This window comes from Actinomadura rugatobispora (genome assembly GCF_042656285.1).
GTDB lineage: Bacteria > Actinomycetota > Actinomycetes > Streptosporangiales > Streptosporangiaceae > Spirillospora > Spirillospora rugatobispora.
The window spans coordinates 1-112,987 of the sequence record NZ_JBHSON010000053.1 but is presented as its reverse complement, the minus strand read 5'-3'; the positions used below and the strand labels follow the sequence as shown (position 1 = coordinate 112,987).

The window sequence follows — 112,987 nt, the reverse complement described above, 5'->3', positions numbered from 1 at the left end:
GGGTTCCAGGTGCGGCGGGCCAGCTCCGCGCCGCCGTCCACGGAGATCTCCACGATCGCGTCGGCGTCCCCGAGCACCTCCCGCATCATCCGCCGCGGCACCGGGTTGATCGCGGGCTCGCCCACCTCCAGCGGCAGGCCGGGACGGGTGACGGTGCCGACGCCCGGCCCCGCCCGGAACACCACGCCGGTGCCGGGGGCGCCGTGCCGGACGGTGGCGCGGACCAGCGCGCCGTGCGTGACGTCGGGATCGTCCCCGGCGTCCTTGACGATCCCGGCCGTCGCGGCGCCGTCCGCCAGCTCCTCCACGGCCAGCGCGAACGCGGGCCGCTGCCCGCGCGGCAGCGTGATCTCGACCGGGTCGGGGAACTCGCCGGTCAGCAGCGCCGTGTGGGCCGCCTTGGTCGCCGCGGTGGCGCACGCGCCGGTCGTCCACCCGTACCGAAGAGAACTCACGCACCTAACATGCACCCTGTGCGTGTGCTGGTGCTCGGCGGGACCGGTGAGGCCCGCCGGCTGGCGGGGCTGCTGGCCGGCCGACGGGGCGTCGAGGCGGTCACCTCGCTGGCGGGGCGGGTCGCCGATCCCGCGCTGCCGCCGGGGGCGACGCGGGTCGGCGGGTTCGGCGGCGCGGACGGGCTGGCGGCCTGGCTGGACGCGGAGCGGATCGGCGCGGTGATCGACGCCACGCACCCGTTCGCGTCCGCGATCACGGCGTCGGCGGTCGCGGCGGCCGGGCGCGCGGGCGTGCCGCTGCTGGTCGTGCGGCGCCCCGGCTGGACGGAGGGGCCCGGCGACGACTGGCGGCGCGTGCCGTCCCTGGCGGAGGCCGCGGCGCGCCTTCCCGGCGAGCGGGTCTTCCTCACTGTCGGCCGCACGGATCTGGCGGCGTTCGCCGGGGACGCCCGCCGCTTCTTCCTGGTGCGCTCGGTGGACCCGCCGGGGCCGCCGCTGCCGCCGCGGACGCTGGCGGTGCCGGGGCGCGGGCCGTTCAGCGTGGACGGCGAGCTGGCGCTGATGCGCGAGCACCGGGTGGACGTGCTGGTCACCAAGGACAGCGGCGGTGCGATGACGGCCGCCAAGCTGACCGCCGCGCGGCGGCTCGGGGTGCCGGTGGTGATGGTCGACCGGCCGCCGGCGCCGGACGCTCCGACGGTGGGCACGGTGGACGAGGCGCTGACCTGGCTGGAACGGCAGGGTTGCCCTTCACAAAACACCCGCCAAAACCCGACTTAACCTCTTTTCCGGACGAATCCCGATTACGACGGGATCATTCCGGAGAAACGCGGCACAATACAACGCGGCGGCCTTACCCTCGCTCCGAAAACGAGGTAGGCGATGAGCGGTTCCGAGTACGGCCGGTACGGCGGCGGAGGACGGAGAAGGTGGGCCGAGGTGCTCGTCCCCCTGGCCGGGGCGGTCACGCTCGCCACACTGCTCGGCATCGGCGCGTACGCGTTCGCGAGCGCCGGCGCCGCATGCTCCGGCGATGACACGGTCACGCTGGACGTGGCCGTGGCGCCCGGCATCGAGCCCGCGATGGCCAAGGCAGCCCTCCGCTTCAACACCGACCGCCTCCCCACGAACGTCCGGCCCGGCGGCGACGCCGGCGGGGAGGGCGGGCGCTGCGCGCGGGCCGTGGTGCGCAAGGCGGACCCGGGGGCGATGGCCGCGCTGCTGGCCGGACGCAGCGTCCCGCAGGGCACCGGCGACCGGCGGCCCGACGTGTGGATCCCCGACTCGTCCCTCTGGACGGCGCTGGCCGCCGCCACGCCTGCGAGCCCCGGCTCCACCCCGTCCCCGTCCCCCGCGCCGGCGGGTGGCGGCGCGGTCGAGGTCACCCGGACCTCGGTCGCGCGCAGCCCGGTCGTCGTCGCGCTGCCCCGCACCCTGGCCGCCTCCCTCGCCCGGCAGGGCGTCACGGCCGCCCCGTCCTGGGACAACCTGCTCAACGCCGCCGGGGGCACGGCGGGCGGCGCGGTCACCAAGAACGCGGTGATCCCGCCCGGTTCGGTGCGGCTGCTGGTCCCCGACCCGGCCCGCGTCGCCGCCGGGATGCACGCGCTCGTCCTCACCGACATCCTGCTGGCCAACGACCCCAACAAGGACTCGATCTTCACCGGCATCGTCCGCACCGCGCGGGAGAGCACGCTGCCGACCGTGGAGTCGCAGTTCACCCGGTTCCGTCCGGCGGCGACCGGCAGGCAGCCGATCGCGCTGGCCTCCGAACGGGACGTGTGGGCGTTCAACCGGACCCGGCCCGCCGAGCCCGCCGTGGCGCTCTACCCGCAGGAGGGCACGCTCTCGCTGGACCACCCGTTCACGATCACGACGGCCGATCCCGGCCGCCGGGCCGCCGCGCGCCGGCTCGAACGCGCGATGGCGTCCGAGGCCACCCGCGCCGACGTGCGCGAGCTGGGTTACCGCTCCCCCGACGGGAAGGCGCCCGGCTCGTTCACCGCGGCGGCCGGGGTGAACCCGGGACGGCCGCGCGAGCTGCCCGCGCCCAAACCCGCCGCCGTCCGGCAGGTCATGCAGTCCTGGTCGAAGCTGTCGCTCGGCATCCGCATCCTGACGCTGCTGGACATCTCCGGGACGATGGCCGAGCCGATCGCGCCGGGCATCACCCGGTTGCAGGCCACCGCCCGGACCGCGCAGGGCGGGCTCAGCATGATGTCCAACGACACCGAGCTCGGCGTGTGGGCGTTCTCCACCGAGCTGCAGGGCGACCAGGACTGGCGGGAGCTGGTGCCGGTGGGCCCGCTCGGCGAGCGGATCGGGTCGGCGACGCGGCGGCAGGCGGTGCTGTCCCGGCTGGGGTCGGTCCGGCCGAAGACGACGGGCGACACCGGGCTGTTCGAGACGCTCACGGCGGCGTACCGGGAGATGACCCGCACCCACAAGGCCGAGTTCGGCAACACGGTGCTGCTGTTCACCGACGGCAAGGGCAACGACGACCCGGGCGGCCCGTCGCTGGAGCGCACGCTGGCCGACCTGCGGGAGATCACCGATCCGGGCCGGCCGGTGCAGATCGTCATGATCGGGGTGGGCCGCGACGTGGACACCCGGGAGCTGCGGCGGATCGCCGAGGTCGTGCCCGGCGGCGTGTACGTGGCCGAGTCGCCGGACCAGATCGTCAAGATCTTCCTGCAGGCGCTCTCCCGCCGCATCGGCGAGTGAGCCCGGCCGCCGCGCCCGGGCCCGATCAGGAGTCGAGGCCCGGGGCCGGGTCCAGCAGCCGGACGGCGCTCAGCGCCAGCACCACCTCGGTCAGGTCGCCGGGACGGGCCAGCAGCCGCCCGGTGAGCTGCTCGATCCGCCGCAGCCGGTTGAGCACGGTGTTGTGGTGGCAGTACAGCCTGGCCGCGGCGCGGGCGGCCGAGCCGTCGCACTCCAGCCAGGTGGTGAGGGTCGACAGCAGCACGTCCCGATAGACCGGGTCGATCTCGTACAACGGGCCCAGGACGGTGCGGCCGAGCCGTCCGGCCAGCCGGGGCTGGGAGACCACCAGCGCGGCGGGCAGCCGCCGGTCCAGCAGGGCGATCTCGGGCTCGTCCGACCAGCAGGTGCGCAGCGCCAGTTCGGCCAGCCAGCGGGCCGTGCCCAGTTCCGACAGCGCGTGCACGACGGGGCTGACGCCCGCGTGCGCCCGGACGTGCGGCCGGACCGCCTCGATCAGCTCGTCCAGGCTCGCGTTGCCCAGCGCGACCAGCGCGACCTGGGTTTCGGCGCGCATTCGCCACAGGAAGCGGATCCCGCCCGTCGTGGAGACCGACTCGGCGGCCTGCACCCCGGCGCGGGACGCGGCGGGGCCCGGCCGCGCGGCCATGTCGGCCTGGCCGAGGACGACGACGGCGTACCGGCCCTGCTCGGGCAGCCCGAGCACCTCGTTGGCGGTGGCGAGCAGGCCGCCGTCGGTGCCGTGGCCCTCCAGCAGGGCGTCCACGACCGCCTGCATCCGCTCCTCGTTGCGGCGCAGCAGGTCGTACTCGGTGCGGTGGTAGGCGGCGGCGGCCGTGCTCGACTGCTCGTCGATGGCGTACCAGGTGCGGGTGGCGTGCCGGACCAGCGTCGGGACGTGCGCGGGCTCGTCCTGCGCGACCGCCTCGACGACGGCCTCCCAGAACACCATGCCGGCCAGCCGGTACGAGCGCAGCAGCTGGTCGAGGGGCTGGCCCTGCTCGGCGCGGCGGCGGCCCAGCCGGGCGGCCCATTCCAGGTCGGTGCGGCCGCGGTCGGGGTCGAGGATCGCCTCCATGCCGTGGCCGAGACCGATGTGGCACACCTGCCACAGGTCGTCGCGCAGCCCGGAGGGGCGCTCCCATTCCTCACCGTCGCCGCGCAGGATCTCGGCGACCAGCCGGTCGGCGAGGTCGGGCAGCCGATCGGTGAGCCGCTGGACCGCCTTGCGCATGATCGCGGTCCCACTGCGGTCGGTTGACGTCGTCGGGCTCGACACCGCCTTCACCTTCCTCCACGAGAAGTGGCGCCATGGTGCCATCGGCGCGCGGTTGTGACCAGTCACCGGGGGCGGCGGCCGGAGGGATTGTGTCCGCTCACAATCGGCGGGTCCGCCGGTTGCTTCGCCTCCCTCAATGAGAACGCCGCTCTAGACCTCCTCTCACGGCCCGTGCTCTTGTTCAACCCCCGGCCCGACTGAGGCTCTGAAGGAGGCAAGGTGCGCGCTCGGCGACCGCTGCACGGGAGGGCTCCCGCATGAGTCCACCGGCACTGACCGTGACCGATCTGACGGTCGACTACGGCCCGGTGCGGGCCCTGCGGGAGGTCTCCCTCCTGGTGCCCGAGGGCGGTTTCGTGGCCGTGCTCGGCGGCAACGGCGCGGGCAAGTCCACGCTGCTGCGGGCGATCTCGGGCGTGCTCGGCTACCACGGCGGAACGGTCCGCGGCGGCACGATCGGCGCCGGCGCGGACGCCCCGGGCGGGCGTGCGGCCCGGGACCGGCGGCCGGACCGGATCGTCCGGAGCGGGGTGGTCCAGGTCCCCGAGGGCCGGGAGATCTTCGCGCGCATGACGGTCGGGGAGAACCTGCGCGCGGGCGCGCTGGGGGCCCGCGACCGCAGGTCCGTGGCGGCGGCCCGGGACCGGGTGCTGCGGCTGTTCCCGGTGCTGGCCGAGCGCGAGCGGCAGCGCGCCGGGCTGCTGTCCGGCGGCGAGCAGCAGATGCTGGCGATCGGCCGCGCGCTGATGGCCGAGCCGCGGCTGCTGCTGCTGGACGAGCCGTCGCTGGGCCTGGCCCCCATCATGATCGGCCGGATCGCGGAGACGATCCGCGCGATCAACGGCGAGGGCATCGCGGTGCTGCTGATCGAGCAGAACGCGGCGCTGGCCCTGGAGCTGGCCTCCTACGCCTACGTGCTGGAGGTCGGGGCGGTCGCGCTGGAGGGTCCGGCGCGGGAGCTGGCCTCCTCCCCCGAGGTCCGGGACCGCTACCTGGGGGTCAGCACGGAGAACGACGCCACCGACGACGCGATCGCCGCCGCCGCGCCCGTCCGCACGCTGTCGAGGTGGACCGGATGAGCGCCACCGCCCCCCACCCCGAGGCCGCGGAGGCCGCGCACCCGGACGCGCCGGAACTGGTCGTGGACCGGCTCACGGTCCGGTTCGCCGGGCTGACCGCGCTGGACGAGGTGAGCCTCACCGTCGCGCCCGGCAGCCTGCACGCGTTGATCGGCCCCAACGGCGCGGGCAAGTCCACCTGCTTCAACGTGCTGTCGGGCGTGTACCGGGCCACATCGGGGAGCGTGCGGCTGGGCGGCACCGAGCTCACCTCCCTCGCGCCGCACCGGATCGCGGCGCTCGGGATGGCCCGCACGTTCCAGAACATCGCCCTGTCGGGACGGCTCAGCACCGCCGACAACCTCATGCTCGGCCGGCACCGGCTCACCCGCACCGGGTTCGTGTCGGCCGGGCTGCGGCTGCCCGGCGGGCGGCGCGAGGAGCGGCGGCACCGCGACCGGGTCCGGGAGATCGCCGAGTTCGTCGGCATCGAGGAGCATCTGGCGACCCCGGCGGGCCTGCTGCCGTACGGCGTGCAGAAGCGGGTCGAGCTGGCGCGGGCGCTGTGCCTGGAGCCGCGGATCCTGCTGCTGGACGAGCCGGTCGCCGGGATGAACGGCGCGGAGCGGCTCGCGATGGCCGCCACGCTGCGCCAGGTCCGGGCCGGGCTCGGGCTGTCGCTCCTGCTGGTCGAGCACGACATGGACATGGTGGCGCGGCTGGCCGACGAGGTCACGGTGCTCGACTTCGGCCGGCGGATCGCCTCCGGCCCGCCCGCCGCCGTCCAGCGCGACCCCGAGGTGATCCGGGCCTACCTCGGCACCGGAGGCAACGGAGAGAGGAGCGAGAGCACGTGAGCGCGTTCGCCGAGGTCCTGGTCAACGGGCTGTCCAGCGGGGCCGTCTACGCGCTGATCGCGCTGGGCTTCGTGATCATCTACAAGGCCACCGAGGTCATCAACTTCGCCCAGCCGTCGCTGCTGCTGGCCGGCGGCTACGTCATCGCCGAACTGCACGACGACATCGGGTTCGCCGCCGCGCTGCTGCTCGGCATCGGCACCACGGCCGCGCTGGCCGCGCTGGTGGAGGTGCTGGTGCTGCGGCGGCTGAAGGCGAACGCGGCGGGCGGGCACTCCACGCTCAGCATCGTCACGATCGGCGTCGACATCATCCTCACCGTCGAGCTGACCCGGCGGATCGGCACCCGGGTGCTGCCGCTGGGCGACCCGTGGGGCGACCGGGTGGTCCGGCTGGGCGACGTCACGATCGCGCAGACCCGGCTGGCGGCGATCGCCGTCGCGGTCGTGGCCATCACCGCGTTCCTGCTGGCGTTCAAGTACACCTCGTGGGGCATCGCGATGCGGGCCACCGCCGAGCGGCGGGAGACCGCGGCGCTGATGGGCGTGCGGCTGGGCCGGGTGTCGGCGGGGGCGTGGGCGGTGGCCGGGGCGTTCGCCGCGCTGGCCGCGCTGTTCCTGTGCGTGTTCCCCACCCCCGGCCTCGACCGCACCACCTCGTTCGCCGCGCTGAAGGCGCTGCCCGCCGCGGTGATCGGCGGGGTGGACTCCACCACCGGGGCGCTGGTCGGCGGGCTGCTGATCGGGATCACCGAGTCCGCGGTGGTCGGCTACCAGGCCGACTTCTCGCTGCTGGGCGGCGGCTTCGCCGAGGTGGCGCCGTACCTGCTGATGGTCGCGGTGCTGCTGGCCCGCCCGGCCGGCCTGTTCGGGACGCGGGAGGCCGCCCGTGTCTGAACGACTGCCCCGGGTGCTCCTGGTCGCGGGCCTGGCCGGGCTGCTGGTCCTGCCGTTCTACGCGGGGTCGTTCTGGCTCCAGGCGGGGCTGTTCGCGATGTCGGCCGCGGTCGGCGCCATCGGCCTGAACGTCCTCACCGGCGCCGCGGGCCAGCTGTCCCTCGGGCACGCCTTCTTCCTCGCCGTCGGCGCGTACTCCTACGTGTGGCTGGCGGCCGAGCCGGAGAAGGCCGCCGGGCACGAGCTGACCGGCCTGGGCCTGCCCACCTGGCTGGCCGCGCTCGCCGCGGTCGCGATCGCCGGGGCCGCCGGCGGGCTCTGCGCCCCGATCGCGGCACGGCTCAAGGGCGCCTCCCTCGGCGTCGCCACGCTCGCGCTGGTCTTCCTCGGCCAGCACGTCCTGTTCCGCGCCGATCCGGTGACCGGCGGCGTCAACGGGCGCGCGGTGCCGCCGCTGGAGCTGTTCGGGTTCACGTTCGCGGACGTGCCGCAGCCGGTACTGGTGCTGGGCGTGCCGTTCGGGGGCCTGGAGCGGCTCTGGTACCTGGCGCTGGCCGTCCTGCTGCTGTCGGCCTGGTTCGCCCGCGGCGTGCTGCGGTCCCGTCCCGGCCGCGCCCTCAACACGCTGCGCGACCACGAGATCGCCGCCGGGGCGCTGGGCGTGCCGGTCGGCCGCTACCGGGCCGCCGCGTTCGTGCTGTCGTCGATGTACGCGGGCCTGGCCGGGGTGCTGCTGGCCCTGGTCTTCCAGCGGACCGTCCCCGACTACTTCGGGCTCGCGCTGGCCCTGGACTACCTGGCCATGATCGTCATCGGCGGGCTGGGCACGGTGGCCGGCGCCGTGCTCGGCGCGGTGTTCGTCGCCGTGCTCCCCTCCCTGCTCACCCGCTACGGCGAGGCCATCCCGCTGGTCGCCGAGCCCGGCGCGCCCTCGGGCGTCGCGCCCGCCGAGGCGGCCCGGCTGGTGTACGGCGCGGTGTTCGTCGCCGTCCTGCTCTTCCTGCCGGGCGGACTGCTCGGCGCGGCCGCCCGGTTCCGCCGCGGGCGCGCCTCCTCCCGCCACCGCACCGGAGCTCCCCCTCCAGCCCCGCACAGCACCGGCAAAGCCGGCCAAGCCAGCCATGAACCCGAGGAGCAACGCGCATGAAGCATCCGATGAACCGGCGGCGGGCAATGCTCGCCGCGGCGGCCGTGTCCCTCAGTGTCGCGGTGGGTGCCGCGGGATGCAGCGGCAAGGCCGCCGAGGGCGGCGGGTCCGGCGACGTGAAGGCCGGTCCCGGGGTCACCAAGGACAAGATCACGCTGTCCGCGCTGACCGACCTGACCGGGCCGTACGCCGCGCTCGGCAAGGGCGTCACCCAGGCGCAGAAGCTGTACTACGACCAGCTGAACGCGGCCGGCGGGGTCTGCGGCCGCAAGATCGAGCTGGTGGTCCGCGACCACGGCTACGACGTGCAGAAGGCGCTGGCCGCCTACAGCGAGGTCGGCCCGCGCTCGGCGGCGATCCCGCAGGTCATCGGGTCGCCGATCACGATCGCGCTGCGGCAGCGGCTGGAGAACGACCACCTGCTCACCATCCCGCAGGCGTGGTCGCACACCCTGCTCGGCAGCAAGTACGTCCAGCTCACCGGCACCACCTACGACCTGGACATCATCAACGGCGTCGACTTCCTCATGCGGGCCAAGGGCGTGAAGAAGGGCGACAAGGTCGGCCACCTGTACCTGGAGGGCGACTACGGGCTGAGCGCCCTGGCCGGCGCCAAGTACGCGGCCGGGAAGGCCGGGCTGACGCTGGTCGAGCAGCAGGTGAAGGCCACCGACGCGGACATGACCGCGCAGGCCGGCGCGTTCAAGAAGGCCGGGGTGAAGGCGATCCTGGTCAGCGTGAGCCCCAAGCAGGCCGCGTCCCTGGTGGGCGTGGCCGCGGCGAGCGGGCTGAACGTGCCGTACGCCGCGAGCAACTCCGCGTTCGCCCAGCAGCTCCTGGCCACCCAGGTGGGCGGGATCATGCAGAAGGACTACTACGTGGCCACCGCGGGCCCGCCGTTCAGCTCCGGGACCCCGGCGCTGCAGAAGCTCGCGGGCGAGTACCAGATGGCCTACAAGGGGGAGCCGCTGGACTCGGCGGTGTACTCCGGCTACGTCACCGCCGCCATCGTCGGCGAGGCGCTGAAGAAGGCGTGCCAGAGCAAGGACCTCACCCGGGACGGCATCGTCGCCGCGCACCGCTCGAACGCCAGGTTCGACCTCGGGTTCGGCGCCGCCACGATGGACTTCACCCAGTGGAACCGCCCGTCGGCGCGCGGCAGCTTCATCGTCAAGCCGGACAAGGCGTCCCAGGGCGGCACCAAGCTCGTCGAGCCGTCCAAGGAGTCCGAGCTCGCCAAGGGCTACAACCCGCCCGCGGGCTGACGGCCGGCGGGCTCCGCCTCTGAGGGGGGACGCCGCCGGGCCGGCCCATCGGCCCGGCGGCGTCCGGAAGAGGCGACAAGCGGGGGTTCGTGCGCCCGATCGACACGAACGGAGAGTGTGACGTGACCGCCACGACGACCGCCGCCCGCCTGCTGGAGGCCGTCCCGGACCGCCACCGGGACGCCGCCCCGGCCCCGGCCGTGCTGCACGGCCGTGACCGGGAGCTGGAGGCCATCGGCGGGCTCCTCGACCAGGCCCGGGACGGCCAGGGCGGGGCGCTGGCCGTGCTCGCCGGGCCCGGCCTGGGCAAGACCGCGCTGCTGGAGGCCGCCTCAGAGCGGGCCGGTCCCGGCTTCCGGACGCTGCACGCGCGCGGCGTCCGGCAGGAGTGCGCCGTCCCGTACGCGGGGCTGCACCGGCTGCTGCATCCCGTGTCCGGTGCGATCGCGCGGCTGCCGGAGGCGCTGGCCGGGTCGCTGGCGCCGCTCGCGGGCGGCGCCGACCGCGACGGGGCCGCGCCGTTCACCCTGTACTCGGCGGTGTGCGCGCTGCTGTCGGAGGCCGCCGCCGACGGCCCGGTGCTGTGCCTGGTCGACGACGCGCACCTGCTGGACCGGGTCTCGCTGGAAGCGCTGGCGTTCGCCGCCCGGCGGCTCCGCGGCGTCCCGGTCGCGATGGTGTTCGCGGCCCGGCCGGGGCCGCCCGTGTCACCGGTGGTCGAGTGCCTGGCCGACATCCCGGCGCTGCGCCCGGCCCCGCTGGACGAGGCCGCGGGCCTGCGCGTCCTGGAGGACCTGACCCGGGGCGCGCTGGACGAGGAGGCCGCCGAAGAGATCGCCGAGCTGGCGGCGGGCAACCCGCTGGCGCTGGTGGAGCTCACCGCGGCGCTCACCCCCGAGCAGTTGTCCGGCACGGCCCCGCCGCCGCGCGCGCTGCCGCCGCGCAGCGCGCTGCGCTCCCACTACCGGCGGCGCTACCTGCGGCTGACCGCCGGGGCGCGGCGGCTGGTGCTGATGGCCGCCGCCGACGACCGGCTCGACCTGAACACCCTCGCCCGCGCCGCCGGCGAGGACGGCATCGACCTGCGGGAGCTGGAGTGGGCCCGCGCGTCCGGGCTGATCCTGGTGGACGGCGACCGGGTCGAGACGCCCAGCGCGCTGATCCGCTCCAGCGTGTACGCCGACGCCCCGCCGGCCGAGCGGCGGTCCGTGCACGAGCTGCTGGCCCGCGCCCTGGACCGCGACGGGCTCGCCCCGCGGCGCAGCTGGCACCGGGCGGCGCTGGCCGAGGAGCCCGACGACGCGCTCGCCGCCGAGCTGGCCCGTGCCGCCGAGTCCCTGCGGAACGACGGGCGGCACGAGGAGGCGTCCCGGATCTGGCAGCGTTCCGCGGTCCTCACCGCGGCGCCGGAGATCCGGGCGGACCGTTATATCGCCGCGGCCCGCCAGGCCTGGACCGCGGGACGGACCCGGCGCGCCCGCGCGATGCTCCGGCAGGTCCGGCCGTGCACGTCCGACCCCGGGCGGATCGGGCGCGCCGACCTGCTCCAGGGCGAGATCGAGATGTGCGACGGGCTGCCGGTGATGGCGCTGTGGATCCTGCAGGAGGCCGCCGACCGGCTGGCGGGCGTGGACCCGGCGCTGGCGCTGGAGGCGCTGCTGAAGGCGCAGGCCGCCGCCGACACCACCGGCGACCACCACTGCTACCGCGGCATCACCGAACGCGCGATCGCGCTGCCGTCGCCTCCCCCCGGAACCGCCGTGCCGGTGATGGAGCTGTTCCGCGACTACTTCGCGGGGCTGAAGGCCGCGGCCAAGCACCGGCAGGACGAGGCGGAGCGGCGGCTGCGGCGCGTCCTGGGCGCGGCGGAGGCGATCGACGAGCCGTCCGTCCGCTCCTGGGCGAGCGTCGCCGCGATGGCGCTGGGCGACGACCGCCGCGCCCGCGACCTGGCCGCCCGCGGCGTCGCCGGGACGCGCGGGCGCGGCGGCACGGTGGTGGAGCCGCGCGCGATGACGCTGCTCGCGCACTGCGAGATCATGCTCGGCCGCTACCCGGCGGCCGAGGCCACGGCCCGCGAGGGGATGCGGCTGGCCCGCGCCGCCGGGCAGCGCAACCAGCTGATCGAGCAGCGGGCCGTGCTGGCGCTGCTGGCCGCCTTCCGCGGCGACCGGGAGGCGGCGCTGGAGCAGCTGGACGGCCTGGCCGAGGAGGGCGGGCGGCGCGGCCTGATCCGCGCCACGTCCCTGGACACCTGGGCGATGGCCTGCCTGGACCTGGCCGACGACCGTCCGGCCGACGCCGCCGCCCGGCTGCGGCACCCGGCGGGTTCGGGGTCGGCGTACCCGGTGCTGCGGCTGCTGGCGATCCCGCACCTGGTCGAGGCGGCGGTGCGGACCGGGCGGCGCGGCACGGCGCTGCGCGCGTTCGCGGCGTTCGAGCGCTGGGCGGGCGACGGCCGCGCCCCTGTGCGGGCGGCGCTGGCCGAACGCTGCCGGGCGCTGCTGGCCGAGGACGACGAGACCGCCGGCAAGCACTTCGAGGAGGCGCTGCGGCTGCACGAGGGGGGCGACTCGGCGTTCGAGCTGGCCCGGACCGCGCTGCTGTACGGGCACCGGCTGCGGCGCGGCCGGCGGCCCCGGGACGCGCGGCCGCACCTGCGCAACGCCGCGCAGATCTTCCAGCGGGCGGGCGCCGAGCGCTGGGCCGCCCGCGCCCTCGCGGAGCTGCGGGCGGCGGGGGAGACGCTGGAGCGGCCGGCGCCGGACGGGTCCACCGGGCGGCCGGGGCCGCTGGCGGAGCTGACCGCGCAGCAGCTGCAGATCGCGCGGCTGGTCGCGGGCGGCGCCACCAACCGGGAGATCGCCGCCCGGCTCGTCATCAGCCCGCGGACGGTGGACGGCCACCTGCGCAACATCTTCACCCGGCTCGGGCTGCGCTCCCGGATCGAGCTGGCCCGCCTGTTCCACTGAGGCGCCCGCGGCCGGGCCGCGGGCGGGGGGCGCCGTCCGATTCGGCCCCGCACGCGGGCTATCGTCCGGATCATGACGCGGATCGGGCGGGAGATCATCGAGCTCTGCCGTGAACGGTTCGGCCCCCCGCCCCGCGCGTTCGAGCGCGGCGACGCCCGCGAGGTCCGGCTCGGTGCCCCGGTGTGGCTGCGCCTGGCCCGCGACGGTTCGCTGCGGACGATCCTCCGCGACGTCCTGGAACGCCAGGAGATGCTGCTCGCCCACGGACGGGTGGTGTGGGGCAGCGTCGTCCAGGCGGACGCGTCGCTGTTCCGGCGCGGCCGGGGCGACCGGCCCGCGCTGGTCATCTACAGCCCCGACCCGGCCTTCGACGAGATGCCCGACGACCTGCAGGACATCGCGGGCCGGCTGTTCAGGCTGCGCGGCGCCGCCCCCGGCGACCCGGACCTGCGGAAGTTCGCGGCGATGCTCGCCGACCCGGACCGGCGGCCCTCCCGCGCCCCGGTGCCGCGCCCGCTGGTGGGCAGCCTGCCGGTGTACGCCACCACGGTGCTGGTCGCCCGCCGGCACGTCCCGGACCGCCATCTGGCCGCGGGCACGTTCCCGCTGATCATCCATCCGGAGACCGAGAGCACCATGCTGCTGCCGGGGCGCTACTGGCCGCCCCCGCTGCTGGCGCTCTGGAAGGCCGCCGCCGACGGCACCGGCCGTTCATGAATTGACAAACCGGATGTTTCACTGTGCTCATCTCCGATACGGAGACCGGTGAGCGATCCGACCGAGGAAGTTTACTTGTTCCACGATGTCCGGACGGCTCCGGCACCGATACGGTGGTCCCGCCAGATGAGCGGGCACCGGGCACCGCGAGCCGTCCCGGATTCCGGCTCGGGGCAGGGGCGCCCGGCGAATTCGATCGTGAACCGCGTACGGTGCGCGCCGCCGATCTTCCGACTCGCAGAGTGGTGACCCCGTGACCCTAGGTGCGACACCGTGAGCACGAGCACGAGCGAACCCGCGATGGACCGGCTCGGCGACCGGCTGCTGCTGCCCGCCGCGACCGGCTCCCCCGGCGACGGGCGGGCGGTGCGCCGCGCCGTCCGCGAGCGCGCGGCCAAGGTCGTCGGCGCCCCGGACGTGCTGGACGACATCGAGCTGATGACCGCCGAGGCCCTGGCCAACGCCGTGCTGCACGGCTCGGGCGCGATCGGGATCACCGTCGCGACCGACGGCCGGCGGCTGCGCGTCGAGGTGCGCGACGACGGCCCCGCCGACGTCCGCAAGGACCCGGCCCGGCGCTGCGTCGACCACGGCCGCGGCCTGGCGGTCATCGACGCGCTGTCGGCCGAGTGGGCGCTGGAGCGGTCCTCCGGCGAGACCCGCCTGTGGTTCGTCGTGGAACCGCCCGACGCTCCTGACCCGGCGTCCTGACTCAGGCGGGGTCGTCCTGGGCGGCGGGGGCCAGCCTGGCGCGGACGATTTTGCCGGTGGCGTTGCGCGGCAGCTCGTCCACGAAGTGCACGTCGCGCGGCACGGCGAAGCGGGCCAGCCGGGAGCGCACATGCTCGCGCACCGCGCCGGCGTCCAACTCCGTGTCAGGGTTCCGCACCACGTAGGCCACCAGCCGCTGCCCGAAGTCGGGGTCGGGGGCGCCCACCACGGCCACCTCCCGCACCTCCGGCAGCACGGCCAGGACCTCCTCCACCGCGCTCGGGAACACGTTCTCCCCACCCGAGACGATCATGTCGTCGTCCCGGCCGCGGACGAACAGCCGGCCCCGCTCGTCCAGGTGCCCGACGTCGCCCAGGCTCATCAGGCCGTCCCGCATCTCCTTGGTCTCGCCGCCGGTGTACCCGGCGAACAGCAGCTCGTTGGCGGCGAAGATGCGGCCGGTCGTCCCGGGCGGCACCGGCTCGCCGCGCTCGTCCAGGATCGCCAGCCGGGTGCCGGGCGGCGGGGTGCCCGCGGTGTCCGGGCAGGCCCGCAGGTCGGCCGGGGTCGCGATGCTGACCCACGACGCCTCGGTCGACCCGTACAGGTTGTAGAGGTGGTCGCCGAAGGCGTCCATGTACGCGGTCGCCAGCGCCCCGGGCAGCGCCGACCCGCTCGCGGCGGTGATCCGCAGCGTGGACGTGTCGTACCGGCCCCGCACCTCCCCGGGCAGTTCCAGGACGCGCTGCAGCATGACCGGCACGACGATCAGCGCGGTCGCGCCGGTCTCGGCGACCGCGCGGAGCGTCCGCTCGGGGTCGAAGCGGCGCCGCAGCACGATCGTGGCGCGCAGCGGGACGGCGGCCTGGAGCATCGCGTACCCCCAGGTGTGGAACAGCGGCGCCTCGATGAGCACCCGCTCGCGCACCCGGAAGGGGATCCGGGACAGGATCGAGGCGAGCGGCGTCATGCCGGGCCGCGAGTGCCGGTCGGCGCCCTTGGGCGTGCCGGTGGTGCCGGAGCTGAGCACGATCGTGCGCCCGGCGCGCGCCGGCGGCCGGATCCGGGCGCCGGCCGCCCCGGCGATCAGCCGTTCCATGTCCGAGTCGGGGCCGTACGCGGTGACCACCCGCACGCCCTCCGGGACCGCGTCCAGGAACTCCCCGAACTCGGGGTCGGCGATCACCACCTCGACGCGCTGCCCGCGCACGACGTCCAGCAGCTGCGCGGTGCTCATCCCGGTGTTGAGCATCACCAGGTCGGCGCCCAGCTTGCTGCACGCCACCAGCGACTGGACCATGCCGCGGTGGTTGCGGCACAGCACCGCGACCCGGGACGGGGAGCCGAGCGCGCCGAGGGCGGCGGCGAGCCGGTCGGTGCGCTCGTCCAGCTCGGCGTAGGTGAGCTCGCCGTCGTCGTCGACGATCGCCGTCCACCCGGGGTCGCGGCCCGCCGACGACACCACCGTGCCGCCCATGAGGGTGCCCCAGCGGCGCAGCGCGTTCAGCTGGCGGGCGACCCGGTGCGGCGGGCCGGGCCGCAGAAGCCCGCTGCGCGCCATCATGACGCCGATCCGCCAGGCCGCCAGGGCGCGGGCTCGGAGGCCCGATGGTCCGGTCATGTGCTGCTGTCACCGCCTGTGTCGTCCGGCTGCGGGCGCCGCTCGCACCACGACCGTAGAGGCCGCCTCACCGAACCGGCTTCTGCCCCAGGACAGGTATTCGGAGCGGCCGTTATTAACGTCCTGACAATCGGCGGGCGGGGGCAGCCGTCACTCAATCCCGGCCAGTACCACCGGGGCGAGTTGTCACTCCCGCCCATAGCCCGCGCCGCCGCGGTCGAGCACACTGCAGGGCAGTTCCCGAGCCGCGAGGTGAAGGCAATGACACGCATTTCCTGGCGCCGCTCCCTGGCCGCGGGCGCCCTCGCCATGGCCGCCGTCGCCGCGGCGGGCACCGTCACCGCCGGCCCCGCCCGGGCCGGCGCGGGACTGCGCGCCGACACCGGGGCGGAGATCGTCAAGGAGACCCGGCTGAGCGCCCGCCAGGTCGACGTGACCATCGACTCGCCGTCGCTCGGGAAGTCCGTGAAGACCCGCATCCTGCTGCCGGCGGGCTGGAGCGAGGGCGCCACGACCACCTGGCCCGTCCTTTACGCCTTCCACGGCGGCCAGGACGACTACACCTCGTGGACGCGCAACACCGACATCGAGGAGTGGGCGGCCCGGTACGACGTCATCGTGGTCATGCCGGAGGCGGCGAACGGCTCGTACGCCGACTGGCACAACTACGGCAAGCGCGGCACGCCCCGGTGGGAGACCTTCCACACGACCGAGGTGCGGCAGCTCGTCGAGCGCAACTACCACGGCGGGGCGCTGCGGGCCGCGATCGGCAACTCCTCCGGCGCGCAGGGCGCGGTGTCGTACGCGGCGCGGCACCCGGGCCTGTTCGAGCACGTGGTGTCGCTGAGCGGGCTGCTGTCGATGCGGTCGCCCGGGATCCCGGCGATGCTGATGTTCACGAACGCGGCCAACGGCCAGGACCCGTACGCCATCTGGGGCATCCCGCGGCTGGACGACGCCAGCTGGAAGGCGTACGACCCGTACGCGCTGGCCGAGAAACTACGCGGCACCAAGCTGCACTTCACCGCCGGGACGACCGGCCGGCCCGGCCCCGGCGACCCGGACGTGGCGCCGTGGGACATCGGCCTGCTGAGCGAGATCGCGATCGGCGCCAACAACAAGGAGTTCCGGAAACGGCTCGACCAGTTGGGCGTCCCGTACACCGCGAACATCTACGGTGACGGGCGCCACAACTGGCCGGCCTGGATCCGGGAGGCGACGGCCGTGTGGCCGTCGCTCATGGAGTCGATCAGCGCCCGGAAGGCGTGACCCCGGCCTCCTTCGGGTCGTCCGCGGGCCGGGGGGCCGGGACGGTTTCCGGGGCGGTCTCCGGGGCGGTCGCGGCCTCGGGAGCGGTGTCGGCGGGCAGGTCGAGCGCGTCCCGCAGCACGACCGGCTTGAGCGCCAGCGCCGCGACGATCCCGACGACCGCGATCCCCGCCGAGATCAGGAAGATGTGCCCGGTGGCGTCGCCGTAGGCGGCGCGCACGATCTCCCGGACGGGGGCGGGCAGCGCCGCGATGTCGAGGTCGCCCCCGGCCCCGCCGCCCTGGATGCCGAGCCGCTCCAGGCCGCGCGTGATGTTGGTGGCGACGTGGTTGGCCAGGACGGCGCCGAGCACCGACACGCCGATCGTCCCGCCCAGTGAGCGGAAGAAGGTGACGGCCCCGCTGGCGGCGCCGACCTCCTTCAGCGGCACCGAGTTCTGCACGACCAGGACCAGGTTCTGCATGGACGCGCCGACCCCGATGCCGACCAGCAGCATCCCGAACGCGACGTACGGCAGCGGCGTGGCGTGGTCGATGACGCTCAGCGCGGCGAACCCGGCGGTCAGCACGACCGTGCCGAACACGATGTAGGGCTTGACCCGCGCGGTCTTGGTGGTGAGCCGTCCGATGATCGTGGACGAGCCCAGCACGCCGACCATCATCGGAATGGTCAGCAGGCCGGCCTCGGTCGGGCTGTAGCCGCGGCCGATCTGGAAGTACTGGCCGAGGAAGACCGCGCCGCCGAACATCGCCATGCCCACGGCCAGGCTGGCCACGATCGACAGTGCCGTGTTGCGGCGGGCGATGATGTCGAGCGGGACGACGGGCTCGGCGACCCGCGCCTCCACCCAGACGGCCGCGGCCAGGAGCACGACGCCCGCGCCGGCCATGGTGAAGCTCTCCCAGGAGACCCAGGCGAACGACTCGCCGACGAAGGTGATCCAGAGCAGCAGCAGGCTGACGCCGGCCGCGATGAGCAGCGCGCCCCAGTAGTCGATCTTCACGCCGCCGCGGCGGACCGTCGGCAGGTGCAGCGTCTTGTGCAGGAGGCCGAAGGCCACCACCGCGAACGGCACGCCGATGAAGAAGCACCAGCGCCAGCCGAGCCACGAGGCGTCCACGATCAGGCCGCCCAGCAGCGGGCCGCCGACGGTGGCGACGGCCATGACCGCGCCGAGGTAGCCGTAGTACCGGCCCCGGTCCCGCGGGCTGATCATGCTGGCCATGACGATCTGGACCAGGATCTGCAGCGCGCCCAGGCCCAGGCCCTGCACGGCGCGGGCCGCGATGAGCTGCCCGGTGTTCTGCGCGAAGCCGGAGACCAGCGACGCGACGGTGAAGATCACGATGCCGATCTCGAGAAGCAGCTTCTTGTCGTAGAGATCGGCGAGCTTGCCCCAGATCGGCGTGCTGGCCGTGGAGACCAGCAGGGTGGCCGTGACGACCCAGGTGTACTGCGACTGGCTGCCCTTGAGCGCGCCGATGATCTGCGGCAGCGCGGTGGAGACGACGGTCGCGCTCAGCATGGCCACGAACAGCACCAGCAGGAGGCCGCTGAGGGCCTCCAGTGTCTGCCGCCGGCTCATCGGCGCGGACGCCGGCGCGGACGAGCTCTGCACGCTCGAAGCACCCGCCCTTCCAGGGATATAAGGATTGTGGTGACGTGACACAGAATGCTCTGGAGGCACAGAATATTCCCAGTGGGCAAAATTTCCCACTGGGAAGCCAAGGTAAGCTGGGACACATCATGGGCACCCCGGGCGGACTCCGCGAACGCAAGAAGGAAGCGACGCGCCAGGCGCTGCACGAGGCCGCCATGCGCCTCGCCGTCGAGCACGGCCTCGACGCCGTCACCGTCGAGTCCATCGCCGACGCCGCCGGGGTCTCCCGGCGCACCTTCTCCAACTACTTCGCCGGCAAGGAGGACGCCGTCCTCTACGGCGACGAGCAGCGCGTCGAGCGGATGCTGGAGACCTTCAGCGACCGTCCCGCCGACGAGACCACCTGGACCGCGCTGCGCCTCGCCTTCCACAGCCTCTACGACGAGGCCGGCGAACCCGACCCCCAATGGGCCGCGCAGTCCCGCATCGCCCGCCAGCACCCCGGCGTCCTGGGCCGCCAGCTCGCGCACTACGCCACGCTGGAGCGCCGCCTCGCCGAGGAGATCCGCGCCCGCGAGGGCCTGCCCGCCGGGAACCGCCGCGCCCGCGTGATCGCCGCCGCGTTCCTCGGCTCCATGCGCCTGGCCGCCCACATCTGGGCCGAGGAGCAGCCGCCCGGCCCGCGCCGCGCCCTCATCGACGAGATCCTCGACGAGATGGCCCGCCCCTTCACCTGAGGAAGTCCTGGCCGGTCCGCGTCACGCGGTGGACGGCCTCGGCGAGCGACTCGGCCCCCCAGATCGCCGCGCTCCGCACGTCGGTCCGGGCCCCGGCGTCGACAAGCGCCCGTACCGCGGGCGCCGGGGCGCCGGTGAGCACGGCCGCCACCAACGGCGTCCGGTCCCAGAAGTCGCGCGCCTCCAGATCGAACCCCTCGTCCAGCAGCCGGGGCAACAGCACCTCATGGTCCAGAACGTGCAGCCAGTGCAGCAGCGAACGGCCATCACCATCGCGCGCGTGCGCGTCGTAACCCACGTCCAGGCACCGCAGCACGCCTTCGGTATCGCCGCGCTCGACGCGGCGGAACAGCTCACGGCGCTGCTCCCGCAACGCCCGCGGCAGGAAACCGGCGCCGTCCCAGCTCTGCCGCACGGCGAAGCAGCCCGCGACCTTGCCTCCGAAGGCGCGCAGCGCCTCCTCCCACCGCCGCTCCTCGTCCGTGTGCCCGCGGATGCGCAGCGCGCCGCGCTCGAACGACACCTCGTGCCAGGCGTCCCCGCACCGCACCCGGGCGACCTTCGGCGGCGCGGATTCCCCCGGCCCACCGCCTCCGGCCGCGTCCCGTCCCGGAAAGAGCGCCTCCCGCACGAGCGGATGCAGCTCATCCGGAGTGAGCCGCCCCGCCCGCACGAGATCCAGATCCGGGGACCGGTGCCAGAACAACTCCGGCAACGCCACCAGCGGCTCGGGCCCCAGATCAGCGCGGTTGCGCACATAGGTGACCCGCAACCCGTCGTCCAGCGCCTCCAGCAGCAGGCTCATCAAGCTCACCTCGGTCGGCCGGGGCAAGGGCAGGAACGGCTGCAGCGGCCAGTTGAGGCGAAAGCGCCCACCCCCCAGCAACCCCACCTCCGCCTCGATCCGGTGCAGGGCCAGGGGAAGCATCCCGAGCTTCCACCGCCGCTCGTCCAGGTCCTGCGGATCATCCGGGTGGAGTTGCAAGCGGATGCCCGCCTCCGCGAACGCGTCCTCGACGAGGCCCCGCTCGTGCAGCACGCTGACCCGCTCCGCCCACCCGACCGGATCACCCGGGCTCTCCGCGGCCTCGCGGGGCGTGCCGTCCGCCTCGAAGAACGGCGCACGGCCGCGCCCGCCATGCCGGGCCAGGATCTCCCCCGCCCGCCGGACGTCCCAGACGTATCCGGGAGCGAGGAACCGTCCGGGCCTGGCCGGCCCGAACTCCAGACTGTTCGGACGCGGCCGTGGACGGAAGAGCCGCAGATCGCCGTACGCGGCCAGCTCATAGCGGTCGGCGTCCCCGCTCAGATGCCAGCGCAGCAGGTCAGGAGCCAGATAGAGCAGATCATTCTCCAGCGCCTCGGCGACACCCGTCCCGTGCTCGGAGGCCACCCGCGCCAGATCGAACCCGACGACCACACCCGCTTCCCGGCACGCGCCCCGCCAGTCCCCGGCCAGCCGCCGCTCCGTCGCCCGCTCGATCAACCAGCGGGGCACCTCGTACCGGCGCTCCCGCTCCCAGAACCCCGCGACCTTCCGCCCGAACGGCCCGCACTCGGACGTAGCCGGATGCGGCCCCGACCTTCCCATGCCCCTCCACGACGTTCAGGTGGCGAACCGGCCGGATTCGAACCGGCGTCCTCCCGGATCAGGGCCGGGTGCGTCGACCTCTGCGCGACGACCCGCCACCGCGCAGCCTAACCACCCCAGAACGCATATCTCGCCCCTATTCACCGGCGTCCTGGAGGAAGGCCAGGTCCTTCCTGTTCCAGATCCGGGCGATCTCGGCCGGCAACCCGCCGCTCACGTCGGCGCAGGCCCCGGCCCCGATGAGCGCCCGCACGGCCGCCGCCGACGCGCCGTTCGCCACGGCCGCCACCAGCGGCGACCGACCCCAGACGTCGCGCGCCTCCAGATCGAACCCCTCGTCCAGCAGCCGGGGCAGCAGCACCTCATGGTCCAGAACGTGCAGCCAGTGCAGCAGCGAACGGCCATCACCATCACGCGCGTGCGCGTCGAACCCCGACTCCAGGCACCGCAGGACGCCCTCGGTGTCACCGCATTCGACCCGGTGGAACAACTCCCGGCGCTGCTCCCGCAACGCCCGCGGCAGGAACCCGTCGCCGTCCCACCTCTCCCGTACGGTGAAGCAGCCCGGAACGGTGCCGCCGAGCGCCCGCAGCGTGCCCTCCCGCCGCCGCTCCTCATCCGTGTGCGCGTGAACCCGCAACTCCCCGCGCCGGAACGACACCTCGTGCCACTCCCCCCGGCACCGCACCCGCGCCACCTCCGGCGGCGCGCCCCCTGGCCCGACCGGACCGTCCGGGACGCGCTCCGGGAACAACGCCTCCCGCACGAGCGGATGCAGCTCATCCGGAGTGAGCCGCCCCGCCCGCACGAGATCCAGATCCGGGGACCGGCGCCAGAACAGCTCCGGCAACGGGTCCGCCGGCCCGTCCACATCGCCCGGCCGCATCCACGTGACCCGCAACCGGTCGTCCATCGTCTCCAGCAGCAGGTCCGTCTGCGCGTCCCACGTGTTCGGTGTGAGGGAGAAACGCCACATCTGCACGAGAAAGCGCCCGCCGCCCAGCAGCCGCACCTCCTTCTCGATCCGGTGCAGGTCCAGTGGGACCCTGCCGACCAGTGGGACCCTGCCGAGGAACTCCAGCGCCCGAGCGTTCCCGGGGGCCAGCAACTCGATCCCCGCCTCCGCGAACGCCTCCTGCACCGCCCCCCGCTCGAACAGCGCGGTGAGCCGCTCGGCCCGCTCCACCGGACCGTCCGGCACCTCCGGCGGCTCCCGCGGCGTCCCGTCCGCCTCGAAGAACGGCGCCCGCCCACGTCCCCCGAGCCTCGCGAGCAGTTCCCCGGACCGCCGCACGTCCCAGACATGACCGGGAGCGAGCAGGACATCGGGCTTGGCCCCGAACCCCAGCCCCTCCGGCCAGCTGAGGAACAACCGCGACTTCCCGTACGCGGCCAGCGCATAAGCGTCGGCGTCCCCGCTCAGATGCCAGCGCAGCAGGTCGGGCGCGAGATGCAGGAGATCGCGCTCAAGCCTCTCGGCGACGCGCGCCCCATGCTCGGAGGCCACCTCCGCCAGGTCGAACCCCACGTCCACACCCGCCGCCCGGCACGCACCGAGCCAGTCACCCGCCAGCCGCCGCTCCGTCGCCCGCTCGATCCGCCAGCGGGGCGTCCCGTACCGCCGCTCCCGCTCCCAGAACCCGGCGGCCTTCCGCCCGAACGGCGGGCACGCCGCCGTCCCCGGCCTGCCCATGCCCCTCCACAACGATCAGGTGGCGGAACGGCCGGAATCTAACCGGCGTCCTCCCGGATCGAGACCGGGTGCGTCGACCTCTGCGCTACGGCCCGCCACCGCGCAGCCTAACCACCCCAAAACCCCACCGCCCGCCTTTCCGATCGCCCTCACCAGCTCCGCCGGCGTGGCGGCCTCGACCAGCCGGTGGCGCCCGTACCCGTCGAGCGTCATCGCCCACCAAGCACCCGTGTACCTCCCCCACCACACGCAGACGCCCGGAAACCGCCGCCCGACCTCGGCCACGACCCGTTCGACCTGCCACGACGCACCCCCTCCCGTCACCGCCCACGCTCCGCGACCCGCCGCTCGGCGAAGAAGCCGAGAACGAAGACGACCGCATCCGCGATCCGCTCCACGTGCTCGCAGCACCCCGGCGCGTCGGGACCGGTCACCCGCAACCCGCGCCCCGTCAATTCCACGGCGAACGCTCACCCATAGCCGGGACCCTTCTTCTCCAGACCACCTCGCCACTGATCCGGGACGTACGCGTCCCGCTACCTTGAGTGAACCCTTGGCGCGTCCCACCAGCCCAGAGAGAGAATCGTGGAGGACCAGGGAGGCGCCGCCTCCCCTTCCCCCCGGCGAGAGGTGCGCTTCCATGCCCACCGACAAGAAGGCCATCGGCCTCCGGCTGCGCGAGGTCCGGGAGGCCACCCCGTACTGGTCACGCGGAAAGCTCGCCCGCCTCCTCCGCGCCGCCGCCGACCCCCGCGAACGCGAGGACCTGCCGCACGTCCAGAGCCTCACCGACATGATCAAGCAGTGGGAGTCCGGCAAACACCTCCCCGCCCCCCGCTACCGCAAGCTCTACGCCAGGGTCCTCGCCGAACCCGAGCCGACGCCGGCACACCTCCTCCCCGTCATGGACCTCCCGACGTCGAGCGGGCATCCCGCCGACGGCGCCTTCGTCGAGGCCCTGCGCCGGACGAACGAGGATCTCGTCCGGCTCGACGGCCAGTGGGGCGGCCACGACGTCCTGTCCCTCGCCGTGCGCGTCTTCCGCCGCGCCCACCACAAGATCGGCACGGGCGCGCACGAGCCGGCGATCGAACGCGACCTGCTCGCGGCGGCGGGCGAGACCGGCGAGATCACCGCCTGGCTCGCCTACGACGCCGATCAGCAGGCGCTGTCGCGGCAGCTCATCATGGAGGCGCTCATGCTGTCCCGCCAGGCCGGGGACCTCGACATGGAACTCTTCGAGCTGAGCCACCTCGCCATGCAGTCGCTCCACCTGAACCGGCCCACCGAGGCGATGAGGATCACCGCCGCCGTCCTCGACGAGGACCTGCCACCCCGCGTCGCCGCGCTCTTCGAATTGCGCCGGGCCCGGGTACTCGCCCAGTCCGGCGACGAGCACCGCGCGATGGCCGCGATCGAGAAGGTCAGGTGCGTCCTGTCCGACAGCGTGAGCCCCCGCGACCCGCGCTGGACGTGGTGGCTCAACGAAACCGAGGTGAACCGCCACAAGGCCACCGCGTACACCCGTCTACGCCAGTGGGAGCGAGCCGTTCCACTTCACGAGGAGGTCGTCGTCGACGATCGGGCCGCCCACGTCTACGGCAACCTCGACATGACCCAGCTACTCGAAGCGCTGGTGCACGTCAGAGATTGGCGCCGGGCCGAGGACGTCATCACCGAGATCGCGGTACTCGGAGAAGCCATCACCCGAGGGCGGGCCGCGAGTCTCCTACGCGGCGTCCTCAAACAGATCCGCCGAGCGGGCAACGCCCCGTCCACGGTCACCGACACCGCCGAAACCCTCGAACGCGCACTCGCCTAACACCCAGGGAGCGGGGCGCAACCGGGGGGTGGGGATCGGGATAGAGGAGGTGTCAGCAACCCCCCGAAACGAGGACACCCCCATGAAGAGACGCCCATGGCCGTGGTGAGCCATGCCAGGGACGAGTCCGACGATTCGATGATCGTCGCGGCCTCCCTGGAGGATCCGGAGGCGTTCGGTGAGTTGTTCCGGCGCCATTCGCCGCGCCTGCACGCGTACGTGAAACGGCGGCTCGGGGTCGCGCTCGCCGACGACCTGGTGTCGGAGACGTTCGCGATCGCGTTCCGGCAGCGTGAGAAGTTCGACGGGCGCGCGGAGTTCGGCGCGTGGCTGTGGGGCATCGCCAGCAAGCTGATCGCCAAGCACCACCGCCAGGAGACCCGCATGTACCGGGCGTTCGCCCGGACCGGCGTGGACCCGGCCGAGGAGGGCGTCGCCGACCGGGCCAGCGAGCGGACGACGGCCGCCGCGCTCGGCCCCCGGCTGGCCAAGGCCCTGGCGGGGCTGGGCGCCCAGGAGCGCAACGCCCTCCTGCTGCTGGCCTGGGGCGAGATGTCGTACGCCGAGATCGCGGCGACGCTCGACCTGCCCCTCGGCACCGTGAAGGCCAAGATCCACCGGACCCGGATCAAGCTCCGCAAGACCCTCCCCGAGGTGACGAACGATGGATGAACTCGACGCTCTGCGGCAGATGCGGACCGGCCTGGCCGAGGAGGAGCACCCGGACCGGATCGCGCTGCGCACCAACTGGCGGGCCGGAATGACCGGGCGTCCCCGCCGGGGATTCAAGCTCCCGCTGCTGAGCCTGGCGGCGACGGCGGCCGTGGTGGCGGGGGCCGTCGCGGTCGTCTCGCTGCCCTCGGACGAGGTCCCGGCGCCCGGCCCGAGCGGGACGACCGTCCCGCAGCGGCAGGGCGACGTGCTGCTGATGGCCGCCACCAACGCGGAGAAGGCGCCGATCGGCAAGTACTGGCACACCAGGACCGTCATGGGCGAGATCTACGCGGTCGGGTCGTCCCGCGCGGACCACTACAAGGTGGATTCGCGGCAGGGGAACGAGTACTGGATCGACCGGAACGGTCAGGGGCGATTCGCCCACCTCGACTTCACCGACGTGCCGGTGACCGCCCAGGACCGGCGGAAGTGGCAGGCGGCCGGTTCACCGACGTGGGTGTCGATCCCGAACTCGGAGGGGTCGGACGCCGAGATGCGCCTGGACATGCGGCCACTGTCGGGAAGGGCGTTCCGCTGGATGCCGGCCGATGACCGGTACTTCGGCATGACGCAGAAGCAGATCGCCGAGCTGCCCACCGAGCCGAAGGCGCTGGAGAACGCCTTGCTGAACCTCAAGGGTCGGTGGCGGGCGGTGGGCCAGAACGGCCCGGATGAGCGGATGCGCGCCCTGAAAGGGCAGGAACGCGCCCGGGCGCTCAGCGAGGCGGCCGGGGATCTGCTGTCCAGGATTCCGGCGCCTCCCGCGGTTCGGGCCGCGGCGTTCCGGATGCTCGCGGCCCAGCCCGGGGTCAAGGCGGAGGGCGAGACGACCGATCCGCTGGGCCGTAAGGGAACGGTCGTCTCCCTGCCGCTGAAGACGACCACGCCCCTGGGCATCTTCACCGCGCCCAAGCAGCTCGGCACCTACCGGCGCCAGTTCATCGTCGACCCCGGAAAGGGAATGCTGCTGGCCGTCCGGGATCTCGTGGCGACGCCGCCGAAGGGCAGCCTGAGACTCCCGCCGGGGGACGACGGGAAGCCCCGCAGCCTGAAGGCCGAGAACATGCCCGACCGTTTCCACCGCCCCGGCGAGCCGGCCTCGTACAAGGTCTTCGAGATCGCTGAATGGACCGACGCGGAGCCGCCACAATAGCGGCATGACCAAGGGAGGACGGCCGTGAGTCTTGGAGTTCATTTCGCCCTGGATCAGGAGCAGGAAGGTCTGGTTCTCGGCGCCGCGGACGATGAGGAACTCGCGGCCGTCATCGAGGAGATCGAGGAGAACTCCGACTCGTACTGGCACATGCCGAGCGACAAGGCGTGGGACGCGATCCACCGCTGCCTGGCGGCGGTGGACCGTCCCGGCGCCGATCTCTCCCTGGTGGTCCTGGGCGGCCGGGACCTGTACGAGGGTGCCGACTATTTCGTCGCCCACGTGACCGCCGAGGAGGTGCGGGCCCTCGCCCAGGTGCTGCCGTCCCTTGACCGTGAACTCCTGCACCGGCTCTTTTTCGCCATGGACGTCGACGATTACTACGGTCCCCACGACGAGCAGGATTTCGACTACACGTGGGAGAACTTCGAGGACGTCCGGGCGTTCTTCACGCGCGCGGCCGAGGCCGGGCGCGCGGTCGTCTTCACCGTGGACGCCTGACGCGTCCTCGTCAAGATCGAGGCGTGTTGGCCGGGGAAGTGCACACCGGGCATTGGCACTCGCCGCGCGCCTTGGCGACGAACGCGCGTTCATCGACGGTGAGTTCTTCCAGGGGAATCCACGCGTCGTCACCGCCCACACCGTCGTCCGAGGCGCTCCAGATATCGCCCCGGAGGGTGACGAGTCGTCCTTCCGCGGTGGTGGCGGCGAGTTCGGGAGGCCCGCTCGCGAAGGTGAGGCCCCGGTGGTCGCCCATCGCGGTGAAGATCTCCCAGTCGACGGCCAGGAAGTACCGCAGCCAGTGCATGCCGGCGCGCTCCGACCGCGAGCAGCAGCCGCCGGGGTTGCCGAACCACCAGGTCAGCGAGGTGTCGTCCGCGGTACAGGTGACCTGCTCGAACAGATACTCGGCCATCCGGGTGTAAAGGGGCTCTCCGAGATCGCCCCAGATGAAGTCGCACACGGTTTCCCAGATGATCGACCCCAGCCTGACGCGGTCGCCGTCACCGTTGACGTCCAGAGAGAATCCGCTCGCTCCCATGCCGCGGCACCGTACACGCCCCCGCCGACACCGGCCCGGTCAGCGGAGAAGGGCTCCGGGCTCGGCGCGCGCTCGCCGCGGTCAGCGCGCAGAACGCCTGCCGCAGGCAGGGCTGAGTATGACGCCGAGCGGCGGATCGCGGCAAGGGCTGGCGGAAGCGGCTGGTGACGCGTGGCTCAACTGTTCGTCAAGGCCCTGATCATATTGCCGGATCGCCCTTTTATGGGCTCCTTGAAGCTCTTGGCGCGCTTTGCTGTGATCGTTTGGATTTAGGGGTGTTCTTCTGCGGGTGTTATCAGCGGCGGGTTTCCGGGACTTCGCCGGTGTCGGCGCCTGTTCTGCCAGCCAAGGAGTGTGACCATGACCCTGCTGACCTACACCGTGCTCACCGATCCGGCCCCCCTGGAGGCGTCCAGGGCGGGGCAGTCCAACTCCACCGGGACGGTGTACCTGGTGGTCACCAACACCGACAGGATCGCGGCGCACTGGTCCGAAAACAAGGTGACGGTGCCCGTCGGTGACGGCGCCGACGACCTGACACGCGACATCACCAAGATCACCGCCACGGCCAAATACCACAGCCTGAAGACGGGCGCGCAGCCGCTGAAGGTCCAGCCCCAGGCCACTACCAAGTCCTTCCAGGTCACCGACCCGTCGAGCAAAAGTATCCCTTTCGCCGCCGGCGACTACCTGGTGCTGAAACTGGAGGGCGTTCCGGTCGCCGCAGCCGCCGGGCTGGCCGTGCTGACGGTGACAGAGGCCGCCAGCAGAAAAGCCGGCGCGAAGGCGAGCACCAGCGTCGCGGCGGTGCCGCTGGTGAAGACCGCCGCCAAGCAAGCCCCGGCGCCCAGCAACTTCCGCCCCGACAAGGCCATGGTGGACGACGGAGACAGCATCGTCCTGCGCTGGGACGGGCCCGCCGACTGGAAATACACGATCAATTCGCCGGACGGCACCCCGGCGACCCCACCCGTCACCACCCCGGGCCAGTGGAAACCGAACCCCGGGACCGGCCCGAAACGCGACAGCACCTACACCCTCATCGCCACCGACCCCACCGGGCGGGAACACTTCCTCACCACCACCGTCCAACTGCGCACCCCCACCTTCGAGACCGGCATCCTCACCCCCCAGGTCCAGGGGACGACGGCGAGCACCGGGATCCTGGCCCTCACCACCGACGGGGTGCGGGTCGCCAACACCTCCGGCGGCGAGAAGACGATCCTCGCCGACAAGATCACCGTCAACCAGGTGAGAGCCGAACGGTTCCAGGGGCTGAGTTACACGGGGAGCCTGACCTTCACCGGCGACGGCGTGGAGATCTCCAGCAGCTACAACACTCAGGGAGAGGTCGTCGCCGACCGGGTCGTCGTCAACCGGGTGAACGCCACACGGGTCCAAGGAAAAAGCACCACCGACGGATGGATCAGCTTTCCTGAATCTGGCATACAGGTAAGCCATGGCGCGTACAACGACCCCCCTCGAATCGGCGCCGTGTACGCCGAGAGCGGTATATATCAGAGGCAATTCGCCCCTGGGCAGGAGAATCGCTGGATCCGTCTGTCAGATGGCGGAGAGATATCCCTGCAACAAAGGAGTACGGATGGGACGGACAGCTACGCGCGCCTGACGGTGTCCAGGCTGGAAACCAGTACTTCCCAGTGGTGAGTGCATGATCGGTGGCCTGCTGCCCCGGCTCGTCGAGGGATTTGCCTACGTGGGGGCCGACCGCCATCGCCAGCATCGCCAAGGCCACCAACGTCCCGTTCCAACAGGCACTCCAGGGTGTCCAACCGCTGACGGACATTGCCTTGTGGCCTGAGCTGATTGTTGGACCGTGGGAGTAGATCCTGAGCCTGGCCAGTGCAGTGAAGGGTGAACTCCGTCCACGCGGACGCGTTCGTGGACGCGGCGGTCGCCAGCATCCCGGCGGGGCGCATGGCGCGTCCCGAGGAGGTCACCGTGGACGGCGGCCTGGTCTCCAACGGCCTCTACCACCACATCATCACCGAGTCCGGGGGTCTCTCCGATGGAACCTGACGTGATCGTGGTCGGCGGCGGGGGCATCGGCGGCCGGGCGCGGCGCCTCGGTGCTGCTGAGGCGGAGGGCGAGCTGGGCGGCTCCACGCAAGTGTGGGCGGGGATGTTCACGCGGCGGGCACCACCGTGCAGGCCGGACTCGGGATCGAGGAGTCGCCCGAGCGCTTCTTCCAGCCCTACATGAACCTCAAGCAGTGGATGCTCAACCCCGGGCTGGTCAGGGCTTCTGCGAGCAGGCCGGGCCGACGCTGGAATGCCTGATCGGGCTGAGCGTGGAGATCTTCGCGGCCGTGTCGCACAGCGCGCCACATGCCAGGGCTGTGCCGGGCCGGGGTCGAGGACGTGTGGCGCGGCCACGTGCCCAGGGACCAGGGGTACGAGCTCGTCCAGGTGCTGGCGCGGGCGTGCCGGGCGGGCGGTGTGGAGATCGTCCCGAACACGCGGGTGCAGCGGCTGGTGGAGGAGGACGGCCGGGTCGTGGGCGTGGTCGCCGACGACGTGGGGGACAGGGCGGGCGCGGTCGTGTTCGCGCACGGCCCCGATCTCCTGGCCCGCCACTACCCGCCGCAGGGCGGGCCGGGGACGCGCTGTTCGTGGTGACGGCGCCCGGCAGCCGCGGCGACCACCTGCGGTTCGGCGAGCAGGTCGGCGCGGCCGTCGCCGGCGAGGAGTGGGGGCTGATGCTCCGACCGCCTACTTCCAGCGGCTACACCAACTGGCAGTCGGGGTTCCCGCCGGTGTCGCGGGAGCGGACGGCGGTGGGGCCGGCGGCGATCAACTCGATTGGGTCGCTGGGCGGCTTCTTCGGCCCGTGCGTGATCGGCAAGAACGCCACGATCGGGCTGTACTTCCCGATCGGCTGCCTGGTGGTGTGCGCGGTCATGCCGGCCTTCCCCGCGAACCGAGGCGACGGCGCCGAAGTAGTACATGTGTGAATCATCTTGCCCGCGCCGCTAGGGTGGTGGCCATGGCCGCCGCAGACGAGGACGCCACCGCCCCGGAGCTCGATTTCTGGTCGTTCGTCGAGCTGGCCGACCGCCGGCTTTCGGAGGAGTTCGGGTTCCCGCACCGGCTGGCCACCCAGGTGCTGCTCACCCTCAACCGCGCCTCCATGATCGTCACCTATGACCTGGAGGCCGCGGTGCACCGGCCGCGCGGGCTGTCCTGGGCGGGCTTCCGCCTGCTGTTCGTGACCTGGCTGGCCGGCCCGCTGGAGTCCCGGCGGGCCGCCACGCTGGCCGGGATGAGCCGCGCGGCCGTGTCCAACCTGGCCAAGACGCTGGTGGCCGACGGCCTGCTGGCGCGCTCGCCCGGCGAGCGCGACGGCCGCGCGGTGCTGCTGTCGCTGACCGAGCGGGGGCGGAGCGCGATGCTCGAGGTGTTCCGGGCGCAGAACGAGCGCGAGCACCAGTGGACGAGCGTGCTCACCGAGACCGAGCAGCGGATCCTGATCATGCTCCTGGACAAGCTGATCGCCAACCGCGACCAGTTCGACGTCCGCGAGCGCAGCTGACGCCCTTTCCCTTGGACGCCCGGTCGCGGGCTTGACGTCCCCGCACGTCCGACAGATAGTCAATGTGTTAACTAGTTTCCGGAGGAGGAGGGGCAGGCATGGCGTACTACCGCCGGGTCGGCGACGTCCCGCCCAAGCGCCACACCCAGCACCGCGACGCGGACGACCGGCTCTACCACGAGGAGCTGATGGGCGAGGAGGGCTTCTCCTCCGACTCCTCGCTCCTCTACCACCGGGGCCTGCCCTCGGCCATCGTCGACTCCCGCACCTGGGAGATCCCCGACGCCTCGACCACCCCCAACCACCCGCTCAAGCCCCGCCACCTGCGGCTGCACGACCTGTTCCCCAAGGACGCCCAGGCCGCGTCCGACATCGTCACCGGCCGCAGGCTGATCCTGGGGAACGCCGACGTGCGGCTGTCGTACGCCGTCTCCACCGCCGACTCGCCGCTCTACCGCAACGCCACCGGCGACGAGATCGTCTACGTGGAGTCCGGGGAGGCCACGGTCGAGACCGTCTTCGGCGCCCTCGCCGCCGGGCCCGGCGACTACGTCGTCCTCCCCGCCTCGACCACGCACCGCTGGCTGCCCAAGGGCGAGGGCCCGCTGCGCGCGTACGTCATCGAGGCCACGGGGCACGTCGCGCCGCCCAAGCGGTACCTGTCGCGCTACGGGCAGTTCCTGGAGCACGCCCCGTACTGCGAGCGCGACCTGCACGGCCCCGCCGACGTCCTCCAGGCCACCGGCACCGACGTGGAGGTCCTGGTCAAGCACCGCACCTCGCGCGGCCTGGCCGGGACCCGGCTGGTGTACGCCGACCACCCCTTCGACGTGGTGGGGTGGGACGGCTGCCTCTACCCGTTCACCTTCAGCGTCCACGACTTCGAGCCCCTCACCGGCCGCGTCCACCAGCCGCCGCCCGTGCACCAGGTGTTCGAGGGGCACGACTTCGTGGTGTGCAACTTCGTGCCCCGCAAGGTCGACTACCACCCGCTGTCGATCCCGGTGCCCTACTACCACTCCAACGTGGACTCCGACGAGGTCATGTTCTACTGCGGCGGCGACTACGAGGCGCGGAAGGGCTCGGGTATCGGGCAGGGCTCGGTGTCGGTCCACCCGGGCGGGCACCCGCACGGGCCGCAGCCGGGCGCCTACGAGCGCAGCATCGGCGCGGAGTTCTTCGACGAGCTGGCCGTCATGGTCGACACGTTCCGGCCGCTGGAGCTGGGCGAGGGCGGCCTGGCCTGCGAGGACCCCGGCTACGCCTGGACGTGGGCGGGCCGCCGCGCGGAGGGTTCCCAGTGAGCGTTCCGAGGTTCGCGGTGGGGCTGTGCGACGACGCGGCCGTCTTCCCGCCGGGGTCGATGCCGCTTCCCGAGGCCGTGCCGGCGCACGTCCGGCACAAGCGGTCGCCGTACGCGGCGCTGGTCGGCTCGTTCATCGTCGCCGCACCCGCCCTGGAGGAACTGGGCACGCTGCTCGCCGGCGGCGATCCGGTGCTCGATCTGGTGGTCACGCTGCCCGGCGGGCCCGATCAGCTCCCCGGCGCGGTCTCGGCGGCGGCCGGGCTCCCGGTCCGGCTCGCGGGCGTCGAGGTCGCCGTCCCGCCCGGCCTGGCCGCCGCCGACCTGCTGGCCGCGCTCGACCGCGCGGCGCCCGCCGGGGTGCCGGTCTTCGTCGAGGTGCCCCGGGACGAGCTGCGCCCGGAGATCGTCGCCGCGCTGCCCGCCACTCCGTACCGCGCCAAGTTCCGCACCGGCGGGGTCAAGGCCGGACTCCACCCGGACGAGGCGGAGCTGGCCGCCGCGATCAGGGCCGTGGTGGACGCCGGAGTGCCGTTCAAGGCCACCGCCGGGCTGCACCACGCCGTCCGCAACACCGACCCGGAGACCGGGTTCGAGCAGCACGGCTTCCTGAACATCCTGCTCGCCGTCGACGCCGCGCTCGCCGGCGCCGCCGAGGACGACCTGGTGACGATCCTGGCGCGTCGCGATGGCACGGCCGTGGCCGCGGGTATCACCGACCTGGACGGTTCCCGTGCCGAGGCCGTCCGCGCCCGGTTCCTGTCGTTCGGCACGTGCAGCATCACCGACCCCCTGGCCGACCTGACCGCCCTGGGCCTGGCCGACGGAGAAGGAGACCCCGCGTGACCACGATCCCCATCCCGGAGGGCTCGCCGTTCGGGCTCGCCAACCTGCCCTACGGGGTGTTCTCCTCCCCCGGCGGGGCGCCGCGCGTGGGCGTCCGCGCCGGAGACTCCGTCGTCGACCTCGCGCGCGCGCTCGGTGACGAAGTCTTCGCGCGGCCGTCGCTCAACGCGTTCATGGCCCAGGGGCACGAGCGCTGGGCCGAGGTCCGGAGCCGCGTCACCGAAATGGTGTCGGGCGAAGTGCCCGGCGACGCCGTGTTCGCGGTGGACGCGGTGACGCTGCACCTGCCGTTCGAGGTCGCCGACTACGTGGACTTCTACGCCTCCGAGCACCACGCGTCCAACCTCGGGCGGCTCTTCCGTCCCGACGCCGAGCCGCTGATGCCCAACTGGAAGCACCTGCCCGTCGGCTACCACGGCCGCGCCGGGACGGTCGTCGTCTCCGGCACCGGCATCGTCCGGCCGCGCGGCCAGCGCAAGGCTCCGGCCGACGCCGCGCCGACGTTCGGGGAGTGCCGGCGGCTGGACATCGAGGCCGAGCTGGGCTTCGTCGTCGGCACCGGGTCGCTGCTGGGCACCCCGATCGGCTGCGACGACTTCGCCCGGCACGTCTTCGGCGCCGTCCTGGTGAACGACTGGTCGGCCCGCGACATCCAGGCCTGGGAGTACGTACCGCTCGGCCCGTTCCTCGGCAAGAGCTTCGCGACGTCCGTCTCGCCGTGGGTCGTCCCCCTCGCCGCCCTGGAGCACGCCCGCGTCCCCACCCCGCCGCAGGACCCCGAGCCGCTGCCCTACCTGCGCGAGAGCGCCCCGTGGGGTCTGGACGTCGACCTGGCCGTCGAGTGGAACGGCGAGGTCGTGTCGCGGCCGCCGTACCGGGAGATGTACTGGTCGCCCGCGCAGATGCTGGCGCACCTGACGGTCAACGGCGCCTCCGCCCGCACCGGCGACCTGTACGCCTCCGGCACCATCTCCGGCCCCGCGCGCGAGCAGCGCGGCGCGTTCATCGAGTTGACCTGGGGCGGCAAGGAGCCGGTCAAGGTGAACGGCGAGGAACGAACGTTCCTGGAGGACGGCGACGAAGTGGTCATCTCCGCCACCGCGCCCGGACCGGACGGCGCCCGCATCGGCTTCGGCGACGTGCGCGGCCGCGTCCTTCCCGCCGCCCACTGAAACCGGGGAAACGCGGAGGAAACCGTCGTCCGAGCATCATCACCCCGAACGATCCGGCGGGCCGCGCGCACCGCCACGGACGTCCCACCGGCGGCCGCGTGCACCACCGTGATCGTTCGATAGCAAATCGCAACATTGAACGCAGGGGACGGGACCGTCCTTACCGGGTATTTTTTCAACATCATCAAATTTGGACCTTCATCGGGACAAGCCTTGGTACAGGCTGGCGGGACAGGTTCGGTACGGCGGGAAGCCGGCTCGGGGTGGCACAAGTGCGCATGAACGGCAGAATCATTCGACGTTGGACGGCCGCTGGGGTGGCGGTGGCCGGAGTACTGGCGCTCACCGCCTGCTCCTCCAGCCGCGAGGGGACCACCGCGGGCGGTGACACCAAGGTCCCGGCGGCCAAGGTGTCCATCACCCCGGCGCAGGGCGCCGAGAAGGCCCGCCCCGACAAGGGCGTGGTCGTCACCTCGGCGGGCGGCACGCTGGAGAACGTCACCGTCCAGGCCGGCGGCAAGGCCATCCCCGGCGACTTCAACGCCCAGAAGACCCAGTGGCGCTCGCGCTGGACGCTCAGGCCGTCCACCACCTACACCGTGAACGCCTCCGCGAAGAACTCCATCGGCACCGCTTCGCAGGCCGCGAGCAAGTTCAGGACGCTCAAGCCGAAGGAGACCCTCTCCGCCTCGGTGGACTGGATCCTGGAGGGCAACAAGGGCAAGAAGTACGGCGTCGGCATGCCGATCATCCTCGACTTCGACCGCGCCGTCCCCAACAAGGACCTGGTCGAGAAGGCGCTGGAGGTCAAGGCCGAGAAGCCGGTCGAGGGCGCCTGGCGCTGGATGGGCGACCAGCGCGTCGTCTACCGTCCCAAGACCTACTGGCCCGCCCACCAGAAGGTCACGCTGAACGCCCGGTTGGCCGGGGTCCGCGCCGGCAAGGACATCTACGGCACCAGGAACCTCAGCCGCACCTTCGAGATCGGCGCCGCCCGGATCGCCAAGATCAACCTGAAGAAGCACAAGATGACCGTCAGCATCGACGGCAAGAAGGCGCGCACCGTCCCGGTCAGCGGCGGCAACGCCAGCACCCGCGAGTACACCACCACCAGCGGCGTGCACCTGACCATGGAGAAGGGCAACCCGGTCCGCATGGTCGCCCCGGGCCGCAAGAAGGGCGACCCCGGCTACTACGACGAGCTGATCAACTACGCGGTCCGCATCTCCAACAGCGGCGAGTACCTGCACCAGACCTCCGGCCAGGAGTACTGCCTGGGCGAGATGAACTGCAGCCACGGCTGTGTCCGGCAGCCCGCCAAGGACGCGCTCTGGTTCTACCGGAACGTCCAGCCGGGTGACGTCGTCACCATCACCGGCACCAAGCGCGACCTGGAGTACGACAACGGCTGGGGCTTCTGGCAGCTGTCCTTCGACAAGTGGAAGAAGGGCAGCGCCCTCGCCTGACCCTTCCCCGCACAATGACGCCGCCCCACCCTGCCGAGGGTCGGGCGGCGTCGTTCTGGTCTACCGCAGCGACCAGGACACCGGGCCGTCGTCGGTGTCCAACCACACGCGTTGTTCGTGACCGTCGGTGCGTATGCGGAACTGGTCGATCTCGGGGGAACCGGCGCGGCGCCAGATGGCCACGGCGGATTCGGCGTCATCCCACAAGCGGATTCGACCGGACTGCCGGACGGTCCATCCGCCGCCGGGCTCGGGTGTGAGCGAGGCGGCGGACCCGGTCGCGGTGTCGACGTAGTAGGTGATCAGTGGTCCGCCGTCGATGCTGATCGTCTTCACCTGGGCCGCGGGTAGGGCGAGTTGCGTGACGAACGTGCCGGCCCAGTCCTGGCGGATGTCAGGGCCGACGACGGCCGCCCGCGAGGTGGCCTCGGTGAGCGCCTTGAACGCCGTGCTCATCTGATCGTCGCTGATCGGGGACGGTGCCTGCGGACGGGCGATCATGAACGAGACCGTTCCGGGCAGGAACCGGCCCTCGGCGACCCCGTCGTCGCCCATGTCCAACATGGCAAGCCCGTACCCTCCGAGCCATCCGGTGACGGTGACCAGGATCCGGCCCCCGGATCGGGTCTGGTCGAGCCACGCGCGCGGGATCTTCCGGACGGAACAGGTCGCGATCACACGGTCGTAGGGAGCGCGCCCGGGGACACCGTCGAGGCCGTCACCGTTCACCAGGTTCGGGGCGAATCCCGCACGCCGCAGCGCGGCGGCGGCGTTCGCGGCGACGCCGGGGTCGACCTCGATCGAGGTGATCCTGCCGTCGCCGAGACGGTCGCACATCAGCGCCGTCGAGTACCCGGTGCCGGTGCCGATCTCCAACACCGTGGTGTCGTCGGCGACGGCGAGGTACTCCAGCATCCGAACGACCAGGCCGGGCAGTGTCGAGGACGAGGTCGGGTCTCCGCTGACCGGCTCGGTCACATCGTGCGGGGTGATGTGCCGGTCGAGTTGGGTCACCCATGTCTCGTCCCGGTAGGCGAGTTCGAGCCATCGGTCCGGGTCGTGATCGCCGCTGACCGGCGCCCACAGGGTGACCCCGTTGGGGCCGTCGGTCCAGCGGAAGAACTCGGGCACGAACAGATGGCGCGGCACTCGCTCGACCGCGCGTCGCCATTGCGGCGAGTGCAGTTCGCCGACCCGTTGGAGTTCGTCGGCGAGCGCGTGCCGTAGCGAAGCGGCGTGTGCGTCGTGGTCGGTCATGCGTGTCCCCGTTCGAGGAGATCGGCGAGCGCGGCGGTCATGGGGAGCCCGGTCTCGTTCTCCAGCCAGGCCCATTGGCCGTTGGGGTTGCACTCCAGGAACACCGGCGTGCCGTCGGGCTGTAGTGCGAAGTCGAAGCACCCGAAGACCAGATCGAACCGCTTGAGGTAGGCGGCGATGAGATCGGGCATGCCGGGCGGCGGGTCGGTGGCGGTGTAGGTGAGCGCGTCGTAGTCGTACCGCCAATCCAAGAGGTCACCGGAGTCGATCCGCACGCAGAACACGCGGTCGCCGATCGCCGTCACCCGCAGATGGCCAACGGCCTGCACCTTCGTTTGGAACAGGTGCGCGGTCGCGGCGATCGACTCGTCGAATTCGGCCGGGTCTACCTCGGTGACCCACACGGTTCTCGCTTGGCCGTCCTGACGGTACGGGCTCGCGCGAAGCGGCTTGTAGATGACCGGCCCGTGCTCGGACGCGAACATCTGAGCCTGGCCAGGGTCGTTGGTGACCAGCGTCGTCGGCACAACGAACCCGAGGTCGGCGGCGACGGTGAGCTGCGCGGGCTTAAACTCGGCGTCGGCGATGGCGTGCGGATGGTTGACGTACGAACACCGCGGAAGCGACGCCAGCACGCCACCGAGCCCGAAACGGGCCTGCAGCGTGGCGAAATGGGCCTCCTGCTCGTCGAGACCGGGGAAGGTGAAGCCGCGCGGGCGCCGGTAGTACAGCGACCGCGCGGCATCAAGGTCGGCACAGCGCGTCGAGGTCGTCAGGCTGCCGCGCAGCCCGTCGCCGTCGATCGTCGCCGAGAACGCGAGCGTGTGCGGGAACTCGGCGGGATCGAATCGCACGACGGGCACGTCCCGCCGGTTGAGTTCAGCGACGACGATGTCGGCGGTCACATCATTGGGTTGCGTGACCACCAGCACGGGGCGTGATGGGGGCATCAGTCCTGGTCGCTGTCCTGCGCGTGGTCGGTGTCGGTGCCGGAGTCCCTTCCGTCGCCCTTGTTCGTGCTGGTCTGGCCCTCGGTGCCGGTATTGGAACGCTTGTGCTTGGCGTCGATGAGTTCACCGTCGGCGGCTGCCCCCATCTGCGTGGCGGCGTCGATCTGCGTCGCGACGAAGCCTGCGACGCCTGTGTTCTTGTAGGGCGCCATACGCCGCAGACCCCAAGGCCGCACGGTGCCGGGGGCATCGGGGCGCGGCGCGCCGGCGGGGAGACGATCGGCGTTCTTGAACATGGGACTTCAACTCCTCCAGGGTGAATTGCGCTCGCTGACCTGGACTATCGCCTCGGCGAGCGCGACGCGCTCGGCCAGCAGGTTGTGCGCGTCACACAGAATCACCAGCTCACCGACCGCCGACACGGTGATCTCGCCGAGACAGCCGTGGCCGAGTTGGTAGTCGGACAGCTTCGCCAGACGTCGCGCGACCAGCCGACCGCCCGTCCGTTCGGTGTGCCATCCGGGGCACAGGTCACCCAAGACGACGCTGTCACCTCTCGCTTCATTCGCCGTCGGCGCGTTCGCCATGGCGGCACCTCCTCTCTCTAGGGATCGCCTACCGCCGGAACACCCTCCGCCACCACCCGCCGCGGGACGCCGCCGCACCCCGCCTCCGAGCCTGCCGCGAGTACGCGGCGGAACGCGGAGCCCGGGACGGCGAGGGCTCAGGCCGTAGCGGGGCCGCCCGGGACAACCGCGGTGCCATCCGGCCGCAGATCTCCTCCAGCCGCCGCCCCAACTCCGCCGGGTCGGACGCCTCCACCAGACGATCCCGCCCCGACCGATCCCGCGTGATGGCCCACCACGCGCCGGTGTACTCCCCGTACCACGCCCGCGCCCCCGGGAACCGGCGCCGCAGTTCGGCCACGATCCGATCGGGGTCGATGTCCAGCGCCGCCCACGGCGCGGCCACGCTCACCGCCCGCCTCCCGCCGCGTCCCGCGCCGCAAGGTTGATCTTCACCGCGATCAACGCGTCGGTGATGCGGTCCGCCTCGGCCAGCGGCTGGCCCCACGAGCTGAAAACCACAACCGGCCGCCGTCCTCCTGACGCGAACGGCATGTGATGGTGTCGGACGCGTGCGCCACCTCGGGGCAGCAGCCGGCGACCTGGGGGTTGGACACCTTCAACCCGCGGTCGGTCAGCTCGACGGCGAAGCCGTGCGCGCCCAAGTGCGCGCCCAGTGCCGCCAGGGGATTGGGTCGGGCCAAACTGGCCATAGCCGGACTCACTTTCCGGTCAGGCCCCGGCCGACGCTCTCATCGTCGCGTCCGGGGCCGCCTTGTCATGGGACACAGAACGACCACCCGTCTGTCCGAGCTCGCCGTCATCGACAGCACCGGTTTCAGATCGTCATGCTGTGAGCGCTCTCCGTGAAGCTAGACCTCCACAAAGAGTGGTGACCGTACAATTTGTGTGGGTCGTGCACTCAGGAACCGGGGATTCTCTTTTCGATGGCTGAACACCAAGAGGTCGGGCACCGGGTCGCCTACTGGCGAACGCGCCGCGGCATGACTCGGAAGCACTTCGCCGACCTCGTCGACCGCTCGGTCAGTTGGGTCGAGAAGGTCGAAGCGGGCGATCGTCGCCTCGTCAGACTGCCGATGATCCAGAAGGTGGCCGAGGCTCTCCAGGTCGATTGGCGAATCCTCGTCGACGAATCGGAGGCTGAGGAGGCTACTCGCCTACCCGACGCCGCCGAGATCCAAGCGATCAAGACGGCGCTTGCCCGATACGAGATGCAGAGTCAGCCGTCCGGCCTCGACGGGGCACCCGACCTCGGCAGCCTCGCCCAGCACGTCGAATACGTACAAGAGGCGTTCCTCGCCTCGGACTTCGCGGTTGTGGGGACGGCGCTTCCCAAGCTGATCAGGGATTGTCAACACGCGGTCCGGCTCCACAGGGGGGCCGACCGGTGCGAGGCTGCCTCACTACTGGTCATGGTCTACAAGGTGACCAGCTCAACCCTTCATAAGTTCGGCAGTCACGAACTCGCATGGCTTGCAGCGGATCGCGCCGTTCTGACGGCGGACATCGCGGGGGATCCCGTATCCCTTGCGCGTGCCGCGCGGTGCGCTGGGCGCGCGCTGATGTCGAACGGCCTGCCCGGCGAAGCACTCGACTTGATCAAGCGGACGACTGCCCGTCTTGAGTCCACTGTCGCCACGGCTTCGAGGGAACTGCTGTGCCTGGTCGGAATGATGTGTCTGGCCGGAGAGATCGCCGCCGCTCGCGAAGGCGACGCGGACACGGCCAAGACCATGCACGACAAAGCGGACGCCGTGGCCGATCGCCTTGGCGTTGATTTCAACGATCGCACGACGGCGTTCGGCAAGGCCAACGTGGCACTCCATCGGGTGTCGTCCCTGGTGCGGCTCGGAGACGGCCGCGCGGCGCTCGTTCTCGCTGAGAGTCTCAACACGGCGGCTCTCGCCCGGCTCCCGCGGGAGCGCCGGGTCAATCACCTGCTCGACGTCGCCCAAGCGCACCGGCAGTGCGGGGACGCCGGACGCGCGGTTGCCGCGCTCCGGGAGGCCGACGCAACCGCCCCGCAGGAGATCCGGCGCCGTCCAGTGGCGCGAGACCTCATAGCGGAATTGTCCGCCACCACCACTGATCCTGAAGTGTCGTCCCGCTTGCGGCAGCTCGCCGCCAACGCTGGACTGTCTCTGTGACCGACACTGATCAACGCCCTATCCTGTACGTGATCGTCTGCGCTGCCGGTCCGGCTTCACAGGTCGACCGGCTCGTGACTCTGGCGCACGGCCGAGGGTGGGAGGTCTGCGTCGTCCCCACGCCAGCGGCCGAGGGGTTCCTCGACGTCCCCGCACTCGTCGACCTCACCGGACATCCTGTACGGAGCCGTTACCGCAAGCCGGGCGAGCCAGGGAGGCTTCCCAAGGCTGACGCGATCATCATTGCTCCCGCCACATACAACACGATCAACAAGTGGGCGCACGGAAACGCGGATAACTATCCGCTTGGTTTGCTCGCCGAGCTTGTTCCCCTTGGCGTCCCCACAGTCGCCCTGCCCTTCGTGAACTCTGCGCTCGCCGCGAACCCCGTACTGTCCCGCAGCATCGCGGAACTTCGAGCTCTCGGGGTTCGCGTCTTGTTCGGCCCCGGGGAGTTCGAGCCGCATCCCCCGGGCACCGGAGGGGCCCGTCTGAACTCCTATCCATGGGGCATGGCTCTCGACGCCATAGACGACATCCGATCCACCGGAGGCAAGATCTAGCGTCCATTTCGCGGGGTCCCTGGGCAAGCCCGAAGAGGAGCTGTTCCCCGCCCTTCCGCGCCCCGAAAATCGACCGGCAGCCGTTTCCGTGGAGAAACCAGGCAGTACGGATTGGGGCGATATGGAGCGTCGGCTACTGCTGCAAATGGTCGCCCTGGGAATCGGCGCGGGGGCCCTCCAACCCGGCGAAACGGCCCGGCACCTGGTGGACCTGGCCTTGACCGCCGAACCCCGCGACCTGGACGAATGGCATTTGGCATGCGGTGACCACCTGCACGCCATCCGCACCCGCCCGCCCGCACAGGCACGCCAGGACATGGCGGTCGATTTTCTCGCGCTCGGACGGCAGATCAGCACCGCCGACGCCGCCGACCTCACCGAACTACAGCGGGTCAAAGCCGCCCTGTCGGTCCTGCACGCCAACGTGCTGACACGACTGGGCGACCACGGCGCCGCGATCCGCTGGTGGCGCACCGCCAAGGCCGCCGCCGACGCGGCCGGCGACCTCGCACTGCTCCTTTTGGCATGCGAATCCGAAGCGGGCTTCGGGCTCTACGGCCAGCGTTCCCCCGAAACCGTGCTTCACCTGACGCGGAAGTCCCGCCACCTCGCGTCGAGCAAGCCGTCCGTGGGACTGGCACTTCTCGCAACGGCAGAGGCGAAGGCCCTGTCCCTCCTGGGCAGACACACCGAAGCCCAAGAGACGATGCGCGGTTTCACCGACGTCACTCCCGGCGGTTCTCTTTCCACCCTGCTTCCCACCTACTGGACTCCTGACCAGGTCAATTTCACCGAGAGCTGGGTCTATGCGGGTTCAGGAGACGAAGCCGGAGCCGACGAAGCCCGTGAGCGTGTCCTGGTTCAAACGTCCGACTACCAGTACAACGCCAACGTCCGGCTCCACGAAGCGCTGTGCACCGTCGTGAACGGTGGCACCGACCAGGGCGCGCAGCAGGCCGCGAGGCTCCTCGACTCACTCCCGGCGGCGCACCGGAGCCAAATGATCACCGAGACGGGCACCACCGTGCTCCGGGCCGTGCCGTACGGCCAGCAGGACCGCCCCGCCGTGCGGGCGTTCCGCGAAGTGCTGGACAGACCGCGCCCACGCCCGCGCTGCCCTCCGGAACCTGACCCCCGACGCACCGAGCGGTCAGCAGGCGAAGCGGCTGATGAGGATGGTCAGGCGTTCGTCGTGGTCCTCGCGGAGGAGGCGGCCGCTGCGCATCAGGGTCATCAGGCCGTGCAGCCCGCTCCAGAACGTCTCGGTCAGCGCCGGAAGATCATCGTCGCCCGCGAGCGGACGCAGGGCCTCCACCAGCTCGCCGAAGGCTTCCTTCAGGGCCGGTGGAGCCTGCGGGGTGGCGAACGGCAGGTCGCTGGCGTGCGTGAACATCGCGTCGTACAGCGCGGGCCTGCGCTCGGCGAACGCGGCGTACGCCGCGCCGACGGCGGCCAGGGCCTCCCGCGGTCCCGGTGCCGCGGTCCGGGCCGCGCGCAGCTCGGCGGCCAGATCGGCGCAGCCCTCGACCGCGACGGCGGCCATGATGGCGCCCTTGCCCTTGAAGTGGCTGTAGAGGACCGGCTGGCTGTACTCGATCTCGGCGGCCAGCCGGCGGGTGGTCACCGCCTCCCACCCCTCGGATTCGGCCAGCTCCCGGGCCGCCGTGACGATCAACCGCTCTCGCTCTGCCCGCTCGCGCTCCCGGCGTGCCTGGATCGACATGCTTCCGATCCTAGCAGTGATAGCAAGCCTGCCAGCGCTCTGCTAGTGTCGTTCTCGTTCCTAGCGCTGCTAACCACTGGAGGTCCCCGTGCTCACCCCGATCGCCTACGGACTCGCCATCGCCCTGGTCGCCTTGGTCGTCTTCATCGGACTGCGGTTCCTGGTGGTCCCCCGGCCCGCGGCCGCCGGGTACGGCGTGCCCGCCAAGCAGGACGGCGACCCCGCGTACCTCACCATCAAGGGCCTGCGCGACCTCACCTTCGGCGTCCTCGGCGCGGCCCTGCTCATCTTCTCCAGCCCGCACGCCGCCGGCCTGTACATGCTCGTCGTCGCGATCGCTCCCCTGGGCGACACCCTCATCGTCCTGCGCCACGGCGGCACCAAGGCCGTGGCGTTCGGCATCCACTTCGCCACCGCCGTCGCCGTGCTCATCAGCGCCGCCCTGCTGTTCGCCATCTGAGCCCCCGGCCAACCGCGCCGCGGCTACGCCTGATCGGGCTGGCTGCGGCGCTGTGCTTTGGCCGCGGTGACCGTGAGTTCGTCGGGGACGTGCGGGAGGACGGTGCGGAAGTAGTCGCGGGCCGCCTCGGTCGTGTCCAGGTCGTGGCCCGACCGCTCCGACAGGAACCAGCGGTGCTCCAGCACCTCATGGAACACCTCCACCTCGTCCAGCCGGTCCTGCAGCTCCTCAGGGATCGCCTGGACGACCGGCTCGTACACCTCGGCCAGCCACATGTTGGCCGCCACGACCTCCGGTACCGTACGGCCGCCCTGGCGTTCCAGATGGCCCCGGTAACTGGCGACGTCGTTCAGGAGGCGCCGCGCCTGGTTCTCCTGCGCGGCCAGCCCGGTCCGGGTCAGCAGCAGCTGCCGGTGGTGCCCAGGCTCCGCCACCCGGGTGCGGACGCGGAGCCGGGCGCCGTCCTCGCCCGCGTCCACCAGCTCCACCTCGTCCACGTCGAAGCCCAGCTCGTTGATCCGGCGCAGCCGCTCGGCGATCCGGTACCGCTGGTCGTCGGGATGCAGGATCTCCTCGCGGGTCAGCTCGTCCCACAGCGCCTCGTACCGCCGCACCGTGTCGTCGCCGACGCCGATCGGGTCGACCTGCGCCGGGAGCTGCCCCGCCGCCTGCAGGTCGAACAGCTCCCCCGCGATCCGCTCCCTGGCCAGCTGCACGTCGTAGTGGCGCTGCCCCTCGGTCAGGGACGGGTGCAGCTCCGCCGTCTCCGCGTCCACCAGATACGCGGCGAACGCCCCCGCGTCGAACCGGAACAGCACGTTCGACAGCGAGCAGTCCCCCCACATGAACCCGGCCAGATGGAGCCGGACCAGCAGCTCCACCAGCGCGTCCAGCAGCCGGTCCGTCGGGTGGCCGCCGCGCGGGTTGGCGAACAGCGCCCGGTAGGAGCTGGAGAACTCCAGGAACCGCGTCACCAGGACCGCGTCCATGTCCTCGCCCCGGTCCACGACCGCGCCGACGACCTCCACCGCCGGCAGCGCCAGCTCCCGCAGCCGCCGCAGCAGCCGGTACTCGCGGCGGGCCAGCCGCGCGTCCAGCTCCTTCAGCGCGTACACCGAGCCCTCGTCCACCACGAACCGGACGACATGCCGGGACAGACCGCGCTGGCGGATCTCCACCAGGCGGTCCTCGTCCCACTCCTCCAGCGGTTCCCGCCACGGCAGCCTCAGCAGACCCGCGGCCGTCTCCGCCGGAGGCGTGAAGACGAAATGCACGGGTCTAGTCGCTGCCGCTCTCGGCGTCGGCCCCCTCACCGGCCCCTCCGGTCGCCCCCGTCGCCGCGGCGGCCACCGTGGGCGCGCCCGGCTCCTCCCGCTGCTGCGCACGGCGCTGCGCCGCCCGCGCCCGGTCGGCGCGGCGGCCCAGCTCGGCGACGCGCTCCTCGTCCCGGGTCAGGTTCTCACCGGACGCCGGGTCGAAGATGTGCGCCTTCCCCGTGTCGATCCACAGCTCCGCGTCCTCGCCCGCGTTGATCAGGCTGGCGGCGTCCAGCGCCACCACCGCCTGCGTGCGGAGCTGGTCGCTGTCCAGCTCCCGGGACAGGTCGCGCAGCTGCGCCGCCAGATCCTCCGGCGCGTCGTACGGCACGTACGCGTACTGCTCGTTGCCCAGCCACTCGGTCACGTCCACGTGCGCCCGCGCGATCGTGCCGCGCGCCCGCTTCTCGTCCGAGATCAGCGAGGCGTCCTCGAAGTCCTCCGGCCGGATCCCGACCAGGACGACGCTGCGGCCCGCCACCGCGGCGGCCTTGCGCGCGTCCATCTCGAACCGGCCCAGCGGCGTCTCCAGATGCCCGTCCTGCACGGTCGCGGGCAGGAAGTTCATCGACGGCGACCCGATGAACCCGGCCACGAACAGGTTGGACGGCTGCTCGTACAGCTCCCGCGGGCTCCCGACCTGCTGCAGCACCCCCTTGCGCAGCACCGCCACCCGGTCGCCCAGCGTCATCGCCTCGGTCTGGTCGTGCGTGACGTACACGGTGGTGACGCCGAGCCGCCGCTGCAGCCGGGAGATCTCGGTGCGCATCTGGCCGCGCAGCTTGGCGTCCAGGTTCGACAGCGGCTCGTCGAACAGGAACGCGTCCGCCTGCCGGACGATCGCGCGGCCCATCGCCACCCGCTGCCGCTGCCCGCCGGACAGGTTCGCCGGCTTGCGCTGCAGGTGCTCGGTCAGCTCCAGCAGCTCGGCGGTGTCCTTGACCCGCCGCTCCACCTCGTCGCCGGGCGTCTTCGCCAGCCGCAGCGGGAACGCGATGTTCTCGTACACGGTCAGGTGCGGGTACAGCGCGTAGTTCTGGAACACCATCGACAGGTTCCGCTCGCGCGGCGCGATCCTGTTCACCACCCGGTCTGCGATCCGCATCTCACCGGAGGTGATGTCCTCCAGGCCGACGATCATGCGGAGCAGGGTGGACTTTCCGCAGCCGGACGGGCCCACCAGGATCATGAACTCGCCGTCCTGGACGTCCAGGGTGACGTCGTTCACGGCCGGGAAACCGTCGCCGTACTGCTTGACGATGTTCTTCATGGTGATGGCGGCCATGCTCGGCTCCCTACCCCTATCCCTTGACGGCGCCGGAAGTCAGCCCGGCCACGATGCGACGCTGGAACAACAGGACGATGACCACGACCGGGACCGTGACCACCACGGCGGCGGCGCAGATCGCGGTGGTGGGCTGCTCGAAGTACGACTCCCCGGTGAAGAACGCCAGCGCCGCCGGCACCGGCCGCGCGGCGCTGGACGAGGTCAGCGAGATGCCGAAGACGAAGTCGTTCCAGCAGAAGAAGAACGTCAGGATCGCCGCGGTGAACACCCCGGGCGCGGCCAGCGGCACGATCACCCGCCGGAACGCCTGCCAACTGGTGGCGCCGTCCACCTGCGCCGCCTGCTCCATCTCCCACGGGATCTCGCGGAAGAACGCCGACAGCGTCCAGATCGCCAGCGGCAGCGCGAACGAGATGTAGGGGATGATCAGGCCGGGCCAGGTGTCGTACAGGCCGATGTTCCGCCACAGGTCGAACAGCGGCCCGACCAGCGACACCACCGGGAACATCGCGATGGCCAGCGCGAACGACAGGATCAGCCGCTTGCCCGGGAACTCCAGCCGGGCGATCGCGTACGCCACCAGGGTCGCGAAGACCACGCCGACGAACGTCGCGATCAGCGAGATCCCGATCGAGTTGATCAGGGCCGAGGTGAACAGGTCGGTCTTGAAGACCGTCTCGTAGTTCTGCCAGGTCCAGTCCTTGGGGAAGAACCCCTTCACGTTGCCGATCTCGCTGGGGTTCTTGAACGACAGCATCACGATCCACAGGATCGGGAACGCCGTCCAGACCAGGATCAGCAGCGAGGCGACGATCCACAGCCACTTCGACCGCGCCGTTTCCATCAGCGATCACCCCGCACTTGCGAGAGGTCCACCCGGAACCCCTTGATGAACACGGCGGCGATCAGCACCACCGACAGGAACAGCAGCACCCCGACCGCGTTGCCGAGCCCGAGCTCGGTCCGGGTGATGATCTGCTGGTACGTGAGGAACGACAGCACCTGGGTCTTCTCCTGGCCTGCCGTCATGATGAAGACGTTGTCGAAGATCCGCCAGGCGTCCAGGGTGCGGAACAGCACCGCGACGAGGATGGCGGCCTTCATGTTCGGGATCGTCACCCGCCACAGCCGCTGCCAGGCGGTCGCGCCGTCCACCGTCGCGGCCTCGCCGAGGTCGCGCGGCACCTGCGCCAGCCCGGCCAGCAGCAGCAGCGACACGAACGGGGTGGTCTTCCAGATCTCCGACAGGATGATCACGAACAGCGCGGCCCAGCGGTCGGAGAACCAGGCGAAGTCGCCGAGGCCGAACCAGGAGTTGACGAACCCCGACTGGACGTCGAAGGCGTACTTCCAGGCGAACGCCGAGATGACCGTGACGATGCCGTAGGGCAGCAGGATCGCGGTCCGCACCGTCCGGCGGGCGAAGATCGCCCGGTGCATCACCACGGCCAGCGCGAAGCCGATGACCAGCTCCACCCCCACCGTGATCACGGTGATGACCAGGGTGGTGACCACCGTCTGCCAGAACAGGCCGTCGGTCAGCGCGGTGGCGTAGTTGCCGAGGCCGACGAAGCTGCGGTCGTCGGGCGCGGTGAGCCGGTAGCTGAACAGCGACTGGTAGAGCGCGCTGGCCAGCGGGTACGCGGTGACCAGCAGCATCACCACGACGGCGGGCGTCGACAGCAGCAGCCCCAGCTTGCGCTCGGCCCGGCCGCGGTCGGAGATCTCCGCGCGCGGGCGGGCCCCGGGTCCGGGCTTGAGCTCTGGTGCCGATTCGACGGACGTCATCCGAACACCTCCGTTAGAGCAGGGCCTGGCCGCGCAGGACCTGGCGGATGAAGTCGCTGGACCCGCGTGGCGTCGTCTCGGGGTTCACCGAGGCCGGTGGATGCCAGCGGTTCTGCACGGCGCCGGACACGTCCGGGTAGTACGGGGTGGCGGGCCTGGGCGCGGCGGCGGCGATGGAGTCCCGCATCAGCGGGGCCATCGGGAACTCCTTGAGGATGTCCGGATCGCTGAAGATCGCCGGGCGGGCGGCCGCGTTGCCCTCGTCGAGCATGTACTGCTTCATGTTCGCGGGCGAGGTGATGCAGCGGACGGCGTCGATCGCCAGGTCATTGCGGTGCTTGCCGTAGGCGCCGATGCCGACCTCGATGCCGCCGAACGGGGGCTTGCTCTCCTGCTGGGGGTTGACCCGCGGGTAGCGGGCCCAGCCGAGGTCGTTCGGGATGTTCTTGTCGATGACGCCGTCCGCGGCGTCGCCCTTCTCGGCGCGCCAGACGTACCCCCAGTTGAGAAGGAACCCGCCGCGCGGCCCGTTGATCGTGGCCCGGGACGGCTCCTCGATGTCGGTGGACAGCGTCGGGCTGGCGGCGCTCGACCGGGCCAGCTTGGAGATGATCCGCGCGGCCTCCCGGCCGGCCGGCGAGTCGATCTCGATGGTGGCGTCGTCGCCCCGCTCCGCATGGCTGATGATCCGGCCGCCGGCGGAGGCGATGAGGGCGTTGATCCACACCATGTAGCCCTCGTACCGGTTGCCCTGCACGCCGATCGTGGTGTTGGTGCGGATCGCCGCGTCGATCATCTTGTCCCAGGTGAAGTCGGGCGCGTCGGGGTCGATGCCCGCGCGCTTCGCCACCGACTTGCGGTACCAGAGCAGCTGCGTGTTGGCCCAGAACGGCGCCGCGTAGAGCTTGCCCTCCCACGTGGAGCTCTGCACCGCGCTGGGGAACACCCCGTCGGTCAGCGGCTTGGCCTCGCTCGCCGTGAAGGGCCGCAGGAACCCGGCGTTGGCGGCCTCGGCGACGAAGACGGGGTCCAGGCTCATGAGGTCGAGCCCGTGGTCCTTGGCCGCCAGCCGCCGCACCAGTTGCTCGCGCTGCTGGGTCGCGTCGCTGGGCAGCAGCGAGGTCGCGATCCGGTACCGGCCGCCCGCCGCCTTGGTGCACGACTCGGCGATCTTCGCCTGGCCGCCGTTGTCAGGGTTGATGTACCAGTTCAGGGTCGGCGGCCCGGCGTCGCCGCCACAGGCGGCCAGGCCGGAGGCGACCAGCACCGCCGCGACCGCGCACCGCACGCTCCTGCCCGCACCACGGCCTCCGCCGTACCGGGTACGGGTCCTGATCGGTTCCACCATCGGACCTCCCGCAGTTCCCACCACGTGCGGGCACTTCTCCGGGCCGCATACATGGCGAGACCGGTCTCCACATAAACACCCGGCTTGAAACCTGTCGAGATCCGGATAAGTACCACGAACGGATCGTGAGAAACACGCAACCCAAAAGAAACAGAAACGCGCTGGCATCCCGCCACCGTTCCCCGAGATAACGCGCCCGCGCGCGCGAACCCCCATCGCACACCCCCCAAGCGCCCGCCAGATCCACCTTCGCCCGGCCTTGCCAATCACCCCCACCCACCTCAGGTACATTTCTGGCAAATCTGGCATTTCTGCAGTTCATCGAGGTCCGGACCGGAGGCGCGCAACCACCTCCCAATGAACACGAGAAGGCGTGGAGACTGGCGGACCCCGACCGACCCGCGTTGTCTCCACGCCTTCGCCCGTGGGGCGCGGCGGTGCTCGCCGCGCCGTGGCCCCCCAGGTCAGGGGAGCCTTGGTGAGGTGCTCAGTAGCCGCCCCCGTAGCCTCCGCCGGCATCGGTGGTGATCTTCTTGCCCTGCGGTGACACGACCCACCACACGTTCTGCGCGCCCTGACCCGTGGCGTCGCCCGGCTGCTCGTCCTCGGCGTAGTAGTACATCGGCCAACCGTTGATGGTGAGCTGGCAGGAACCGTCGTCCCTGCGCTCGATGAAGTCGACCAGATCGCGGTCGACGCCCTCCACCTTGAGCTTCTTCCAGTTCGTGAACGTGACCACCGGCCACGCCTTCTTGCACGCGCCGAAGCAGGTGGTGGTCTTCGGACGGTCCTTGTCGAACCGGTACATCACGCGGCCCTTGCCGTCGGTCACGATCGGCCCGAGTTGAGGATCCTGCCTGACCTTGACGACCGTCCAGCCGGCCCAGCGGTCACCGCCGCCCTCGTTCCGGTCCGGCTGCGCCTGCTGGGGCGCGGTCGCCTTCTTGCCGTCGGGCGCGGCGGCGAACCAGGCGTTGCTCTTGCCCTGGCCCTTGACGTCCCCGGGGCCGTCGTCCTGCGCGAACCGGTAGAGCGGCCAGCCGCCGAGGGTGACCTGCCACGCGCCGTCCGGGCGCCGCACCTTGCCGACCAGGTTCTCGTCCACGCCCTTGACCTCGATCTGCCCCTGCCCGGTCATCACCGGCGGCCACGCCTCCGCGCACGCCTGGTCGGTGCAGTTGGACGCCGGCGGCCGCGCGGTGTCCTTGTCGAAGCGGTAGAGCGTCCGACCCTCCTTGTCGGTGACCACCCGCCCGATCCGCTCGACGTCGGCGGCCTCCAGCGTGGCCGGCTGCGCGGGCGGCGGATCGGACGGATCGTCCGACGGGTCGGCGGCCGGGCTCTGCCGCGACCCCGCCCCCGAGTTCAGGGTGCCCGCCGGCTCCTGCCCACAGGCCGTGAGGAAGACCCCCGACGTGGTCAGAACGGCGGCCACCGGTAGGGCCCACCGTGGGAATTCCATGTCTGTCCTCCAAGTCGGACCTTCGATCGAGGCGGAGCGGCCGCACCGCTCTACCGGATCGACGAGCAGTACGCGGGGCCGCGGACGGAGGGTTCAACGCCGGTTCGGGATCACTACTGGAACTTCGCAGACAGAAGGGACATCCAACATGAAAGGACGCGGCCGCGTCCGGACCCGCACGGCCGGGACCGCGGACCGCGTCGATCGCCATCGGGAGCACAGCAGTGAGCAGGCCGCCGGAGAACGACCACGTCCCCCCACCGCCCGTCGACCTGACCAAACCGCCGGCCGCGCGGACCCGTCCCGCGGCGACCGGCCCGGCCTGGATCGTCGTCCCGGCCCGGGTGGTGGCCGTGGTGGTCGTGCTGCCGCTGCGACTGGTGTACGACCTCGTCGCGCTGCTCTTCCGTGGCCTGAAGCGGACACCCCGAGGGGTCGGGCGGTTCCTGCTGGCCGCGTACATGGCGCTGCTGCACCCGGTCGTCCGCGTGATCGGGCAGGGGGCCGTCGCGCTCTGGTCTGGTCTGGTCTGGCTGTGGACGTACGCCGTTTACATCCCTCTTCGCTGGGTGGCCGTCGTCGTCATGCTCGGGGGGCTGCGGCTGTTCGGGCGGGGCTCGGGACGGCTGGCGCGCTGGTTCTACTCGATCTTCGTGGCCCCGGTCGTCCGGCTGCTGGCCGCCATCGGGTCCGTGCTGGGCTCGGGGCTGGCGTGGCTGGGTTCGGGGGTGCTGCGCTTGCTGGAGCTGGTCGTCGCGCGTCCCCTCGTCGCCCTCTGGGCGGGTCTGGTGTGGGCGGCCAAGGGCGTCGGCGCCGGGCTGATGTTCCTGCTCAGCGTGCTCGTGGTGGTGCCGGCGGTTGCGCTGTGGCGGTACGTGCTGCGCCCGCCGCTGCTCGGCCTGGCCTGGCTCGGCCGGACGGCGGGAACCGGCGTCGCGGCCCTGGCGGCCATCTTCGCGGGCGCGCTGGTGTGGGCCTGGCGGATGCTCGGGCGGCTGCTGTACTGGGTCGCGCGGATCCTGTTCGTCATCCCCGCGCTCTTCGTGTACCGCTACCTGCTCCGGCCGATCGGCCTGGCCGGGCGCTTCCTGTGGACGAACGGGGTGGTGGCGCCGTCCCGCTGGGTCAAGGACGCGCTGCTCGTCCCGGTCGGGAGGGGCTCGCGGGCCGTCTGGCGGGTCTCCGTCCGCGACCCGGCGCGCTGGGCGCGGCGGAGCGTGCTGGCCCCCGTCCGGGACGCGGGCCGCGACGTCCGGCTCCAGCTGCGGCGCGCCTTCCGCGGCTGAACCCGGTGATCATCACCGGGGCGGCGGCCCGCCACTTCGGTCAGCTCTCGCTCGTGTCGTTGTCCTGCCCGGAATCGCTCGCCCCGGTCTCGGCGGCGGCGTTGCGGGCGCGCATCCGCTCCAGCAGCTCCTTCTTCTGGGCGGCGGCGTCCTTGCGGCCCTGCGAGGACGGCCCGCCCTCGCCGCGCAGCGCCTTGCGCGAGATGTTCCTGCGCTGGCCGCCCACGCCGAGCATGCCGTTCTTGCTCCTGGCCATGCCTGTACTCCCGTTCGGCTGGGTGTGTGCGATGAACCTGCGTGCACCCACGTCCGGCACGGAAACCGGCGGCCCCGACTGGATCGGCGTCCTTCGGTCCCTTACCGGATGGGCCCGGCCGCGGAGCGGTCGCGGTAGATGCGCTTGGGCACGTGCCGCCACAGGAGGACGGCCGTATTGGTCAGCATGCGGCCAGGTTAGGACGCGCCGCCCCGGCGCCTCAAACGAATATCGGTGCTGACAGAATCGGGGCCGATGTACAGACTCCTGTTCTCACTGGTCATCTCCCGGATCCCGGCCGAGACCGCGCACCACCTCACGATGCGCGCACTGCGCGCGATCCAGGCGGTGCCCGGCGCCGCCCCGCTGCTCCGGCGGGCCCTGGCGCCCCACGACCCGGCGTTGACCGTACGGGCGATGGGCCTGGAGTTCCCGGGCCCGGTCGGGCTCGCGGCCGGCTTCGACAAGGACGCCCTGGTCTACGACGCCGTGGGCGCGTTCGGGTTCGGGCACGTCGAGATCGGGACCGTGACGGGACGGCCGCAGCCCGGCAACCCGCGGCCCCGGCTCTTCCGGCTGCCCCGCGACCGGGCGATCGTGAACCGGATGGGGTTCAACAACGAGGGCTCGGAGGCGGCGCTGCGGCGGCTCCGCGCGCGGCGTCCCGGCACGATCGTCGGGGTGAACATCGGCAAGACCAAGGCCGTCCCGGAGGCGGAGGCGGTCGGCGACTACGTGCTCAGCACCGAACGGCTCGCCCCGTACGCCGACTACCTCGTCGTCAACGTCAGCTCGCCGAACACGCCCGGCCTGCGGAACCTGCAGGCCGTCGAGCACCTGCGGCCGCTGCTGGCGGCGGTCCGCGAGGCGTCCGGACGGGCCGCCGGGCGGCACGTCCCGCTGCTGGTCAAGATCGCCCCCGATCTGGCGGACGACGACGTGGACGCGGTCGCCGACCTCGCCCTCGAACTCGGCCTCGACGGGATCATCGCCGCCAACACCACCATCGGCCGCGAGGGCCTCGACAGCCCCGCGGAGCTGGTGAAGGAGGCGGGCGGGCTGTCGGGCGCGCCCCTGAAGCGGCGTTCGGTCGAGGTGCTGCGCAGGCTGCGGGCGCGCACCGGCGACCGGCTGGTGCTGATCTCGGTCGGCGGGGTGGAGGACGCCGACGACGCCTGGGAGCGCATCCGGGCCGGGGCCACGCTCGTCCAGGCGTACACGGCGATGATCTACGAGGGGCCGTTCTGGGCCCGCCGCGTCCACCGCGACCTGGCCCGCCGGCTGCGCGGCAGCGCCTTCCCCACGCTGGACGCCGCCCGCCGCTGACGGCCCGTCAGTCCTCGGGGACGAGTTCGAAGAAGCCGTCGGCGACCAGTTCCGGGAGGACGGCCCGCGCGTGCGCCCGCACCTGGTCCGCGTCGAGACCGGTGAGCTGGGCGATGGCGTCCAGCAGCGGCCCCAGCGGGAGCGTCCCGTCGCAGACCCCGGCCAGCGCCGCCTCGACCGTGCCGACGCCGGCCACGCGGCGCAGCCGGCCGTTCTGGCGGAGGAGGATGCGTTCGGGGTCCTCGGCGCCGGGCGGGCCGATCTGCTCCTGGACGACACCGTCCGCCGTCCGCAGCCGCCGCTCGAACACCCCACCCTGTCCACAGCCTGTGGAAAACTCCCGGGCTGCGGCGAGACCGTCCAGGACCGCGCCCGCGTACGCGCCCACGGGCTCCTCGACCGCGTGCCGCAACTCCTCCACCCGCGTCACGGGACGCTCCGATCCCGTACGCCGCAGGGCGATCCACCCGAAACCGACACCGGTCACCTCGTGCCGCTCGAAGTAGTCCAGCCACGCCTCGTACCGCACCCGGTACTCGGGCGTGCCCGCCTCGCACGAGTCGCGCAGCCACAGCTCCGCGTACTCCGCCGGGTCCTGGACGTCCCGCCGCACCACCCAGGCGTCGCACCCGGACTCCTCCGCCCAGGCCCCCACCCGCTCCTCCCACGGAACACCCCTGACCTGCAGCCAGTTGGCCAGCAGCCGGCAGTGGCCGCCCTCGTTCAGCAGCGCCGGAGCCTCGGCCACCAGCCGCCGGCAGAAGTCGTCGCCGGGCAGGCCCGACTCGCGGTACACGTACCGGGGCCCCGCACCCGGCGGCGCGATCACGAACGGCGGATTGGACACGATCAGGTCGAACCGGCGCCCGGCGACCGGCTCCAGCAGCGGCCCCTCCGCGAACTCCACGCCCTCGGCGCCCGACAGCGCCACGCTCATCGCGGCCAGTTCGAGCGCCCGCGGATTGACGTCGGTGGCGGTGATCCGCCGCGCCCGGCCCGCCGCCAGATGCAGCGCCTGGACGCCGCATCCCGTGCCCAGATCGAGCGCGTTGTCCACAGGGCTGTGGACAGCGAGCCGCGCCAGGCTCGCCGACGCGCCGCCCGCGCCCACCACATGATCGGGACGGACCGTCCCGCCGCTCCCCGGCCGCACCCTCAGATCGGACACCACATACCCGGCATGCCCGCCGGCCCCGGAAACGACCGACTCGAGCGGCTCCACCCGCAGCAGCGCCCGGACCTCACCGCCCGACTCCTCCGCGAGCCCCGCCGCCACCAGATCCCCGGCGAGCGCCGGCGCCGCCACCGGCACCTGCAACCAGAACAGCCGCGTCAGCGCCTCCAGCAGCGACCCTCCCGCGGTCGCCCGCAGCGCCGGGACGATCTCGTCCCGCGCCAGCGCACCGCCCGCCACCGGGCCGAGCAGCGCCCGCACCCCGCCGACGGTGTACCCCGCCCCTTCGAACGCGGCACCGAGCCGCCGCAGATGATCAGACACCCGCCCATCTTGCCCTGCCGCGAGGCCCCAGGCGGCTCAGCCCTTCCGGAAGTAGTCGTCCAGCCCGGCCGCCAAAGCGACCGCGACGCGCTGCCGGAACGCCGGCGTCGACATCTTCGCCGCCTCCGCCGCGTTCCGCATGTTCCCGCACTCGATGAACACCTTCGGCACCGTCGACAGGTTCAGCCCGCCCAGATCGCTGCGCGGGTCGAGCCCCTTCTCGCCGATGTAGTTCGAGTACGGGACGCCGGTGCCGGACCGGTACGCGTCCCGCAGCGACCGCCCCAGCCGCTGGGCGTCGGGCACCATCTCCGAGTTGTGCCCCTTCACCGCCACCGGCTGGATGATGTGGAACCCGCGCCCGGACGGCTTCGCCCCGTCGGCGTGCACCGACACCGCGGCGTCGGCCTTCGCCCGGTTCCCGATCGCGGCCCGCTCGGTGATGCACGGCCCCACGCCGGTGTCGTTCTTGCGCGTCAGCAGCACCTTGGCGCCCTGGGCCCGCAGCAGCCTCGCCAGCCGGTTGGAGACGTCCCAGGTGAAGGCGTGCTCGGGGTACCCCGCGTTGGTGGAGGTGCCGGTGGTGTCGCACTCCTTCCGGCCGTTGCCGATGTCGACCTGCCGGTTGATGTACGCCGGGTTCTTGGCGTTGCCGCCGTTGTGCCCCGGATCGATGACGATGACCTTGCCGCGCACCGAGCCGTCCTGAGACGCCCCCTGCCGGGTCACCGATGTGCCTGATGTGGCCTTCGCCCCAGCGGTCGGCGGACCGACGCCCTCCCCCTTGGCGTCCGAGGCGGGCGAGCCGCCACCGCACGCGGTGAGCGCGCCCAGGCAGAGCGCCAGGGCGGCCGCCGCCGAGCCGCGCCGGTGGAATCCCATGAATGGCCTCTCCCCGTGATGACTTCGTTACCGACCCTGCCAGTCTGCACACCGGCATGCGTACGTCAAACGAAGTCCGGGAAATCAGCCCGGCGCATCCTCCTTGCCCAGCAGCGCCGCCAGGGCGCGGGCCTCGTCGGCATTCAGGCCCAGCACGACGCGGGGCCGCCCCCACGGATGGTCGATCGAGTGCGCCACGTAACTGGCCACCGACTCCGACAGCTGCTCCGTCAGCCCGCGCCCGTGCCGCCACTCCGACCAGGCGCGTTCCAGCTCGCTCGCCGCGCGCTGCGCGCACGACACCAACTCCGGATCACGCACGACCCGTCCCCCCGCTGCCTGCGATCCTTTCCGATGGCCCCACGGCGAGGTCCCCCGACCCGCCGAAGGGTCCACCCATTAACCCGCCGGCCGCGTCCCGCGACCCGCCGGTTGCAGCAGCCTTGGCCGTGCCATTACCGGAACCTAGGGCGCCACCGGCTGGGGCACCGGCCCCGTGGTGGACCGCACCACCAGATGCGGGACGACCAGGTTCTGCCGGGCCACCCGCCCCGGATCGTCGATCCGCGCGGTCAGCAGCTCGGCCGCCACCCGGCCCATGTCGCGCCGCGGCTGGTCGACGCTGGTCAGCGAGATGTGCCGGATCGCCGCCAGATGCGTGTTGTCGTACCCGACGATCGAGACCTGCTCCGGAACGGGCAGCCCCAGCTCGTCGGCCGCCGACAGCGCGCCCGTCGCCACCAGGTCGTTGGGAGCGAAGATGGCGGTGGGACGGCGCTCCAGGGAAAGCAGCGTGCGGGCGGCCCGGTAGCCGCCCTCCTCGGTGAAGTCCCCCATCTCCACCACGATCTCGTCGGTCAGGCCGTGGCGCCGCATCGCCTTCTCGTAGCCGGCCCGCCGGTACCGCGCGGTCGTGGAACGTGCCCCCTCGATATGGGCGATCCGGCGGTGCCCCAGCTCCACCAGATGGTCGACGGCCAGGCTGGCGCCCAGCTCGTCGTCGTCCACGACGATGTCCACCCCGACCACGTCGCGTTCCCCGACGACCACGACCGGCACGCTGGCCGCCGCCTCCTTGAGCGAGTCGGGGACGACGCTGAGCAGCACCAGGCCGTCCACCCGCATCTCCAGGAACGCCTCGACCGCCTCCGCCTCGAACAGCGGATCCCAGCGCCCGCTGCCCACCAGCATCCGCAGGCCCTCGCCGTGCAGGGTCTCCTGCAGGCCGTCGAGGAACTCGGCGAAGAACGGGTTGTGCAGGTCGGCCACGATGGCGCCGATCAGCCTGGTACGGCCCTCCACCAGGCTCCGGGCGACCGCGTTGGGCCGGTATCCCAGTTCCCGGGCGGCCTGCAGCACGGCCTGCCTGCGCCGCTCGCTCACATGGGGCGAGCCTCGCATCACCAGGGACACCAAAGATTTCGATACGCCCGCGCGTTCCGCGACATTTCGGATCGTCGGTTTGGGCACGGGCAGCGTCCGCCCCTCACCGCTCCGCGGCAGGGGGACGCCGTTCTCTCGCTTCTCTCGCTCGCGCGGGGGACTACTACCTTCACCAGCTGACATGGCACTCCGTCCAGGGGGGCCTGCAGGACCTGCCGCCTCGGCGCCCCGGGCCCGCTGCGGTGGGCCGGCGCGCCTTCCCCACTCGTGGGGAGATGCCATGATGCCTTGCCTTCACCCGAAATCGTCGCAACAGCGAGTAACGGGCAGCCGTCAATGGCAGTTCGGGTATGTGGTGTCCTGGGTCACAACCATGGAATTCTCTGTTCACAGGACGAAAGAAACGGCCTGGAACCGATCGAACACGGGGTGAATGTTCACCGGTGGGGGATCCGCCGTGCGCGGTCGCGTCCCGCGCTCGGATAGGCTTCCCAGGTGGGAGATCGTGCAGTGGCCGCGGAGAAGTCGAAGAACGGGCGGCGTTCGGGGGGCTCCCCCCGCGCACAGCGCCCCGCCCCGCGGACCCGCCGCAGGCTGAGCGTCGACGAGCGCCGGGACGAGCTGATCGAGGCGGCGCTGCAACTCTTCAGCACCCGCCCGCCCGAGGACGTCTCCATCGACGACGTCGCCGCCGCCGCGGGCGCCTCCCGCGCCCTCGTGTACCACTACTTCGGCGGAAAATACGAGCTGTACCTCGCCGCCCTGGGCAGCGCCGCCAAACGGCTCGCCGACCTCCTGGAACCCCCCACCGAGGGCAAGCCGCTCGAACGGCTGCAGATTTCCCTGGAGCGCTACTTCGATTTCGTGGAAAGCCACGCCGCGGGCTTCACCGCCCTTCTTCGCGGCGGCCCGGCCGACCGTTCCGGCGAAGTCGGAGAGATTGTCGACGGCATGCGCAGGCTCCTCCTGGAGCGCATCCTGCACGCCCTGAACGCGGAGACCGCGCCGCCCGTCCTGCGCATCACCCTGCGCTCCTGGATGGCCTCGGTGGAGACCGCCGGCCTCGACTGGCTGGAGAACCGCGACCTCACCCGCCCCGCACTGGAACGCCTGCTGGTCGACCAGCTGGTCGTCCTCCTGGACGTCGCCGGCAAGCACGAACCGTCCGTAGGCGCCCTCTTCAGCACCCTCGCCCACCGAGAAATGGCCCACGAGAACTAAGCCACGTTCCCCTGGCGCCGTAGCCGCGTGCGAGCTGCACACCGAGGCAGGCAGTCGATCAAGCGGCCGCTGCCAGGCCATGCTCGGCTGGCCGCCAAGCGGGACACCGAAGCACCCACGGCCCTACAGCGCGTAGCGGCAGCCGTGCAGTCGCGCAACAAGGCACACCGCGATCAAGCCGACGAGGCGTGCCGCGTGGTGGCCGCCGTCCGAATCGCCCGACACCACCCACGGCGAACAGCGACGAAGCGGCCGTGAGCAGGCACGGCGGACGAGCCGCGATCGCGTCGCCGCAGTGCAGGCGCGCGGCACCGTCCGACTGAGGCGCACGACGATCAAGCGGCCACGCTCACGCGTCCCCGACGCAGGCATGCCGCACGGCGGCCGCAGCGCGAACCGCGCGACACCACCCAGTCAGGGCGGACGGCGACGAAGCGGGCACGGTCAGGCGTCGCTAGCGGAGTCGCGTCGTCGCCGCAGCGTAGGCGTGTCATCGTCCAGATGGGCGCGCGGCGATCAAGCGCCGCGATCACGCGTCCTCGACGCAAGCATGCCGCGTGGTGGCCGCCGTGCGAATCGCGTGACACCGCCCAGGTAGATATGGCGAACGGCAACGCAACAGCCGTGATCGCACATCGCGGACGGGGCACGATCGCGCCGCTGCCGCGGCGCAGGCACGGGGCGCACGGCGATCACGCCGGGCGTGGTCACGCGTCGCGGACGAGGCGTGCCGGGTGGCGGCTGCGGCGCGTGACACCGCTCGGGTGCGTGCCGCGATGACGTGTTGTGGCTGGGTTTGTGGCGTGTGCCCTACGGGCGGGCGCGGCCCTGGTCTGGGCCGTTGTGGTGCGGTGTTGGCGGTCCCGCCCCCCAGCGGGGATCCGCCGTGCGCCTGGTCCTGGGTGTGGCAGGGCCGGGCGCGATGACCGGAGGTGTCCGGTCGGTGTTCTGAAGAGGTGTCCCGTTCGCCAGGCGAACGGGACCTCACTCCAGTGTTGAGTGATCCGGGACCGCGATTCTCGGATGATCGTGGTCCCGGATCCGTCGTCCAGGAGATGTCCGGACAGTGACCGTCCGGGCACTCCTGTCCCCCCTCAAGGTGAGCCAGGTAGGGCCGGCGAGTGCCGAGGGCGCTCGCCGGGCGGAGTGTGCTACTCCGACCTCTGCTGCGGGATTCCCGCCAGCAGCGCCCGCACCTCGGCCTCCCGGTAGCGCCGGTGCCCCCCCAGCGTGCGGATGGACGTGAGCTTTCCAGCCTTCGCCCACCGCGTGACGGTCTTGGGGTCGACGCGGAACATCGTCGCCACCTCTGCCGGCGTCAGCAGGGGCTCGGCCTCTGGCGTACGTGCTGACATGTGTGCGGCCTCTCCTCCGTGGACCGATGACAGCGATCCTGCGATTGATCCTCGCGCGGTCACTGATGTCCCCTATGGCCCGAAAGAGCCACTATGACATCACAACGTGTAACCTTGCCACCACTCAACGCGACAAGCAAGCTCCTGGCGAGAGTTGCGTGGGAACATCCCCGCGACCACCGGGAGCGGTGCGTCATCATGGCAACCGAGTCACGCAGCGTGATTCTAGCGATACGTATAGTCGTATCGCGCGCGGATTCGGGAAATTTGTTCAGTTCGCCGATTCCAGCGCCCTGACGTGGCGCCATCGGGCCCGCAGGCGCCGCCGCATCGCGGTGGCGAGCTCGGCCTCGCCGCGGGCCGCCGCGGCGAGCGCCACCCCCGTCTCGGCGACCGACTCGTCGGCGCGGAGGAAGTCGTCGTCCAGCAGGTGGACCAGGCCCCCGTAGTCGAGTTCGACGAGTGCGCGCGGGTGGAAAGCGGCCAGCCAGCGTGCGACCGTCTCCAGGTGGCCCGTGCCGGGGGCGTACGGGAGGGCGGCCTCCACCCGGGTCCGCGCCTCGGCCATGGTGGTGACGTAGATCAGGGTACGGGTCGCGGCCGCCGTCGCGGGTCCGCGGCCGCGTTGCTCGGCGGCGGTGCCGCCCAGCAGCAGGCAGCGCTCGGCGGCGGTGAAAAGGGCGAACCACGACGGTGGCACGTGCCAAGTGCTGGAGAGGATGTGCGGGCGGGACGTGCCCTGCCGGGACTCCTCCTCCACGCGCCGCATCACGTCGGGGGGCATGTAGCAGGCGGCCATGAGGGCTGAGGTCTCCTGCCTGAAGCGGGAGAAGGCGTGCCAGGAGCGCAGGCGGGTCTCCCAGGGGCAGATGTAGAGCATGTCGTGGGAGCGGCGTACGTAGGCGTCCGCGCTCTCCCGTTCGGGGGCGACTACAGGGGGTGACGCCACGAGGCGGCGCCTGGCCTGGAGGTGCTCCGCTCTGAGGGCGTGTACGCGCCGGGGCCGCTTGCGGGAGTCGGCGTAGGCCGTCCAGAGGGTGCGGGCCGGTTCGGGGAAGGCGGTCACCGGCTCGTATACGCGTAGGTACGCGGCGTACGGAAGCACACCCGCATCGTGACATGTCCAAGGTGCGGGCAAAGGGACCACCGCGCCACCGAGATCCCCGTGTTACCTCCTCTAGGCTGATCTACAGACGGAGAGGAGGGCACTACCGTGCCTAATGTCTTCGGGTCGCCCCACAAGGGCACAGGACCCACCGACCAGCCCGTATCCCGCTTCGGCAGCCACGAACAGGTCGTGTTCTGCCAGGACGAGGCCAGCGGCCTGCGCGCGATCATCGCGATCCACTCCACCGCGCTGGGCCCGGCTCTGGGCGGCACCCGCTTCTACCCGTACGGGTCGGAGGACGCGGCGCTGACCGACGTGCTCAACCTGTCCCGCGGCATGGCGTACAAGAACGCCCTGGCGGGCCTGGACCACGGCGGCGGGAAGGCGGTCATCATCGGTGACCCCGCCACCGTCAAGACCGAGGCGCTGCTGCGTGCCTACGGGCGGTTCGTGCAGTCGCTGAACGGTCGCTACTACACCGCGTGCGACGTCGGCACCTACAGCGAGGACATGGACGTCGTGGCCCGCGAGTCGCGCTTCGTGACGGGCCGTACGCGCGCGCACGGCGGCGCCGGAGACTCCTCCATCCTCACCGCGTTCGGCGTCTTCCAGGGGATGCGGGCCGCGGCCGAGGCGGTCTGGGGCGCTCCCACGCTGCGGGGACGGCGCGTAGGGGTCGAGGGGGTCGGCAAGGTCGGGCACCGGCTCGTGGAGCATCTGCGGGAGGACGGCGCCGACGTCGTCATCTGCGACGTGAGCGAGGCCGCCGTGGAGCGCGTCCGGGCCCGCCACCCGGATGTGGAGGTGGTCGACGGCAAGGACGCCCTCGTACGGGCGAATCTGGACGTCTACGCCCCATGTGCCCTGGGGGGCTCCCTGGACGACGACAGCGTCCTGACGCTCACGGCGAGGATCGTGTGCGGCGCCGCCAACAACCAGCTCGCCCACCCGGGCGTGGAGAAGCAGCTCGCCGACCGCGACGTGCTGTACGCGCCCGACTACGTGGTCAACTCCGGCGGCGTGATCCAGGTGGCCGACGAGATCGGGGGGTTCGACTTCGAGCGGGCCCGGGCCCGGGCCGGCGAGATCTTCGAGACCACACGGCGGATCTTCGCGCTGGCGGCGGAGGAGGGGGTGCCTCCGGCGGTGGCGGCGGACCGTCTCGCCGAGCGCCGGATGTCCGACATAGGACGGTTGCGCGGCATCTGGCTGTGATCGTCGCGGACGCGTCGCGGGCCGCGTGTGTCCCGGTCCCGCGACGCGTCCGGACCTCGACCGACCCGGCCGGGCGTCCGTTTGGTGGCGCGTCGTCCGGAGCGAGAAGACCCTTGCGCAGCGGATACACTGGTGTTCTCCGCAACGAGCATGCCGCCACGGACTGACGATGTACCGAGCCGGGCGCAAAACGGGTACGGTTGTATCCGTGACTGACGCATGGCTCATCAGGCATCGGTTCGTGTGGTACACGCGCGCGTTGATGGGCCCACGAAAGCCCTGACCATCGAGGGGGTCGAGCCAATGGGTCGCGGCCGAGCCAAGGCCAAGCAGGTGAAGGTTGCCCGCCAGCTCAAGTACCAGAGCGGCAACACGGACCTCGACCGCCTGAAAGGCGAACTGGGAGTCCCTGACCCCGCCGGCGACGACTACGACGCTTACGACGAGCTCGCCGAGAAGTACGCCGACTACGCCGACGACGGCCCCGAGGATCGCAAGGACGGCACCTCCGGCTGATCGCCAGGCCACCACGCCACCGCCCGCCGATTCACGCGCGGGCGGTGGCGTTTTTTCCGCCCTGGAGGGCGGTCAGCGGGCGGCCAGGGCGTCGTGGACGCCGGGTTCCGCGCGGCCCAGGTGGGCCGGGTCCGGGCGGGTGGCGAGGCTGGTCATCGCCTTGAGCATCGCGAGGGGTTCGCGGCCGTAGCCGATGGTGGTGCCGGGCATCGTGCGGGGGCTGGGGTCGCCGACGCCTCGCGCGTCCAGGCCGGCGGCGCGGCAGAGGGCGACGGCGCGGGGCAGGTGGAAGCCCTGGGTCACGACGGTGAGCCGCTGCACCCCGAAGATCCGCTTGGCGCGGGTGCAGGAGTCCCAGGTGTCCAGGCCGGCGAAATCGCGGACGATCTTGCGGTCGGGGACCCCGGCGGCGACCAGGTGGTCGCGCATCACGGTCGGCTCGTCGTAGCCCGCGACCCGGTTGTCGCCCGACACGAGAATGACTTTGACCTTGCCCCGCTGATAGAGATCTCTGGCCAGTTCGAGGCGGCGGGCCAGGAAGATCGACGGCTGGTCGCCGCGGATCCCGGCGCCCAGCACCAGCGCCACCGGGCTCGGCGGCACGTCCGCCGCGGTGTGTCGGTAGCGGGCCGTGTCCGCGTACGCCCAGCCCATCGGGGCCGTGACGGCGTAGGCGGCCAGCGCGGCCAGGACGAGCAGCGGCCCGGCCCAGCGCCGCGACGGCCGCGGCAGACGTCTGATCACAATGTCAGGGACGTCCGATCTCATGCCGGAGTTCCCGGCCCCGAGCGACGCGCTCGGGGCCGGGTCAGGAGAACCTGGCCGTGCCGGTACCGGGGACGATCTCGCCGAGCCGCCAGGCGGGCACGCCGCGCTCCTCCAGCAGGCGCAGCGCCGCGTCGGCGGCGTCGGCGGCCACGATGGCGGCCATGCCCACGCCCATGTTGAACGTCGTGTCCATGTCGGCCCGGGCCACGTCCCCGTACGCGCGGAGCACCTCGAAGAGCGGCGGCACCGTCCACGACGCGCGGTCGAGGACGGCGTCGAGCGAGCCGGGCAGCGAACGGGCCAGGTTGCTCTCCAGCCCGCCGCCGGTGATGTGCGCGAACGCGTGCACGCCGCCGGCCCGGGCGAGGGCCAGGCAGTCCTGGGAGTAGATGCGGGTCGGGGTGAGCAGTTCCTCGCCGAGCGGACGGCCCAGCTCCGCCGGCCGCGACTCCAGGGTCAGGTCGGTGGTGGCGAGGATGTGGCGGACGAGTGAGTACCCGTTGGAGTGGATGCCCGAGGACGCCATCGCCAGGACGGCGTCCCCGGCCCGGACGCGGCCCGGCCCCAGCAGCCCGTCGGCCTCCACGACGCCCGTCCCGGCGCCCGCGAGGTCGAACTCGTCGGGCGCCAGGAGGCCGGGGTGCTCGGCGGTCTCGCCGCCGACCAGGGCGCAGCCCGCCAGCGCGCAGGCGTCGGCGATGCCGCCCACGATGTCGGCGATGCGCTCCGGGACGACCTTGCCGCACGCGATGTAGTCGGTCATGAACAGCGGCTCGGCCCCGCACACCGCGAGATCGTCGATCACCATGCCGACCAGGTCGTGGCCGACGGTGTCGTAGATCCCCAGCCGCCGGGCCAGGTCGACCTTGGTGCCGACGCCGTCGGTGGACGTCGCCAGCAGCGGGCGCCGGTAGCGCAGCAGGGCGGAGGCGTCGAACAGGCCGGCGAAGCCGCTGGCGTCGTCCACGACCTCGGGCCGCCGGGCCCGGGCGACCCTGGACTTCATCAGCTCGACGGCGCGTTCGCCCGCCGCGATGTCGACCCCGGCCGCCTCGTAGGAGGTGCTCATCGCCGTTCCGTTCCCCTGCCTTCCTTGGTGTTCACGTTCTGGACGGCTCCAGGAGGTGCTTGCCCCGCGCGCCCTCGTCGACCGGGATCGGGTACTTCCCGTCGAAGCAGGCCCGGCACAGGTTGTCCTTGGGGATCTGGGAGGCGGCGATCAGCTCGTCCAGCGAGATGTAGCCGAGCGAGTCGGCGCCGAGGGAGTCGCGGATCTCCTCGACCGACAGGTTCCCGGCGATCAGCTCGGCGCGGCTGGCGAAGTCGATGCCGTAGAAGCACGGCCAGGCCACCGGCGGGCTGGAGATCCGCACATGGACCTCGGCGGCCCCGGCGTCCCGCAGCATCCCCACGATGGCGCGCTGGGTGTTGCCGCGGACGATCGAGTCGTCCACCACGATCAGCCGCTTCCCCTCGATCGCCTCGCGCAGCGGGTTGAGCTTGAGGCGGATGCCGAGCTGGCGGATGGTCTGGGACGGCTGGATGAACGTGCGGCCGACGTAGGAGTTCTTCACCAGCCCCTGCCCGTAGGGGATCCCGGACGCCTCGGCGTAGCCGATCGCGGCCGGGGTGCCCGACTCGGGCGTCGGGATGACCAGGTCGGCCTCGACCGGGTGCTCGCGGGCCAGCCGCCGGCCCACCTCGACCCGGGTCGCCTGGACGCTGCGGCCCGCGATGGTGGTGTCGGGACGGGCCAGGTAGACGTACTCGAACAGGCAGCCCTTGGGCCGCGGCTCGGCGAACCGCTCGGACCGGACGCCGCCGCCGTCGATCGCGATCAGCTCGCCGGGCTCGATCTCCCGGACGAACCGGGCGCCGACGATGTCGAGGGCGGCGGTCTCGGACGCGACGACCCAGCCGACGTCCTCGAAGCGGCCCAGCACCAGCGGCCGGATGCCCTCGGGGTCGCGGGCGGCGTACAGGGTGCCCTCGTTCATGAAGACCAGGGAGTAGGCGCCGCGCACGACCGGGAGGATCTCGCGGGCGGCCGCCATCGGGTCGCCGCCGGGGTGGGTGGCCAGCAGCGCGGTCAGGACCTCGGTGTCGGTGCTGGCGGTCAGCACCCCGGGGTCGAGCCGGGCGGCCAGGTCGGGGGTGTTGATCAGGTTGCCGTTGTGGGTGAGGGCCAGCCCGCCCGCGTCGGTCGAGCGGAACGTGGGCTGGGCGTTCTCCCAGGTCGGGGAGCCGGTCGTGGAGTAGCGGCAGTGGCCGACGGCCAGGTGGCCGCGCAGCGTGTTCAGCACGGATTCGTCGAAGACCTGGGCGACCAGGCCCATGTCCTTGAAGACGACGATGCGGGAGCCGTCGCTGACGGCGATGCCCGCGGACTCCTGGCCGCGGTGCTGCAGCGCGTACAGGCCGTAGTAGGTGAGCTTGCTCACTTCGGCGCGGCCCGCCTCGGCAGGCGGCACCCAGACGCCGAACACCCCGCAGGCGTCCTGTGGGGGGCGGTCAGAGGGATCGATGTCGTGGCTCAAACGTCCATCACCGAGAGGCACGCCCGCCAGTCTAGATGCCCGCCTCACCTGCTCCGATCGGCGGATCTCCTGGAAGGACCTTTACCCGGCGGTACGGGGCCGCGGCGACCGGGCGCGCCACCCTTGACCCGGACGTCCGCCGCGGGGACGCGGACGTCCACGACGGGAGATCACGGGAGCGCGCATGACGACGCCGGGGAGCCGGCCCTACCCGCCACCGCCGCCGCGGCAGGGACCGCCTCCGAAGCCGCGCGGCAGGGGCCCGGCGGTGACCTCGCTCGTGCTCGGGCTGCTGTCCGTGCCGACGCTGCTGATCTGCGGGCTGGGGATCCTGCTGGCGCTGGCGGGGCTGGTGGTGGGGATCATCGCCCTGGTCCAGGCCCGGTCCAGGGCGTCCGCCGCGTGGGCGCCGCCGGACGCGTGGCCGCCGCCCGCGACCGGCCCTGGGGCGCCGGGACGCCGGGGCGTGATCGTGATGGCGGTGGTCGGGATCGCGGCGTCGGTGGCGACGCTCGGCCTGACCGCCTGGCTGGTGATCAAGGTGGCGGGGTGCGGGAATCCGGCCCGGTACCCCGACGACGCGGCCCGCCAGCGCTGTGTGGAGCGGGAGTTCCCCTTCACCCGGGCCGCGACCGATCCCGCGGCCCCGTAGAAGGTCAGGACGGGGGGCGGGCCAGGGCCTGGACGGTGCCGGCGTCCAGCGCCGAGGCGTACACCCGCAGATCGTCGAGCAGTCCCGTGAAGCCGGGGCGGTCGGGCTGGCCGCCCAGGTAGATCGGCCCGTACGGCGGCACCACCTCGTGCTCCAGCGGGACGCCCACGTCGAGCCGCCCGTCAATGTAGAGGTACATGCCGTCGGCGTCCGCGACGAACGCCACATGCGTCCACTCACCCACCCGCAGGGACGTGCGGCTGTCGACGTAGTCGGGGCCCTTGGCGGTGAACACCTGCCCGCGGACCCGCATCGCGTCCGGGTAGAGCCACATGCCGACGCCGCGGGCGTCGTTCTCGCCCACCGGCTTGTAGAGCAGGCCGCGCCACTCGCCGTCCGGGGGCGCGGTCACGTTCACGAAAAAGGCCAGCGCGAACCCGAACACCTGGCTGAGAACGAGCTGCGGCGCGGCGGGGATCACGGCCTGCGCGCGCCCGTCGAACGCCAGCGCCTCGCCGTCCCGGCCCGGGACGACCCGGACCGACTCGTCCAGCACGACGGCGGGCGCGGCGCCCTGGACGTCGGCCGCGCTCCGGCCGTCGATGGTGTCGATGTCGAAGATCCAGCGTGCGATGAGCATGGCATCGCCTCTCCGTGCCGTCCCCCGGAGCGGTCGTGGGTCCGCCGTCCACGCTGGCAGCGCCGGGCCGCCGGGACAACCCCTCAGGCGGCGGGCGGCAGCGGGAGGTGGCCGGAGAGGTCCGCGCGGGCGCCGCTGGCGCGGATGCGCCCGGACTTGAGGGCCTCGTCCCAGGTCAGGCGGCCGGTGGCCAGGGCGATCCAGGTGGGTGCGTCCATCTCGACCACGTTTGGGGGGGTTCCACGGGTATGGTGCGGCCCGTCGATGCATTGCACGGCGGCGTACGGGGGCACCCGGACCTCCACCGACCGTCCCGGCGAGAGTTCGGCGAGCCGGTCCAGCAGGAAGCGCACGGCCCCCCTCAGGACCGGCCGGGCCGGCTCGGCGCCCGCGTCGCGGGCGGCCAGCACGGCCTCCAGCGCGGACCTGCGCAGGTCCGCGGGCTCGTCGGACCCGGCGTGCGGCGGCAGGCCGAGCGCGCCGCGCTGCTCGTCCAGCACGGCACGGGAGAGAGGTGTTCGCGACATCGGCACCGACGCTACCGTTCCCCCCGGTGCGGCGGCGTGGCCGAACCCCCGGGAGACCGCTCCCGGGCGCTCCTGTCCGTCACGGCCCGGCTCCCGCCGGTCACCGCCCGGCATCCGCCGGTCACGGTACTGCCGCCGCGACGGTCACGGTACGGCCGCCACGGCATCGGCACGCTCGCGCAGCCGGTAGAAAGGGACCGCGCCGGCCGGGGGCGAGGACGGTTTCGGGGGGCCGGCCGGGGAGGGATCCCCGGCGGGATGACACGGAGGTTGTGTAGATGGCCGAGGCGCTGCCCCTGCAGCCCGGTGACCCTCGCGGACTCGGCGAGTACGAGATCACCGGCCGGCTCGGCGTCGGCGAGCACGGCGCCGTCTTCCTGGGCCGGGACCGCTCCGGCCGGAAGGTCGCGATCAAGCTGCTCCACCTGCGGCTGAGCGGCGAGCCCGCCGCCCGCGACCGGTTCGCCGGGTCGTTCGCCGCCGCCCGCAAGGTCTCCGGCTTCTGCGTGGCCGGGATCCTGGACGCCGACGTCGAGGGCGGCCGGCCGTACGTGGTGAGCGAGTGGGTCGACGGCCCCTCCCTGCTCCAGCTGGTGGCCGAGGAGGGCCCGCGCGGCGACGCCGTGGCCGAGCGGCTCGCGGTCGGCACCGCGGTCGCGCTGGCCGCCATCCACCGCGCCGGCGCGGTGCACCACGACTTCAAGCCCGCCAACGTCCTGCTCGGCCGGGACGGACCCCGCGTGAGCGACGTGGCCGTCACGCCCGCGCTGGACGCGGTGGACGCCGCCCCCAACGGCCGGGTCTCCGACGACCCGTCCTACAAGGCGCCCGAACAGCTCAGCGGCATCGACATCGGCCCGGCCGCCGACGTGTTCGCCTGGGGCGCCACGCTGCTGTACGCGGTGACCGCGCGCCCGCCGTTCGGGGACGACGCGCCCACCGAGGTCATGCAGCGGATCATGTACGACGACCCGGACCTGAGCGCGTTCCCGGAATACCTGCGGGGCATCGTCGCCGAAGCCCTGGCCAAGGACCCCGCCGGGCGCCCGACCCCGGCCGGGCTCCTCGAACGGCTGCTGGACGAGTCCGGCCCGCTGGCCGAGCGGATGCCGGAGGGCCTGGTCGCCGAGGGACGGGCGCTGGCACGCGGCACCACACCCCCGCAACCGCAACCGCAGACCGCCCCCGCCGCCCCCGCCGCCCCACCGGCCGCGCCGCCCCCGCCTCAGCCGCCGGAGCGGCCGTCGAGCACCGCGCCGGCGTCGTTCGGGCAGGGAGCGCAAACGGGCGGGGACGGGTCGTCCAGCGGGGACCCGTGGCCGCCGGAGGAGCCCGCCGAACTCACCCGCGTGGACTTCCCGCTGCCGTTGCAGAGCGCCGCCGTCCCGCCCGCGAACGCGCCGGTGCACGAGGACGCCGCCACGCAGGCCATCCCGTCCGTCCACCCGCGGCCGCAGCCGCCCGCCCAGGCGGATCCGGCCGACCGGACCGAGCCGACGCCGCACCTCATCCCCGGCATGGGCGCCTCCCGCGACGAGGACGAGCGGAACTCCACGGCGGTCCTGTCGCTGCCGCCCGAGGAGCCGCGCCGCGGCGTCCCCGGCGCCCTGGACCGGCTGACCCGGCTGCGCCCCGGCAACCACCTGCTCGGCGTGGCGCTCTCGCTGACGATCGGGGTGCTGGTCGGCGTCGCGATCATCGCGCTGGTGCTGCTGCCGCAGTGGCGGGACGACGCCGGCGGCTCGCCCGGACCCGGGGCCGCGCCGCCCGACGACCGTCCGGTGAGCGCCGTCCCCGACGGGTTCTCCGGAACGTGGAAGGGCACAGCGGTCAATCCCTCCCGGGGCGCCTCGTTCCCGATCGAGGTGACGTTCACGGCGGGCGAGAAGACCGCCAAGGCCGTGTACCCGCGGAGCCACTGCACCGGGACGCTCACCCTCACCGAGGGGACGAACCGGCAGCTCACCATGGCGCTGGCCATTCCGAAGCCGTGCACGAACGGCACCGTGCAGGTCAGCCGGCAGCCGGACGGCACCCTCCAGTACGCCTGGAGCACGCCCGGCCAGCCGCAGCTCGGATACCAGGGAAAGCTCACCCGCGGCTGACCCGTGCCACCTCCGGCCGGAATGCCGATTTAAGCGTGATTTAAGGGCTCTTTTCGCAGGAGATCCATTAAGGTACCTCCGGGCCGATCGATCATCTCGGCCACCCGCGGGCACCGCGTACGGTCCCGCCGGAGAGAAGGAGAACTCTTGCGGACTGTCCACCGAAGGGTCCTCGTCGTCGGCGCGGCCGCCTCGTGCGTCACCGCCGCCGGCGTCCTGCCCGCCTCCGCAGCCCCCGGGGCGGGTGAGCCGGTCACCGTCACCGCGGCGCGGGGCACCCCGCTGCCGGGCCGGTACATCGTCACGCTGAAGTCCGGGGCGTCCACCGCCTCGGCGGCCCAGCGGGTCCGCGCCACCTCCGTCAAGCGCTTCGACGGGGTGCTGAACGGCTTCGCCGCCAAGCTGAGCACCGCGCAGCTGGACAAGCTGCGCCGCGACCCGGCGGTGGCCGCGATCGAGCACGACCAGGTCGTCAAGCTCGTCGCCACGCAGAGCAACCCCACCTGGGGCCTGGACCGCATCGACGAGCGCCCCCTGCCGCTGTCGAAGTCCTACACCTACACCTCGACCGGCACCGGCGTGAACGCCTACGTGATCGACACCGGGCTGGCGCACAGCCACCCCGAGTTCGGCGGCCGGGCCAAGACGGTCTGGGTCGCGCCGGAGTTCAACGGCGACGGCTGGGACCACAACGGGCACGGGACGCACGTGGCCGGCACCATCGGCGCCAAGACCTGGGGCGTGGCCAAGAACGTCAACGTGCGCGGCCTGCGGGTGCTGGACGCCGACGGCTTCGGCTCGGTGTCGACCATCGTCCAGGCCGTCCAGTGGGTGCAGCAGAACGCCGCCAAGCCCGCCGTGGCCAACCTGTCGATCGGCGGCCCCAAGTCGGCGGCGCTCAACACGGCCGTGCAGCAGCTGTCGCAGTCGGGCGTCTTCGTCTCGGTGGCGGCGGGCAACGAGAACCAGAACGCCTGCAACACCTCGCCGTCCAGCGCGGGCTGGGTGATGTCGGTCGGCGCGACCACGATCTACGACAACCGGGCCACCTGGTCGAACCACGGCTCGTGCGTCGACATCTTCGCGCCCGGCTACGGGATCACCTCGGCCTGGCCCGGCGGCGGCAAGTCGACGATCTCCGGCACGTCGATGGCTGCACCGCACGTGAGCGGGGTCGCGGCGCTCTACCTGGCCGGCAACCGCGGGGCCACGTTCCCGCAGGTGCAGAAATGGCTGAACGACAACTCAACAAAGGGAAAGATCGGACGGCTGCCGTCCGGGACCGCCAACCGGCTCCTCTACAAAGCGGGTCTGTGAGCCCGGTCACGTAGGATGGCCCGGCCATCGAGCCATCCCAGGTGCCGCTGGGGTTTAATCTTGGCGAGGATCTTACAGTTCGTTGGCATCCGGCCGCCGAGCCGCCCGTTTCGGGCGGGGCGGCGGCCGGCCACGCCGAGTCCCGCGGCGCTACCCCGCCCGGGAGCCGGGGACCCACAGCCATCAGGTCCGGGGGCGCGCCCCCGGACCAGACCGGCCGGGGTGAATTCACCACCCGTGACCGCGGGCGGTGATAGGGCTGACTCCCGGCCCGAATCCGTCAGCTAACCCGGTAGGCGATCGAGGAGAGGAGAGGACGTGGAGGAGACCCCCAACTCCACCCGCCGCTGGCCCGCCCGGCTACGGCGTCCCGCCTTGGCACTCGCGGCGCTCGCCGGTGCCCTGCCGCTCGCCGCGGGCACCGCGCCCCCCGCTCAGGCCGAGCCCGGCGACGCGGGCCGCATCCGCAAGCTGAACGCCCAGATCGAGAAGCTCGACAAGGCGTACGGCGGCGACCTGGCGAAGCTGAAGGACACCCGGTACAGCGTCAAGGTGGCCCTGGACAAGACCAAGGTGCTCAGCAAGGACCTCCAGACCGCCCGCGGCCTGGTCGCCCAGCTCGCCGCCAACCAGTACATGACGGGCGGCGCCGATCCCTCGGTCAACGTCCTCTCCAGCGACGACCCCTCCAACGCGCTCAGCAACCTCAGCCTGGTCAGCCACGTGGCGCAGAACCAGTCCGCCCAGGTGCAGCAGATCCAGAAGCTGGTGAACGAGCAGGAGAAGTCCAAGCGCGAGGCCGAGCAGAAGATCAAGGAGCTCGAGAAGGAGATCCGCGACCTGGTCAAGGAGAAGGCCAGGATCAAGGCGCTGGTCAAGAAGTACAAGCCGGAGTCGCCCAGCGTCGGCATGGGCGGGGTCACCCCCCGCATGCTCAAGGCCAAGAACAGCATCGACATCGAGTTCGGACCGTTCCCCACCATCGGCTGCTTCCGCGGCGGCGTCGACGCCCAGGACCACGCCACCGGCCAGGCCTGCGACTTCATGGTCAGCACGGGCGGCTCGATGCCCTCGGCCAACGGCCGCGCCCAGGGCGACCAGACCGCCGCGTACGCCATCGCCAACGCCAGCAGGCTCGGCATCAAGTACGTGATCTGGCGCCAGCGCATCTACGACATGCGCAGCCCCGGCTGGCGCAGCATGGAGAACCGCGGCGGCACCACCGCCAACCACTTCGACCACGTCCACATCTCGGTCTTCTAGACCGGGGGCGCAGGTCATGCGCTCGCCTTGCGCATCAGGTGCGTGTACGTCCGGATGTCGACGCCGCGTTCGAGTAGGACGCCGGCGAAGCGCGTGGTACCCGTTCTCGCGCATCGACGGCACACCGGCCCGCTCAAGGACCGGTTTCCAGGCCTCAGTACGGCTGATCGGCGTGCGCTGACGAGTCGTGAAGACCAGCCGCGCCGTGACGGGCTTATCGTCCGGGACCCGCCAAGGCAGGGTCAAAGGAATCGGCCATCATTTCGCCGTCTCGCTTGGGCGCTCGCGCCGCTTTCTAGGAGGCTGTGCCATCACCCGGCACCCATGGTGCAGTGCGAGTCGATGGTGTCAGGTGTTGAAAGCCATGACGTAGACGGTCAGGGTGCTGGGGTCGGATGTGTCGATGACCACTTGGCGCACGGGTGCCTCTTGTTCAGGGTCGATGGGGTCGTGGATGCCTTCAAAGTGTGAAAGCTGATCCAGATGCCAGCCCAGGTTGTCGCCGGAGCCGGGTTGGATCGCCGACAGGCCGGGCTTGGGCCTGGGAAGGCCGCTGCCGTGCAGGAAACGCTGTCGGATAGACGCGGAAGTCTAGAACTTCGGCACATAGCCCAGGTTCATTCGCCTCCGGCGGGGGCCTCTGACTCTGGGAAGCCCATTCCGCGCCCGTGACGGTCGTTGCGGGATGGCCGCTTATCTATCAGGTAGACGCTAACCATCGCGCGGCCGCCGGCCGGCCCTCCGGCGAACGGCGGTCACGTGGTGCGCGCCGCCGGAGCTCGAAGCGACGAGGCAGATGGCCCAGTCCGCACCCCGGGTCCCACCCTTTACCGTGCGGACGACCCCGCCGCCGCGAACAAGATAGCGAGTACCGCGCCTCCGGCGGGCCTCCGGCTCTGGGACCGCACCCCGCGCGGCTAGGAGGCCCCGGCGGGGTCGGCGGGGTGGAAGTAGACGGTCGCGCTCACCCACGGCCCGTCCTCGGTGATCTCCTCGTGCAGGATGAGGTCCTGCACCTTGACCGGGCCCAGTTCCTCGATGGAGTCGGCGACCCTCCGCAGCAGCGCGGGCACGTCACCCTGGTCCCGCCCCTTCGGATTCGCCTGGGAGAAGTGCCGGATCGTCCATGAGGGCGTCATCCGGCGATGATGCCAGGTTCCGCGATCAGTCGGTCGTGAGCGCGGGCCGGCGGCGGCCCGACCGAATAGGCTCCCCTGCATGTCCAGCCATGTCGGATTCGTGCGTTCCTGCTGCGGCGAGAAGCACGACGAGTTGCCCCAGCACTACTCCTCCGAGGCGCCGGCGTACTGGTCCGAGGAAATCGCCGCGCACCCCGACAGCGAACTCACCTCCGACCAGTGCGTGATCAATGGAGAGCACCTGTTCGTGAAGGGCCTGATCGAGATCCCCATCATCGGCGGGGACGTCTTCTCCTGGGCCGCCTGGGTGTCGCTCAGCCCGCAGAACTTCGCCCGCATGAGCGAACTGTGGGAGAGCCCGGGCCGTGAGAACGAGCCGCCCTACTTCGGATGGCTGGCCACAGAACTGTTCCTCTACGACCAGAGCACGCTGAACCTGAAGACCCACGTCCACACGCGACCGGTGGGCCGGCGTCCCTCCATCGAGCTCGAGCCCACCGACCATCCGCTGGCCGTCGAGCAGCGGACCGGCATAAGCACGGAGCGCCTGCAGTGGTTCGCCGAACAGCTGATGCACCCCGAGGCGTGAGGTTCGGTGGCACGTGATCGGGGGCGTCAGGCGGTCGCTGTCTCGACGGTGGGTTCGTGGCGGACCTTGAAGTTGACCGAGTTGGCGATGAAGCACATCCGGTGGGCGCGTTCGTGCAGTTCGGGCGTGAGCGCGGCCTGGTCCGCGGTGGCCACGGTGACCTTCGGCCGCAGGACGACCTCCTCGAAGTGGCCGCCGTCGCGGGTCTCGACCATGGTGCCGTGCGGGCGGTCGGTGTACCCGGTGACGATCACCCCGGCGCCGACGCACAGGTGCAGGAACCACAGCATGTGGCACTGCGACAGCGAGGCCACCAGGAGTTCCTCGGGGTTCCAGCGCTCGGGGTCGCCGCGGAGCGCGGGGTCGGAGGACGCCGGAATGACCGGTTTGCCGTCCGCGGTGAGTTCGTGGGCGCGGTCGAAGTCGCGATAACCGCTGGTACCGGTGCCGCGGTCGCCCGTCCAGGTGACATCGAGTTCGTAATGATGGGTCCTGGCCATGTTCGTCCCCTCCGGTTCGCTAGGCGCTCAGCCTCTGCTTCAGGGACCGCCACGTCTTCCGCACGAGCCAGACCAGCGCGATGAAGAGGAAGAATGAGAGCGGCGCCGGTGTGAAGGGCATGTCGAAGACGACGACCGCGGCGAAGCAGAAGAGGAACCACAGCCCGCCGATGAGCGGGAGCAGAGCCTCTTTGACCTGCCTGCGGTGCGTGGATCCGCGCAGGGACCACAGCGCCCAGGAGGTCGCCGCCACCCCGACCACGCCTATCAATGCGATCTGCAGACCGGCCCACATGACGACCCCCTGCGGAGATCATCCCTAGTGGTGGCCGCCGCGACAAGGGGCGGCGTGGAAGACGCGGCCTGGAAAGACCGAACGGGCGCCCGGGGTGGGCGCCCGTTCGGCGGCGGTCAGCCGGCGTAGCTGGGGAGGGTGCGCTCGTGGGCGTCGCGGAGTTCCACGAGCGGAATGGAGAACAGCTCCTGGGCCTCGCCGTCGGAGCCGAGGGTGGAGATGTCCAGGGAGTCGCCGCCGATGACGCCGAGCTGGGAGACCGGGACGCCCGCGGCCTCGCACAGCTGGACGATGCGGCCCTCGCCGCCGGGACGGATGGCGACCACGGTGCGGGCGACCGACTCGCTGAACAGCGAGACGAACGCGTCCCCGCGCAGGGTGATCTTGGCGCCGAGGCCGCCGCGCAGGCAGGACTCCACCAGCGCCTGCGACAGCCCGCCGTCGGACACGTCGTGCGCGGCCGTCAGCAGGCCCTCGCGGGCCGCGTTGACCAGGACCGAGGCCAGGGCGCGCTCGGCGGCCAGGTCGACCAGGGGCGGCAGGCCGCCCAGGTGGCCGTAGACCACGTGCGCCCATTCGGAGCCGCCGAACTCCTCGCGGGTCTCGCCCAGGAGGGCGAGGGTGGCGCCGTCGGAGGTGAACGACATGTTCACGTGGCGGCGCACGTCGTCGTGGACGCCCAGCACGCCGATGACCGGCGTCGGGTTGATCGGCGTGCTGCCGGTCTGGTTGTAGAAGCTGACGTTGCCGCCGGTGACCGGGACGCCCAGGTACTGGCAGGCGTCGGCCAGGCCCTCGACCGCGCGGGCGAACTGCCACATCACGCCCGGGTCCTCGGGGGAGCCGAAGTTCAGGCAGTTGGTGACCGCGAGGGGGCGGGCGCCGGTGGCGGCCACGTTGCGGAACGCCTCCGACAGCGCGAGCTGCGCGCCCGCGTACGGGTCGAGCCGGGTGTAGCGGCCGTTGCCGTCCAGGGAGAGCGCGATGCCCAGGCCGGACTCGTCGTCGATCCGCACCACGCCCGCGTCCTCGGGCATGGCCATGACCGTGTTGCCCAGGACGTACCGGTCGTACTGCGAGGTCACCCAGGTCTTGCTCGCCAGGTTGGGCGAGCCGGCCAACCACAGGACGGTGCGGCGGATCTCGTCGGCGTTGGACGGCCGGGTCAGCCGCCCCGGGGTGTCGGACTGGAGGGAGCCCAGGTCGGCCGGGGGCTCGTAGGGCCGCTGGTAGACCGGGCCCTCGTCGGCGGCGGTGGTCGGCGGGATGTCGACGATCGTCTCGCCGCGCCAGGTCATGACCAGGCGGCCGGTGTCGGTGACCGCGCCGATCGTGGTCGCCGGGATCTCCCACCTGGCGCAGATCTCCAGGAAGCGGTCGACCTTGCCCGGCTCGACCACCGCCATCATGCGCTCCTGCGACTCGCTCATGAGGATCTCCTCAGGGCGCAGCGTCGCGTCGCGCAGCGGGACGGAGTCGAGCTCGACGTGCATGCCGCCGGTGCCGGCCGCGGCCAGCTCGGTGGTCGCGCACGACACCCCGGCCGCGCCGAGGTCCTGGATGCCCACGACGAGGTCCTCGCGGAACAGCTCCAGGCAGCACTCGATCAGCAGCTTCTCCATGAACGGGTCGCCGACCTGCACGCTGGGCCGCTTGGCCTGCGACTCCTCGTCGAAGGTCGCCGACGCCAGCACCGAGGCGCCGCCGATGCCGTCCGGGCCGGTGCCGGCACCGAACAGGATCACCCGGTTGCCCGGGCCGGGCGCCACCGCCCGCTTGATGTCCTCGTGCTTCATCACGCCCACGCACAGCGCGTTGACGAGGGGGTTCTGCGCGTAGCACTCGTCGAAGACGGTCTCACCGCCGATGTTGGGCAGGCCGAGCGAGTTGCCGTACCCGCCGACCCCGGCCACCACGCCCGGCAGCACCCGCTGGGTGTCGGGGGCGTCGGCCGGGCCGAACCGCAGCGAGTCCATCACCGCGATCGGCCGCGCGCCCATCGACATGATGTCGCGCACGATCCCGCCGACCCCGGTCGCCGCGCCCTGGTACGGCTCGACGTAGGAGGGGTGGTTGTGCGACTCCACCTTGAAGGTGACCGCCCAGCCCTGGCCCACGTCGACGACGCCGGCGTTCTCGCCCATCCCGACCAGCAGCGCGTCGGTCTGCGGCGCCTTGTCGCCGAACTGCCGCAGGTGCACCTTGGAACTCTTGTACGAGCAGTGCTCGCTCCACATCACCGAGTAGATCGCCAGCTCGGCCGAGGTGGGACGGCGGCCCAGGATGTCGCGGACCCGCCGGTACTCCTCCTCCTTCATGCCCAGCTCGGCGTACGGGAGCGGGCGGTCGGGGGTGGAGGCGGCGATCGCGACGGTGTCGGTCGGGGCCTCGGGACGCCGCACGGCGGGCTGAGGGCCCGTCTGAGAGACGACGGGCTGGGGGCCGGTCTGCGACACCGCCGACTGGGGCCCGGTGTCGGACACGGCCCGCTGGGGCCCGGTGTCCGACACGACGAGCGGCGGGCCGGTCTCGGTCGTGGGAACGCCGGGGGCGGGGGCGGGCTGCTCGGCGGGCTCGTCCTGCCGCCCGGACTCCGCCGCCGGGGCCTCAGGGGCCGTGACCGCCGGATCGGCGGGGGCGCGGTCCTCCTCCGATGCCCCGGGGAGCCCGGCGTCGCCGAGCCGCTCGAGGATCTCCGCGGCGGTCGCCGGTGCGGGCGCCTCGGCGGCGACCGGGGCGGCGAGCGGCTCGGGAGCGGTCTGCTCGGGCTCCCGGTCGCCGTCGTCCGCGCGGGTCTCGGCGGGGTCGGCGTCCTCGGCGGGGGCGGCGCTCTCGGCGCCCTCCGATGCCGCGGGGACGGCGGGCTGCGGACCCGTGTCGCCGGAGACGGCGGGCTGCGGGCCCGTGTCGCCGGAGACCGCGGGCTGCGGGCCCGTGTCACCGGAAACGGCCGGCTGCGGGCCGGTGTCGCCGGAGACGGCCGGCTGCGGGCCGGTGCCACCGGAGATCGCGGGCTGCGGGCCCGTGTCACCGGAAACGGCCGGCTGGGGGCCGGTGTCACCGGAAACGGCCGGCTGGGGGCCGGTGTCACCGGAAACGGCGGGCTGGGGGCCCGTGTCGGACACGACGGGCTGCGGGCCGGTGGAGGCGGCGGCCTCGCGGGCGCCTTCCTCCGCGACGGCCTCGTAGGCCTGGGCCACCGAGCGGTCGACCGGCTGGAGCTCCGGGTCGTCGGCGTCGGACTTCAGGCCCGCGAGCCACTCCAGGCTCGGCTCGTCGTGATCACCGGACGCGGGGGCGTCCGGGCGGCCTGAGGAGGTGGGCGGCTGCTCGCTCATGCGTTGACCAGTCTCTTGACGATCGAGGTGAAGAAGCCGAGCCCGTCGGTGGACGGGCCGGTGAGGGACTCCACGGCGTGCTCGGGGTGGGGCATCAGGCCGACCACGTTGCCGGCCTCGTTGCAGATCCCCGCGATGTCGTCGAGGGAGCCGTTGGGGTTGAGGTCGAGGTAGCGCGCCACGATCCGGCCGCTCTCGGCGAGTTCGGCGAGGGTCTCGGGGTCGGCGGTGAAGCGGCCGTCCCGGTTCTTGATCGGGACGACCAGTTCCTGGCCCTCGCTGTAGTCGGCCGTCCACGCCGTGGTCGCGTTGTCGACGCGCAGCCGCTGGTCGCGGCACACGAAGTGCAGGCCGGCGTTGGGCAGCAGCGCGCCGGGCAGCAGGTGCGACTCGCACAGCACCTGGAACCCGTTGCAGATCCCCAGCACCGGCAGTCCGGCGCCGGCCGCGGCGACCAGCTCCTCCATCAGCGGCGCGAACCGGGCGATCGCGCCGGCCCGCAGGTAGTCCCCGTAGGAGAACCCCCCGGGCAGCACCACCGCGTCGACTCCGCGCAGGTCGTGCTCGGCGTGCCAGAGCGCGACCGGCTCGGCTCCGGCGAGCCGGACGGCCCGCGCGGCGTCGCGGTCGTCGAGCGAACCGGGGAAGGTGATGATCCCGACCCGGGCAGCGTCCATCTCTTCTGTTCCTCCGAAATGAGGGCGGCCGGGACTGGGCGGTTCTTCCGCCGGACGTCGCCGCCGGGAAGCGGCGGCGGTGCCGTTCATCGATGAGCGGCGCGATCCCCCCGCGCGGGTCCCAATCTACCCGGCGCTGTGCATGAGGCTGCGGTCGAGGCGCCGGATCAGGGCCTCGTCGCGCCAGGTCAGGCGCTTTCGCATCTGGACGACGGTGCCCTGCTCGGGCGCGGAGTCAATGCTCAAATCGTCCACCAGCGCCCGCATGATCCTAATACCGCGGCCCGATTCGGCCAAATCGCCCTCTTCGGGGGCGGGCGGCGGCACTTTCCGCGGCCCGCGTCCCCCGTCCGTGATCTGCAACCGGCAGATGTCGTCGTCGACCCGTCCCGCGACGTGGAAATCGCCGGTGGCGCGGGCGTGCAGGACGGCGTTGGTGCATGCCTCGGAGGCGGCCACGACGATGTCGCCGACGCAGTCCTCGGCGACCCCGAGGCCGCGCAGCGCGTCTCCGAGCACGCGCCGGATCACCGGGATGCTCAGCGCCTCGCGCGGTAGCGCGAGCGAGAACTTCATGTCCACCGGTCACCTCGTGCTCTTGCCGCGCCCCTGGTCAGGCCCGGTCCCCCCGAGCGCGTTCGACGTACTCGACGCAGCTAAGGCTTCCCCGGCGGTATCTTCCGTAATCGTTGGACCGCCGGGTCTTTTGCGTGAACAGTGGGTGGCGGTCCCGCCGGAGCCCGGTGCGGCAGGGCCCCCGGGGCGGGGCCCGAGGGACGCGGCGGGGCGGCCGGCGCACATTCTGGAGGGCGTTCTGGAAAAGGGTCTGGATCTGTTGCGCCGAGCCGGCGCCGACACTTTCCGGTGCCGTTTCCCATACCGTTCGGAATGCTTTTCCGGAACGGTCCGGGGGGAAGAACCGGGACGAACCGTACGGCCGGCGCGCCGTCCGCGGTCCGGACGGCGCCCGCCGGGTTCAGAGAACGCGCACCTCGAAGTTCTCGATCACCGGGTTCGCCAGCAGCGTCTCGGCGATCCTGCGGACCCGGTCCAGGGCCTCCTCGTCCGCCGCCCCGTCGAGCTCGAGCTCGAACCGCTTGCCCTGCCGGACGGCGCCGATCCCCTCGAACCCCATCTGCGGCAGTTTGCGGGCGATCGCCTGCCCCTGCGGATCGAGGATCTCGGGCTTCAGCATGACGTCCACGACCACGCGCGCCACGACCGCTCCCTTACTGATCTGCGGTTTCATTTCCGTCAGAAGCGTACGGCACCATGGCCGGAGCAGGATCACCAGCACCCGGAGTCGAGCCGATGAACATCGATGAGCTGTCCCTCGCGGAGCGCCGCCTGTGGGAGGCGTTCCCGCGCGGTGAATCCGTCGACCTGTCCAGTGCCGACCCCGCGCTGAACGATCCGTCGTACTCCGACCGGTGGGGGCCGGAGCGGCTGGTGCGGGCCGAGGTGCTGGTGGCGCTGCTGGCGGGTGCGCTGGAGGCGGAGTCGGGGCATGTGGCGGCGGTCCGGCTGACCGGGGCGCGGATCATCGGGTCGCTGAACCTGGGGCACGCGCGCGTGACGGTGCCGCTGGCGCTGACGGGGTGCTCGTTCGACGAGGCGCCGCACCTGTACTGGGCGGAGATGAACAGCGTCCACATGATGCGGTGCCGGCTGCCGGGGCTGGTGGCCTCGGGCACCCGGGTGGACGGCCATCTGTGGTTGGAGGGCAGCCGCATCGCGGGGGGCCTGTGGCTGGACGGCGCGCACATCGCCGGCATCCTCAACATGTCGGGCGTCCACCTGAACAACCCGGGCGGTGACGCGCTGCTGGCCGACCGGCTGACCGTGGACGCCAACGTGTACTGCGACCAGGGGTTCACGGCCAACGGCGAGGTGCGGCTGCCGGGCGCCCGGGTGGGCGGGCAGCTGATCTTCCGGGAGGCGCGGCTGCTCAACCCGGGGGGTGCCGCGCTGTACGCCAGCCGCCTGGACGTGGCCGCCAACGTCTTCTGTGACGGGGGTTTCTCGGCGCAGGGCTCGATCCGGCTGCGCGGCGCCCGGGTCGGGGGCTACCTGTCGTTCGTGGGGGCGCAGCTGTCCAACCCGGAGAGCATCGCGCTGAACGCCGACGACCTGGCGGTGGAGACCGACGTCTACTGCTCCGACGGGTTCCGGGCCGACGGAGGCGTGAGTTTCGCGGGGGCGCGGATCACAGGGCAGCTGAGCCTGCGCGGGGCGTACCTGAACCACCCGTCGGGCACGGCGCTGAGCCTGCAGCGGCTCCAGGCCGAGGAGGTGCTGCTGCGCCCGGCCGAGCAGGTGAAGGGTGTGGCCGATCTCTCCTACGCCCGGATCAGCCTGCTGCGCGACGACCGGGCGACCTGGCCGGAGCGGCTGCAGCTGGACGGCCTGCAGTACGAGAACCTCGACCCGCCGCTGTCGGCCCGCGACCGGCTGGACTGGCTGCGCCGCGACACCGACGGCTACCAGCCGCAGCCGTACGAGCGGCTGGCGCACACCTACCGGGCCCTGGGGCTGGACGCCGACGGCCGCTCGGTCCTGCTGGCCAAGGCCCGCGACCGGCGGAAGACGCAGGGTCCGTCCCGCAAGACCATCGGCTGGTTGCAGGACGTCCTGGTGGGCTACGGCTACCGCCCGTTCCGCGCCGCGAGCTGGCTGCTGGGCCTGCTCGCCTTCGGGACGATCGTGTTCTCCATGCACAAGCCCGCGATCCTCAACGACGACGACCATCCGCACTTCAACCCGTTCATCTACTCCCTCGACCTGCTGCTGCCGATCGGCGACCTGGGCCAGGAGCGGGTCTTCGCACCGGCCGGCGTCTACCAGTGGATCGCGAACTTCCTGGTCGTCTCGGGTTTCATCCTCGGCCTGACGGTGGCCGCCGGCGCCACCCGCTCCCTCTCCCGCGAATAGCACCTGCCCCATTATCGGCTTTTGTCCACTTTAACCCGTGGCTGGCCATAACAACGCCATCACCCGCCGATCTCACGTCATTGACGATGTTGGTCAAGTGCGCTATTTCTGGCCGCTACGGGCGGAAGGGGCGGCGGGGTGGCCGACACGAAGGTGGACGCGCAGGCCGTCCAGGCGGAACTCCGGGGGATCGCCGGCCTCATGACCGAGGTGACCCGGCTGATGGGCCCCCAGGTCTGGCAGGGCGGGTCCGCCGGCGCGTTCACCACCGACCTCCAGGGCCACAACCGGTCCCTCGGACGGATGATGGTGGAGATCCTGCGCACCGTCTCCGAACGGAACCGCGCCCCGATGGTGCTGGACCCACCGGACATCCCACGCGTCGCCCCCGCGCAGAGCCCGCCGGGACTCGCCTCCGTTTCGGTCACCGGCCTGGAACGCCTCGAAACGGCTCTGAAACGCGCCGCCGACGGCCTGCCCCGCCACGGCGGCCGCATACGTTCCCTGCTGCGGGCGGCAGGCCCGGGTGCGGGCGGCACGATCCAGTGCGAGCGCACGGGCAACTGGTGCCACGAGCAGGCGGTCCGCATGCGTACCCGACTCCGGTACGCGCTCGCCGAGAACCAGACCAACCCCGCGTGGGTCCTCAACGGCGGCATGACACGAATCCCAGATCAGGAACGCCTCGGCCCCAAGGAGATGGCCGAACTAGGCCGCCTCCAGGCGACGGTCTTTGGAAGGCACCTCACCCATCCCGACGCCACGAGTTCCGGCCTCCTCGCCGACATCGCCGCGTCCCTGCGGGAGAACCACAAGAACCAGGCGTACCTTGGCGCCTTCTTCGGCAACGTCCCCCCGGGTTCGGTCGGCAAGCTCGCCCACCACCTCCACAGGCGCAGCGGAGGCGAGGGGGTCACCGCGGCCGACAAGAAGGTGATCGGCGACATGGGCACCGCCCTCGCCGCCCTCTCCCGCAAGAAGGAGAACCAGGCCACCGTCACCCGCGCGCTGGGCCCCACCGGCTCCGACATGCCCGGGCAAGCCCTGCTCGTCGGTCTCAGCGCCCCGGACGTCAAATGGGGCTCGGCCGTCCTCCTGGACCTGGCCAAGGCCGCCCTGCGCTGGCGGCAGAAGTACCCGTCCTATGAGATCAGGAGCAACACCGGCCTGCCGGGGTCGGGCGTCACGTCCGTGGCCAACCAGCAGCACCGTCCGTGGTGGCACGACTGGGGCTTCCAGCAGCAGGTCGGGGATCCCGGCCCCGCGAAGCTGCGCGGCTACGATCCCGCCCTCAACGTCCTGGGCCGCATCGCGTCCCAGAACGACCGCACCGCCGCCCGCGAACTGGCCGCGACCCATCTCGGCACCGCGTTCACCATCAAGGACGCCGCCAAGGCCGACAAGCTGACCTGGCTCACCCGAGGCACGGGCCACACCTACGGCGCCCTCCTGGTAGCCCCCGACTGGATGGACCAGGGTAAAGCGGCAGGCCAGGTCATCAAGCTGGCCACGACACCCGAAAAGGGCCACGAGGTGAAGGCCGCCCAGAACGCGGCGAACTTCATGACCACGGTCGCCTGGTGGAACGACGTCGGCCGCACCATGCTTCACAAGGCGCTCGACAAGGGCAAGGTCGCCGACTACAACCCCCTCGCGTCCGACGGCCGAGCCCTCGGCTGGCTCCCGCACAACGGCGAGAACCACTTCGCCGAACTCGGCCCCGGCCTGCGCGACGGCCTCCTCCACATGACCCGCATGTACATCCCGGCCATCGCCGACGCCGACCGCACCACGAGCGGCACGAACCGGCCCAACGTCGACCCCGTCACCAAGACCACGTACGTGGACATCGGCGGAAAGGCCATGCAGGACTTCCTGCGGACGCTCGCGATCGACGACAAGTCCTGGGCCCAGCTCGTCTCCGACACCCAGCTCTACCGCCAGCGCCTCTACGCCTGGGGCCTGGAGGACCGCATCATCGGCGACGCCGTCGTCCGGGCCGGACGCCTCGAAGGCAACCTCATCGCCGCCTACGGCAAGGAACGCATCAGCAACGAGGAGCTCACCAAGAAGCAGTACGAGGACGCCCAGAAACAGATCGCCCTGCTCCGCGACGTGGCAGCCGGAATCATCGGCGCCACTCCCGCCGGCAATGTCGGCGCCTCCGAAGCCTTCGAGATCGGCACGACCCCGCTCCTCGACAAGATCAAGCACTCGGACTTCGAGAAGAACGTCGCCCAGATCAAGAGCAAGCACGAAACCTATTCCGACCAGCTCTACATAGACCTGGCCCGCGGCTACTACCTCAGCCGCGACGGCAAGATCGAGGACAAGGAACTAGCGTCCCTCCTACGCAAACCCACTCTCTCCCCCGAAGAACAAGCGGCCGTCATCGACACCATCAGAAGGCATTACTTCAGCGGCGGCGAGGACACAGAAGAAGTGATCACCGGTCGAAGCATCATCCATCAGACGCAGGGTGCCGCAAACGACAACATCCCGCCAGAGTGATCGATGGTCAGGACATTCCAGGTGCCCGGAAGGCTAGGACACGACCGCAGAACTTATCACTGATCACGATGCTCCCGTCCGGTCGCCGGGCCGCTCCACCTGGGCTGGCTGCCGCGATGGCGGTCATAGAGCCATCGAAATCTTCACACAGGACTCTCGGCCGCCCCCACGCCAGAGACTCAACCGTCCCATCACGCTTCAGCAAGGCCGAAGCCGGCCTTCTATCCACTCCCACCGGCTCCCCCAGCAACAACAATGAGTCATTGTTGTAGGGGACAGCAACGACATATGGACTCTTCTCGCCTTTCCGAGTTGCCAACGACGCCTCTACAGCCCTGCCGTCTCGGGGCAACCGGATGACCCCCCGGGAGCCGAGCAAGATTAGCCCACCTTTGCCATCACTCCTGATATCGGTCGGCCCGAACTCTTCTTCTCCAGCGACTCGGGCAAGAGCTTCCTCGTAGCCGGGCGGCTTCCATCGCCGGAGTATTCCATCCGTGGCCTCGTAAAGGTCACCCCTTCGAGAGACGACCATGGGGTTTCCGTCATCGCGTACGGCGAATCGCGAGCCAGGCCAATATCGATCCACCTCGACACGCTCACGACTTGACAGGGTACGCCCTTCTTCACTGACCACCCTGAGCTTCTCACCAGACGCAGTCTTCCAGGCAATGACCGTACTCTGACTCAGAGATTTCCGGTCGACCTTCGCCAAGTCCAGCCCTCTATATGAACTGAACACCCACAACAAACCGCCGTGAAGGGCCAGTTGATTCGGGACATTACCCAGCTTCATCAGAGAGATCGTTCCATCACGTTCGAGTCGCGCAATGCGACCACCGTTGCGATGGGACACCTGGAAGTAGACGACTCCATCACCGGCAACGGCGAGACCGCCATCGGTGTATGCACTGGTCTTCAATGCCACCTCGCCGTCACGGGGATCACGTTCGACCGTGTGGTCGCCGGCGATGATCACGACCTGCCCGGGGCGGGTCGGCTTGGGGGTGGGGTTGAAGGCGGGCTTGGGCGCACCACCGGTGCAGCCGCCGAGCATGCCGAGGACGGCACCGAGGGCGATGATCCTTATAGCGCGCACGACACCGATGATGACAGTCCGGCACGCCTTCGGTCAGCCACATGCCAGGACGGGAGCTTCGGACGCCAACGGTAGGCAGCCTTCGGAGTTGATCTCGCGATGGCCGTTAGCGGGGCACACGCTCTTCCCCGCCTCGGGGAGATCTCGGAGTGCGGCTCGCGGCTCGCCAGCGGGCAGCGGCCATACACCTGAAGGCAACTGCCGAACTCGCCCCCACCGTCACCACCATTCCCGAACCGACACTCGCCGTATCTGTCCGGATAGCAGCGATCAACGCCCCCAGGAAGATCACCGTGATGACGGAAATGATGACGGCCGCGCCAACCGCAGACTCGACATCATCCCCAGTGGCCGCGATTGCAACCAGGATGACCACGAGCAGGGCCAATCCATAAATGATGTTCTCTGCCTGCGCGAAGTCTGGCGGCAGGTCCCAGACCGCGCGAGGCTCTCTGGAGACGACCTCTGGCAGGCTGCCTGGCTCACTGCCTCCCAGCCACGGCATCCCCAACGAGGTGAGCAACAGGAAGGTGGATGTCAGTAGCCAGACGATGTCGACGGTCCGCCGATCGAGATCGCGACACCTCTCGCATCCATCAGTAGCACCGCTCATGCCAACAGTCACCTCCGAGGAAACATGGCTGAGGGCGTTGCCCGAACAGTGCTACAGGTCGTGGGCACCGCTCTTGATGTCAAGCAGCAGTTTTCGCCACACCTCTGGATGCACGGCGATGACATCGCCGTGAGGATCCTTCGAGTCACGGAACGCGCATATGGGGCCGATCGCGGCGATCTCAACGCACTCGGTTCCACCTAGCTGCGATCGGCTGCTCTTACGCCACGTCGCGCCGGAGAGGATTACGAAGCTCATCAGATCCCTCCCAACAGATGTGCGCTCAGCCTCCGCTCAGCCGCCCACGAGGGGCAGGAACTACAGATCGTAGGCGCCGCTCTTGATGTCGTGCAGCAACCCTCGCCACACGTCCGGACGGACGGCGATGACGTCGCCGTGAGGGTTCTTCGAGTCGCGCAGCGCGCGCACCGGGCCGACGGCCGCGACTTCCACGCAATCGGTTCCGGCAGGTTGGGATCGGCTGCTTTTGCGCCAGGTCACGCCGGAGAGGCTCACGAAGCTCATCGGATCCTTCCCGACAGATGCGCGCGGGTGGCCTCCGGGTCGAGCGCAACCTCACACAACCTGTCAAATCGGATCATATAACGCTTGAGATCATCCTTCTCTTCGAGCATGCGGTCGTCGAAGGTCGTCTCCAGGAAGACGATGTCCCGCTCGCCGGGGTCCGCGAAGCCGAGGTAGGTGAATGACTCACCCGAGCCCGCGTAGAGGCCGGCCTCGAACGGGATCAGCTGGATGACCACGTTCGGCCGCTCGGACATGGCCAGCAGATGGCGTAGTTGGGGAACCCGCACCTCAGGGTCGGCGATTCTCGCGATCGCGTTCTCGTCGATGACGGCGTGCAGGCGGCATGGATCAGTGGGACGGAAAAGGATCTCCTGGCGGGCCATCCGAGCTGTTACATGACGCTTGATCTCCGCTGGGTCGTCAACGTCTCTGACCGGCGGGAGTGCCTCCGCGTACTCCTTGGCCTGGAGGAGACCGGGTAGGTAGAGGTTCTGGTACGTGCGGACGAAGGACGCCGCGGCCTCGAAACCGGGGTATTCGTTGCGGAAGACGTCGTTGTAGCGGGTCCACCAGCCGCGTTCGCGGGCACCCTGGGCGAGTTCGATCAGCGCGGCGCGCTCCGGGCCTTCGACGCCGTACAGCTCGCAGAGGATCTCCACCGAGTCGTCGCTCGGCTCGATCCACTTCGCCTTCTCGATGTAGTTGAGCTTGCTGGGGCTCCAGCGCAGCCGCCTGCAGACCTCCGTGGTGGTGAGTCCCTGATGCTTGCGGAGCTCGACCAGCTTCCGGCTGAGGGCTCGCTTCTTGATCGTCGGGCTGTAGCCGGCGGCTTGGATCTCAGGCACGCCGTCACTCTCCCATTCCGGGCGGTCACGCGCCGTCAGAACGAGGTGATTAGATTTTCTATCCGGGAATCTATGCGACCCTCCAAACCTTCTGCCACACTCTGCATTGACGTGCTCACCGTCAGCGATCGTCGCTGGCATGCTCCCAGGTGGTGACCATGCAGAACCCCCCGGCCGACGAGTACCGCCCGAGCGACGAACCGCCCCCGGCCGGGTGTGCGGTGTGGCCGTTGCCCGTTGACGGGACGTGTCCGCGAGAGGCACGTGCGCATGTTCGGGAGGCGCTGCGGGCGCTGCATGTCTCCGATGAGATGACCGACGATGCGTGCACGATCGTGTCCGAGCTCGCGTCCAACGCGTTCGTGCACGCGCTGGACGGTGTGGTGCCGGTCGCCGGGCTTCCCGAGCTGTGGGTGTACCGCCGGAACTCGCGGGCGGAGGTCGTGACCAAGGTCTTCGACAGTGCTCCGTGGAAGGGGACGCTGCCCCTCGGGCGGCTGCGGCCTCCGGTGGGGTCCGAGCGTGGGCGCGGGTTCGAGATCGTGGACGCGCTCACCAGAGAGCACGGAGGAAGCTGGGGCGTTCACCGCACCAGATCGAGGCTGGGCGAGATGCCCGTCTCCGGGAAGGTCGTCTACTTCACGCTGCCGGTTCCGGCGGCCGAAGGGGGCGTTGGGCGTAGTTGCCGTGCTGTCGTGCGGGAGTTGGAGGCGGCGCTCGCGCTGCGGGGGCTCGGCCCCCTGCACGGGTGCGAGGGCTGGAACATGGCGGTGCTGTCGGTGCGGGCCGAGATCACCGTCTGGGCGCGGCGGGACCACGTGGTGTTGACCACACCGCAGACGGGGATCAGGCGGTTCTCGCTGGACGATGTGGTCGAGATCGCCGAGGTGATCGTCCAGTGCGGCGAGGAGTTGGACGCGCGGTGACGGACGAGCTGCTCACGGCCAAAGAGGTCGCGGTGATCTTCCGGGTGGCCAGGTCCACGATCACGCAGTGGGCGGCGCGGGGGCTGCTGCCCCACACGCGCACGCCCACCGGGCGGCTGCGGTTCTACCGGGCGGACGTCGAGCGGGTGCTGCGGGAGAACGCCGGATCGTAGGGGGCGCGGCGGGGTAGGGAACGGGGTACCCGGGGGTTGCGCTTCCGGGTGTGATGTCTGCCACCATGGCTTTAGCGGCATTTATCCCTTACCGGGGAACGATGCCACTGACGTCGGCCGGCGAGCGGCGACCCCGCGGACCGGCCCCGAACGAGGAGTAGTCATCGATGACGATCGACTCCGTGCGCGGCGCTCCGGCCAACCCTGGGCACGCCGAACCCGAACTCGTGCAGCTGCTGACCCCCGAGGGTGAGCTGGTCGAGCATCCCGACTACCCGCTGGACCTCTCCCCCGAGGAGATCCGCGGGCTGTACCGGGACCTGGTCACCGTACGCAGGATCGACCTGGAGGCGGTGGCCCTCACCAGGCAGGGCGAGCTGGGCATCTGGGCCTCCCTGCTGGGCCAGGAGGCCGCCCAGATCGGGTCGGGACGGGCGCTGGGCGCGCACGACATGGTCTTCCCGACGTACCGCGAACACGGCGTGGCCTACTGCCGCGACGTCGAGCCGCTGCGCCTGCTGGGCCTGTTCCGCGGCGTCAACCACGGCGGATGGGACCCCGCCGAGCACGGCTTCCACCTGTACACGATCGTGATCGGCAGCCAGACCCTGCACGCGACGGGCTACGCGATGGGCGTCCAGCGGGACGGGGTGCTCGGCACGCCGTCGGCCGGGGGGACCATCGCCTACTTCGGCGACGGCGCCACCTCGCAGGGCGACGTGAACGAGGCCTTCGTGTTCGCGTCGGTGTTCAACGCCCCGATCGTGTTCTTCTGCCAGAACAACCAGTGGGCCATCTCCGAGCCCCTGGAACGTCAATCGCGTATTCCGCTCTACAAGCGCGCGCAGGGGTACGGCTTCCCCGGCCTCAGGGTGGACGGCAACGACGTGTTCGCCTGCCTGGCCGTGACGCGGAAGGCTCTGGAGGCCGCGCGGACGGGCCAGGGCCCCACGCTCATCGAGGCGTACACGTACCGCATGGGCGCCCACACCACGACCGACGACCCGACCCGCTACCGCCTCAAGGCGGAGGAGGAGTCGTGGAAGCTGAAGGACCCCATCGAGCGGCTCAAGGCCTTCCTCGTACGGGGCGACCTGGCCGACACGGCCTTCTTCGAGGAGGTGGAGGCGGAGGCCAAGGCGGGCGCGACGGAGCTGCGCAAGCAGTGCCTGGCGCTGCCCGATCCCAAGCCGCTGGAGATCTTCGACAACGTGTACGCCGAGTCCCACCCGCTGATGACCGAGGAGCAGGAGCAGTTCGCCGCCTACCTGGCGTCCTTCGAGGAGGTGTCCTCATGACCACGATGGAGACCACCCCTGCCGCGGCTCCGGCGGAGGCCCCCGTGCTCACGCTCGGGAAGGCGCTGAACGAGGGCCTCCGGAAGGCCATGGAGAACGACCCGAAGGTCCTGGTCATGGGCGAGGACGTCGGCAAGCTCGGCGGCGTGTTCCGGGTGACCGACGGGCTGCAGAAGGACTTCGGCGAGGAGCGGGTGATCGACACCCCGCTCGCCGAGTCCGGCATCGTCGGCACCGCGATCGGGCTGGCGCTGCGCGGGTACCGGCCGGTCTGCGAGATCCAGTTCGACGGCTTCGTGTTCCCGGCCGCCGACCAGATCATCACGCAGCTGGCCAAGATGCGGCTGCGGTCGCTCGGGAAGCTGTCGCTGCCGGTGGTCGTCCGGATCCCGTGCGGCGGCGGCATCGGCGCGGTCGAGCACCACAGCGAGTCGCCGGAGAACTACTTCACCCACACCGCGGGGCTGCGCGTGGTGGCGTGCTCCAACCCGGCGGACGCGTACACGATGATCCAGCAGTCGATCGCCTCCGACGACCCGGTGATCTTCTTCGAGCCCAAGCGCCGCTACTGGGACAAGGCGCCCGTGCCGGTCGAGACGGGCGGGTGGACGCCGCTGCACGAGGCACGGGTCGTCAACCCGGGTGAGCACGTCACTGTGTTGGCGTACGGGCCGGCGGTGAAGACCTGTCTGGAGGCGGCGTCGGCGGCGGCCGAGGAGGGCCGCTCGCTGGAGGTCGTCGACCTGCGCTCCCTGAACCCGCTCGACATCGGCACGGTCGTGGAGTCGGTGAACCGCACCGGGCGCTGCGTGGTCGTCCACGAGGCCCCGGTGTTCAGCGGGTACGGCGCCGAGCTGGCCGCGCGGATCACCGAGAAGTGCTTCTACCGTCTGGAGGCCCCGGTGCTGCGCGTCGGCGGCTTCTCCACCCCCTACCCGCCCTCCCGGCTGGAGGACCACTACCTGCCCGACCTCGATCGCATCCTGGACGCGGTCGACCGGACGTTCACGTGGTGACCTGGGGAGCGGAGATCACAGCATGAGTGAGCTGAAGCACTTCAAGCTGCCCGATGTGGGCGAGGGGCTGACCGAGGCCGAGATCGTCCGGTGGCATGTGCAGCCGGGCGACCGGGTCGAGGTCAACCAGACGATCGTGGAGATCGAGACGGCCAAGGCGATCGTGGAGCTGCCGTGCCCGTTCGAGGGCGTGGTGGCCGAGCTGCTGGCCACCGAGGGCGCCACGGTGGACGTGGGCGTCCCGATCATCGCGGTGGACGTGGCGCCGGACGGGCCCGCGGTGGCGACGCCGGTCTCGGAGCCGCCCGCGCAGGCCGCCGCGCTGAAGGAGGACCTGGTGCCGCCCGCCCCGGCGGCGGCGCCGGAGGAGCCCAAGCGGCAGCCGGTGCTGGTCGGGTACGGGGTGAAGCCGGGCGCGACCAAGCGGCGTCCGCGCAAGCAGGCCAACGGCACCCCGGCGACGGTGCCGCCGCCCGCTCGTCCACAGCCTGTGGAGAACCGGTTGCCGCTGGCCAAGCCGCCGGTCCGCAAGCTGGCCAAGGATCTCGGCGTGGACCTGTCCACGATCACCGGGACGGGCCCGCAGGGCTCGATCACCCGCGATGACGTGCGCTCCGCCCAGTCGGCCCCGGCGCCGCAGGAGGCGGCGGCTCCGGCCGCGGCGGAGCGGGAGGAGCGGATCCCGGTCAAGGGGGTGCGCAAGACCACCGCCGCGGCCATGGTCGGCTCGGCGTTCACCGCCCCGCACGTCACCGAGTTCCTCCAGGTGGACGCCACCCCGACGGTGGAGGCGGTGCGGCGGCTGCGCGAGCTGCCCGAGTTCGCCGAGGTCAAGGTCTCGCCGCTGCTGCTGGTGGCGAAGGCCCTGCTCACGGCGGTGGCCCGCAACCCGATGGTGAACGCGACCTGGGTGGACGGCCCGTCCGGCGCCGAGATCGTCGTGAAGCGGTACGTCAACCTCGGCATCGCGGCGGCCACCGACCGCGGCCTGATCGTCCCGAACGTCAAGGACGCGCAGGCCAGGTCGCTGCCCGAGCTGGCCGCCGCGCTGGCCGGGCTGACCGCGACCGCGCGGGCGGGGAAGGCCACCCCGGCCGACCTGACCGGCGGCACGATCACCATCACCAACGTGGGCGTGTTCGGGGTGGACACCGGCACCCCGATCATCACGCCGGGCGAGTCGGCGATCCTGGCGTTCGGCCAGATCCGCGACATGCCCTGGGTGCACGAGGGCGAGCTGGCGGTCCGCAAGGTCACCACGCTGGCGCTGTCGTTCGACCACCGGGTCATCGACGGCGAGCTGGGCTCGCGGGTGCTGCGGGACGTCGGCGCCATGCTGGAGGACCCGCTGCGCATCCTCGCCTGGGACTGACCGGAGACGCGGCGTACCGCGGGCGCACGGCCCGCGGTACGCCGCACCTCGACATCAGCGCGGCGGCTCGTCGTCCCCGCCGTAGTAGGAGCCGCGGTCCCCGTCGCGGCCGCGGGTCAGCCGTCCGCCGCCCGCGCCGCGCTGCGACATCCGGCTCATCATCAGCAGCTGCAGCGCGAACGTCACCCCGCCGACGATGATCAGGATGACGCCGACCACGTGGATGTCCAGCGGATCGGTCATCGCGTCCTCGGCGATCGCGAACTTGAGGATCAGCCCGAGGGTGATCGTGAAAATGCTGACGCCGACACCCATGCGATGACCTCCGCCAGACGGTCCGGACCCGTGTTCTTTAACTATCCGCCCGGATCGCCGGTCACACGTGCGGCGATCACTTCGGTCGGGTCACGATCGCCGCCGTCCCGATCAGGGCGCGGTCAGGAGACGGGGACGTTGTTGGTCTTCCCGAACGGGCCGCCGTCGAAGACGACCGTGCTCGGGTTGCCGGGCGGCGCCGGAATGTAGACGAATCCGCGCACCGGCTCGTTGACCGCGGTCCGGAACACGGCGCGGCCCGGGTCGACGTAGGTGGCGCTGTTGGCGGCGGGCGCCCCGATCCGTACCGCGCGGTAGACGTCGGTGCCGCCGGGCAGCAGCACCGAGAACGAGGTGAACGCCCCGCCCAGGTAGTCCTTGTGCGGGTATGCCGCGTCCGGGGGCGTGGTCCCCGGGCCCTCGTTGACCAGCTCGAACACCGCGACCAGGTAGGCGCCGTCGCGGTAGAACGGCTTGACGTCCAGCCGCCGCTTGGCCCCGGCGAACCGGCCGAACCGGCTGGCGACCGTCTTGCCGTCCTGCGCGCGGAACGCGGCGGGCTGGACGGTGCCGCCGCGGCCGTCGGCGGCGGCGGTGGAGGTGCCGGTGGCGCCCGCGGTCTGCTGCCGCACCACGTAGGAGATCTCCACGCGGCGGTTGCGGGAGCGGGCCTTGGCGTCGTCCGAGCCGCCCTCCTTGGCGATCAGCTCGGCCTCGCCCTTGCCGTGCGCGGAGTACCTGAAGGTGGTGCCGAGGCGGTTCTGCAGTTCCTTCTGGACGGCCTCGGCGCGCTCCCGCGACAGCTTGAGGTTGTAGTCGTCGGCGCCCTTGCTGTCGGTGTGGCCGTTGATGGTGAGCGGCCGCTTGCCCGGGTCGGCCTTCTCCCGGATCTCCTGGGCGGCCTGGTCGAGGACCTGCTTGGCGCGTCCGGACAGCTTGGCCGAGTCGAAGTCGAACAGCACGTCGGTGCGCAGGTTCATCTTGACGTCGGAGCCGCTGGAGGTGACGTCCTTGATCTCGCCCTCGGTGATGTCGTACAGGTCGGCGGGGTTGGCGTTCGCGTCGGCCGGGCCGTCGGGCGCGGGCTGGTCGCCCGCGGGGGCGGGCGCGGGCTGGTCGCCCGCGGGGGCGGGCCCGGTGCCGGTCACGGGGACGCCGGTGAACTCGCCCGCGGTCCCGGTGGTGATCACGGTGACCTTCTGGACGTTCGAGGGGATCGGCGGGAAGTCGGCGGTCAGCTCCTGCGTCGCGCCGGGCGCGAACTGCACGGGTGCGGGCGCCGCCTTCGCCGCGGCCGCGGCCGCGGGCGTGCCCGTCCCGCCCGCCGGCGTGCTCGCCCCGCCTGCGGGCGTGCTCGCGCCGTCCGTGGGCGTGCTCGCGCCGCCCGCCGGGGCGCCGGCCCCGCCCCCTCCGGCGGGGGTGCCGGTCGGCCGGTACAGCTTGCGGCCGACCGGGTCCAGCAGCGTCACCCCGAACGGGACGGACTTGGCGGCCGAGTCCATCGAGGTCACCGCGTAGCGCAGCACCGACTTGGCGCCCTGCCGTTCGAGCCCCTTGATCTCCACCCGGGCGCGCAGCCCGTCGGCCGAGCCGAACCAGCCCTCCTTGACGAGCCTGCCGCCGGTCTGCGGCGCCCCGCTCGACCCGCCCGCCTTGGTGGTCGGCGGGTCGGACTTCTCCGTACCGTCCGACCCCGAGCACCCGGTGGCGACCATCAGTCCGGTCAGCGGTACGGCGATGGGGAGGAGGAACTTGCGAGCCGGCATGGACACTCCGGTCTGTCGAGATGGCAGGGGGCTACGGGTGCGGGGCGCTGGCATTCCCGGCCAGCGTATAGAGCCCGCGGCCGCCGTACCGTCCGATTCCTCCCAACCGGTGCCTCACGCCCTCAGACCGGGACACCGGAACGGCCCGGTCCCGGACAGGGTCCGGGGCCGGGCCGGGAGTGCCGTCCGCGGTGCTCGCGCGAGGCTCAGAAGGCCGACTCGGGCAGCTCCATGATGTCCAGCGTGGTGCCCTCGACGACGGCGCGCTCCGCCGCGAGCCGGGGCAGCACGGTGGCGCAGAAGAACTGGGCCGCGGCGACCTTGCCCGTGTAGAAGTCGCGGTCGGCGCCGGACACCTCGCCGCCCAGCTTGGCCAGGGCGACCTCGGCCTGGCGGCACAGCAGCCAGGCCACGATCACGTCGCCGAGGGCCAGCAGCAGCCGGGAGCTGTTGAGCCCGACCTTGTAGATCTCCTTGCCGTCCTCCATGGACGCGAGCGCCCAGCCGATCATCGGCTCCAGCATGCCCTGGACGTCGTCGAGGGCCCGGCCGAGCCGCTCCCGCTCGTTCTTGAGCCGCCCGTTGCCGGCCTCGCTGCCCGCGAACGCCCTGATCTCGCCGGCCAGGTGCTGGAGGGCCGCGCCGTTGTCCCGCAGGATCTTGCGGAAGAACAGGTCCATGCCCTGGATGGCCGTGGTGCCCTCGTACAGGGTGTCGATCTTGGAGTCGCGGATGTACTGCTCGATCGGGTAGTCCTGCAGGAAGCCCGAGCCGCCGAGGGTCTGCAGCGACTCGGAGCCGAGCAGGGCGTACGCGCGCTCGGAGCCGAACCCCTTGACGACCGGGAGCAGGAGGTCGTTGACCTTCTCGGCCAGCTCGTCCCTGCGGCCCTCGTGCTCGGCGATCTGGACGGCGTCCTGGTACGAGGCGGTCAGCAGGACCAGCGCCCGCATGCCCTCGGCGTAGGCCTTCTGGGTCATGAGGCTGCGCCGCACGTCCGGGTGGTGGGTGATGGTGACGCGGGGCGCGGTCTTGTCGGTCATCTGGGTGAGGTCGGCGCCCTGCACCCGCTCCTTGGCGTACTCCAGCGCGTTGAGGTAGCCGGTGGAGAGGGTGGCGATGGCCTTGGTGCCGACCATCATGCGGGCGTACTCGATGACGAGGAACATCTGCTTGATGCCCTCGTGCACGTCGCCGACCAGGTACCCGACGGCGGGGTGCCGCTCCCCGAAGGTGAGCTCGCAGGTGGTGGAGACCTTGAGGCCCATCTTCTTCTCGACGTTGGTGACGTAGGCGCCGTTGCGCTCGCCGAGCTCGCCGGTCTCCAGGTCGACCAGGTACTTGGGCACCAGGAACATCGACAGGCCCTTGGTGCCGGCTCCGGCTCCCTCGGGACGGGCCAGCACGAGGTGGAAGATGTTCTCGGACATGTCGTGCTCGGCCGAGGTGATGAAGCGCTTGACGCCCTCGATGTGCCAGGTGCCGTCGGGCTGCTGGACGGCCTTGGCGCGGCCCGCGCCGACGTCGGAGCCGGCGTCCGGCTCGGTCAGCACCATGGTGGCGCCCCACTGCCGCTCCGCCGCGAGTTCGGCGAACCGCTTCTGCTCGGGGGTGCCGATGTTCCACAGGATCTGGGCGAAGCCGGGGCCCGAGGAGAACATGTAGACGGCCGGGTTGGCGCCGAGGACCTGCTCGGCCAGCGCCCAGACGAGGCTGCGCGGGGCGCCGGTGCCGCCGAACGCGGGGGCCAGGTCGACCCGGTACCACTCGGCGTCCATCCACGCCTTGAACGACTTCTTGAAGCTCTCGGGCATGGTGACCGTGCCCGCGGCGGGGTCGAAGACCGGCGGGTGGCGGTCGGCGTCCTCGAAGGATTCGGCCAGCGGGCCCTCGGCGAGCCGGTTGACCTCCTCGAGGATGCTGCGCGCGGTGTCCTCGTCCAGGTCCTCGTAGGGACCGCTGCCGAGCAGGTCCTGGCGGCCGAAGACCTCGAAGAGGTTGAACTCCAGGTCCCGGAGGTTGCTCTTGTAGTGCCCCATCGAACACTCCGTCTGTCCGGCGGCGCTCCTGGGCCCCGCGCACGTACTGGTGGGTAACTCGACATCATGCTACCCGCTGGTAACCGGGTTGCAACCACAACGGATCGGACGATTTCAAACATCCACATGTCGGACACGATCAAGGTCAAACGTAGGACGTGACGCAACTCACAGTTGCCAACTGGTCACATGTCCAGAGTCTTGAACGTTCCAATGAATCACCACAAACCGAACATTTCACCCCCGACAATGAGGGTGACCATTGTCAGGAGTTTCGGAAATGTGTCCGGCGCACAGCCGTCCGATTGCCGATGCGTCGATTTCTCGACTTTTCGCGACATTCGCTTGACGGCGAAGACGACAAACCGGTATCAGAACCGCCTCTCCGGACCTCCCTGGCCGCATCTGGCAATACTGAACCTTTCCGTAGGGTCGTCACTCTTACTGGAGGTGGCACGGGGTCGCAAGGGTCAGGAGCTCTCCTCGGGCCCACGGAAGGAGGAGTCTTGTCGTCTGTCACGGGGTGGCTCGCAGACGCCTGGGAGGCGATAGCGGGGGCGACGGCGGGGGGCGACTGGCGCAAATTCGTCCCCCTGGGCTTCGCCGGACTGCTGGTCTGGGGGCTCTGGCTGTACCGGGTGATCTTGAGCCGCATGGACAAGCCGGTCGTCAACAATTTCCGCACCACGGTCTCGGTGGTGGTGCCCTCCTACCGCGAGGACCCCGAGATCCTCATCCGCTGCCTGGAGAGCTGGCTCGCCCAGAACCCCAGCGAGGTCATCATCGTCGTCGACGTCGGCGACACCGAGGCCCACCGCAGGCTCGCCCAGGTCACCGACCCCCGCCTGCACGTGCTGGTGTACGAGCACTCCGGCAAGCGCTCCGCCCTCGGCGTCGGCATCCGCGCCGCCCGCGGCGAGATCGTCGTCTTCGCCGACTCCGACACCTGGTGGCAGCCCGGCCTGCTGGACGCCGTCCAGATGCCGTTCGAGGACCCCCAGGTCGGCGGCGTCGGCACCCAGCAGAACGTCTACCAGCGCACCACCAGCGTCTGGCGCCGCATCGCCGACTGGCTGGTCAACCTGCGCTACTACGACTACGTCCCCGCGATGGGCTCCAAGGGCGGCGTGGCCTGCCTGTCCGGCCGCACCGCCGCCTACCGCCGCTCGGTGATCCTGCCGGTGGTGGAGAACCTGGAGAACGAGTTCTTCCTCGGCCGCCGCTGCATCGCCGGCGACGACGGCCGGCTGACCTGGCTGACCCTCTCCCAGGGCTACAAGACCGTGCACCAGTCGTCGGCGCGCGCGATCTCGATGTTCCCCGACTCCTTCCGGGCCTTCGTCAAGCAGCGCATCCGCTGGAGCCGCAACTCCTACCGCTGCTACCTCACCGCCCTGTGGAAGGGCTGGCTGTGGAAGACCCCGTTCGTCACCAAGGTGACCGTGCTGCAGATCCTGCTGACGCCGGTCACCATGGGCGTCACCCTCGCCTACCTGATCTTCAGCCGGATCCTGGACAACCTGCACCCGCTGGGCATCGCACTGGCGATCGGCTGGGTGCTGTTCGGACGCGGCGTGCGCGGCTGGTCCCACCTGCGCCGGCACCCCAAGGAGATCCTGCTGCTGCCGCTGACCGCGCTGGTCATCATCATGATCTCGCTGCCGATCAAGCTCTACGCGTTCCTCACGATGAACAAGCAGGGCTGGCTGACCCGGAGCGCCGACCAGATCGGCGGCGCCGGCCAGACCGCGGGCTCGCTGCAGGGAGTGGGCTCCCCGTGATCGTTCCGCAGCGCCGCAGGGTCCTCGGACTGGGGCTCGCGCTGGGCGCCGGCCTGACCCTGCCGGCCGGCCTGGCCCCGGTCGCCCCGATCCCGGCCGCCCACGCGGGCCCGGTCGAGGACGCCAAGCGGCAGGCCACCCTGGTCGACCAGGAGGACCAGCGGATCATGCAGGTCCGCTCGGTGCTGGCCGCGATCCTGCAGATCGGCGGCGACCAGACCACCACGTGGAAGCGGCCCCAGGTCTTCGGGTCCAGCCACGGCAAGACGCTGGTGCTCCCGCCCGTCGCCAGCGGCAAGCCCTACACCGTCGCCGACCTCCAGAAGATCGGCGGCAAGTACTTCCAGCGGCTCGGCGACGGCTCCTTCATGCTGTCCGCCCACCTGTTCGTCGCGGACGGCGCCAAGCTCGTCCTGAGCAACCCGGCCGGCCCGCTGCACATCCGGATGGCCAGCAGCCCCACCTCCTTCAGCTCCATCGTGAGCTTCGGCGGTGCCCTCCAGATCGAGGGCACCGCGCAGAACCCCGTGCGGATCGACAGCTGGGACTCGCGGACCCGGCGGCCCGACGTCCAGGTCGCCGACGGCCGCCCCTACATCCGGGCGGTCGGCGGCGAGTTCAAGATGAAGTACGCCAAGGTCTCCCAGCTCGGCTTCTGGAGCGGCCGGACCGGCGGCATCGCGCTGACCGGCACCGACCGTCCCGCCAACGCCGTCAAGCGGCTCAACAAGGAGCAGCGGCACGAGGCCAAGAAGAAGCGGCTGGAGCAGAACCAGCAGGGCAACACCACCGGGGGCGGCGGCCCCGGCGACATCGAGATCGAGCAGCCCGGCGGCACCGCCACCCACGTGCCCGCCACCGACCTGGTCACCGGCTCCATCGACAACAGCACGATCGTCGGCGACGCGTTCGGGCTGTTCGTCTCCGGCTCCAACCAGACCCAGATCACCAACAACCGGATCGAGGGCAGCCTCGTCCACGGCGTGCTGATGCACCGGTTCGCCAAGAACGCCACGATCCAGAACACGACCGTGACCGGCAGCCGCGGCGACGGGTTCGTCCTGTCGCGGGCCACCGAGAAGGTCCGGGTCACGGGCTGCACCGCCGAGCGCAACGGCCACAACGGCTTCACCCTCAACGGGCAGGCGCTGGCCAAGGGCCCGTCGGCGTCCGGCGAGTCGCTGGAGAGCTTCGGCGACAGCTCGGTCACCAACAGCCTGGCCAAGGACAACGGCCACTACGGCATCGAGCTCATGGGCGGCGACAAGCTGTCGGTGCAGAACAGCCGGGTCATCGGCGGCGACATGGGCATCGTCGTCCGCAACGGCGCCACCGACGTGCAGATCTCCGGCAACCAGCTGCAGAAGCAGGTGCGGCAGGGCATCGCGCTGCGCGACGGCGTCCGCGACGCCAGCCTGGCCGGCAACACCGTCGTCGGCGCCCGCACCGGCATCTACCTGCGCAACGCGAACGCCTCCATGGTCGGGAACGTGGTGCAGGGCGCCACCGCGCACGGCATCACGCTCAAGGGGGACAACGACGGCTCCACCGTCCGCAACAACACCCTCAGCGGCTCGGGCACCAGCGCGGTCAGCACCTCCGGCTCGGACGGAACGGTCCGCAAGGAGGACAACAACACCGAGGGCTGGCACGACACCGCCTCGCTGTGGATGAAGGCCAAGCGGTACGCCAAGCCGATGAACCTGATCTGGGCCGCGGTGTTCCTCATGGTGATCATCTCCATGCTGCGGGCCCGGGGCGGGGGCGGCGTCCGGATCGGGCGCACCGGCGTGCACCCGTACTCGCTGCAGCAGGCGATGGAGAAGCGCCAGGTGTGGAGCCTGCCGAAGCGGCCCGGCAGCGGCCAGCAGATGATGCCGGGGCAGCCCGTCGCGGGCCGTGCCACCAACACCGGCGGCTTCCCGCTGCCGGGACAGCCCAACATGCCGGGGCAGCCCGTCGCCGGACGGCACGCCACGGCGAACGCGCAGGGCCAGCCGGCCCCGCAGAACGGCAACGGCCGGGGCGCCCGCCGGGCGCCGCAGCACCGCGCGCCGCAGCCGGCCGTCCCGATGGCCGCCCCGATGGCCGCCCCGGTGCCGCAGGGCGCCGGCAACGGCGCCGGGCACCAGCAGCCGCCCGGGCACCAGCCGGCGCACGCCACGCCCGTCCAGGGCATGCCGCAGCCCGACCGAGGGGGTAGGTGACATGGCGAGGGCGAAACCGGGCGCGCACGCGTCCAAGGTGGAGGAGCCGCCCGCCAAGCAGGGCTCGTTCGGGAAGGTCGTCACGACCATCCTCGTCCTCAGCCTGGCCGGCGGCGGCACCTACGCCTACCGCACCTACTTCTCCGGCGACGGGCAGGGCATGCCCGCCGTGAACGAGGTGACGTCCTCCTCCGCGCGGCAGCAGTCGACCCTGGTCGACCAGGAGGACACGCGCATCATGCAGGTGCGCGCCAACCACGACTCGCAGCTGGCCGACGGCGGCGCCCGCGCCGCCCAGGTGCGGCAGCCCTACAACGCCGCCTCCGCCAACGGCCGCACCCTGGTCCTGCCGCAGCGCCGCGAGCCGTACTACGTCGCGGAGCTGGAGAACAAGCGGGTCCTGGAGAAGCAGTCCGACGGCTCCTACCTGCTGACCATGAACATCCTGGCGGTCGAGGGCGCCAAGCTGATCCTGCAGAACGCCTCCGGCCCGCTGACCATCCGGATGCGCAGCGTGCCGGGCCAGTTCACCTCGATCGTCAGCTCCGGCGCCAGCGTCCGGATCAACGGCTCGGCGCAGAACCCGGTGCGCTTCCTCAGCTGGAACGACGACACCCGGCAGCCCGACACCCAGGTGTCGGACGGGCGGTCCTACATCAGGGCCATCGGCGGCGAGTTCAGCATGAAGTACACCGAGGTGTCGAACCTGGGCTTCTGGAGCGGGCGGACCGGCGGGCTGGCGCTGACCGGCACCGACCGTCCCGACTCGGCCGCCGAACGCGTCCAGGCGGGCGCGCCGGCGCGGCGGATCCAGCTCCCGAGCGGCGGCCAGGACACCAACAGCGGGACGCGGGAGGAGATCCAGGTCGGCGCCGCGCCGGGCGGCGGCGGGGCCACCTTCTACGTGCCGCAGGCCAACCTGGTCAGCGGCACCATCGACAACGTCCGGGTCACCGGCAACGCCTACGGGCTGTTCGTCACCGCGTCCAACCAGACCCAGATCACCAACAACCGGATCGATGGCAGCCTGGTGCACGGCCTGCTGCTGCACCGGTTCGCCAAGAACACCGTGATCGAGAACACCACGGTGTCCAAGAGCCGCGGCGACGGGTTCGTGCTGTCGCGCGGCACCGAGGGCGTCCGGGTCACCAACTGCACCTCCCAGGGCAACGGCGGCAACGGCTACACCCTCAACGGGCAGCCGCTGGCCGACGGCGCGTCCGCGTCCGGCGAGTCCATCACCGCCTTCGGCGGCAACCTGATCAGCGGCAGCACCGCCCGCGACAACAAGCGGTACGGGGTCGAGCTGCTCGGCGGCGACAACACCGCCGTCCAGAACAACCGGATCATCGGCGGCGACATGGGCGTCGTCGTCCGGGAGAAGGCGACCCGGATGCAGATCTCCGGGAACCAGGTGAGCAACCCGTCCCGGCAGGGCATCGTGCTGCGCGACGGCGTCTCGGGCGCGACGGTGGCCGGCAACGTCATCAGCGGCACCGACACCGCCCTCTACCTGCGCGACTCCAGCGGCGCCATCAACGGCAACACCGTGCAGTCGGCCTCCCGGCACGGGCTCACGCTGCGCGGCGCGGTCGCCGGGACGCAGATCACCGGGAACACGCTCAGCGGCACCGGGACCAGCGTGATGGACGTCGACCGGGCCACCGGGGCCTACGTCAACGCGAACAACAACACCAAGGGCTGGCACAAGACCGCCGGCTTCTGGACCTGGGTCAAGCGGCTCCTGAAGCCGATGAACATCATCTGGTTCCTGGTCTTCCTGCTCGTGGCCGTGTCCATGTACCGCTCCCGGGACGCCGGGATGCGGATCGGGCGGCGCGGTTCCCACCCGTACGAGAACCAGAGCAAGCTTGAGGATCGTCCTGTGCGGCTCCTGCGCCGCACCGCCACCGATTCCGCGGCTCCCGGGCACGACGCGGAGCGGGCCGGGGCGGGCGCCCGCCCGTGACGGCGGTACGGGGCACAGAGCGATCATCGAAGGAGTGGTGCGGCAATGACGATCAAGGTTGATGTGAAGTTCCTGGTGGGGCTGGCGGTGGGCGCGCTGGTCGTGGCCGGGCTGGTGTTCCTGGTGACGGGGGTGACCGGCGACGACAAGGCGTCCAACACCTCCGCGAACGGCCCCGGTCCCGCGCCGTCCCCCGACGGCGGCGACGGCGGTGACGGGGACGGCGGCGACGGGAACGAGGGCGACGGCGGTGACGGCGGCAACGGCGGCGGCGCCAAGCCCGGCGCCCCGCTGACCCTGCCGGTGCCCGAGGGCGCGGGCAAGATCTCCTGCCCGAACCCGACCAAGACCGTCGGCAACGCCCAGGAGCTGGAGCAGGCGCTGAAGGGCGCTGCCGCCGGCGACGTGATCAAGATGAACGCCGGCACCTACGAGGGCAAGTTCGTGGCCACCGCCTCCGGCACCCCGCAGCAGCCGATCTTCCTGTGCGGCGACCAGAACGCGGTGCTCGACGGCGGCGGCGTGAAGAAGGGCTACGCCTTCCACCTGAACAAGGCCGGCCACTGGCGGCTGATCGGCTTCACCGTCAAGAACAGCCAGAAGGGCGTGATGGCCGACACCAGCAACGGGTCGATCATCCAGGGGCTGACCGTGCACGACATCGGCGACGAGGCCATCCACCTGCGCAACTTCTCCACCGGCAACAGCGTCCAGTACAACAAGATCTACAACACCGGGCTACGCCGGGAGAAGTTCGGCGAGGGCGTCTACCTCGGCACCGCGCAGTCGAACTGGAAGCGGTTCTCCGGCGGCAAGATCGACAACAGTGACAACAACGTGGTGCGCGGCAACGTCATCCGGGCCACCGCCGAGGCGATCGACATCAAGGAGGGCACCTCCGGCGGCAAGATCATCGGGAACGTGTTCGACGGCTCGGTCACCGGCGGCGACAAGCACAACGACTCCTGGATCGACGTCAAGGGCAACAACTACGTCATCGAGGACAACCGCGGCACCAAGACCCCGGCCGACGGCTTCCAGACGCACGAGATCGTGGACGGCTGGGGCAAGGGCAACGTCTTCCGCCGCAACACCATCGACCTGGCCGGCGGCAACGGCGTCGGCATCAACGACACCGTCGGCGGCAACACCATCGCCTGCGACAACAAGGTGACCGGCGGGCAGCTCACCAAGAAGGGCGGCTGCTCCTGACCGGCCGCGGGCCGGCCCGGAGCGGCACGAGGTAGATCGTGGCAATCGACTGGAAGTTCACCGGCCTGCTGGTCGCCGGTGCCGTGGCCACCAGCGCGGTCGTGCTGGTGGCCACCGGGAGCGGGGACGGCGGCTCCGGCGAGCCGGCGGCGGGCGACGCCCCGCTCCCCGCGCCGCCCGCGGGCGGCCCGGCACCCGGCGCCGCACCGGGCGCCACCCCCGGCGCGGGCAACCCCGGCGGGCCCGGCGGCCCTGGCGGGCCCACCGGCCCGCAGCAGACGCTCCCGCTGCCCGCGATGGGCGGCCGGATCACCTGCCCGAACGCGACCGCGACCGTCAGCTCGCCCGTCGAACTGCAGGAGAAGCTCAACGACGCCAACCCCGGCGACGTCATCCGACTCGCCCCCGGCACCTACCCGGGGCAGTACCGCACGCAGCGCTCCGGCACCGCCGACAAGCCGATCTTCGTGTGCGGACCGGCCGGGGCGGTGCTGGACGGCGGCAACGCCGGCAAGGGCTACGGCTTCCACCTGGAGGGCGCCAGCCACTGGCGGCTGGTCGGCTTCACCGTCCGCAACAGCCAGAAGGGCGTGATGCTGGACGGCTCGTCCGGCTCCGTCCTCCAGGGCCTGACCGTGCGCGACACCGGCGACGAGGCGATCCACCTGCGCCGGTTCAGCACCGGCAACGCCGTCACGCACAACACCATCACCGGCACCGGACGCTCCAACCCGCGCTTCGGCGAGGGCGTCTACCTCGGCTCGTCCCACAAGAACTGGGCCCAGCTCACCCAGGGGCAGCCGGACAAGAGCGACAACAACCTCGTCGCCGCCAACCGCATCCAGGGCACCACCGCGGAGGCCGTCGACATCAAGGAGGGCACCTCCGGCGGCCGCATCGCGGGGAACGTCTTCGACGGCTCGCGGCTGTCCGGGGACAAGGTCAACGACTCGTGGGTGGACGTCAAGGGCAACAACTACGTGATCGAGGGCAACCGCGGGTCCAGGACCGTCAAGGACGGGTTCCAGGCACACGAGGAGTATCGGGGCTGGGGAACCGGCAACACCTTCCGCGGCAACATCGTCGACCTCGGCGGGGGCCGGGGCGTCGGCTTCAACCTCTTCTCCGACGGCAACCGGGTGGCCTGCGACAACCGCGTCACAGGCGGCCGGCTGCTCAACAAGGGCGCCTGCTCCTGATCTGAGCACCGCCCCGTTCCAACGACTTCAACGACCGCACAGCAAGGAGAAGGCACATGAACCCCACGGGGGCTCCGAGGCTCACTGTCATCGGCACCGGCTACCTCGGTGCCACACACGCGATCTGCATGGCCGTCCTGGGCTTCGAGGTCCTCGGCGTGGACGTGGACGAGGGAAAGATCGCGAAACTGGCGGCGGGGGAGGTACCGTTCTTCGAACCCGGACTGCCCGAGCTGCTGGCCAAGGCGCTGGAGTCGGGGCGGCTGCGGTTCACCACCTCCTTCGAGGAGGCCGGCGGGTTCGGCGACGTCCACTTCGTGTGCGTGGGCACCCCGCAGATGCCCGGATCGGACGCCTGCGACCTGACCTACGTGGACGCCGCCGTCCGCGGGCTGGCCCCGTACCTGGACCGGCGCACCCTGGTCGTCGGCAAGTCCACCGTGCCCGTGGGCACCGCCGCCCGCCTCACCTCGCTGGTGCAGGAGCTGGCCCCGGCCGGCACCGACGTCGAGCTGGCCTGGAACCCCGAGTTCCTGCGCGAGGGCTTCGCCGTCGACGACACCATGCGCCCCGACCGCCTCGTGTTCGGCGTCGCCTCCGACTGGGCGGACGAGCGGCTGCGCGCCGCGTTCAAGCCCATCCTCGACCAGGGCACCCCGGTCATCCGCACCGACCTCGCCACCGCCGAGCTGGTGAAGGTCGCGGCCAACTCCTTCCTCGCCACCAAGATCTCCTACATCAACGCGATGGCCGAGGTCTGCGAGGCCGTCGGCGCCGACATCAAGGACCTCGCCGACTCCCTCGCCCTGGACGACCGGATCGGCGGCAAGTTCCTCAAGCCGGGCCTCGGCTTCGGCGGCGGCTGCCTCCCCAAGGACATCCGGGCCTTCGCCCACCGGGCCGAGGAGATCGGCGTCGGGCAGGCGGTGTCGTTCCTGCGCGAGGTGGACGACATCAACCGGCGGCGCCGCGCCCGCACCGTCGACCTGGTACGCGAGCTGCTCGGCGGGCAGATCTCCGGCCGCCGCATCGCCGCCTGGGGCGCGGCGTTCAAGCCCAACTCCGACGACATCCGCGACGCGCCCGCCCTGGACGTGGCCCGCACCATGCACGGCCTCGGCGGCCACGTCCGCGTCTTCGACCCGGCCGCGCTCGACAACGCCCGACGCGCCTACCCCGAGCTGCGTTACGGCGAGAGCGCCCTGGACGCCGCCGAGGACGCCGACGTGGTGGTCCTGCTGACCGAGTGGTCCGACTTCCGCGAGATCGACCCCAACGCGCTGGCCGAGGTCGTCCGGCACAAGCGGATCGTCGACGGCCGCCACGCCCTCGACGCCGCCCAGTGGCGCGCAGCGGGCTGGGAGTACCGCGCCCTCGGGAGGAACTGATCCCCCCCCCCCCACCGCCCCTCCGCCGGAAGTTCTTGTGTTTTCGGCTTGTTAGCATCCAGGTGAGGGCCGTTCCCGGCCTTCCCGGACGAGGTGCGCGCCGTACCCGGCAGGCAAAGACGACGCGCGGGCAAGGCATACCCGTCCGGAAGGAAAGATCATGGCCTGGGTCCTCGTCGTCGTCGCCGGTCTGTTCGAGGTCGCGATGGCGCTCTGCCTCAAGCAGAGCAAGGGCTTCACCGAGCTCGTCCCCTCGATCGGATTCCTCGTCTTCGCCGTGACCAGTTTCGGCCTGCTCAGCATGGCGGTGAACCGGCTGGAGGTCGGCACCGCGTACGCGGTCTGGGTCGGCATCGGCGCCGTCGGCACGGCCGTGCTGGGCATGGTGCTGATGGGCGACCGGGTCACCCCGCTCAAGCTGGGCGCGCTCGCGCTGATCGTGATCGGCGTGGTCGGTCTCAACCTGGCCGGCGGTGGCGCGCACTGACGTCCGCCGGACCGTCCTGAATGGGGCGGTTCCGCTGCGAGTCACGCAGGTGGAACGTAGCCTCCCCCCAACGCGTCTATCCGAACAAGCACGCCAAACCGACATGGACGCGCGGGGAACGGGAAGGCGTCCACGGCACGGGAGGAAACCTTGGTCTTCAAGAAGCTCATGCAGGCGATGGGAGTCGGCGGCCCCCAGGTCGAGACCGTCCTGCACAACCCGAACACCACGCCCGGCGGCACCGTCACCGGCGAGGTGACGATCGTGGGCGGCGAGCACGACTCCGACATCATCGGCGTGAAGCTGGCGCTGAAGACCCGGGTGGAGATCGAGTCCGGCGACAACGAGTACTCGTCCAACCTGGAGTACGCCAAGCTGCCGATCGCGGGGGCGTTCAAGCTGGAAGACGGGGCGCGCCACAGCATCCCGTTCCAGCTGCCGATCCCGTGGGAGGCGCCGCTCACCCACTTCTACGGCCGGGCGCTGCACGGCACCACCGTGGGCGTCGCCACCGAGCTCGAGGTGGCGCGGGCCGTGGACGCGACCGACCTCGACCCGATCGCGGTGCACCCGCTGCCCGCGCAGGAGCGCATCCTGCTGGCCTTCTCCAACCTCGGCTTCCAGTTCCGAAACGCCGACTGCGAGAAGGGCCGGATCTGGGGCGTCCACCAGGAGCTGCCGTTCTACCAGGAGATCGAGTACTACCCGCCGTCGCAGTACGCGCGGGGCATCAAGCAGCTCGAGGTCACGTTCGTGTCGTACCCGCAGTCGATGGAGGTCGTGCTGGAGCTCGACAAGCGGGGCGGGGCGTTCACCGAGGGGCACGACGCGTTCAGCCGCTTCACCGTCGACTACGCGACCGTCGAGCAGACCAACTGGGAGCAGAAGCTCGACGAGTTCCTGCAGAAGGCCGGCCGCCGCAGGGGCCTGTTCTAAACACCGAATGAGCGAGGCCCGGGGGGAACCCTCCGGGCCTTGATCATTCAGGGGGGTTGCCCATAGAAAGGGGCCTTGTGGCGGAACCTCCCGGACTGAGCGATGCGGAACGACGACTGTGGACGGCCTTCCCCAGCGGAGGGCAGGTGGTCCTGGGAGATGAGATTCCAGCCGGGCCCGACCCCGACCGGATCGTCCGCGCCGAGGTGATCTCCCAGTTGCTGCTGGGGGCGTGCGAGCCGCGCAGCGGCTTCGTGGCGGCCGTGCGGCTGAGCGGTGCGTACATCATCGGCCCCCTGGAGCTTTCGGGCGGCACGGTGGAGTACGAGCTCCGCCTGACCCACTGCCGCCTGGTGGAGGTCCCCGACTTCTCCAACGCCCAGGCCCGCCAGCTGCGGCTCTCGGACTGCCGGATGCCGGGGTTCGACGGCGGCGGGCTGCGCGCCGACGGCTACCTCAGCCTGTCCGGCTCGGTGGTCGAGGGGCAGGTGCGGCTGACCCGCGCCCAGCTCATGGGCGGGCTCCGGATGAACGGCACCCGCGTCTCGGTGACCGATCCCGGCGAGTGGGCGATCTCGGCCGCGGCGCTGCTGGTCGAGGTCGGGCTCTTCGCCCGCGAGTGCGAGATCGAGGGCGGGGCGCGGCTGGTCGGGGCCCGGATGAACGGCGGGCTCTGGATGGAGGACGCGGTGCTGCGCAACCCCGGCCGGCTGGCCATGGACGCGCAGAACATGGTCGTGGAGGACGCCGCCGAGTTCAGCCGGGCGACCACGATCGGGACGGTCCGGCTGCGCAGCGCCCGGATCAACGGGACGCTGTCGTTCTCCCGGGCCCGGATGGACGCGGGCGCGCCCGACCGGATGGCGCTGCACGCCAGCCACATGGTGTGCGACGAGCTGACGCTGTGGCCGGCGGAGAAGATCCAGGGCCGGGTGGCGCTGTCGTACTCCCGGATCCAGCTGATCATGGATCATCCGGACATCTGGCCGGACGAGCTGTGGCTGAACGGCCTCGTCTACGAGACGCTGCGGGGCGGGGACTTCAAGGACCGGCTCAGCTGGATCTCCCGCGACAAGGAGTTCCACACCCAGCCGTACGAGCAGCTGGCCTCCTGGTACCACGGGATCGGCCACGACGACCTGGCCCGCAAGGTGCAGCTGGCCAAGATGCGCGCCCGCCGCCGCAACCTCAACCTCATCGGCCGGGCCTGGAACGGCCTGCTGGACTGGACGGTCGGCTACGGCTTCCGGCCCTGGCTGGCGTTCGCGTGGTTCGGGGTGCTGGTGGCGGTCGGCACGCTGGTCTTCTCCCTCAACCCGCCCAAGTCGATCAAACCGGGCGAGGAGCAGCCCGACTTCCACGCGCTCGTCTACACGCTGGACCTGCTGATCCCGATCGACACCTTCGGGCAGCAGCAGGCCTACGACCCGCAGGGCTGGTCGCGCTGGATGGCCTACGCCCTGATCGCGACCGGGTGGATCCTGGCCACCGCGCTCATCGCCGGCGTGACCCGCGTCCTGCGTCCCAACTAGGCTGTGTCTCAAAGTCCCGGCCTACGGCGCTCGCCTGGCGGCTCGCCCCTGACCGGGCCTTGGCGAGCGCGGCATCGCTCCGCGATCTGGCCGGTGACGCTCGCCTCCGGCATCGCACCACCGTCCAGGTAACGCGCTCGCGCCGCACCTGAGGCCACTTCGAGACAGGCCCTAGGAACGTGAGGCGAACCTGTGGGCCGGACCGCGCATCGACCACGATGAGCGAGGAGAATGGGGCGTCATGGGCATGTATCTGATCACGGGGGCGACCGGCGGGATCGGCGCCGCCGTCGCGGGGCTGCTGGCCGAGCGCGGGCACGAGCTGATCCTGGCCGGACGGTCGCCGGAGCGGCTGGCGGCGCTGGCGCAGCGGATCTCCACCGGGCAGCACGGGCGCACGCAGGTGCTGGTGCGGGACCGCAACGGCGAGCCGGGCGCGGTCCGCACGACCACGCCGCAGGGCTCCGCGCGCACCCTCACACTGGACCTGACCGAGCCGCGGCGGCTGGAGGCGGCGCTGGCCGAGGGCGGCGTCCCCGCCCGGCTGGACGGCGTCGTGCACAGCGCGGGCGTGGTCGACCTGGGCGCGGTGGCCGAACAGGACGCCGACCACTGGATCGACCAGCTGATGGTCAACCTGGTGTCGGCGGCGGAGCTGACCCGGATCCTGCTTCCCGCGCTGCGCGCGGCCGAAGGGCACGTGGTGTTCGTCAACTCGACGGCGGGGCTGCGCGCCAACCCGAAGTGGTCGGCGTACGCGGCGAGCAAGTTCGGGCTGCGGGCGCTGGCCGACTCGCTGCGGGCGGAGGAGCCGGCGATCCGGGTGACGACGGTGTACCCGGGGCGCACCTCGACGGAGATGCAGCGGAAGGTGCACGCCCAGGAGGGGCGGGTCTACGACGAGGACGCGTTCACCGATCCGGCGACCGTGGCGCGCGCGCTGGTCGCGGCCCTGGAGACGCCGGCGGACGCGGTCGTGTCGGAGATCACCGTCCGCCCCCGCGGCCGCCGCCCCTGAGCCCTCCGGGCGCTCACTCGTAGGCGGGCGCCCGGACCTCCTTGTCGTGGCCCCGGCGCAGCACCCAGGACGCCAGCACACCGCCGAGCATCCCGAACAGGTGACCCTGCCAGGAGATCCCCGGGTCGCTCGGCAGCACACCGAAGATCATCGTGCCGTAGACCAGGACCACGCCGACCGCGATGGCCAGGTCGAGCAGCCGCCGCTCGAACAGGCCCCGGCCGAGCAGGTAGCCGAAGAAGCCGAAGATCAGGATGCTGGAGCCCAGCGTGTTGGCGGAGCTGAGGAACCACACGCCCAGCCCCCCGACCACCACGATGATCAGGCTGGCGACCAGGAACTTGACGATGCCGCGGGCGGCGGCGAGGAACCCCAGGATGACGAACGGGAGGGTGTTGCCGATCAGGTGGCCGAACCCGCCGTGCATGAACGGGGCGGTGAAGATGTCGGGCAGGTCGCTCACGTCGTGGGGGCGGATGCCGTAGTCGTCCAGCGCGCCGTTCATCACGTAGTCGGCGATCTCCAGCACCCACATGCCGGCGGTGACGACGCCGATGATGATGGCCGCCGACAGGGCGCGCACGCCGTGCGTCGCGAGCCCTTCGGAGCGGTGCTTCTCGGGGACCGGGGGATAGCTCATGTTCGCCCACCGTTGGTGTGATGACCCTGCCGTCATTATCGGTAACGTTCGCGGGCCGCGCATCGTGCCCGTCCCGCTCGTCCCACCCGTACCCGGCGCCCCGGTGTGGCGAACGGGATTCGGTTTCGCCATATTGATGCAATGCGCTCAGTGGTATGCGAAGAACTCGGTTCGGTCGTCGTCCGGGACACCGCTCCCGTCGAGCCCGCCCCCGGCCAGGTGGTCGTCGCGGTCGAGGCGGCGGGGGTCAACTACGTGGACGGGCTGTTCGTCCAGGGCCGGTACCAGATCAAGCCGCCGCTGCCGTTCGTCCCGGGCAGCGAGATCGCCGGGACGATCGTCGCCGCGGCGCCCGGCGTGACCGAGCCGCCCGTCGGCACACGCGTCCTCGCCATGTGCGGTCTCGGCGGCTTCGCCGAGCGGATCGCCCTCGCGGCGGCGTCCGTGGTGCCGATCCCCGCCGAACTGGACGCCGCGCGGGCCGCCACGTTCACCCAGAGCTACTGCACCGGCCTGTTCGCGCTGCGGGAGCGCGGCGGGCTGCGCTCCGGGGAGACCGTGCTCGTGCTGGGCGCGGGCGGCGGGGTCGGGCTCGCCGCCGTCCAGATCGCCACGGCGCTGGGCGCCCGGGTACTGGCCGCGGCGTCGTCCGCGGAGAAGCGGGAGGCCGCGCTGGCGGCGGGCGCCGACGCCGCGGTGGACACCTCGTCCGAGGACGTGAAGACCGCGGCCCGCGCCTGGTCGCCCGGCGGCGTGGATCTCGTCTACGACCCCGTCGGCGGCCGGCTGGCCGACCCGGCACTACGGTCCCTGCGCGAGTTCGGCCGCTACCTGGTGATCGGTTTCGCGTCGGGCGACATCCCGTCGCTGCCGCTCAACCAGGTCCTGCTCCGCAACCGCACGGTGACCGGGGTCGACTGGGGCGCCTGGTCGGGGGCGCGCCCGCTGGAGCAGCGGGCGCTTCTGGAGGAGCTGCTGGCGATGGTCGCGGACGGGCGGCTCGCGCCGGTCGCGCCGCGCACCGCGCCGCTGGAGTCGGCCCCCGCCGTCCTGGACGACCTGCTAGGCCGCCGCGTCGTCGGCAAGGTAGCCCTGACCCCCTGACTCAGGCCGTGCCTTCGTGGGGGGACGACCCCCCACACCCCCCGGCAAGAACGGCGCTCTTGCCCTCGCTTCGCTCGGTCAAGCCGCGTCCTCCACCACGTCGCCGCGGACCATGATGACGGGCAGGCGGCGGCGGGGCGGGGCGTCCGCGGAGCGGCGCAGGTGGCGGCGCTCCTCGGGCGTGGTGCCGCCCCAGACGCCGTCCGGCTCGCCCACGCGCAGCGCCCAGGCGAGGCAGTCGGCCGTCACCGGGCAGTGGCCGCAGATCGCCTTGGCCGCCCGCTCCTGCTCCCGCAGGATCGGCGCGGAATAGCCGATGGGGAAGAACAGGTCGGGGTCGGCGCCGCGGCAGATGGCGTGGTCGCTCCAGTGTTCCTCGTTCTCGTCGTGCTGCATGGCTGCTCCCTGGGGCGTGCTCGGACGCCGGGCAGTTCCGGGGCGGGATTCTTTGCTGAACCCAACGTAGTACTACAAGGCGTAGTACTACAAGTCGTTGTGTCGAGAGGGACGATACGGCCGGATAACCTGTGTGACGTGCGGCGTGATCAAGAAGTGACCTTCCGGGAGGCGACCCGGGCGGATCTGCCCGCGATCGTCCGGCTGCTGGCCGACGATCCACTGGGCCAGACCCGCGAATCACCGGGCGAGGTCATCCCCGAGGCGTACTTCGCCGCGTTCGACGCGATCGACGGGGACCCCAACAACAGCGTGATCGTCGCCGAGATCGACGGCGCCATCGCGGGCACGCTGCAGCTGACCTACATCCCCGGCCTCACCTACACCGGCGGCGAGCGCGCCCAGATCGAGGGCGTGCGCGTCGCCTCCGAGCACCGCGGCCACGGCGTCGGGCAGGTGCTCATCCGCTGGGCCATCGACCAGGCCCGCGCCCGCGGCTGCCGTGTGGTGCAACTCACCACCGACCGCCAGCGCCCCGACTCGATCCGCTTCTACCAGAAGATCGGCTTCCGCCCCTCCCACATGGGCATGAAGTACCACCTCAAGGACGGTTAGCCCCAATGCCGGGTAGTTAAGGGCTTGGGGTGGGCGTCAACTCAGGTGGGTGGAGGATGTCGATGGTGAGGGTCGCCCGGTGGTTGGTGCGGTCGACCTGGCCTTTTGCCCGGTGTTTGGAGATCG

The 112,987-nt window shown here is 71.5% G+C and carries 107 protein-coding genes, 2 tRNA genes and 2 riboswitches (1 of these 111 cut by a window edge); of the genes, 58 read left to right on the top strand and 51 right to left on the bottom strand.

The annotated features are described in order from the left end of the window. Positions 1-455, bottom strand: the start of a protein-coding gene (locus ACFPZN_RS32870; protein WP_378286183.1) for a cobalt-precorrin-5B (C(1))-methyltransferase. Its footprint begins 589 nt before the window's first position; 455 of the gene's 1,044 nt are visible here — the first part of the coding sequence; its start codon is at positions 453-455; its stop codon lies beyond the left edge, outside the window. Between the two features lie 18 nt (positions 456-473). Here ACFPZN_RS32870 and ACFPZN_RS32865 point away from each other — a divergent pair, with 18 nt between their 5' ends. Together ACFPZN_RS32865 and ACFPZN_RS32860 are read left to right on the top strand one after the other, a co-directional pair. Then, the gene (locus ACFPZN_RS32865) at positions 474-1,235 is read left to right on the top strand and encodes a cobalt-precorrin-6A reductase (RefSeq protein ID WP_378286182.1); all 762 of its coding nucleotides are present in this window, start codon (positions 474-476) and stop codon (positions 1,233-1,235) included. Positions 1,236-1,337: 102 nt separating this feature from the next. Then, a complete protein-coding gene (locus ACFPZN_RS32860) occupies positions 1,338-3,179 on the top strand; it encodes a substrate-binding domain-containing protein (protein WP_378286181.1) in 1,842 nt (613 codons plus the stop codon). Between the two features lie 25 nt (positions 3,180-3,204). Here ACFPZN_RS32860 and ACFPZN_RS32855 read toward each other — a convergent pair whose 3' ends face one another. Next, entirely contained in the window at positions 3,205-4,413 is a 1,209-nt protein-coding gene (locus ACFPZN_RS32855; protein WP_378286180.1) for a PucR family transcriptional regulator, read from the bottom strand. A 302-nt stretch (positions 4,414-4,715) separates the two neighbouring features. Between ACFPZN_RS32855 and ACFPZN_RS32850 the strand changes: the two genes are divergently transcribed. The 8 genes from ACFPZN_RS32850 (at position 4,716) to ACFPZN_RS32815 (ending at position 14,081) form a co-directional block, all read left to right on the top strand. After that, a complete protein-coding gene (locus ACFPZN_RS32850) occupies positions 4,716-5,537 on the top strand; it encodes an ABC transporter ATP-binding protein (protein WP_378286179.1) in 822 nt (273 codons plus the stop codon). Continuing rightward, a complete protein-coding gene (locus tag ACFPZN_RS32845; RefSeq protein WP_378286178.1) occupies positions 5,534-6,373 on the top strand; it encodes an ABC transporter ATP-binding protein in 840 nt (279 codons plus the stop codon). The genes ACFPZN_RS32850 and ACFPZN_RS32845 overlap by 4 nt, the downstream gene beginning before the upstream one ends. Next, positions 6,370-7,269 carry a branched-chain amino acid ABC transporter permease gene (locus tag ACFPZN_RS32840; RefSeq protein WP_378286177.1) on the top strand — a complete coding sequence of 300 codons (900 nt, stop codon included), beginning with the start codon at positions 6,370-6,372 and terminating at the stop codon, positions 7,267-7,269. The genes ACFPZN_RS32845 and ACFPZN_RS32840 overlap by 4 nt, the downstream gene beginning before the upstream one ends. Then, positions 7,262-8,416, top strand: a complete 1,155-nt coding sequence (locus tag ACFPZN_RS32835) for a branched-chain amino acid ABC transporter permease (RefSeq protein ID WP_378286176.1) — start codon at positions 7,262-7,264, stop codon at positions 8,414-8,416. Before ACFPZN_RS32840 ends, ACFPZN_RS32835 begins: the two co-directional genes overlap by 8 nt. After that, positions 8,413-9,681 (top strand): ABC transporter substrate-binding protein, encoded by a 1,269-nt coding sequence (locus ACFPZN_RS32830; protein WP_378286175.1) that lies wholly within the window; start codon positions 8,413-8,415, stop codon positions 9,679-9,681. The genes ACFPZN_RS32835 and ACFPZN_RS32830 overlap by 4 nt, the downstream gene beginning before the upstream one ends. Positions 9,682-9,803: 122 nt before the next feature. Continuing rightward, positions 9,804-12,653 carry an ATP-binding protein gene (locus ACFPZN_RS32825; protein WP_378286174.1) on the top strand — a complete coding sequence of 950 codons (2,850 nt, stop codon included), beginning with the start codon at positions 9,804-9,806 and terminating at the stop codon, positions 12,651-12,653. A gap of 72 nt (positions 12,654-12,725) precedes the next feature. Then, positions 12,726-13,370 carry a hypothetical protein gene (locus tag ACFPZN_RS32820; protein WP_378286173.1) on the top strand — a complete coding sequence of 215 codons (645 nt, stop codon included), beginning with the start codon at positions 12,726-12,728 and terminating at the stop codon, positions 13,368-13,370. A 273-nt stretch (positions 13,371-13,643) separates the two neighbouring features. Then, entirely contained in the window at positions 13,644-14,081 is a 438-nt protein-coding gene (locus tag ACFPZN_RS32815; protein WP_378286172.1) for an ATP-binding protein, read from the top strand. 1 nt (position 14,082) lies between these two features. On the opposite strand, the gene ACFPZN_RS32810 is transcribed toward ACFPZN_RS32815, so the two are convergent. After that, a complete protein-coding gene (locus ACFPZN_RS32810; RefSeq protein WP_378286171.1) occupies positions 14,083-15,702 on the bottom strand; it encodes an AMP-binding protein in 1,620 nt (539 codons plus the stop codon). A 261-nt stretch (positions 15,703-15,963) separates the two neighbouring features. On the opposite strand from ACFPZN_RS32810, the gene ACFPZN_RS32805 reads away from it, so the two are divergent. Next, entirely contained in the window at positions 15,964-16,971 is a 1,008-nt protein-coding gene (locus ACFPZN_RS32805) for an alpha/beta hydrolase (protein ID WP_378286170.1), read from the top strand. On the opposite strand, the gene ACFPZN_RS32800 is transcribed toward ACFPZN_RS32805, so the two are convergent. Further along, positions 16,952-18,589, bottom strand: coding sequence for an MDR family MFS transporter (locus tag ACFPZN_RS32800; RefSeq protein ID WP_464043945.1), 1,638 nt, complete (start codon positions 18,587-18,589; stop codon positions 16,952-16,954). The genes ACFPZN_RS32805 and ACFPZN_RS32800 overlap by 20 nt on opposite strands. 128 nt (positions 18,590-18,717) lie before the next feature. Here ACFPZN_RS32800 and ACFPZN_RS32795 point away from each other — a divergent pair, with 128 nt between their 5' ends. Then, positions 18,718-19,308, top strand: coding sequence for a TetR/AcrR family transcriptional regulator (locus ACFPZN_RS32795; RefSeq protein WP_378286169.1), 591 nt, complete (start codon positions 18,718-18,720; stop codon positions 19,306-19,308). Here the strand turns inward: ACFPZN_RS32795 and ACFPZN_RS32790 are convergent. From ACFPZN_RS32790 to ACFPZN_RS32770, 5 genes are all read right to left on the bottom strand, one after another. Further along, complete coding sequence (locus tag ACFPZN_RS32790; RefSeq protein ID WP_378286167.1) at positions 19,301-20,899, bottom strand: ankyrin repeat domain-containing protein; 1,599 nt, start codon at positions 20,897-20,899, stop codon at positions 19,301-19,303. The two genes, ACFPZN_RS32795 and ACFPZN_RS32790, sit on opposite strands and share 8 nt — an antisense overlap. A 20-nt stretch (positions 20,900-20,919) precedes the next feature. Then, positions 20,920-20,993 (bottom strand) — tRNA-Gln (locus tag ACFPZN_RS32785). A gap of 42 nt (positions 20,994-21,035) precedes the next feature. Next, positions 21,036-22,592, bottom strand: coding sequence for a hypothetical protein (locus ACFPZN_RS32780; RefSeq protein WP_378286166.1), 1,557 nt, complete (start codon positions 22,590-22,592; stop codon positions 21,036-21,038). Positions 22,593-22,613: 21 nt separating this feature from the next. Continuing rightward, positions 22,614-22,688, bottom strand: a tRNA-Arg gene (locus tag ACFPZN_RS32775). Positions 22,689-22,912: 224 nt separating this feature from the next. Continuing rightward, the gene (locus ACFPZN_RS32770) at positions 22,913-23,053 is read right to left on the bottom strand and encodes a hypothetical protein (RefSeq protein ID WP_378286165.1); all 141 of its coding nucleotides are present in this window, start codon (positions 23,051-23,053) and stop codon (positions 22,913-22,915) included. Between the two features lie 179 nt (positions 23,054-23,232). Here ACFPZN_RS32770 and ACFPZN_RS32765 point away from each other — a divergent pair, with 179 nt between their 5' ends. The 4 genes from ACFPZN_RS32765 to ACFPZN_RS32750 all read left to right on the top strand — a co-directional run bounded on the left by ACFPZN_RS32765 (position 23,233) and on the right by ACFPZN_RS32750 (position 26,782). After that, the gene (locus tag ACFPZN_RS32765) at positions 23,233-24,414 is read left to right on the top strand and encodes a hypothetical protein (RefSeq protein WP_378286164.1); all 1,182 of its coding nucleotides are present in this window, start codon (positions 23,233-23,235) and stop codon (positions 24,412-24,414) included. 96 nt (positions 24,415-24,510) lie between these two features. After that, positions 24,511-25,086 carry an RNA polymerase sigma factor gene (locus tag ACFPZN_RS32760; RefSeq protein ID WP_378286163.1) on the top strand — a complete coding sequence of 192 codons (576 nt, stop codon included), beginning with the start codon at positions 24,511-24,513 and terminating at the stop codon, positions 25,084-25,086. Continuing rightward, positions 25,079-26,281, top strand: a complete 1,203-nt coding sequence (locus ACFPZN_RS32755) for a CU044_5270 family protein (RefSeq protein ID WP_378286162.1) — start codon at positions 25,079-25,081, stop codon at positions 26,279-26,281. The genes ACFPZN_RS32760 and ACFPZN_RS32755 overlap by 8 nt, the downstream gene beginning before the upstream one ends. A gap of 24 nt (positions 26,282-26,305) precedes the next feature. Then, positions 26,306-26,782: a DUF1877 family protein gene (locus tag ACFPZN_RS32750; RefSeq protein WP_378286161.1), complete on the top strand. Its 477-nt coding sequence runs from the start codon at positions 26,306-26,308 to the stop codon at positions 26,780-26,782. A gap of 10 nt (positions 26,783-26,792) precedes the next feature. Here the strand turns inward: ACFPZN_RS32750 and ACFPZN_RS32745 are convergent, their stop codons facing one another. After that, on the bottom strand, positions 26,793-27,323 hold the full coding sequence (locus ACFPZN_RS32745; RefSeq protein ID WP_378286160.1) for a hypothetical protein: 531 nt from the start codon (positions 27,321-27,323) through the stop codon (positions 26,793-26,795). A 360-nt stretch (positions 27,324-27,683) separates the two neighbouring features. Between ACFPZN_RS32745 and ACFPZN_RS32740 the strand changes: the two genes are divergently transcribed. The 10 genes from ACFPZN_RS32740 (at position 27,684) to ACFPZN_RS32695 (ending at position 35,663) form a co-directional block, all read left to right on the top strand. Continuing rightward, positions 27,684-28,991, top strand: a complete 1,308-nt coding sequence (locus ACFPZN_RS32740; protein ID WP_378286158.1) for a hypothetical protein — start codon at positions 27,684-27,686, stop codon at positions 28,989-28,991. Positions 28,992-29,198: 207 nt separating this feature from the next. Further along, the gene (locus tag ACFPZN_RS32735) at positions 29,199-29,363 is read left to right on the top strand and encodes a hypothetical protein (RefSeq protein WP_378286157.1); all 165 of its coding nucleotides are present in this window, start codon (positions 29,199-29,201) and stop codon (positions 29,361-29,363) included. A gap of 93 nt (positions 29,364-29,456) precedes the next feature. Next, complete coding sequence (locus tag ACFPZN_RS32730; RefSeq protein WP_378286155.1) at positions 29,457-29,624, top strand: hypothetical protein; 168 nt, start codon at positions 29,457-29,459, stop codon at positions 29,622-29,624. A gap of 48 nt (positions 29,625-29,672) precedes the next feature. Continuing rightward, positions 29,673-29,963, top strand: coding sequence for an FAD-dependent oxidoreductase (locus ACFPZN_RS32725; protein WP_378286153.1), 291 nt, complete (start codon positions 29,673-29,675; stop codon positions 29,961-29,963). Continuing rightward, entirely contained in the window at positions 29,957-30,298 is a 342-nt protein-coding gene (locus ACFPZN_RS32720) for a hypothetical protein (protein WP_378286152.1), read from the top strand. Before ACFPZN_RS32725 ends, ACFPZN_RS32720 begins: the two co-directional genes overlap by 7 nt. A 32-nt stretch (positions 30,299-30,330) precedes the next feature. Further along, the gene (locus tag ACFPZN_RS32715) at positions 30,331-30,876 is read left to right on the top strand and encodes a MarR family winged helix-turn-helix transcriptional regulator (protein WP_378286151.1); all 546 of its coding nucleotides are present in this window, start codon (positions 30,331-30,333) and stop codon (positions 30,874-30,876) included. Between the two features lie 98 nt (positions 30,877-30,974). Beyond that, a complete protein-coding gene (locus ACFPZN_RS32710; protein ID WP_378286150.1) occupies positions 30,975-32,180 on the top strand; it encodes a homogentisate 1,2-dioxygenase in 1,206 nt (401 codons plus the stop codon). Continuing rightward, positions 32,177-33,025 (top strand): hypothetical protein, encoded by an 849-nt coding sequence (locus ACFPZN_RS32705; protein ID WP_378286149.1) that lies wholly within the window; start codon positions 32,177-32,179, stop codon positions 33,023-33,025. Before ACFPZN_RS32710 ends, ACFPZN_RS32705 begins: the two co-directional genes overlap by 4 nt. Then, positions 33,022-34,197: a fumarylacetoacetase gene (gene fahA / locus ACFPZN_RS32700; protein WP_378286148.1), complete on the top strand. Its 1,176-nt coding sequence runs from the start codon at positions 33,022-33,024 to the stop codon at positions 34,195-34,197. Before ACFPZN_RS32705 ends, fahA begins: the two co-directional genes overlap by 4 nt. A 323-nt stretch (positions 34,198-34,520) precedes the next feature. Further along, the gene (locus ACFPZN_RS32695; protein WP_378286147.1) at positions 34,521-35,663 is read left to right on the top strand and encodes a L,D-transpeptidase; all 1,143 of its coding nucleotides are present in this window, start codon (positions 34,521-34,523) and stop codon (positions 35,661-35,663) included. 60 nt (positions 35,664-35,723) lie between these two features. On the opposite strand, the gene tgmC is transcribed toward ACFPZN_RS32695, so the two are convergent. From tgmC to ACFPZN_RS32670, 5 genes are read right to left on the bottom strand one after another with little or no spacing between them, the layout of a single operon-like run. Next, positions 35,724-36,920 carry an ATP-grasp peptide maturase system methyltransferase gene (gene tgmC, locus ACFPZN_RS32690; RefSeq protein WP_378286145.1) on the bottom strand — a complete coding sequence of 399 codons (1,197 nt, stop codon included), beginning with the start codon at positions 36,918-36,920 and terminating at the stop codon, positions 35,724-35,726. Further along, the gene (gene tgmB / locus ACFPZN_RS32685; RefSeq protein ID WP_378286144.1) at positions 36,917-37,852 is read right to left on the bottom strand and encodes an ATP-grasp ribosomal peptide maturase; all 936 of its coding nucleotides are present in this window, start codon (positions 37,850-37,852) and stop codon (positions 36,917-36,919) included. Before tgmB ends, tgmC begins: the two co-directional genes overlap by 4 nt. Positions 37,853-37,869: 17 nt before the next feature. Beyond that, on the bottom strand, positions 37,870-38,166 hold the full coding sequence (tgmA, locus tag ACFPZN_RS32680; RefSeq protein ID WP_378286143.1) for a putative ATP-grasp-modified RiPP: 297 nt from the start codon (positions 38,164-38,166) through the stop codon (positions 37,870-37,872). Between the two features lie 6 nt (positions 38,167-38,172). Next, positions 38,173-38,457, bottom strand: coding sequence for a hypothetical protein (locus tag ACFPZN_RS32675; RefSeq protein WP_378286142.1), 285 nt, complete (start codon positions 38,455-38,457; stop codon positions 38,173-38,175). 28 nt (positions 38,458-38,485) lie between these two features. Continuing rightward, entirely contained in the window at positions 38,486-38,848 is a 363-nt protein-coding gene (locus ACFPZN_RS32670; protein WP_378286141.1) for a hypothetical protein, read from the bottom strand. Positions 38,849-39,383: 535 nt separating this feature from the next. On the opposite strand from ACFPZN_RS32670, the gene ACFPZN_RS32665 reads away from it, so the two are divergent. Together ACFPZN_RS32665 and ACFPZN_RS32660 are read left to right on the top strand one after the other, a co-directional pair. Then, positions 39,384-40,604 (top strand): helix-turn-helix domain-containing protein, encoded by a 1,221-nt coding sequence (locus tag ACFPZN_RS32665; RefSeq protein WP_378286140.1) that lies wholly within the window; start codon positions 39,384-39,386, stop codon positions 40,602-40,604. Then, the gene (locus tag ACFPZN_RS32660) at positions 40,601-41,167 is read left to right on the top strand and encodes a flavoprotein (protein ID WP_378286139.1); all 567 of its coding nucleotides are present in this window, start codon (positions 40,601-40,603) and stop codon (positions 41,165-41,167) included. The genes ACFPZN_RS32665 and ACFPZN_RS32660 overlap by 4 nt, the downstream gene beginning before the upstream one ends. Positions 41,168-42,317: 1,150 nt before the next feature. On the opposite strand, the gene ACFPZN_RS32655 is transcribed toward ACFPZN_RS32660, so the two are convergent. Continuing rightward, positions 42,318-42,890, bottom strand: a complete 573-nt coding sequence (locus ACFPZN_RS32655) for a TetR/AcrR family transcriptional regulator (protein ID WP_378286138.1) — start codon at positions 42,888-42,890, stop codon at positions 42,318-42,320. Positions 42,891-42,978: 88 nt separating this feature from the next. Here ACFPZN_RS32655 and ACFPZN_RS32650 point away from each other — a divergent pair, with 88 nt between their 5' ends. Further along, positions 42,979-43,350: a DUF4267 domain-containing protein gene (locus tag ACFPZN_RS32650; protein WP_378286137.1), complete on the top strand. Its 372-nt coding sequence runs from the start codon at positions 42,979-42,981 to the stop codon at positions 43,348-43,350. Between the two features lie 23 nt (positions 43,351-43,373). Here ACFPZN_RS32650 and ACFPZN_RS32645 read toward each other — a convergent pair whose 3' ends face one another. From ACFPZN_RS32645 to ACFPZN_RS32620, 6 genes are all read right to left on the bottom strand, one after another. Then, positions 43,374-44,624 carry a DUF4032 domain-containing protein gene (locus ACFPZN_RS32645; protein WP_378286136.1) on the bottom strand — a complete coding sequence of 417 codons (1,251 nt, stop codon included), beginning with the start codon at positions 44,622-44,624 and terminating at the stop codon, positions 43,374-43,376. 4 nt (positions 44,625-44,628) lie between these two features. Continuing rightward, positions 44,629-45,951 carry an ABC transporter ATP-binding protein gene (locus tag ACFPZN_RS32640; RefSeq protein ID WP_378286135.1) on the bottom strand — a complete coding sequence of 441 codons (1,323 nt, stop codon included), beginning with the start codon at positions 45,949-45,951 and terminating at the stop codon, positions 44,629-44,631. A 16-nt stretch (positions 45,952-45,967) separates the two neighbouring features. Further along, positions 45,968-46,798: a carbohydrate ABC transporter permease gene (locus tag ACFPZN_RS32635; RefSeq protein ID WP_378286134.1), complete on the bottom strand. Its 831-nt coding sequence runs from the start codon at positions 46,796-46,798 to the stop codon at positions 45,968-45,970. After that, a complete protein-coding gene (locus ACFPZN_RS32630; protein WP_378286133.1) occupies positions 46,798-47,742 on the bottom strand; it encodes a carbohydrate ABC transporter permease in 945 nt (314 codons plus the stop codon). The genes ACFPZN_RS32635 and ACFPZN_RS32630 overlap by 1 nt, the downstream gene beginning before the upstream one ends. A 13-nt stretch (positions 47,743-47,755) precedes the next feature. Next, positions 47,756-49,090, bottom strand: coding sequence for an extracellular solute-binding protein (locus ACFPZN_RS32625; RefSeq protein ID WP_378286132.1), 1,335 nt, complete (start codon positions 49,088-49,090; stop codon positions 47,756-47,758). Between the two features lie 487 nt (positions 49,091-49,577). After that, the gene (locus tag ACFPZN_RS32620) at positions 49,578-50,552 is read right to left on the bottom strand and encodes an SCO0930 family lipoprotein (protein ID WP_378286131.1); all 975 of its coding nucleotides are present in this window, start codon (positions 50,550-50,552) and stop codon (positions 49,578-49,580) included. 224 nt (positions 50,553-50,776) lie between these two features. Between ACFPZN_RS32620 and ACFPZN_RS32615 the strand changes: the two genes are divergently transcribed. Beyond that, complete coding sequence (locus ACFPZN_RS32615; protein WP_378286130.1) at positions 50,777-51,838, top strand: hypothetical protein; 1,062 nt, start codon at positions 50,777-50,779, stop codon at positions 51,836-51,838. A 40-nt stretch (positions 51,839-51,878) separates the two neighbouring features. Here ACFPZN_RS32615 and ACFPZN_RS32610 read toward each other — a convergent pair whose 3' ends face one another. After that, a complete protein-coding gene (locus tag ACFPZN_RS32610) occupies positions 51,879-52,094 on the bottom strand; it encodes a DUF6243 family protein (RefSeq protein ID WP_378286129.1) in 216 nt (71 codons plus the stop codon). Positions 52,095-52,349: 255 nt separating this feature from the next. Between ACFPZN_RS32610 and ACFPZN_RS32605 the strand changes: the two genes are divergently transcribed. Further along, positions 52,350-53,420 carry a quinone-dependent dihydroorotate dehydrogenase gene (locus ACFPZN_RS32605; protein ID WP_378286128.1) on the top strand — a complete coding sequence of 357 codons (1,071 nt, stop codon included), beginning with the start codon at positions 52,350-52,352 and terminating at the stop codon, positions 53,418-53,420. Positions 53,421-53,427: 7 nt separating this feature from the next. On the opposite strand, the gene ACFPZN_RS32600 is transcribed toward ACFPZN_RS32605, so the two are convergent. From ACFPZN_RS32600 to ACFPZN_RS32585, 4 genes are all read right to left on the bottom strand, one after another. Further along, a complete protein-coding gene (locus tag ACFPZN_RS32600; protein ID WP_378286127.1) occupies positions 53,428-54,918 on the bottom strand; it encodes a DUF7059 domain-containing protein in 1,491 nt (496 codons plus the stop codon). A gap of 36 nt (positions 54,919-54,954) precedes the next feature. Beyond that, positions 54,955-55,800 (bottom strand): N-acetylmuramoyl-L-alanine amidase, encoded by an 846-nt coding sequence (locus tag ACFPZN_RS32595; RefSeq protein WP_378286126.1) that lies wholly within the window; start codon positions 55,798-55,800, stop codon positions 54,955-54,957. Between the two features lie 84 nt (positions 55,801-55,884). Further along, positions 55,885-56,121, bottom strand: a complete 237-nt coding sequence (locus ACFPZN_RS32590; protein ID WP_378286125.1) for a hypothetical protein — start codon at positions 56,119-56,121, stop codon at positions 55,885-55,887. A 144-nt stretch (positions 56,122-56,265) separates the two neighbouring features. Next, entirely contained in the window at positions 56,266-57,366 is a 1,101-nt protein-coding gene (locus ACFPZN_RS32585; protein ID WP_378286124.1) for a LacI family DNA-binding transcriptional regulator, read from the bottom strand. Positions 57,367-57,678: 312 nt separating this feature from the next. On the opposite strand from ACFPZN_RS32585, the gene ACFPZN_RS32580 reads away from it, so the two are divergent. Next, positions 57,679-58,404: a TetR/AcrR family transcriptional regulator gene (locus ACFPZN_RS32580; protein ID WP_378286123.1), complete on the top strand. Its 726-nt coding sequence runs from the start codon at positions 57,679-57,681 to the stop codon at positions 58,402-58,404. Positions 58,405-59,555: 1,151 nt separating this feature from the next. Here the strand turns inward: ACFPZN_RS32580 and bldC are convergent. Then, positions 59,556-59,759, bottom strand: coding sequence for a developmental transcriptional regulator BldC (gene bldC / locus ACFPZN_RS32575; protein ID WP_012850682.1), 204 nt, complete (start codon positions 59,757-59,759; stop codon positions 59,556-59,558). Between the two features lie 271 nt (positions 59,760-60,030). Next, positions 60,031-60,864 (bottom strand): DUF8083 family protein, encoded by an 834-nt coding sequence (locus ACFPZN_RS32570; RefSeq protein ID WP_378286122.1) that lies wholly within the window; start codon positions 60,862-60,864, stop codon positions 60,031-60,033. A 108-nt stretch (positions 60,865-60,972) separates the two neighbouring features. Between ACFPZN_RS32570 and ACFPZN_RS32565 the strand changes: the two genes are divergently transcribed. Together ACFPZN_RS32565 and ACFPZN_RS32560 are read left to right on the top strand one after the other, a co-directional pair. Then, entirely contained in the window at positions 60,973-62,082 is a 1,110-nt protein-coding gene (locus ACFPZN_RS32565; RefSeq protein WP_378286121.1) for a Glu/Leu/Phe/Val family dehydrogenase, read from the top strand. A 303-nt stretch (positions 62,083-62,385) separates the two neighbouring features. Next, positions 62,386-62,598 carry a DUF3073 domain-containing protein gene (locus ACFPZN_RS32560; RefSeq protein WP_378286120.1) on the top strand — a complete coding sequence of 71 codons (213 nt, stop codon included), beginning with the start codon at positions 62,386-62,388 and terminating at the stop codon, positions 62,596-62,598. 72 nt (positions 62,599-62,670) lie between these two features. Here ACFPZN_RS32560 and ACFPZN_RS32555 read toward each other — a convergent pair whose 3' ends face one another. The 3 genes from ACFPZN_RS32555 to purF form a co-directional block, all read right to left on the bottom strand. Then, complete coding sequence (locus tag ACFPZN_RS32555) at positions 62,671-63,342, bottom strand: SanA/YdcF family protein (RefSeq protein WP_378286119.1); 672 nt, start codon at positions 63,340-63,342, stop codon at positions 62,671-62,673. A gap of 64 nt (positions 63,343-63,406) precedes the next feature. Further along, positions 63,407-64,435 carry a phosphoribosylformylglycinamidine cyclo-ligase gene (purM, locus tag ACFPZN_RS32550; RefSeq protein ID WP_378286118.1) on the bottom strand — a complete coding sequence of 343 codons (1,029 nt, stop codon included), beginning with the start codon at positions 64,433-64,435 and terminating at the stop codon, positions 63,407-63,409. Positions 64,436-64,466: 31 nt separating this feature from the next. Beyond that, positions 64,467-65,924 (bottom strand): amidophosphoribosyltransferase, encoded by a 1,458-nt coding sequence (purF, locus tag ACFPZN_RS32545; protein WP_378286117.1) that lies wholly within the window; start codon positions 65,922-65,924, stop codon positions 64,467-64,469. Positions 65,925-66,171: 247 nt separating this feature from the next. Between purF and ACFPZN_RS32540 the strand changes: the two genes are divergently transcribed. Continuing rightward, positions 66,172-66,555, top strand: coding sequence for a hypothetical protein (locus tag ACFPZN_RS32540; RefSeq protein ID WP_378286116.1), 384 nt, complete (start codon positions 66,172-66,174; stop codon positions 66,553-66,555). 4 nt (positions 66,556-66,559) lie between these two features. Here ACFPZN_RS32540 and ACFPZN_RS32535 read toward each other — a convergent pair whose 3' ends face one another. Together ACFPZN_RS32535 and ACFPZN_RS32530 are read right to left on the bottom strand one after the other, a co-directional pair. Further along, positions 66,560-67,195 carry a LamG domain-containing protein gene (locus ACFPZN_RS32535; RefSeq protein ID WP_378286115.1) on the bottom strand — a complete coding sequence of 212 codons (636 nt, stop codon included), beginning with the start codon at positions 67,193-67,195 and terminating at the stop codon, positions 66,560-66,562. Between the two features lie 83 nt (positions 67,196-67,278). After that, entirely contained in the window at positions 67,279-67,722 is a 444-nt protein-coding gene (locus tag ACFPZN_RS32530) for a sterol carrier family protein (protein WP_378286114.1), read from the bottom strand. Positions 67,723-68,000: 278 nt separating this feature from the next. Between ACFPZN_RS32530 and ACFPZN_RS32525 the strand changes: the two genes are divergently transcribed. The 3 genes from ACFPZN_RS32525 (at position 68,001) to ACFPZN_RS32515 (ending at position 72,407) form a co-directional block, all read left to right on the top strand. Next, positions 68,001-69,827, top strand: a complete 1,827-nt coding sequence (locus ACFPZN_RS32525; RefSeq protein ID WP_378286113.1) for a serine/threonine protein kinase — start codon at positions 68,001-68,003, stop codon at positions 69,825-69,827. A gap of 147 nt (positions 69,828-69,974) precedes the next feature. Next, positions 69,975-71,144, top strand: coding sequence for a S8 family peptidase (locus tag ACFPZN_RS32520; protein ID WP_378286112.1), 1,170 nt, complete (start codon positions 69,975-69,977; stop codon positions 71,142-71,144). A gap of 138 nt (positions 71,145-71,282) precedes the next feature. Further along, a riboswitch (cyclic di-AMP (ydaO/yuaA leader) is annotated at positions 71,283-71,459 on the top strand. A 3-nt stretch (positions 71,460-71,462) separates the two neighbouring features. Beyond that, positions 71,463-72,407, top strand: a complete 945-nt coding sequence (locus ACFPZN_RS32515; protein ID WP_378286111.1) for a coiled-coil domain-containing protein — start codon at positions 71,463-71,465, stop codon at positions 72,405-72,407. Between the two features lie 917 nt (positions 72,408-73,324). Here ACFPZN_RS32515 and ACFPZN_RS32510 read toward each other — a convergent pair. Then, complete coding sequence (locus ACFPZN_RS32510) at positions 73,325-73,546, bottom strand: hypothetical protein (protein ID WP_378286110.1); 222 nt, start codon at positions 73,544-73,546, stop codon at positions 73,325-73,327. A 79-nt stretch (positions 73,547-73,625) separates the two neighbouring features. On the opposite strand from ACFPZN_RS32510, the gene ACFPZN_RS32505 reads away from it, so the two are divergent. Further along, the gene (locus ACFPZN_RS32505) at positions 73,626-74,135 is read left to right on the top strand and encodes a DUF2199 domain-containing protein (RefSeq protein WP_378286109.1); all 510 of its coding nucleotides are present in this window, start codon (positions 73,626-73,628) and stop codon (positions 74,133-74,135) included. Positions 74,136-74,161: 26 nt separating this feature from the next. On the opposite strand, the gene ACFPZN_RS32500 is transcribed toward ACFPZN_RS32505, so the two are convergent. The 6 genes from ACFPZN_RS32500 to purS all read right to left on the bottom strand — a co-directional run bounded on the left by ACFPZN_RS32500 (position 74,162) and on the right by purS (position 80,164). Further along, positions 74,162-74,635 (bottom strand): OsmC family protein, encoded by a 474-nt coding sequence (locus tag ACFPZN_RS32500; protein WP_378286108.1) that lies wholly within the window; start codon positions 74,633-74,635, stop codon positions 74,162-74,164. Between the two features lie 19 nt (positions 74,636-74,654). After that, positions 74,655-74,930 (bottom strand): hypothetical protein, encoded by a 276-nt coding sequence (locus ACFPZN_RS32495; RefSeq protein ID WP_378286107.1) that lies wholly within the window; start codon positions 74,928-74,930, stop codon positions 74,655-74,657. Positions 74,931-75,046: 116 nt separating this feature from the next. Further along, positions 75,047-77,248, bottom strand: coding sequence for a phosphoribosylformylglycinamidine synthase subunit PurL (gene purL / locus ACFPZN_RS32490; protein ID WP_378286211.1), 2,202 nt, complete (start codon positions 77,246-77,248; stop codon positions 75,047-75,049). Positions 77,249-78,264: 1,016 nt separating this feature from the next. Next, positions 78,265-78,945, bottom strand: coding sequence for a phosphoribosylformylglycinamidine synthase subunit PurQ (gene purQ, locus ACFPZN_RS32485; RefSeq protein WP_378286106.1), 681 nt, complete (start codon positions 78,943-78,945; stop codon positions 78,265-78,267). A 126-nt stretch (positions 78,946-79,071) separates the two neighbouring features. Then, positions 79,072-79,521, bottom strand: a complete 450-nt coding sequence (locus ACFPZN_RS32480; protein ID WP_378286105.1) for an ATP-binding protein — start codon at positions 79,519-79,521, stop codon at positions 79,072-79,074. Between the two features lie 400 nt (positions 79,522-79,921). Next, a complete protein-coding gene (gene purS / locus ACFPZN_RS32475) occupies positions 79,922-80,164 on the bottom strand; it encodes a phosphoribosylformylglycinamidine synthase subunit PurS (protein WP_378286104.1) in 243 nt (80 codons plus the stop codon). Between the two features lie 92 nt (positions 80,165-80,256). Here purS and ACFPZN_RS32470 point away from each other — a divergent pair, with 92 nt between their 5' ends. Further along, a complete protein-coding gene (locus tag ACFPZN_RS32470; protein WP_378286103.1) occupies positions 80,257-81,876 on the top strand; it encodes a hypothetical protein in 1,620 nt (539 codons plus the stop codon). A gap of 138 nt (positions 81,877-82,014) precedes the next feature. Continuing rightward, positions 82,015-84,387, top strand: coding sequence for a hypothetical protein (locus ACFPZN_RS32465; RefSeq protein ID WP_378286102.1), 2,373 nt, complete (start codon positions 82,015-82,017; stop codon positions 84,385-84,387). Between the two features lie 7 nt (positions 84,388-84,394). On the opposite strand, the gene ACFPZN_RS32460 is transcribed toward ACFPZN_RS32465, so the two are convergent. The 5 genes from ACFPZN_RS32460 to ACFPZN_RS32440 all read right to left on the bottom strand — a co-directional run bounded on the left by ACFPZN_RS32460 (position 84,395) and on the right by ACFPZN_RS32440 (position 87,472). Beyond that, complete coding sequence (locus ACFPZN_RS32460; protein WP_378286101.1) at positions 84,395-85,486, bottom strand: hypothetical protein; 1,092 nt, start codon at positions 85,484-85,486, stop codon at positions 84,395-84,397. Positions 85,487-85,592: 106 nt separating this feature from the next. Further along, positions 85,593-86,099: a hypothetical protein gene (locus tag ACFPZN_RS32455; RefSeq protein ID WP_378286100.1), complete on the bottom strand. Its 507-nt coding sequence runs from the start codon at positions 86,097-86,099 to the stop codon at positions 85,593-85,595. 51 nt (positions 86,100-86,150) lie between these two features. Next, complete coding sequence (locus ACFPZN_RS32450; RefSeq protein ID WP_378286099.1) at positions 86,151-86,357, bottom strand: DUF397 domain-containing protein; 207 nt, start codon at positions 86,355-86,357, stop codon at positions 86,151-86,153. A 60-nt stretch (positions 86,358-86,417) separates the two neighbouring features. Further along, complete coding sequence (locus tag ACFPZN_RS32445; protein WP_378286098.1) at positions 86,418-86,624, bottom strand: DUF397 domain-containing protein; 207 nt, start codon at positions 86,622-86,624, stop codon at positions 86,418-86,420. Further along, a complete protein-coding gene (locus tag ACFPZN_RS32440; protein WP_378286097.1) occupies positions 86,621-87,472 on the bottom strand; it encodes a helix-turn-helix domain-containing protein in 852 nt (283 codons plus the stop codon). Before ACFPZN_RS32440 ends, ACFPZN_RS32445 begins: the two co-directional genes overlap by 4 nt. A 158-nt stretch (positions 87,473-87,630) precedes the next feature. Here ACFPZN_RS32440 and ACFPZN_RS32435 point away from each other — a divergent pair, with 158 nt between their 5' ends. From ACFPZN_RS32435 to ACFPZN_RS32415, 5 genes are all read left to right on the top strand, one after another. Further along, a complete protein-coding gene (locus ACFPZN_RS32435) occupies positions 87,631-88,398 on the top strand; it encodes an ATP-binding protein (protein WP_378286096.1) in 768 nt (255 codons plus the stop codon). Then, on the top strand, positions 88,395-88,571 hold the full coding sequence (locus tag ACFPZN_RS32430; protein WP_378286095.1) for a helix-turn-helix domain-containing protein: 177 nt from the start codon (positions 88,395-88,397) through the stop codon (positions 88,569-88,571). The genes ACFPZN_RS32435 and ACFPZN_RS32430 overlap by 4 nt, the downstream gene beginning before the upstream one ends. 167 nt (positions 88,572-88,738) lie before the next feature. After that, positions 88,739-89,869: a pyruvate dehydrogenase (acetyl-transferring) E1 component subunit alpha gene (pdhA, locus tag ACFPZN_RS32425; protein WP_378286094.1), complete on the top strand. Its 1,131-nt coding sequence runs from the start codon at positions 88,739-88,741 to the stop codon at positions 89,867-89,869. Then, complete coding sequence (locus ACFPZN_RS32420) at positions 89,866-90,885, top strand: alpha-ketoacid dehydrogenase subunit beta (RefSeq protein WP_378286093.1); 1,020 nt, start codon at positions 89,866-89,868, stop codon at positions 90,883-90,885. Before pdhA ends, ACFPZN_RS32420 begins: the two co-directional genes overlap by 4 nt. 22 nt (positions 90,886-90,907) lie before the next feature. Further along, on the top strand, positions 90,908-92,257 hold the full coding sequence (locus ACFPZN_RS32415) for a dihydrolipoamide acetyltransferase family protein (RefSeq protein ID WP_378286092.1): 1,350 nt from the start codon (positions 90,908-90,910) through the stop codon (positions 92,255-92,257). 54 nt (positions 92,258-92,311) lie between these two features. Here the strand turns inward: ACFPZN_RS32415 and ACFPZN_RS32410 are convergent, their stop codons facing one another. From ACFPZN_RS32410 to ACFPZN_RS32400, 3 genes are all read right to left on the bottom strand, one after another. Continuing rightward, entirely contained in the window at positions 92,312-92,572 is a 261-nt protein-coding gene (locus ACFPZN_RS32410; protein WP_378286091.1) for a DUF6458 family protein, read from the bottom strand. A 122-nt stretch (positions 92,573-92,694) separates the two neighbouring features. Beyond that, the gene (locus tag ACFPZN_RS32405; protein WP_378286090.1) at positions 92,695-94,338 is read right to left on the bottom strand and encodes an OmpA family protein; all 1,644 of its coding nucleotides are present in this window, start codon (positions 94,336-94,338) and stop codon (positions 92,695-92,697) included. Between the two features lie 206 nt (positions 94,339-94,544). Beyond that, positions 94,545-96,377: an acyl-CoA dehydrogenase gene (locus tag ACFPZN_RS32400; protein WP_378286089.1), complete on the bottom strand. Its 1,833-nt coding sequence runs from the start codon at positions 96,375-96,377 to the stop codon at positions 94,545-94,547. Positions 96,378-96,883: 506 nt separating this feature from the next. On the opposite strand from ACFPZN_RS32400, the gene ACFPZN_RS32395 reads away from it, so the two are divergent. From ACFPZN_RS32395 to ACFPZN_RS32350, 10 genes are all read left to right on the top strand, one after another. Then, positions 96,884-98,158 carry a glycosyltransferase family 2 protein gene (locus ACFPZN_RS32395; protein ID WP_378286088.1) on the top strand — a complete coding sequence of 425 codons (1,275 nt, stop codon included), beginning with the start codon at positions 96,884-96,886 and terminating at the stop codon, positions 98,156-98,158. Beyond that, positions 98,155-100,365, top strand: coding sequence for a right-handed parallel beta-helix repeat-containing protein (locus tag ACFPZN_RS32390; RefSeq protein WP_378286087.1), 2,211 nt, complete (start codon positions 98,155-98,157; stop codon positions 100,363-100,365). Before ACFPZN_RS32395 ends, ACFPZN_RS32390 begins: the two co-directional genes overlap by 4 nt. Position 100,366: 1 nt before the next feature. Further along, positions 100,367-102,334, top strand: coding sequence for a right-handed parallel beta-helix repeat-containing protein (locus ACFPZN_RS32385; RefSeq protein WP_378286086.1), 1,968 nt, complete (start codon positions 100,367-100,369; stop codon positions 102,332-102,334). A 45-nt stretch (positions 102,335-102,379) separates the two neighbouring features. After that, positions 102,380-103,546 (top strand): right-handed parallel beta-helix repeat-containing protein, encoded by a 1,167-nt coding sequence (locus tag ACFPZN_RS32380; RefSeq protein ID WP_378286085.1) that lies wholly within the window; start codon positions 102,380-102,382, stop codon positions 103,544-103,546. Positions 103,547-103,584: 38 nt separating this feature from the next. Next, the gene (locus ACFPZN_RS32375; protein WP_378286083.1) at positions 103,585-104,745 is read left to right on the top strand and encodes a right-handed parallel beta-helix repeat-containing protein; all 1,161 of its coding nucleotides are present in this window, start codon (positions 103,585-103,587) and stop codon (positions 104,743-104,745) included. A 56-nt stretch (positions 104,746-104,801) separates the two neighbouring features. Continuing rightward, on the top strand, positions 104,802-106,133 hold the full coding sequence (locus tag ACFPZN_RS32370; RefSeq protein ID WP_378286082.1) for a UDP-glucose dehydrogenase family protein: 1,332 nt from the start codon (positions 104,802-104,804) through the stop codon (positions 106,131-106,133). Between the two features lie 62 nt (positions 106,134-106,195). Continuing rightward, positions 106,196-106,262: riboswitch (guanidine-III (ykkC-III) riboswitch) on the top strand. 31 nt (positions 106,263-106,293) lie between these two features. Beyond that, the gene (locus ACFPZN_RS32365; protein ID WP_378286080.1) at positions 106,294-106,620 is read left to right on the top strand and encodes a DMT family transporter; all 327 of its coding nucleotides are present in this window, start codon (positions 106,294-106,296) and stop codon (positions 106,618-106,620) included. A 150-nt stretch (positions 106,621-106,770) separates the two neighbouring features. Then, complete coding sequence (locus ACFPZN_RS32360; RefSeq protein ID WP_378286079.1) at positions 106,771-107,556, top strand: sporulation protein; 786 nt, start codon at positions 106,771-106,773, stop codon at positions 107,554-107,556. Between the two features lie 146 nt (positions 107,557-107,702). Next, positions 107,703-109,088: a pentapeptide repeat-containing protein gene (locus ACFPZN_RS32355; RefSeq protein ID WP_378286078.1), complete on the top strand. Its 1,386-nt coding sequence runs from the start codon at positions 107,703-107,705 to the stop codon at positions 109,086-109,088. A 241-nt stretch (positions 109,089-109,329) separates the two neighbouring features. After that, entirely contained in the window at positions 109,330-110,106 is a 777-nt protein-coding gene (locus tag ACFPZN_RS32350) for an SDR family oxidoreductase (RefSeq protein WP_378286077.1), read from the top strand. Positions 110,107-110,119: 13 nt separating this feature from the next. Here ACFPZN_RS32350 and ACFPZN_RS32345 read toward each other — a convergent pair whose 3' ends face one another. After that, positions 110,120-110,746 (bottom strand): rhomboid family intramembrane serine protease, encoded by a 627-nt coding sequence (locus tag ACFPZN_RS32345; protein WP_378286076.1) that lies wholly within the window; start codon positions 110,744-110,746, stop codon positions 110,120-110,122. A gap of 141 nt (positions 110,747-110,887) precedes the next feature. Here ACFPZN_RS32345 and ACFPZN_RS32340 point away from each other — a divergent pair, with 141 nt between their 5' ends. Beyond that, entirely contained in the window at positions 110,888-111,850 is a 963-nt protein-coding gene (locus tag ACFPZN_RS32340) for an NADPH:quinone oxidoreductase family protein (protein WP_378286075.1), read from the top strand. A 78-nt stretch (positions 111,851-111,928) separates the two neighbouring features. Here the strand turns inward: ACFPZN_RS32340 and ACFPZN_RS32335 are convergent, their stop codons facing one another. Next, positions 111,929-112,246, bottom strand: a complete 318-nt coding sequence (locus ACFPZN_RS32335) for a WhiB family transcriptional regulator (protein ID WP_378286074.1) — start codon at positions 112,244-112,246, stop codon at positions 111,929-111,931. 156 nt (positions 112,247-112,402) lie between these two features. Between ACFPZN_RS32335 and ACFPZN_RS32330 the strand changes: the two genes are divergently transcribed. Further along, a complete protein-coding gene (locus ACFPZN_RS32330) occupies positions 112,403-112,861 on the top strand; it encodes a GNAT family N-acetyltransferase (protein ID WP_378286210.1) in 459 nt (152 codons plus the stop codon). The last annotated feature ends 126 nt before the right edge of the window (positions 112,862-112,987 follow it).

What these genes read in the sequence shown, in the direction of transcription:
- ACFPZN_RS32675 (WP_378286142.1), bottom strand. Translation starts at nt 38,457, where the DNA reads ATGGCGAACGCGCCGACGGCGAATGAAGCGAGAGGTGACAGCGTCGTC.
- purL (WP_378286211.1), bottom strand. Translation starts at nt 77,248, where the DNA reads ATGAAGGAGGAGGAGTACCGGCGGGTCCGCGACATCCTGGGCCGCCGT.
- ACFPZN_RS32665 (WP_378286140.1), top strand. Translation starts at nt 39,384, where the DNA reads ATGGCTGAACACCAAGAGGTCGGGCACCGGGTCGCCTACTGGCGAACG.
- ACFPZN_RS32525 (WP_378286113.1), top strand. Translation starts at nt 68,001, where the DNA reads ATGGCCGAGGCGCTGCCCCTGCAGCCCGGTGACCCTCGCGGACTCGGC.
- ACFPZN_RS32365 (WP_378286080.1), top strand. Translation starts at nt 106,294, where the DNA reads ATGGCCTGGGTCCTCGTCGTCGTCGCCGGTCTGTTCGAGGTCGCGATG.
- ACFPZN_RS32370 (WP_378286082.1), top strand. Translation starts at nt 104,802, where the DNA reads ATGAACCCCACGGGGGCTCCGAGGCTCACTGTCATCGGCACCGGCTAC.
- pdhA (WP_378286094.1), top strand. Translation starts at nt 88,739, where the DNA reads ATGACGATCGACTCCGTGCGCGGCGCTCCGGCCAACCCTGGGCACGCC.
- ACFPZN_RS32740 (WP_378286158.1), top strand. Translation starts at nt 27,684, where the DNA reads ATGACCCTGCTGACCTACACCGTGCTCACCGATCCGGCCCCCCTGGAG.
- purQ (WP_378286106.1), bottom strand. Translation starts at nt 78,945, where the DNA reads ATGGACGCTGCCCGGGTCGGGATCATCACCTTCCCCGGTTCGCTCGAC.
- ACFPZN_RS32795 (WP_378286169.1), top strand. Translation starts at nt 18,718, where the DNA reads ATGGGCACCCCGGGCGGACTCCGCGAACGCAAGAAGGAAGCGACGCGC.
- bldC (WP_012850682.1), bottom strand. Translation starts at nt 59,759, where the DNA reads ATGTCAGCACGTACGCCAGAGGCCGAGCCCCTGCTGACGCCGGCAGAG.
- ACFPZN_RS32410 (WP_378286091.1), bottom strand. Translation starts at nt 92,572, where the DNA reads ATGGGTGTCGGCGTCAGCATTTTCACGATCACCCTCGGGCTGATCCTC.
- ACFPZN_RS32715 (WP_378286151.1), top strand. Translation starts at nt 30,331, where the DNA reads ATGGCCGCCGCAGACGAGGACGCCACCGCCCCGGAGCTCGATTTCTGG.
- ACFPZN_RS32380 (WP_378286085.1), top strand. Translation starts at nt 102,380, where the DNA reads ATGACGATCAAGGTTGATGTGAAGTTCCTGGTGGGGCTGGCGGTGGGC.
- ACFPZN_RS32790 (WP_378286167.1), bottom strand. Translation starts at nt 20,899, where the DNA reads ATGGGAAGGTCGGGGCCGCATCCGGCTACGTCCGAGTGCGGGCCGTTC.
- ACFPZN_RS32505 (WP_378286109.1), top strand. Translation starts at nt 73,626, where the DNA reads ATGTCCAGCCATGTCGGATTCGTGCGTTCCTGCTGCGGCGAGAAGCAC.
- ACFPZN_RS32855 (WP_378286180.1), bottom strand. Translation starts at nt 4,413, where the DNA reads ATGCGCAAGGCGGTCCAGCGGCTCACCGATCGGCTGCCCGACCTCGCC.
- ACFPZN_RS32860 (WP_378286181.1), top strand. Translation starts at nt 1,338, where the DNA reads ATGAGCGGTTCCGAGTACGGCCGGTACGGCGGCGGAGGACGGAGAAGG.
- ACFPZN_RS32470 (WP_378286103.1), top strand. Translation starts at nt 80,257, where the DNA reads ATGAACATCGATGAGCTGTCCCTCGCGGAGCGCCGCCTGTGGGAGGCG.
- ACFPZN_RS32805 (WP_378286170.1), top strand. Translation starts at nt 15,964, where the DNA reads ATGACACGCATTTCCTGGCGCCGCTCCCTGGCCGCGGGCGCCCTCGCC.
- ACFPZN_RS32725 (WP_378286153.1), top strand. Translation starts at nt 29,673, where the DNA reads ATGCCAGGGCTGTGCCGGGCCGGGGTCGAGGACGTGTGGCGCGGCCAC.
- ACFPZN_RS32510 (WP_378286110.1), bottom strand. Translation starts at nt 73,546, where the DNA reads ATGACGCCCTCATGGACGATCCGGCACTTCTCCCAGGCGAATCCGAAG.
- ACFPZN_RS32595 (WP_378286126.1), bottom strand. Translation starts at nt 55,800, where the DNA reads ATGGGATTCCACCGGCGCGGCTCGGCGGCGGCCGCCCTGGCGCTCTGC.
- ACFPZN_RS32610 (WP_378286129.1), bottom strand. Translation starts at nt 52,094, where the DNA reads ATGGCCAGGAGCAAGAACGGCATGCTCGGCGTGGGCGGCCAGCGCAGG.
- ACFPZN_RS32530 (WP_378286114.1), bottom strand. Translation starts at nt 67,722, where the DNA reads ATGTCGCGAACACCTCTCTCCCGTGCCGTGCTGGACGAGCAGCGCGGC.
- ACFPZN_RS32810 (WP_378286171.1), bottom strand. Translation starts at nt 15,702, where the DNA reads ATGACCGGACCATCGGGCCTCCGAGCCCGCGCCCTGGCGGCCTGGCGG.
- ACFPZN_RS32585 (WP_378286124.1), bottom strand. Translation starts at nt 57,366, where the DNA reads ATGTCAGCTGGTGAAGGTAGTAGTCCCCCGCGCGAGCGAGAGAAGCGA.
- ACFPZN_RS32760 (WP_378286163.1), top strand. Translation starts at nt 24,511, where the DNA reads ATGGCCGTGGTGAGCCATGCCAGGGACGAGTCCGACGATTCGATGATC.
- ACFPZN_RS32420 (WP_378286093.1), top strand. Translation starts at nt 89,866, where the DNA reads ATGACCACGATGGAGACCACCCCTGCCGCGGCTCCGGCGGAGGCCCCC.
- ACFPZN_RS32845 (WP_378286178.1), top strand. Translation starts at nt 5,534, where the DNA reads ATGAGCGCCACCGCCCCCCACCCCGAGGCCGCGGAGGCCGCGCACCCG.
- ACFPZN_RS32655 (WP_378286138.1), bottom strand. Translation starts at nt 42,890, where the DNA reads ATGTCGATCCAGGCACGCCGGGAGCGCGAGCGGGCAGAGCGAGAGCGG.
- ACFPZN_RS32630 (WP_378286133.1), bottom strand. Translation starts at nt 47,742, where the DNA reads ATGACGTCCGTCGAATCGGCACCAGAGCTCAAGCCCGGACCCGGGGCC.
- ACFPZN_RS32850 (WP_378286179.1), top strand. Translation starts at nt 4,716, where the DNA reads ATGAGTCCACCGGCACTGACCGTGACCGATCTGACGGTCGACTACGGC.
- ACFPZN_RS32640 (WP_378286135.1), bottom strand. Translation starts at nt 45,951, where the DNA reads ATGGCCGCCATCACCATGAAGAACATCGTCAAGCAGTACGGCGACGGT.
- tgmA (WP_378286143.1), bottom strand. Translation starts at nt 38,166, where the DNA reads ATGTTCAAGAACGCCGATCGTCTCCCCGCCGGCGCGCCGCGCCCCGAT.
- ACFPZN_RS32445 (WP_378286098.1), bottom strand. Translation starts at nt 86,624, where the DNA reads ATGAGCTTCGTGAGCCTCTCCGGCGTGACCTGGCGCAAAAGCAGCCGA.
- ACFPZN_RS32620 (WP_378286131.1), bottom strand. Translation starts at nt 50,552, where the DNA reads ATGGAATTCCCACGGTGGGCCCTACCGGTGGCCGCCGTTCTGACCACG.
- purM (WP_378286118.1), bottom strand. Translation starts at nt 64,435, where the DNA reads ATGAGCACCTCCTACGAGGCGGCCGGGGTCGACATCGCGGCGGGCGAA.
- ACFPZN_RS32830 (WP_378286175.1), top strand. Translation starts at nt 8,413, where the DNA reads ATGAAGCATCCGATGAACCGGCGGCGGGCAATGCTCGCCGCGGCGGCC.
- ACFPZN_RS32755 (WP_378286162.1), top strand. Translation starts at nt 25,079, where the DNA reads ATGGATGAACTCGACGCTCTGCGGCAGATGCGGACCGGCCTGGCCGAG.
- ACFPZN_RS32350 (WP_378286077.1), top strand. Translation starts at nt 109,330, where the DNA reads ATGGGCATGTATCTGATCACGGGGGCGACCGGCGGGATCGGCGCCGCC.
- ACFPZN_RS32400 (WP_378286089.1), bottom strand. Translation starts at nt 96,377, where the DNA reads ATGGGGCACTACAAGAGCAACCTCCGGGACCTGGAGTTCAACCTCTTC.
- ACFPZN_RS32535 (WP_378286115.1), bottom strand. Translation starts at nt 67,195, where the DNA reads ATGCTCATCGCACGCTGGATCTTCGACATCGACACCATCGACGGCCGG.
- ACFPZN_RS32500 (WP_378286108.1), bottom strand. Translation starts at nt 74,635, where the DNA reads ATGGCCAGGACCCATCATTACGAACTCGATGTCACCTGGACGGGCGAC.
- ACFPZN_RS32480 (WP_378286105.1), bottom strand. Translation starts at nt 79,521, where the DNA reads ATGAAGTTCTCGCTCGCGCTACCGCGCGAGGCGCTGAGCATCCCGGTG.
- ACFPZN_RS32455 (WP_378286100.1), bottom strand. Translation starts at nt 86,099, where the DNA reads ATGAGCGGTGCTACTGATGGATGCGAGAGGTGTCGCGATCTCGATCGG.
- ACFPZN_RS32340 (WP_378286075.1), top strand. Translation starts at nt 110,888, where the DNA reads ATGCGCTCAGTGGTATGCGAAGAACTCGGTTCGGTCGTCGTCCGGGAC.
- ACFPZN_RS32495 (WP_378286107.1), bottom strand. Translation starts at nt 74,930, where the DNA reads ATGTGGGCCGGTCTGCAGATCGCATTGATAGGCGTGGTCGGGGTGGCG.
- ACFPZN_RS32435 (WP_378286096.1), top strand. Translation starts at nt 87,631, where the DNA reads ATGCAGAACCCCCCGGCCGACGAGTACCGCCCGAGCGACGAACCGCCC.
- ACFPZN_RS32625 (WP_378286132.1), bottom strand. Translation starts at nt 49,090, where the DNA reads ATGGTGGAACCGATCAGGACCCGTACCCGGTACGGCGGAGGCCGTGGT.
- ACFPZN_RS32405 (WP_378286090.1), bottom strand. Translation starts at nt 94,338, where the DNA reads ATGCCGGCTCGCAAGTTCCTCCTCCCCATCGCCGTACCGCTGACCGGA.
- tgmC (WP_378286145.1), bottom strand. Translation starts at nt 36,920, where the DNA reads ATGACCGACCACGACGCACACGCCGCTTCGCTACGGCACGCGCTCGCC.
- ACFPZN_RS32765 (WP_378286164.1), top strand. Translation starts at nt 23,233, where the DNA reads ATGCCCACCGACAAGAAGGCCATCGGCCTCCGGCTGCGCGAGGTCCGG.
- ACFPZN_RS32335 (WP_378286074.1), bottom strand. Translation starts at nt 112,246, where the DNA reads ATGCAGCACGACGAGAACGAGGAACACTGGAGCGACCACGCCATCTGC.
- ACFPZN_RS32345 (WP_378286076.1), bottom strand. Translation starts at nt 110,746, where the DNA reads ATGAGCTATCCCCCGGTCCCCGAGAAGCACCGCTCCGAAGGGCTCGCG.
- ACFPZN_RS32635 (WP_378286134.1), bottom strand. Translation starts at nt 46,798, where the DNA reads ATGGAAACGGCGCGGTCGAAGTGGCTGTGGATCGTCGCCTCGCTGCTG.
- ACFPZN_RS32820 (WP_378286173.1), top strand. Translation starts at nt 12,726, where the DNA reads ATGACGCGGATCGGGCGGGAGATCATCGAGCTCTGCCGTGAACGGTTC.
- ACFPZN_RS32710 (WP_378286150.1), top strand. Translation starts at nt 30,975, where the DNA reads ATGGCGTACTACCGCCGGGTCGGCGACGTCCCGCCCAAGCGCCACACC.
- ACFPZN_RS32560 (WP_378286120.1), top strand. Translation starts at nt 62,386, where the DNA reads ATGGGTCGCGGCCGAGCCAAGGCCAAGCAGGTGAAGGTTGCCCGCCAG.
- ACFPZN_RS32415 (WP_378286092.1), top strand. Translation starts at nt 90,908, where the DNA reads ATGAGTGAGCTGAAGCACTTCAAGCTGCCCGATGTGGGCGAGGGGCTG.
- ACFPZN_RS32605 (WP_378286128.1), top strand. Translation starts at nt 52,350, where the DNA reads ATGTACAGACTCCTGTTCTCACTGGTCATCTCCCGGATCCCGGCCGAG.
- ACFPZN_RS32450 (WP_378286099.1), bottom strand. Translation starts at nt 86,357, where the DNA reads ATGAGCTTCGTAATCCTCTCCGGCGCGACGTGGCGTAAGAGCAGCCGA.
- ACFPZN_RS32385 (WP_378286086.1), top strand. Translation starts at nt 100,367, where the DNA reads ATGGCGAGGGCGAAACCGGGCGCGCACGCGTCCAAGGTGGAGGAGCCG.
- ACFPZN_RS32745 (WP_378286160.1), bottom strand. Translation starts at nt 27,323, where the DNA reads ATGGGAGCGAGCGGATTCTCTCTGGACGTCAACGGTGACGGCGACCGC.
- ACFPZN_RS32780 (WP_378286166.1), bottom strand. Translation starts at nt 22,592, where the DNA reads ATGGGCAGGCCGGGGACGGCGGCGTGCCCGCCGTTCGGGCGGAAGGCC.